Origin of the sequence: Nocardioides sp. Root190, from assembly GCF_001428565.1 — a bacterium.
Taxonomy (GTDB): domain Bacteria; phylum Actinomycetota; class Actinomycetes; order Propionibacteriales; family Nocardioidaceae; genus Nocardioides.
This window is the reverse complement of sequence record NZ_LMIA01000010.1, coordinates 399,808-513,553: the sequence shown is the minus strand read 5'-3', so window position 1 is coordinate 513,553 and position 113,746 is coordinate 399,808. Positions and strand designations below refer to the sequence as shown.

Below are 113,746 nucleotides of genomic sequence, written 5' to 3'. Positions count from 1 at the left end.
CGGCGGGATGAGCATCTTCTCCGCGATCGCGCTGGTCGTCTCCGACGCCGGCACCGTCCCGGTCGACGACGACTCCACGATCAGCTGGCTCAACCTGTACGTCGCCACCCACATCCCGATGTCGGTGGCCGTCGCGGTCCTCGTGGTCGCGGTGCTCGGGCTGATCGTCCGGTTCACCCCGATCGGCAGCTGGATCACGGCGACCGGCTACTCCGAGTCCGCCGCCCGCCTCGCCGGCGCGCCCGTCGACCTGGTCAAGATCGGTGCGTTCTGCATCTCCGGTGCCTGCGCCGGCCTGGCCGCGGTGATGCTGGTGTCGCGCAACTTCAGCGGCAACCCGACCATGGCCGACAACCTGCTCCTGCCCGCCGTCGCCGCGATCGTCGTCGGTGGCACCGCGATCACCGGTGGCCACGGCAGCCTGTGGCGCAGCGTCGCCGGTGCCCTGGTCGTCACCCTGCTCCGGGTCGGACTGCCCATCGTGGGCGTCCCGTCGGCGTACGAGCAGATCCTGTACGGCGCGATCATCGTCGCCGCCGTCGCCCTCACCCTCGACCGCTCGAAGGTGCTGATCATCAAGTAGCCCATCCTCGTTCCCCCGTACGACGCACGATCTCCGCCGCTCGCCAAGGAAAGGCATCATGACCATCACCAGCTCCTCCCTCCTGCCCGCCGTCCGTTCGTTCATCTCCTCCCCCCGGCAGCTGCTGATCGACGGGGAATGGGTCGACGCCAAGGACGGTCGGACCTTCGACACCGTGAACCCCGCCACCGAAGAGGTGATCACGCAGGTCGCGCAGGCCTCGGCCATCGACGCCGACCGTGCGGTCGTCGCGGCCCGCAACGCCTTCGAGGCCGGCTCGCCGTGGTCGAAGATGACCCCGCGCGACCGCTCGCACCTCCTGTGGCGCATCGGCGACCTGATCGACGAGCACGTCGAGGAGTTCGCCCAGCTCGAGTCCCTCGACAACGGCAAGAGCCTGGCCTCCGCGCGCGGCGACGCCGGGGTCGCGGCCGAGCTGTTCCGCTACTTCGCCGGCTGGGCCACCAAGATGGAGGGCACCACCATCCCGATGTCGGTGCCCGGGCGCGAGTTCCACGCCTACACCCGTCGTGAGGCGATCGGCGTCGTGGCCGGCATCGTTCCGTGGAACTTCCCGCTGACGATGGCCGCCTTCAAGATCGTCCCGTCGATCACGGCCGGCAACACCGTCGTGCTCAAGCCTGCCGAGCAGACCCCGCTGACCGCGCTCCGTCTCGGCCAGCTGCTGCTCGACGCCGGCGTCCCCGCCGGCGTCGTCAACATCCTGCCCGGCTTCGGCGACGCGGGTGCGGCCCTCGTCGACCACGCCGACGTGGACAAGGTCGCCTTCACCGGCAGCACCGAGGTCGGCAAGAAGATCGCCGCGGGCGCCTCGAGGAACCTCAAGAAGGTCTCGCTGGAGCTGGGTGGCAAGGCCCCCAACATCATCTTCAACGACGCCGACCTCGAGGCCGCGATCGCCGGTGCCGCGCTGGCCGGCTACTTCAACGAGGGCCAGTGCTGCGTCAACGGCTCGCGCCTCTACGTCCAGCGCGAGGTCTTCGACGAGGTCATCGCCGGAGTGGCAGCAGCCGCGAAGGCGATCAAGGTCGGTGACGCCTTCGACCCCGCCACGACGATGGGTCCGCTGGTCTCCCAGGAGCAGCACGAGAAGGTCATGGGCTACGTCCGTGGCGCGGTCGCCGACGGCGCCACGCTGGCGGCCGGGAGCGCGGACTCCGCCGCCGACCGCGGCTACTTCTTCTCGCCCACCCTGATCACCGACGTCACCGAGCAGATGGCCGTCCAGACCGACGAGATCTTCGGCCCGGTCATCACCGCCATCCCGTTCGACACCGAGGACGAGGTCGTCGCGGCCGCCAACAACACCGTCTACGGCCTCGCCGCCGGTGTGTGGTCCAAGGACCTCGGCACCGCGCACCGGGTCGGCAGCAAGCTGCGCGCCGGAACGGTCTGGCTCAACACCTGGCACGCCGACGACGTCACCCTGCCGCGCGGTGGCTTCAAGCAGTCCGGGTGGGGTCGCGAGCTCGGCTCCTTCGGCCTCGACGACTACACCGAGCTCAAGACGGTCATCGCCGAGCTGCGATGAACGAGATCACCGTCCTGGGGTCGCACCGGGTGGTGCCTGTCGTCGTCCTCGATGACGTACGACAGGCGGACCCTCTCGGTGCGGCCCTGGTCGCGGGCGGACTCCCGGTGGCCGAGGTGACCTTCCGGTCGCCCGACGCTGCGGCCGTCCTGCGCCGGCTCGCCGATCGCGGTGACCTCGTGGTCGGTGCCGGCACGGTGCTCACCACGGAGCAGGTCGACCTGGCCCACAGGTCCGGCGCCGGCTTCGTGGTGAGTCCCGGCCTGAGCGTCGCGGTGGTCGAGCGCTGTCGTGAGCTCGACCTCCCGGTGCTTCCCGGGGTCAGCACCGCCAGCGAGATCATGCAGGCGCTCGACCTGGGCCTCGACCTGGTGAAGTTCTTCCCGGCCGAGCCCAGCGGGGGACTGCCGGCCATCAAGGCGCTGGCCGCCGCCTTCCGGCAGGTCCGGTTCCTGCCCACCGGTGGGATCACCGCCGACAGCGCGGTCGACTACCTCGCCCATCCCGCCGTCGCCGCGGTCGGCGGGAGCTGGATGGTCCCGCCCGACCTGCTCGCTGCGGGTCGCTGGGACGAGGTCTCCGCGCTGTGCGCTGCGACTGTCGGCGTACCGGCCGGGTGAGCTGGTGACCCACGTCGGTGACCCCGTGATCGCGACCCGGCCCGTCGCGGACTGCGCGTTCGACGTGGTCTCCCTGGGCGAGGTGATGCTCCGCCTCGACCCGGGGGAGACCCGGATCCGGGCTGCGCGCCGCTTCGACGTCTGGGAGGGCGGGGGCGAGTACAATCTCGCCCGCGCCCTCAGCAGTGTCTTCGAGCTGAGGGCGGGCGTGGTCACGGCGCTCGTCGACAACGAGGTGGGCCGGCTCGTGGAGAGCCTGGTGCGCGCCGGTGGCGTGGACACCTCGTTGATCCGGTGGGAGGACTTCGACGGTCTGGGCCGTCGGTCCCGCAACGGACTGAACTTCACCGAGCGCGGCTTCGGCGTGCGCTCGGCCCTGGGCGTCTCCGACCGCGCGGGTACGGCGGTGAGCCAGCTCGCGCCCGGCACGATCGACTGGGACGACCTGTTCGGCCGGCGCGGCGTGCGCTGGCTGCACACCGGCGGTGTCTTCGCCGGTCTCTCTGCGACGACCTCCGAAGTGGCGCACGAGGCCATGGCCTCGGCCCGCGCCCACGGCACGGTCGTCTCCTACGACACGAACTACCGGCCCAGCCTCTGGGCCGATCGCGGCGGCCATGGCGCTGCGCGCGCCCTCAACAACCGCCTGGTCCAGCACGTCGACGTCCTCATCGGCACTCGCTCCGACTTCTCGGGCGCCCTGGGACAGGACGGTCGGGGTGATCCCGACGCACCCTGGACCCCGCCCGACCCCGCCGCGGATCCGTACGACGCACTGTCGGCCGACGCGCAGGCGCTGGCCGACCAGCTGCCCGGCCTGCAGGTCGTCGCGAGCACGCGGCGCACCGTGCACTCGGCCAACGACAACGACTGGCAGGGCGCGGCGTGGTCCCGGACTGCCGGACTGGCGGTCTCGGTGTCCCGCCCGCACCTGAGCGTGCTGGACCGGGTCGGGGGCGGCGACGGCTTCGCCGCCGGACTCGCCTACGGCCTGCTCGGCGGCGAGGACCTCGCTGCGTGCGTGGAGCTGGGAGCAGCCCACGGGGCGCTTGCGATGAGCACACCGGGGGACACCTCGATGGCCTCGCTGGCCGAGGTCCGTGCGCTCGCCCTCGGCGGCGACGCCAGCACGCGTCGCTGAATCAGCGGTTTTCAGGCCCGTTTTGTTCATGCTCGTGAACAACCTGTCTCATTTGTTCACGTTTATGGACTTAGTTCTTGTATTTGTGTGACGGCCGTCATACGGTCCCGGCAGGGGCCCCCCACCCTCGGGGACCTCTGTGAACACGAACCCGAGACAGGGGATCCCTGATGACACTGCATCGCAGGTCACTCCGCTCCCGGCTCCGTCACCGCTCCCGGCGCCTGGTCGCCCACTCCTTCGCGGCCTTCGTCGCGACGGCAGTGGCGCTTCCGCTCGCCGGAGCGCTGGCGCAGCCCGCTGCGGCAGCCGAGGACGACGCCACGCTGCGCGTCCTTCTCTTCTACAAGGACAACTTCCACGCCTCGCACGTCCAGGCCCGGATCGCTGTGAAGGAGCTCGCGGCCAACGTCGCGACCGAGTACGACCAGACCCTCGAGGTCCAGGAGACCCAGGACCCGGCAGCCTTCACGGCCGCCAACCTGGCGACCACGGACGCCGTGGTGTTCGCCCAGACCGGCGGCGTGCTGTTCAACACCGCACAGCGCCAGGCGCTCGAGGACTACATCCGCGGTGGCGGTGGCTACATGGGCCTCCACTACGCCGGTTGGTCCGTGGGCCAGAGCGAGCACGACGTGAACCCGTTCTACGCCCGCCTCGTCGGCGCCATGTCGGAGGGCCACCCGGAGAACCCGGCCGTGCGCCCCGGCAAGGTCGTCGTCAACGACGCCACGCACCCGCTCGCCGCGGGTCTGCCGGCCGAGTTCACCCGCAGCGACGAGTGGTACGACTGGACCGTCAACCCCGCGCCCAATGTGCGCACGATCCTGTCGGCCGACGAGTCGTCGTACGGCGGCGGACGCCAGGGCACCAACCACCCGATCACCTGGTGCCAGACGATCGACGCCGGTCGCTCCTGGTACACCGGCATGGGTCACGAGGGCACGGCGTACTCCGAGGCCCCGATCCGCACGCAGCTGCGCAACGGCCTGGCCTACGCCTCCGGCCTGCTCCCGGCCGACTGCTCGCCGCCGCCGAAGGACGAGAACGGTGCGTGGAGCGGCGTGACGCCGTGGCCGCTGATGCCGATCAACATGTCCCTCACCGCCGACGGCAAGGTGCAGTCCTTCGGCAGCGTCTCGAGCGGGTGCACCGACACCACCCCGTTCGACTGGACCGGCAACAGCTGCATCACGCAGGGCGGCCAGACCGAGTTCGACGTGTGGGACCCCTCCGTGGAGCGGACCCTGCAGAACTACCGCGACGGCCTCTCCCCGAACTCGACCTACACCGACCTCTTCTGCTCGATGCAGGTGCAGAACCCGCACCGCAAGTCGGTCATGACGGTCGGCGGTGACGACTCGCTCGGTGGCAACGCCCCGAACGACGCCGCCATCGGTGTCACCAACTACAGCACCGGCACGGGCCTCACCGACGAGGCGCCGATGAACATCCCGCGCTGGTACCCCACCGGAACGACGATGCCCAACGGCGAGATCGTCGTCCAGGGCGGCAGCCTGCGCGGCGGCCCCGGCGGTCCCGGTGTGCTGACCCCCGAGGTCTACCGGCCCGACGAGGGCTCCGGCTGGAAGCTGCTCACCGGCGCGACCAGCGGCGCGGCGTACGGCGACGGCGGCGCGGACCACGCAGGTGCCGACGAGAACCGCTGGTGGTACCCGCGGGCCTTCGTCGCCCCCGGCAGCGGCAACCTGTTCAACATCAGCGGCACGCAGATGTTCGAGCTGGACCCGAGCGGTGACGGCGAGCTGACCCTGCGGGGCACCCTGCCCGGCGGCGTCGCCAACCAGGGTGGCCTCGGCAACCCGGTCGGCGCGACCTCGACGGCCGCGATGTACCGGCCCGGCAAGATCCTGCAGGTCGGTGGCGGCTGGTGGTCCAACGGTGGCGGACCTGCCGGCGCGCGCGCCGGCTTCACGGTCGACATCACCGGTGGCACGGCCAACCCGGTCGTCCAGGCGACCTCGCCGATGAAGTACCAGCGGCACTGGCCGACGGCCACGATCCTGCCCGACGGCGACGTCCTCGTCACCGGCGGCAGCCGCGAGAACAACGGCGACGGTGGCTACGTCACCACCGCCGAGGTCTGGGACCCCGACACCGACACCTGGACCGCCGTGGAGGCGCCTTACGAGCACGCACGGCTCTACCACTCTTCCGCGCTGCTCCTGCCGGACGGCCGGATCATGATCGGTGGCGGCGGCGCCCCCGGTCCGCGCAACTACACCGACGTCGAGTACTACTCCCCGTCGTACCTGTACGACGGCGCGCAGCTCGCCGAGCGGCCGGTGCTCACCAACGCCCCGAAGAAGCTCGGCTACGACGGCACCTTCGGCGCCAACGTGTCCGGCGCGGTCTCCCGGGTCACGCTGGTCCGCAACGGCTCGGTGACGCACGGGTTCAACAACGACCAGAACTTCCAGGACCTGGAGTTCACCCAGTCCGGTGGTGCGCTGTCGATCACGGCGCCCGAGGACGGCACGTATGCACCTCCGGGGTCGTACATGCTCTTCGTCTTCGACGCCGACGGCACCCCGTCGGTCGCGAAGATCGTGGACATCGACCCCTCGGTCAAGATGGACCAGCGCACGCCCAAGGTGGTCGACCAGTTCGAGTACCCGAAGCTGCCGACGGAGTGGCGCTCGGCCAACCCGCCGACCGTCATCGACGTGACCACCGGCAACGGCCGGATGGCTCCGTGGGCCATCGAGAACCCGGTCCAGCTGATCCGGGGCACGGCTCCCAGCCAGGGTGGCCTCGGCCTGACCGGCTACCAGCTCGCCCTCGGCAACGCCGGCAGCCTCGAGCGCAAGCTCACCGGGCTCGATCCGGGGCGCGAGTACCGCGTCTCCCTGCGCTACGCACGGGACAGTCGATCGGCGGCCGGTGACGGACCCGCGAACGCCTCGCTCCGGGTCGGTGACCTCGACGCGACGATCACGGCGGGGACCGACACGCCCTCGCAGGGCAACCGGGTCACCTACAAGACCTGGGTCGAGACCTTCACCGCGTCCGCGCGGACCGAGACCCTCACCCTCGCCGGTTCCGGCAGTGGTGGCGGCCTCATGGTCGACGACCTGGTCCTGATCGGCACCGACCCCGGTGTCGACGAGGCCCCGGTCCACTACGAGTTCTCCGAGGGAACGGGGACCTCGGCGGCCAACACCGGCTCGGACGCGACGATCGGCGCAGCGACGCTGACGGGCGATGCGGGCTGGACCGAGGACGGCGTCTTCGGCAAGGGGGTGGACCTGCCCGGCGGCACCAACGCCAACGCGGTGGACCTGCCCGACAACCTGCTCCAGGGCGAGGACGCCTTCACGACGTCCTTCTGGGTCCGTCCGGACGCCAAGGCCAACTGGATCGGCATGTTCCACATCGGTGACGGTCTCGAGGGGGCAGGCAGCTTCTTCCAGATCCAGATGCAGACGCAGGCCTCCGGTGGCACCGGCCTCGCGGCGACGTTCAAGGCCAAGGGAAGCCCGACGCAGGAGCGCGTCTACGCCAACCCGGTCAAGGACGTGGCGGCAGGCAAGTGGAACCACGTCGTGTTCACCCGCGACGGCGGCACCGGAACGCTCTACCTCGACGGCCAGCAGATCGCACAGCGCGCCGACCTGACGATCGACATGACCGATGTCGGTCCGACGTCCAACAACTGGCTGGGCCGCAACGGGTTCCCGGACCCCGCGCTCGACGCCCGGATGGACGACGTACGCCTCTACACCGCGGCGCTCTCGGGCGACGACGTGTCGGCGTTGTACGACGAGGGGGCGGCCCTGCGCACGACCACCACGGTCACCGTGGAGCCCGAGTCCCCGTCGCCGTTCGCGGCGCCGGTCACGGTCTCCGCATCGGTCCAGGACGAGGCCGCCGCCGACGCCGAGGGCTCTGCCGAGCTCTGGGTCGACGGCAAGCGGGTCGGCGACCAGGTGGCGCTCGCTGCCGGCGACGCGTCCTTCCCCGAGCTCACGCTCAGCCCCGGCGAGCACGAGATCGAGGTGCGCTTCGTCGCAGCCGACGGGTGGCGGGACTCCCGCGCGACGGTGAGCCACACCGTCGAGCGTCCGCCGCCGGGCGAGGGAACGCCGATCCACTACACGCTCGACGAGGGCACGGGGACGACGGCCGCCAACAGCGGTCTCGACTCCTCGGTCGGCGCTGCGCAGCTGCAGGGCCAGACCGGATGGACGGCGAACGGCAAGTACGGCGCCGGCGTCAACCTCCCGGGCGGTGGCTCCGGAACGGGCAGCCACGTCAAGCTGCCCGACAACATCCAGGCCGGCATGGAGGAGGAGTTCTCCGTCTCGGTGTGGGCACGGCCCGACGCCCTGCCCAACTGGGTGCCGCTCCTCCAGATCGGCAGCAGCACGGACACGTTCTTCCTGCTGCAGTCCTCCACGCAGGCCAACGGCCCCACCGGGTTCGCGGCCACGTTCAAGGCCCCGGGCGTCGCTGCCCAGGAACGTCTCACCCTCGGTGGTGGCAACGACCTGCCTCTGAACGAGTGGACGCACGTGGTGTTCACGATGAGCGGCTCCACCGGGAAGCTCTACTTCGACGGCCAGCTGGTCGGGACCCGCAACGACTTCACCCTCGGTATCGGTGACGTCGGGGTCAACGGCCAGACGACCGCGAACTTCCTCGGCGGCACCAGCTGGCCCGACCCGAGGTTCGACGGACTGGTCGACGACTTCCGGATGTTCGGCTACGAGCTCACGGCCGAGCAGGTCACCGACCTCAACGAGAACCCGTTCCCCAATGCCGCTCCGGTGGGCAACGCGGACGAGTACTCGGTCGGCGAGGGCGAGGAGCTCACGGTGGCAGCACCGGGAGTCCTTGCCAACGACACCGACGCGGACGGCGACGACCTGACGACCACGGGGGTGACCCAGCCGGAGCACGGTGAGGTCGACCTCGCGGCGAACGGCTCGTTCACCTACGCACCCGACGCCGGCTTCTCCGGCACCGACACCTTCACCTACCGGGCGACCGACGGCTCGTCGGAGTCGGCGCCGGTGACGGTGAGCATCACGGTGGAGGAGGATCCGGACCCGACGGCCACCACGGTCAAGGGATCGGCTCCGGCGTTCGTCTACGGCAAGCGCGGCACCATCACTGCCACGCTCACCCCGTCGACGGCGACCGGCAAGGTCGAGGCGAGGTACGGCTCCAAGCTGCTGACCACGGGAACGATCGCGAACGGCAGGGCGACGTTGTCGCTGCCGCTCCGCTCGCTGCTCCCCGGCACGCGCACGGTCACCCTCCGCTACCTCGGCGACGGCACCCATGCGGCGTCGACGTCGACGCTCAAGGTGTCGGTCCGCAAGGCAGTGCCCGTCGTACGCCTCGCGGTGCCGACGACGATCAAGCGCGGAACCGTGCGCAGCATCGTCGTGGCCGTCGTACCCCCGTCCGGGGTCGCGGTCAGCGGGATCGTCCGGGTGGCCTTCAACGGCAAGGTCGTGAGCGGGCGCGTCAACAGCGCCGGCAAGGTCACGATCCGCCTGCCGAAGGCGACGCGGGTCGGCAAGCAGAAGGTGCGCGTCGTCTACGCCGGCAGCACCCTCCTGGCCGGCGCCGTCAAGGAGGCGTGGGCCCGCAGGCTTGTCCTGCGGGCCCACGCCGTCGTCTCGCTCGAGGTGGCCCCGTCCGTGCGGCGGAAGTCATGCGAAGTGGTCGTCCGGGCAGCCAGTTCGTATGACGTTCCGCGGGTGGGCGATCCGCTTCCCGGGGAAGTCATGCGAAGTGGTCGTCCGGGTAGCCAGTTCGCATGACATCCCCCGCGGGGGCATCCCTCCCGGCCCCGCCGGACGAACGACAACCACGAACGCCCCGGTCCGTGAGGACCGGGGCGTTCGACGTGGGGGAGCGGGTCGGTCAGGAGCCGTCCGCCAGGGCGGCGACGACGCCCGCGCGGCTGTCGTCCTCGCTGGCCAGCACGCCGCCGTTGGCGACGATGTCCGGGGTGATCTCGCTGAAGACCATCCGGACGTCCTGGCGACGGGCGCCGAGGATGTCGACGGCCTGGTCGGCCACGGCGGCCGCGAACGCGCGGCGCTGCTCGATGGTGCGGCCGGCCAGGAGCTCGACGGTGATGTTGGGCATGACGGTCCTCTCGGTGGGCCGTCCACGGTGACGACCTTGGTTCGATATGTTGAACCAGTCTAGGGCGCTTGCGGGGCGAAGGCCAGCGATTGTTCATGTCCTTGACACTGGTTCAGCCTGCTGATTCAGTGAGCGGGTGAAACGACGGCTGCTGGCGCTTCTCCTGGCCGCCATCGCTCTCCTGCTGGCCGTGCCCTCCCCGGCACAGGCGCACGCCACCCTGGTCAGCTCCGACCCCGCCCAGGGTGCCGTCCTCACCGAGGCCCCGGACTCGCTCCGGTTCACCTTCAGCGAGCACGTCTCGCTGGTCCCCGACGGCGTCCGGATCTTCGACGCGGAGGGCGAGGAGCTCGACGCCGATCCGACCGCCCGCGGATCCGAGCTCGAGGTGGACCTGGGCGACGACCTCGGCACCGGCACCCTCGTCGTGGTGTGGCGCGTCGTGTCCGAGGACGGCCACCCGATCAGCGGATCTCTCGCGTTCAGCATCGGTGCGCCGAGTGCGCAGGTCGTGGCGCCACCGGTCACCGGGGACGAGTCCACCGGACCGCCCTGGTTGCTCAGCGTCGCCGCATGGGCCGGCTACGTCGCGCTGCTGCTCAGCACCGGCCTGGTCGCCTTCGTGGTGCTCTTCCTGCCCGGCCACCACCTCGCGGACCGGGCCCGCGCCCGCCTCGTGCGGGCCGCGCGCGTCGGCGCCGTCACTGCCGCGATCGCCTGGCTGCTCGGGATCCCGCTCACCGCCGTCTACCAGATCGGCTCCGGCGTCGGCGCGCTCGCCAAGGGCTCGACCTGGGCGGCACTCGACCCGCTGGAGTACGTCGTCACGGCCACCGTCGTCCTCGGTGTCAGCCTGGCAGTCGTGCTGCTCGGGAGAGGACTGATCGACCGCCCACGCCGGGTCGTCGCCCTCGTGGCCTGCGGGGTCGCTGCCTGCGCGCCCGCCCTCACCGGCCACACCCGGGCCGCGACACCGGAGGTGCTCGCGGTCGGCGCCGACATGCTCCACCTGGTGGCGGGCAGCGTGTGGCTGGGCGGTCTGGTGGCACTGGTGCTCGTGCTGCCGGACCTCGGCGGTCGCCGTACCCTCGCGGCGGAGGTGCTGGCCCGCTTCTCCGTCGTGGCCGCCGGCGTCCTGGTCGCGCTGGTGATCACCGGTGCCTTCCTCGCCTGGCGGGTCGCGGGCTCGTGGAGCGTGCTCTTCGAGACCGGCTACGGCCGTCTGCTGCTCGTGAAGATCCTCGCCGCACTGATCGCGGTCCTGATCGCCGCGTGGAACCGTTTCGCCCTGGTGCCCCGGCTGCAGGACGCCTCTCGCCGTCGCGAGCGCCGCGACAGCGCCCACCTCCTCGTCCGCACCACCGCGGCCGAGGCGGGCGTCCTGGTCGCGGTCCTGCTGGTCACCGGCTTCCTCGTCGACCGCAGTCCCGAGCCGGCCCCCGCGTCCGCCGTCAGCTCCGTGCCCGCGGAGCCGGAGGTCCGTACGGCGCTGCTCGGCGGACTCACGGTCCGCGGCACCATCGCCCCGCCCCGCACGGGACCGAGCACCGTCACCGTGGAGATCGTCGACGCCACCGGCGCCCCCACCGAGGGCTTCGAGGCCCCGCGCCTACGTCTGTCCAGCGGCGAGGTCGACCTCGGCGCCCTGCCCGCGACCTCCGCCGGCCCCGGCATCTACTCCGCCTCCGTGGTCCTGCCCGCCGCGGGTACGTGGCAGCTGCAGGTGTCGCTGAAGATCAGTGAGTTCGAGAACCCCGTCGCCGTCATCGAGTTCGACGTCTCGTCGTAGGTCGATCGAGTGGCCCGAGCCCCGTCGTTGATCGAGTAGCCCGAGCCCCTGGGCGAGGGCGTATCGAGATCCGGGGCCACGGTGCAACGAGTCGCACGTACCGACGACCCGCCGGGTCTCGCTACGCGCGTCGCGACCTCGTTCCTCGCTCGCGGCGCTACTTGACCTCCCGGGCTGATCTGTGCCCGTCTCGTTCCTCGACGCCCACAGGCCGGGTCTCGCTACGCGCGTCGCGACCTCGTTCCTCGCTCGCGGCGCTACTCGACCTCCCGGGCTGATCTGTGCCCGTCTCGTTCCTCGACGCGCACAGGCCCGTGACATGCAGGTGGCACCCGAGTCAACGTATGTCTCGGGTGCCACCGCTGACACGTGAACCTCGGCTACCAGGCGTGCAAGGTCAACAACTGCCCCGGAAGTGTTCCGAGTGCAAGCGCCCAATTAGGAAGGGTAGATCGCCGCGTGGGTACTGGGGATCACGTGTTGTCTGTGGAGTTCTTGAGGTCCTTTGTACGCCTCTCGCGGGCCACCTTCAAGGGTTGTCTTTTCGGCGGATGCGGGGAACGCTGGGTGGTTGTGGCCGACCGCTCGGCCCGGCTCGAACCGGTGAAGTCGGGCAGTGAGGATCAGGCGGTGAGGGAGCGTTTCTTCGCGCCGATCCACACGGCGGCTCCGACCGCCACCGCACCACCCACGGCGAGCGCCGCGAGCGTCGGCTTCGGCGGCGGCAGGTGCAGGCGCGACTGCAGCTCGACGGGACGGTTGAACACCAGTACCGGCCAGCCGCGGGAGGCGGCGACCTTGCGCAGCTCCTTGTCGGGGTTGACCGCGTGCGGGAACCCGACGGCCTCGAGCATCGGTACGTCGGTCACCGAGTCGGAGTAGCCGTAGCAGTGCTCGAGGTCGTAGCCCTCGACCTCCGCGAGCTCGCGGATCGCGGTGGCCTTCTCCTCGGCGTAGGCGTAGTAGTCGATCTCGCCGGTGTAGCGGCCGTCCTCGACCTTGAGCCGCGTCGCGACGACCTTGTCGGCGCCGAGGAGTGCGCCGATGGGCTCGACCACCTCGCTGCCTGAGGTGGACACGATGACGACGTCGCGGCCGGCGGCGTGGTGTGCGGCGATCAGGCGCACGGCCTCGTCGTACACGAGCGGGTCGACGACGTTGTGCAGGGTCTCGGCGACGATCTCGCGGACGGTGGCGACGTCCCAGCCCGCGCAGAGCTGCGACATGAACTGACGCATCTTCTCGACCTGGTCGTGGTCGGCGCCGCCGACCATGAACACGAACTGGGCGTACGCCGAGCGCAGGACCGCCCGGCGCGAGATGAGCCCGCCGGCCTGGAAGGGCTTGCTGAACGCGAGCACGCTCGACTTGGCGATGATCGTCTTGTCGAGATCGAAGAACGCCGCGGTGGGCGCTGTGCGTGGTCGGGCCAGCTGGGCCATGGGGTCATCGTAGGTCTCACCTGTCTCCACGGAGGCCACCCGGTCTCCACAACCCGGCGTGGCGTCGCGGTTGTCCACCGGCGGGAACCGGCCGGGCATGGTGGTGCCCGAACGCGGCGACATCTTCTCCATGACCCCCACCACACCCCTGAGGTCCGCCGGGTCCCGGCCGACCGATGCTCCCGCCGTCCCCGTCCTGGTGGTGAGCGACGACGAGATGTTGCTCGCCGCCCTCCTGCGTCTGGCTGCCGCCGCCGACGTGACGCCCGTCGTCGCGCGCGACCCGATCACCGCGCTGCGCACGTGGTCCCGCGCCCCGGTCGTCCTCGTCGGTGCGGATCTCGCGCCGGCACTGGCCGACGTCGCTCCCGGCTCCCGGCCGCGCACCTTCGTCGTCGCCCACGGCCGTGCGCCGGACGAGCTGTTCCGCACCACCCTGCGGCTCGGGGCCGAGCAGGTCGTCGAGCTGCCCGGCTCCGACGGTTGGCTGGTCGAGCAACTGGCGGACCTGACCGAGCGGCTCCCCGGCCGGGCGCGGGTGATCGGCGTGATCGGCGGCACCGGTGGCGCCGGCGCCACCACGCTCGCCTGCGCGCTGGGCCAGTGGGCGGCGCGTGGTGCTCCTGCCGCGGTGATCGACTGCGATCCGCAGGGCCCGGGCCTGGACCGGATCCTCGGCGTCGAGCGCAACGAGGGCTTCCGCTGGGACGCCCTCTGTCAGACGTCCGGCCGGCTCTCGGCGCGAGCGCTGCGCGAGGCGCTGCCCCGGCAGGGAGAGCTCGGCGTCCTGTCCTGGTACGTCGACGGGCGGGTCCAGACCCTGCAGGCGTTCGCCGCCCGCGAGGCGCTGTCCGCCGCCCGCCGCGGACACGGGGTGGTCGTGGTCGACCTGCCGCGTTCGCCCGACCCGCTGGTCGACGAGATCGCGGCCCGCTGCGACGACCTGCTCGTCGTCACCCTCGCGAGCGTCGTGGGGGTGGCGGGGGCGGCGCGGATGCGCGCCCGGTTCGCGGACCATGCGGGCGCGGCGGTCGTGCTGCGCGGGGAGGCCTTCGGTGCCGAGGAGGTCCAGCGGGCCGTGCGCCTCCCGGTGCGGGTCCAGATGCGCGACCAGCGCGGACTGGACGAGGCGATCGACCTGGGCCTGGGTCCGCTGCGCTCCTCGCGCGGGCCGCTCGCCCGGGCGGTGGCCCGGATCCTGGGCGACGACGCCCCGGACGGCGCTCCCGGTGGTGACCTCGCCGCGACCGACGCCCGCGGGCTCGCCGCATGAGCGCGCCGGTCCGGGACGGCGACGAGGTCGCCGGACTGGTCGAGGAGGTCCGGCAGCGACTGGCGGCCTCGCCGGGTGCCCTCACGCCCCACCGCGTCGCCGAGGCGCTGCGCTCCGCCGGCCGCCCGGTCGGCGATGCGACCGTGCTCGACGTCCACGAGGCGTTGCGTCGGGAGGTGGTCGGCGCGGGGCCGCTCGAGCCGCTGGTCCGGATGGCCGGCGTGACCGACGTACTCGTCAACGGACCGGGGCCGGTGCGGATCGATCGCGGCCGTGGCCTGGAGGAGAGCGGGGTGGTGATGGCCTCGGAGGAGGCCTGTCGACGGCTCGCGCAACGTCTGGTGGCCAGCGGCGGTCGCCGCATCGACGAGGCCGCGCCCTTTGCGGACGTCCGGCTTCCCGACGGCACCCGCTGCCATGCAGTCCTCGCCCCGCTCGCCCGCCCCGGCACGGCGATCTCGCTGCGGGTTCCCCGTGCGGGCGGCTTCACGCTCGACGACCTCCGGGCCGCCGGAGCCGTGACCAGTGAGGGGTGCGAGGTCCTGCGGAGGATCCTCGCGGTCCGCCTGGCGTTCCTGGTGAGCGGCGGCACTGGCACCGGCAAGACGACCCTGCTGGCGGCCCTGCTGGCCGAGGTCGACCCGCGTGAACGGATCGTGGTCGTCGAGGACGCCGCCGAGCTCCGCCCCGAGCACCCGCAGGTCGTCGGGCTGGAAGCGCGCCCGGCCAACCTGGAGGGGGTGGGCGCCGTCGTGCTCCGCGACCTGGTGCGCCAGGCCCTGCGGATGCGGCCGGACCGGCTCGTGGTCGGTGAGGTCCGCGACGGGGCGGTCGTCGACCTGATGGCCGCCATGAACACCGGCCACGAGGGCGGTGCGGGCACGCTGCACGCCAACTCGGCGCTCGACGTGCCCGCCCGGGTCGAGGCCCTGGCCCTCAGCGCCGGACTGGGCCGGGCGGCGGCGCACAGCCAGCTCGCCTCGGCCCTCGACGTCGTCCTCCACCTGACCCGCGACCGCGGGACCGGACGACGCCGGCTCGCCGAGCTCGCCGTCCTGGAGCGGGATCGGGACGGTTGGGTGCACACCGTTCCCGCCGCCACCTTCTCTGCCGACGGGACGTTCGCGACCGGTCCGGGGGCCGAACGGCTGCGCGAGCTCCTCGACCCGCGCCCGTCGCGATGAGCGCGCTCCTGCTCGCCGTGGGGTGCGCGGCGACGGTGGCTGCGCTGGCGACGCCGGCCGGGGCCGGGATCCGGACCGTCCCCGGGATCCCGTGGCGCACTGCGGGCGTGGTGGGGACGGCAACCGTCCTCGGCACGCTCGTCCTGGCCTCGCGCTCGACCGCGGTCCTGGCGGTGGTGAGCGCACTGCTCGTGCTCGGTGGCGGCCGACTCGTCCGACGGGCCCGGGCGACCCGACGTGCCGACGTGACCCGGGCCCGCGTGATCGAGCTGTGCGACGTGCTCTGCGCGGAGCTCGCGGCGGGCCAGAGCGCGAGCGGGGCGCTGGAACGCGCCGCCGCCGACTGGGAGGTCGTGGCTCCGGTGGCGCGCGCCGCGTCGTCGGGCGGCGACGTCATCGGCGGGCTGAGGGCGCTCGCCGGGGAGCCGGGTGCGGCCGCGTTGAGGCTCGTCGCCGCGGCCTGGCAGGTGTCGCAGCGCACCGGTCACGGCCTGGCCACGACGCTGGCTCGGGTCGCCGAGGACCTCCGGGCCGCCGAGCAGACCCGCCGCGTGGTCGCCGGCGAGCTCGCCTCGGCCCGGGCCACCGCCCGGCTGCTCGCCGCGCTGCCCCTCGTCGCGTTGGCGATGGCGTCGGGATCCGGCGCCTCTCCCTGGCCCTTCCTGCTCGGGCATCCGGTCGGACTCGCCTGCCTCGGTGGGGGTCTCGGGCTGGGCTACGCCGGCCTGAGTTGGGTCGAGGCGCTGGCCCGCGACGTCGACCGGCTGACCTGATGGGCACTCTCGCTGTCCTCCTCCTGGCCGCCGGGGTCGCGCTGATGGCCCGGCCGGTGCTCACTGCGGGGCCGGGCCCCTCGCCCGGATCGGAGGCCGACGGGTTGCGTGAGCCGGCCGACGGATGGCTCCGACGCGGACGGTGGTGGTGGTCCCTGCTCGCTGGCGCCGGGGCGGGCGCTCTGGTCGGCGGTCCGCTCGCCCTCCCCGCAGGCCTGGCGTCCGCCATCGGGATCGCCGTCCTGGCCGGGCGTCTGGAACCGGGCGCGGTGCGTCAGCGACGCGAGGAGGTCCGACGCGACCTCCCGCACGTGGTGACCCTCCTCGCGGCGGCGCTCCAGTCCGGCGCCGGCACCCCGGACGCCGTCGACCTCGTCTGCCGCGCCCTGCCCGGAGCGGCGGCGGACCGGTTGGTGCCGGTCTCCGCACGGTTGCGGCTGGGCGGCGACCCGGCCCAGATATGGGGCGCGCTCGGTGCCGATCCGGGGCTCGCGCCCCTCGGTCGTACCCTCGCCCGCTCGCACCGGACGGGTTCACCCGTCGTGGCGGCCGTCGAGGGGCTCGCCGACGAGCTCGCGCGTCGGGGTCGGGCCGAGGTCGAGGACCGTGCCCGCGCGGTCGGTGTCCGCGCCGCCGTACCCCTCGGACTGTGCCTGCTGCCGTCGTTCCTGCTGCTGGGCATCGTCCCGCTGGCCGTCTCCCTGGCCTCGCAGGTCACCTCGTCGGCAGGTTGAGGGGCCCGGACCTGTGGATCGTTCGCGGGTCCACAGGGGCCTTCGGTGACCGTGGCCCGGGACCTGTCGTGGAACGCAGGCTGCTCCTGTCGGCCGCATCGGGTGGCCGCGACGAGGAGGAGTTCCCATGGACCGATCAGCACAGGGTGAGCGGGGCGTCACGACGGCGGAGTACGCCGTGGCGACGGCCGCCGGCGCAGGCTTCGCCGGCCTGCTCTACAAGCTGCTCAGCGGTGGCTTCGGCGACCACCTGATCAAGACGTTCTTCAACCACGTGCTCGACCTGCTGGGTCTGCGGTGAGCAGGGCCCGGCGCTCCGGCGGGCTCTGCCAGCGGGGCGCGGTGACGGCCGAGCTCGCCCTGGCGTTGCCGACCCTGCTCGCCGTGACCGCCGGGCTCACCTGGTTCCTCGCCGTCGCCGTGGGTCAGGTCCGCACCGTCGACGCGGCACGCGAGACCGCCCGGGCGCTGGCCCGGGGTGACGACGAGGCGGCCGCCGTGGCCCTCGGGCAACGGGTCGCTCCCGAGGGCGTGCGGCTCTCGGTCGTCCGCGCGGACGGTCGGGTCGTGGTGACGGCCCGGGGACGGATGGCGGGTCCGGGCGGTCTCCTCGATGCCCTGCCCGGTGCCGAGCTCGAGGCCGAGGCTGTCGCGATCGCGGAGGAGGGGAGCAGTCCGTGAGCGCCCGCGGGGCGCGGGAGGATCGAGGAGCAGCCACCGTCCTGGCCGTCGCGATGGCCGGCGTCCTGCTGCTGGTCGGCGCCGCCGCGTCCGTGGTGGGTGCGATCGTCGTCGCCCACCGGTCCGCCCAGGCCGCGGCCGACCTCGCCGCCCTGGCGGGCGCATCGGTCGCGGCGGACGCGACCGGCGATCCGTGTGCCGCGGCGGCCACGATCGCCGGACGCAATGGCGCCGAGGTGAGGTCCTGCGCGATCACCCACGGAACGGTCGAGGTGGAGGTGGTGGTGCCCGGGCCGAGGTGGCTCGGTCAGGACCAGGACCTCAGCGCCCGGGCACGGGCCGGGCCGGGTGGTTGAGCGAGCTCAGGAGTCCTCGCGCCCCGACAGGTCCTCGCGCCGGCGCTCGAGCTCGACCTCGTCGAGCTTGTCGGACAGCTCGCCGAGCCGCTTCTGCTCCTTGCGGCGCTTCCAGCCCTGCTTCGCGCCGGCCTTCATGAACCACAGGCCGGCGATGGTGAGCAGCGTGGACGCGACACCCAGGAGGAAGATGACCTCGGGTCCGCAGTTGATGCCGAGGAACTCCGTCGTCAGCTGGTTCTTGCCCTCGACCGTGTCGTAGTCGGTCCCGAAGATGCCGGAGAGGATCCCGAGCGCGCCGAGGATGAGGAGCAACAGCCCGAAGATCACCATGAGCGGCAGGCTACCCCGCGTCGGGGCCCTCGGGTGCGGCGGCGAGGAGCGCGTCGAGCAACGCGACCGCGCCGCGCTTGTCGAGCGGGTCGTTGCCGTTGCCGCACTTGGGTGACTGGATGCAGGACGGGCAGCCCGAGGCGCACTCACAGGACGCGATGGTGGCGCGGGTGGCCCGCAGCCAGCGCTCGGCCGTGCGGAAGCCCCGCTCGGCGAACCCCGCACCGCCGGGATGACCGTCGTGGACGAAGACGGTCAGCACGCCGGTGTCGGGGTGGCGTGCGGTCGAGACGCCGCCGATGTCCCAGCGGTCGCAGGTCGCGAACAGCGGCAGCAGGCCGATCGAGCAGTGCTCGGCGGCGTGCGCGGCCCCCGGCAGGTCAGACACCTCGAGCCCGGCGTCGGCCAGCATCGTGGCGAGCACCTCGTCGGGCACCGTCCACCAGACCGCGGTGGTGGCGAGCGTGCGGGGTGGCAGGTCCAGCGGGGTCTCGTCGATGACCTCGCCGGTGCGGGCCCGGCGGCGGAGGTACGACGTCACCTGGCTGGTCACCTCGACGTGGCCGAAGGACACCCGGCACGGTCCCCAGTCGACGGACTCCGCCTCGGCGGCGATGGTGATCTCGGTGACCTCCCGGGCGGACGTGGAGTGGTCCACCTCGGTCCGGCACATGGTGGCGACGTGCTCCTCGAGGTCCAGTGACTCCACCAGCCAGGTCTCGCCGCGGTGCAGGTAGATCGCGCCGGTGTGGGCCGTCCCGTGGGCACGCCCCCCGTCGACGGTGCCGACGACCCGGCCGGTCCCGGCCTCGACGAGCGAGACCTGTTGGCCCCCCGCGGAGCGGATGTCGGCGAGGTCGGCCGCTCGCGATCGGTTGGTCCAGAACCAGCCGGTCGTGCGCCGACGCAGCAGGCCGCTCTCCACCAGCGAGGCGAGCACCTCCCGGGTGCGCGGCCCGAACAGCTCCATGTCGGCCGTCGTCACCGGCAGCTCCTGCGCCGCTGCGCACAGGTGGGGGCCGAGGACGTAGGGGTTGTCGGTGTCGAACACCGTGCCCTCGACGGGGCGACCGAGCAGCGCGTCGGGGTGGTGGACGAGGTAGGTGTCGAGTGGGTCGTCGCGGGCGATGAACATCCCGAGCGAACCGCCGCCGTCGCGACCGGCCCGGCCCACCTGCTGCCAGAACGCGGCGCGGGTGCCGGGGTAGCCGGTCACGAGCACGGCGTCGAGCCCGCTGACGTCGATGCCGAGCTCGAGCGCGTTGGTCGCGGCCATGCCGAGCAACCGGCCGCTGCGCAACGCCTCCTCGAGGGAGCGTCGCTCCTCGGGCAGGTAGCCGCCGCGGTAGGAGTCGATGCGTCCTGCCAGCGAGGGGTCCACCTCGGCGACGAGCTCGCCGGCTCGCCGGGCAACGGTCTCCACCCCGCGGCGGGACCGGACGAATGCGAGGGTCCGCACCTCCTCGACGACCAGGTCGGCGAGCAGGTCGGCGGTCTCGGCGCTCGCGGGCCGTCGTACGGGCGCTCCGTGCTCGCCGGTGTAGGGCGTCAGCGGCGGCTCCCACATGGCGACGGCGAGCTCGCCGCGGGGCGAGCCGTCCTCGGTCACCGTGACGACGTCGAGCCCGGTCATCCGCCGGGCCGTGACGTCGGGGTCGGCGACCGTCGCCGAGGCGAGGATGAAGGTCGGGCTGGCGCCGTAGGACGCGCAGATCCGCCGCAGCCGCCGCATCACCTGCGCGACGTGCGCGCCGAACACCCCGCGGTAGTGGTGGCACTCGTCGATGACGACGAACTGCAGAGACCGGAAGAACTGGGTCCACCGCTCGTGTCCCGGCAGCAGGGAGCGGTGCAGCATGTCCGGGTTGGTGAGGACGTACTCCGCGTGGTCGCGGGTCCACTCCCGCTCCTCGGTCGTGCTGTCGCCGTCGTGGGTGGACACCCGCACGTCGAGGTCCAGGGCGCGGATCGCGGCCCACTGGTCGTGCGCGAGCGCCTTGGTCGGCGCGAGGTAGAGCACGGCCGCGCCGCGCTGGCCGCGCGCGCCCCGGGCGGCGCGGATCGTGGAGAGCGTGGGCAGGAGGTAGGCCAGGGACTTGCCGGAGGCAGTGCCCGTCGAGACCACGACGTGCTCGCCGCGGTGTGCGGCCTCGGCGACCGCCACCTGGTGTGCCCAGGGCTGCTCCACCCCACGCGCGGAGTACGCCGCCAGCAGGGTCGGGTCCGACCACGCCGGCCACGCCGCGGTGACGGCCTCGCGGGCCGGGACCCGCCGGAGATGGGTCAGCCGGTCGGCTCGTCCGGGCAGCGCCGTGAGCCTCTCGAGGACCGCCACGGGGTCCCGTCGGCCGGGCGTCGGAGGCGCCGTCGTACGGGGCTGAACGGTCATGCTCCGATTGTCTCAACAGGGCCCGACCCGGGTGACGGCGAGATCCCCGTGGTGAACCTTTGGCAGCAGTCTCCGTGCGGGCTGGGGGCGGGCATGGTTTGATTGAGTCCAATCGCCAAACTGTAGGTAAGAGCTCCCGGGGTGAGGGTCGTGAATCTGACACTGTCGACGCGCGAGGTCGGTGGACGCACCGTCGTTGCCGTGGGTGGCGAGATCGACGTCTACACCGCGCCCAAATTGCGTGACACGATCACCGAGCTGGTCGCCGCTGGCACCTACCAGCTGGTCATCGACATGCAGGCTGTGGAGTTCCTCGACTCGACCGGTCTCGGCGTCCTCGTCGGCGGCCTGAAGAAGGTCCGTGCGCACGACGGCTCGCTCGAGCTCGTCTGCAATGCCGACCGGCTGCTGAAGATCTTCAAGATCACCGGCCTGGCGAAGGTATTCGTCATCCACGCCTCGGCCGAGGCCGCGCTCGCCTGATCGGTGACCGGGTCGGCGGCTGCCGACCTCTCAGCTCGACCGGTGCCCGGCCGAATCTGCTCGGTAGTTCTTCACAGGGGAAGGGGACGTCGATGGGGGTCGATGTCACAGAGTCAGCAGCATCCGGGCTGGGACAGCGTCACGCCCTCACGCGGACCGAGGTCCCCGGGAGCGTGCCGGCACTGTTCGTGCACGGCTTCGCCACCAGCCAGGAGATGTGGCGACGCCTTCTCCCGGAGCTCGCGAGCGATCGCTCCACACTCCTGATGGACCACGTCGGAGCGGGCAGCTCGGACCTCTCGGCCTACGATCCCCGGCGCTACCAGTCGCTGACCGGGTACGCCGACGACGTGGTCGCGCTGCTCGACGAGCTGGACCTCGGCCCGGTGGACGTGATCGGCCACTCCGCGGGGAGCATGATCGGCGCCCTGGTCGCCGTGCAGCGCCCCGACCTCGTCGCATCGCTCTCGATGATCGGCGGCTCGCCCCGCTACCTCGACGACGACGGCTACGTCGGCGGCTTCACCCAGGAGGCGATCGAGGACCTGATCGGTGCGATGCAGGCGAACTTCGTCGGCTGGTCACGCTCCCTGGCCCCGGTCGTGATGGCCAACCCCGATCGCCCGGAGCTCGCGGAGGAGCTGGCCGACACGTTCGCGCACACGTCGGCGTCGATCGCCATCGACTTCGCCCGCGCCATCTTCTTCTCCGACTTCCGAGAGGTCCTGCCCGCGATCGCGGTGCCGACCCTGGTGGTCCAGGCCGCCGACGACCCGATGGTGCCCGAGGCCGTGGGGCACTACCTCCACGAGTCGATCGCCGACAGCCGGCTCGAGCTGCTGCGCGCCACCGGGCACTTCCCGCACGTGAGCGGCCCCGAGGAGACGGCCTCGATCCTCTCCGACTTCCTGGCGCAGCGACCTCGACCGTGATCGGGTACGGCGGGCAGCCGGAGCCGCCTGACGAGTGGACCGTCGCGGCCGCCGCAGAGCACGCCCCGTTCGGCTACCTGTCGACGACGGCGGACGGTGTCGTGCTGGCCGTGAACCCGGCCCTGTTGGCCTGGCTCGGGCACGCTGACGGTGTCGAGATCGTCGGGCGCCCCTTCGCGACCCTGCTCAAGCCAGGTGCCCGTGTCGTCTGGCTGACCCACCACGTGCCCCGGTTGGAGCAGGGCCACGGGCTCAATGCCGTGGCCGCCGACCTGGTGCGCCGCGACGGCTCCGTCCTCCCGGTCCTGCTGACGGCGACGCTCGTGCCCTCCGAGGGCCGCCCGGGCGTGCGGATCACCGTCGTCGACGCCGCCGAGCGTCGCGCCTACGAGCAGGACCTGCTGCTGGCCCGGCTCGCAGCCGAACGCGCGGAGTGGCGGATGCGCGCCCTCCAGCAGGTCACCGAGGTCTGCGCGGGCGCCGTCGAGGAGGTCGACCTGCTCGCGGGCGTCGCGGCCGCCGTGACGGCGTGCCTGGAGGTCGGAGCGACCCGCGTGTGGCTCTCGCCCGGTGACGGCGCGCAGCTGGTGCCGGTGGACGGCCCCGACGAGGAGCGGCTCGCCGGACGCGCCGTCGCGCCGCCCGAGCGGGTGCGCGCCTCGTGGTCCCGCGGCGAGCTGGTCGTCCCCGAGTCGGTCGGGTCCGGCTCGAGCGGGTCGGCCGCGGTGCCCTTCGGCCACGGAGGGACGTTGCTCGGTGTGCTGGAGGTCGACCTGCCCGGCACCTGGCGCGGCACCCCGGTCGACCTCGAGGTCCTGGGCGTGATGTCCACCGTGCTGGGCGAGGCGCTGGTGCGGGTCCGGATGCACGCGCGGCTCGAGCGGCTGGCCCTCTTCGACGCCCTCACCGGGCTGCCCAACCGCACCCTCGTCCTGGACCGCCTGCAGCGCGCGGTGCTGCACGCCGAGCGCACCGGCCGTCCCCTCGCCCTGCTCTTCGCCGACCTCGACGGCTTCAAGGCGATCAACGACCAGCACGGCCACGGCATCGGTGATCGCGTGCTGAAGGCCGCGGCCGGGAGGCTGGAGGCCGCCGTACGAGCCGGGGACACCGTCGGCCGGCTCGGCGGTGACGAGTTCGTCGTGGTCTGCGAGGACGCCGACGAGGCGACCGCCACCGACATCGTCGCGCGCCTGCACGCCGCCCTCGCCCGCGACCTGCACTGGGACGTGCCCGGCCTGCCGGAAGGACTGCGCGTCGGCACGAGCGTGGGCGTGGCGATCGGTCGACCGCCCTTCGAGGACGATGCCGCGACCACCTTGCTGGAGGCCGGTGACGCCGCGATGTACGACGCCAAGAGGTCGCGCCGCGCAAGGGCGGGCGGCCACCCGGACAGGCCGACCGCGTTGTGACTCGCGTCACAACCTCCATGTGTTTCGCATCACACCCTGCGTAGACTCCGGGCACGAATCAGTCATGGGCCGTCTGGCCCGCACCTGAACTCTCCCAGGAGGCACCTCGCATGCCCCATCCGTTCGTTGTTGCCGACATCGAGGTGACCGGGGGCGACCTTGCCCTCGTCATCGGCGTCGCTGCCATCGCCCTCGTCTCGCTCGCCATGGGCACGGTCTTCCGATCGGAGGTTCTGCGCGCCGGCGAGGGCACCCCCGGCATGCAACGCATCGCCCAGGCCGTGCAGGAGGGAGCCAATGCCTACCTCACGCGCCAGTTCCGGACCCTCGCGGTCTTCGCAGCGATCGCGTTCTTCGTGCTGCTGGCGCTCCCCGCGCACACCGCCGCCGGCGCTGACGGACTGCAGTCGGAGTGGGCGGTACGGATCTCCCGGTCGATCTTCTTCCTCGTGGGAGCAGGGTTCTCCGGAGCGGTGGGCTACCTCGGCATGTCGCTCGCGGTGCGCGCCAACCTGCGCGTCGCCGCCGCGGCCAACGAGCAGGGTCGCGACCCCGCCATGAACATCGGCTTCCGCACGGGAGCCTTCGTCGGCATGTTCACCGTCGGCCTGGGCCTGCTCGGCGCCAGTGTCGTGGTCATCCTGTTCCAGTCCTCGGCCCCCAACGTCCTCGAGGGCTTCGGCTTCGGGGCTGCGCTCCTCGCGATGTTCATGCGGGTCGGCGGCGGCATCTTCACCAAGGCCGCGGACGTCGGTGCCGACCTGGTCGGCAAGGTCGAGCAGAACATCCCCGAGGACGACCCGCGCAACGCGGCGACGATCGCCGACAACGTGGGCGACAACGTCGGTGACTGCGCCGGCATGGCAGCCGACCTCTTCGAGTCGTACGCCGTCACGCTGGTCGCGGCGCTGATCCTGGGTTCCCAGGCCTTCGGTGACAAGGGTCTCGTGTTCCCGCTGATCGTGCCCGCCATCGGTGCGCTGTCGGCGATCGCCGGTGTCTACCTCACCAAGCCGCGGGCCGGTGAGAGCGGCCTGACGACGATCAACCGGGCCTTCTACATCTCCGCAGCGGTCGGTGCGGTGGCCAGTGCCGTGGCCGCCTTCGTCTACCTGCCCAGCGACTGGAGCGACCTCAACGGTGCGGGTGTCGGTCTCGGCGCCCTCGGTGGCGGCGAGCTCCCGGACGTCGGCCCCGCAGTCTTCGCTGCCGGTGCGGTCATCATCGGTGTGGTCCTCGCGGCCGCGATCCTCGCCCTGACGGGCTACTTCACCGGCACCGAGCACCGCCCGGTCCGCGACGTCGGCAAGACCTCGCTGACCGGTGCTGCCACGGTGATCCTGTCCGGTCTCTCCGTCGGCTTCGAGTCGGCCGTCTACACCGCCATCGTGATCGGCGCGGCCGTCTACGGTGCCGCGCTCCTCGCCGGCGGCTCGACCGCCCTCGCCCTGTTCGCGGTGGCCCTGGCCGGTTGTGGCCTGCTGACCACCGTCGGCGTGATCGTCGCGATGGACACCTTCGGTCCGGTCTCCGACAACGCCCAGGGCATCGCAGAGATGTCGGGCGACGTCAGCGAGGAGGGCGCCAAGATCCTCACCGAGCTCGACGCCGTCGGGAACACGACCAAGGCGATCACCAAGGGCATCGCGATCGCGACGGCCGTGCTGGCGGCGAGCGCGCTGTTCGCCTCCTACGTCCAGTCGGCCGTCGACTCGCTCGCCGAGATCGAGGGGCTCGGCGCAGCCGATGCCGAGACCTTCGGCCTGGCGTTCCTCGTCTTCGACGCCAAGCTGATCGTGGGCGCGCTGCTCGGCGCCGGCGTGGTGTTCCTGTTCTCCGGCCTGGCCATCAACGCGGTCGGCCGCGCGGCCGGTGCCGTGGTGATGGAGGTACGCCGCCAGTTCCGCGACATCCCCGGGATCATGGAGGGAACCGCCCGTCCGGAGTACGGCCGCGTGGTCGACATCGTCACCCGCGACTCGCTGCGTGAGCTGGCCACCCCCGGCATCCTGGCGATCCTCGCTCCGGTGGCGGTGGGCTTCGGTCTCGGTGTCGGTCCGTTGGCCGGCTTCCTGGTCGGTGCCATCGCGACGGGCACGTTGATGGCCGTCTTCCTCGCGAATGCCGGTGGTGCCTGGGACAACGCCAAGAAGCTGGTCGAGGACGGACACCACGGTGGCAAGGGATCGCCGGCCCACGAGGCGACGATCATCGGCGACACCGTGGGTGACCCGTTCAAGGACACCGCCGGACCCGCGATCAACCCGTTGCTCAAGGTGATGAACCTGGTCTCGCTGCTCATCGTCGGCGCGATCATCAGCCTCTCCTACGGCAACAGCGAGAACGACCTCGTCCGGATCCTCATCGCACTGGCAGCCGCGACGGGCATCTTCGCCGCGGTCTACATCTCCAAGCAGCGCACGTCGAGCATCGGCGACGATGCGCCCGAGCCCGTCTCGATCGACAAGGCGTAGGCAGTGCCGGGCAGGCTCGGGCTGGCCCTCACCACGCTGGCGGCGACCCTCGCGGTCGCCGCCGGCGCGACGGTGCCCGTCCCCGCCACGGCGGTGCCGGTCGCCCGGACCGCGTCGGTCGAGCGGGCCGTTGCGGCGCAGGCCGCGGCGCCGTACCTCGAACGGATCGTCTCGATCGGCAAGTCGGTGCGCGGTCGCCCGATCCACGCGCACTACCGCGGTGCGAAGGACCCGGAGCACGTCCTGGTCGTCATCGGCCAGATGCACGGCGAGGAGGACGCCGGTCGTTCGACGGCCGGCTGGATCCGGCGCAACGCCAGGCCGCTGCCGGGAACGGGCGTCTGGACGATCCTGACCATGAACCCCGACGGCGACGCCCGCAACCGCCGGGTCAACGCCCACGGCGTCGACCTCAACCGCAACTGGCCCACGAGCGGCTGGACCCGCGCCGGCCGCGGCACCCGCTACTGGGGCGGTCCGCGTCGGGCGAGCGAGCCGGAGACCCGCGCGATGATGGACTTCCTGACCACCGTGCGGCCCGACTACATCGTCTCGATCCACCAGCCCCTGAACGGGATCGGCCGCAACAACATCGACGTGGCCTGGGAGAAGCGGTTGTCGGCCAACCTGCGGCTCCCGCGCCGCTACTTCGGTGTCGGCAACCCCTCCGGCACCGTCTCGCCGACGATGACGGGTTGGTACAACGACCGGCGCGGCCACTTCGGGGTGGCCACGACCGTGGAGTACGCCGCCCGCACGAGCTCGACGTACCGCAACTCCTTCGCGGGTCGCGGGATCCTCCGGGCGGCCCGCATCTCCTGAGGCCTACCGTTGCCCTGTGCTGCCCATCGCCCTCGCCGCCCCGCTCCGCGACGCCCTCCTCGCCGCCGACTTCACCTATGACGCCGTCAGCGACCTCCTCGGGCCGGAGGCGCACCAGGCGTTGTCGCGCAACGAGACCACTCCCGGCGTACGGCGGGCGACCGATGGCGGGCCCCTCGCCACGCTGGCGCGACTCTTCCTGCTGCAGACGGCCGTTCCGGTGGCCGCGGCCGAGCAGGCCCTCCCGGGTCTGGTCGATCGGCTGGTCAACGCGGGCGTGCTGGTGCAGAGCATCGGCGAGGTGGCGGCCCGGCTGGACGTGCGGCCCTACGCCACCGAGGACGGCGACCTGTGGGTGGTCAGCGACCTCACCCCCGGCCTCAACGGCACGCCCACCGCGGTCACCGGCGACTACGTCCTCGGCATCAGCCCGGCCTCCTCGAGCCTGGCCCAACTGACCCTGCGCCACGACGTCGGGACGGCGCTCGACCTCGGCACGGGCTGCGGCGTCCAGGCACTGCACCTGGCGACCCACGCCGACCGGGTGGTCGCCACCGACGTCAACCAGCGGGCGCTCGCCCTCGCCCGGTTCAACGCCGCCCTCAACGACGTCGACGACAAGATCGAGGTCCGGGACGGCTCCTTCTTCGCACCCGTCGCGGGGGAGCGCTTCGACCTGATCGCGACGAACCCGCCGTTCGTCATCTCCCCGGCCACCGGTGAACGGCTCGTCTACCGTGACTCCGGCCTGCCCGGCGACCAGGTCGTCGAGCACATCGTCCGCACGGCTCCCGACCACCTCACCGAGGGCGGCTGGTGCCAGGTCCTGGCCAACTGGGTGATCGAGCGCGACCGCCCGTGGGACGAGCGGCTCGCCACCTGGCTCCCCGACGAGTGCGATGCACTGGTCGTGCAGCGCGAGGTGCTCGACCCGGCGTCGTACGTCGAGCTCTGGCTCAAGGACGCCGGCCACCACCCCTCCACGGGTGGCGACCCTGCGGCCTACGTCCAGCGCTACGACACCTGGCTGTCGTGGCTGGAGGAGCAGGGTGTCGGCGGGATCGGCTTCGGCTGGATCAACCTGCAGCGCACCGGCGGCAGCACCCGGGACCTGCTCGAGTGGCCCTACGACGTCGAGCAGCCCATCGGGCCCGCGATCGCCGGCTGGGCCGAGGCCGCCTCGGCGGCCCGGTCGGTCGGCCCCGGCAGCCACCTCGTGCTCCGCGAGGACGTCCTGCAGGAGACGACCGGTCCGGTCGGCGCCGAGGACCCCTCGACCATCGTGCTGCGCCAGCAGCGCGGGTTCCGCCGCGCCCGCCAGGTCGACACCGTGGCCGCTGCCGTCGTGGGTGCCTGCGACGGCGACCTGCCGCTCGGTCCGCTGGTCGACGCCGTGGGCCAGCTGCTCGAGCGCGACCCCGCCAGCCTGCGCGAGGTCTACCTCCCCGAGCTCGCCGAGCTGGTCGCGGAGGGCTTCCTGACGCTCGGTTGACGCCCCTCGTCGGTCGAGGAGGTCGTCCAGCGACCGTCTCGAGACCCCCGGCCACGGTGCCGGAACCCCACCGGCACAGGTCCGTGAGGCAGACTGGCGCCCGTGACGAACGCAGGCTGGTACCCCGACCCCGCTGGCGCTCCCGACACCTACCGGTACTGGGACGGCCAGTCGTGGAGCCAGATGACCACCACGCAGCCGCCCTCCGGCGCTGCTCCCGAGCAGGCGCGACCGGTGGACCCGGGCCCCGCCCCGAGCGCGCCCACGCAGGTGCCGCCGGGTGCCTACGGCGCCGTACCACCCACCCCCCAGCAGCCGCAGCAGCCCTATGGTCAGCAGCCGGGCCAGCCGGGCCAGCAGTACGGCCAGTACGGCCAGCAGCCGGGTCAGCAGTACGGCCAGCCGCAGCCGTGGAGCCCGACCCCTCAGCAGGGCGGCAACGGCGGTGGCAACGGCAAGACGATCGGGATCGTGATCGCCGGTGTCCTGGTGCTCGTCCTGATCGGCATCGGCGGCTTCTTCGGAGTCCGCGCGCTGACCGGTGACGACGACGGGGACAAGAAGGCGGACGATCCCACCTCGGAGCCGACCGACGGCAGCGACCCGACCGACGGCACCGACGGCACCGACGACCCGACCGACGTCCCCACCAACCCGGTCGAGCCCACCGGGATCCAGTGCACCGGCGGTTCCCCGGAGGCGAAGGACCCGGGCGCGTCCCCCACGACCATCGCCGGCGGCGGGCTCACCATCCCGGTGCCCACGGGCTACACGGTCGACGTCCGGTTCTCGGCGCCGCACAGCTTCGCTGACGCCATCCTGGTGGCCTACAAGCCGGTGGACGACAGCTGGATCACGGAGTTCGCCGTCGGTGGCCTGCCGCAGAGCAACGGCTTCGACGACCTCGCCGACGCGGCCGAGGTCATCATGAAGTGCCTGACCGCGAACGACCAGATCTATGAGGGCTTCTCGGAGCGCAAGGACCTGGCCAGCGAGGAGATCACGGTCGACGGCAAGCCCGCCTACCGGATCACCTCCGAGATCAGGGTGGACAACCCCGAGGTCACCGCCGAGGGTGACGTCACCTCCGTGGTCGTCGTCGACACCGGCGACCCGGCGTCGTACGGCCTGTTCCTGGGTGTGGCAACGATCGGTGACCCGGCCAGCATCGCGCTCGTCGACAGCCAGATCGACGCCATCAAGGTCGGCTGACGATTCGCGGTAGTCCCGGGTCAAAAGCACCGCTCGTCGGCGTGTCGCGGTGCTTTTGACCCGGGACTACCGCAGCCCGGTCTGGACGCCGGGGACAACGGGACTGGACAGCACGCGCTACCGTGATCGGCCGTAAGACCGGTTCGTCCCCGAGGACGTCCCGTAGAGCGTTGAGTGGAGAAGGTCCCTGTGGCACACAAGTTGGTGATCGTCGAGTCGCCGGCCAAGGCCCGCACCATCGGCGGGTACCTCGGCGACGGCTTCGTCGTCGAGTCCTCCATCGGCCACATCCGTGACCTCCCGAACAACGCGGCCGACACCCCGGCGAAGATCAAGGACAAGCCGTGGGGTCGCCTGGCGATCGACGTCGAGAACGGCTTCGAGCCCTACTACGTCGTTCCACGGGACAAGAAGTCCCACATCTCCAAGCTCAAGAGCCTGCTCAAGGACGCCGACGAGCTCTTCCTCGCCACCGATGAGGACCGTGAGGGAGAGGCCATCGCCTGGCACCTCCTCGACGAGCTGAAGCCGAAGAACATCCCGGTCAAGCGGATGGTGTTCCACGAGATCACCAAGGCCGCCATCCAGGAGGCCGCCGCCAACCCGCGCGAGCTCGACATGGACCTCGTCGAGGCCCAGGAGACGCGACGCATCCTGGACCGCCTCTACGGCTACGAGGTCTCGCCGGTCCTGTGGCGCAAGGTCATGTCCGGGCTGTCCGCGGGCCGCGTGCAGTCCGTGGCGACCCGCCTCGTGGTCGACAAGGAAAAGGAGCGGATGGCCTTCAAGGTCGCCTCCTACTGGGACCTCGAGGGCACCTTCGACGCCGGCTCGAAGCACGACCAGCGGATCTTCCCCGCCAAGGTCCACTCGATCGACGGCACCCGCGTCGCCAGCGGGTCAAACTTCGGCCAGGACGGCCAGCTCAAGGGCAAGGCGGAGGTCGTCCACCTGGACCGCCAGCGGGCCGAGGCACTCGTGTCCGCCCTCTCCGACAGCACGTACGACGTCCGGTCGGTCGAGTCGAAGCCGTACCGCCGCTCGCCGTACGCCCCCTTCCGCACCACCACCCTCCAGCAGGAGGCGAGCCGCAAGCTCGGCATGAGCGCGTCGGTGACGATGAGCGTCGCCCAGCGGCTCTACGAGAACGGGTTCATCACCTACATGCGAACCGACAGCACCACGCTGTCGGGCAGCGCCGTGGGCGCGGCGCGCACGCAGGTCGCCGAGCTCTACGGCAGCGAGTACCTCCCCGACGAGCCGCGCACCTACGCCAGCAAGGTCAAGAACGCGCAGGAGGCCCACGAGGCGATCCGTCCGGCCGGTGAGTCGTTCCGGACCCCCGCGCAGACCGGCCTGACCGGCGAGCAGTTCCGCCTCTACGAGCTGATCTGGATGCGCACGGTCGCCTCCCAGATGAAGGACGCCGTCGGGCAGTCCGTCTCGATCCGCATCGGTGGGCGCGCGTCCTCCGGTGAGGACGTCGTGTTCTCCGCCTCGGGTCGCGTGATCACCTTCCACGGGTTCCTCAAGGCCTACGTCGAGGGCACCGACGACTCGGCGTCGACCAAGGACGACCAGGAGACCCGGCTCCCGAACCTGCAGGAGGGCGACGCGGTCTCCGCGGCCTCGCTGTCCGCGAACGGTCACGAGACCAAGCCGCCGGCCCGCTACACCGAGGCCACCCTGATCAAGGAGCTCGAGGAGCGCGAGATCGGCCGCCCGTCGACGTACGCGTCGATCATCGGGACGATCCTCAACCGCGGCTACGTCTACAAGAAGGGCACCGCCCTGGTGCCGGCGTGGATCGCGTTCTCGGTCGTCCGCCTGCTGACCGAGCACTTCACGCGGCTCATCGACTACGACTTCACCGCCAGCATGGAGACCGTCCTCGACGACATCGCCCGCGGCGAGAAGAGTCGGGTCAACGAGCTGACCGAGTTCTACTACGGCTCCGAGCGGCTGGCCGGTCTGCAGCGCCTGGTCACCGAGCTCGGCGACATCGACGCCAAGGAGCTGGCGACCTTCCCGGTCGGCACGGCCGAGGACGGCATCGACCTGCGCGTCGGCAAGTACGGCCCCTACCTCGAGGGCCCCGACGACGGCGCCGGGACGCGCGTGCGCGCCAACGTGCCCGACGACCTGCCGCCCGACGAGCTCACCGTCGAGAAGGCCCTCGAGCTGCTGGCCAACCCGGCCGGTGAGGAGATCGACCTCGGCGTGCACCCGGAGACCGGACTGCAGGTCGTGGCGAAGAACGGCCGGTTCGGCCCCTACGTCACCGAGGTCCTGCCCGAGGACGCACCGAAGAACGCCAAGGCCCGCACCGGCTCGCTGTTCAAGTCGATGTCCCTCGACACGGTCACCCTGGACGACGCGATGAAGCTGATCTCGCTGCCCCGCGTGGTCGGTGCCGGCGAGGACGGCGAGGAGATCACCGCCCAGAACGGCCGCTACGGTCCGTACCTCAAGAAGGGCACCGACTCCCGCTCGCTCGTCAGCGAGGACCAGATCTTCGGGATCTCGCTCGACGAGGCGCTGAAGATCTACGCCCAGCCCAAGCAGCGCGGTCGCGCCGCTGCGGCCCCGCCGCTCAAGGAGCTCGGCAACGACCCGGTCTCCGGCCAGCCGATCGTGGTGAAGGCCGGCCGGTTCGGCGAGTACGTCACCGACGGCGAGTACAACGCCACCCTCCGCAAGGACGACTCGGTCGAGGCGGTCACCCTCGAGCGGGCCGCCGAGCTGCTCGCCGAGCGCCGCGCCAAGGGTCCGGCGAAGAAGGCAGCCAAGAAGGGCGCGAAGAAGGCCCCCGCGAAGAAGGCCGCCGCCAAGAAGACCGCCGCGAAGAAGACGGCTGCCAAGAAGGCTCCGGCCAAGAAGGCCGCCAAGAAGTCCTGATCGCTCCGACGCGGGTGCTCCCAAGGAAACCTTGTGAGCACCCAGTCGGGACCTCGTTCCGCCAGTGCCGCAGGCACGGCACGGTGGGAACGTGAACAGCTACGGGCCCCACTGGTACGCCGCCGTCATGGGCACCGGCATCGTCGCGATCGCGCTGTCGGCGCCGCCGGTGACGCTGCCCGGTGCGGCTTCCGCGGCGACGGTGTTCTGGCTGCTCGACCTCGCGCTCCTCGCCGTCGTTGCGCTTGTGGGGTGGCGTGCCTGGCGGGCGGCCCGTCGTACGGGCGGACCGCTGCTCGGCCATCTGCACGATCCCGTCCTCGCACACTCGTACGGCGCCGTGGCGATGGGCCTGATGACGGCCGGCGCAGCGACGGGCGCGGTCGGTGGCCGCTGGCTCGGTGGGGGAGCACTGGCGATCGAGGTCGTGCTGTGGGTCGCGGGGACCGTGATCGGACTGGTGACCGCGCTCGTGGTGCCGTACTGCGCCATCACGCTCCACGACGTCCGCGCCGACAGCGCCTTCGGCGGCTGGCTGATGCCCGTCGTACCCCCGATGGTGAGCGCCGCCACGGGCACCGTCCTGCTCGGCCACCTGCCCGCCGGTGAGGCGCGGGCGACGGTCTTCGTGCTGCTCTGCGCGGGCTTCGGGATCGCGCTGGTCGCGACCTTCCTGATCCTGCCGGCGGTGTGGCAGCGGGTCCTCCGGCACGGCGCCGGCGAGGCCCGCACAGTGCCGACGCTGTGGATCGTGCTCGGTCCGCTCGGCCAGTCGATCACCGCCGCCCACCACCTGACTGTGGCGGCGCCGGTGGCGCTGCCCGGACAGGACCCCGACCTGCTGCGGGCGGTCTTCCTCGTCTTCGCGTTGCCGGTCTGCGGCTTCGCGCTCCTGTGGCTCGCGCTGGCGGCTGCCCTGACCGTCCGCCAGCTGCGTGCCGGTCTGCCCTTCGCGCCGACCTGGTGGTCCTTCACGTTCCCGATCGGGACCATGGTGACGGGGACGACGGCCCTGGCCACCGCGACCGACCTGCGACTGTTCGCGGGACTCGCCACGGTGCTGCTGGTCGGGCTGCTCGCGGCATGGACCGTGGTCGCCGCAGCCACCCTCCGGGCGGTCCGTGCCGCCCGCCGAACCCGACCCGCGCGCGACAACCCTCGGGCCCGTCTCGTAGGTTCACTTCCGTGACCTCCGCCCCGATCGAGCGCTGGCCCGGCCAGTACGCCCCCGCCGGTGCCTTCATCTGCTTCGAGGGCGGCGAGGGCGGTGGCAAGTCGACCCAGTCCCGGCTCCTGCGCGATCGGCTCGAGGCCGACGGCTACCGCGCGCTGCTGACCTTCGAGCCCGGCGACACCCCGGTCGGCAAGGAGATGCGGCGGATCGTGCTCAGCCCGGAGACCGGCGAGCTGGCCCACAAGACGGAGTTCCTGCTCTACCTCGCCGACAAGTCCGAGCACATCGAGACGCTCGTCCAGCCAGCGCTGGCCCGGGGCGAGGTCGTGATCACCGACCGGTACGTCGACTCGACCCTCGCCTACCAGGGTGCCGGGCGCGCGCTCGACGCCGGTGAGCTGGAGGAGGTGGCCCGGTGGGCGACCGGCGACCTCCGCCCGCACCTCACCGTGGTGCTCGACCTGGAGCCGTCGGCGGGGCTGGCCCGGTTCGAGGGACGCGACCGGATCGAGGGCGAGTCCCTGGACTTCCACCAGCGCGTGCGTGCCTCGTTCCTCGAGCTCGCCGCCCGCGACCCCGAGCACTACCTCGTCCTCGACGCCCGTGCCCCGATCGAGGAGATCGCCGCCGCGATCGCGGAGCGGGTGGCGCCCCTGCTCGGGCAGGCGACGCGCGGATGACGGTCTGGGACACCCTCGTCGGGCAGCGCCCCACGGTGGAGGCGCTGCAGAGGGCGGCCGCGGGCCAGGGAATGACCCACGCCTGGCTGTTCACCGGTCCGCCGGGGTCCGGCCGGTCCAACGCGGCGATCGCGTTCTCCGCGGCGCTGCAGTGCCCCGACCGCGGTTCCGGGCCGGAGTGCCCCTCGGGTTGCCATGCCTGTCACACGGTCCTGGCGGGGAGCCACGCCGACGTGTCGGTGATCCGCACCCAGAAGCTCTCCATCGGTGTCGACGAGGTCCGCAGCCTGGTGCGCAGCGCCTCGCTGAGCCCGATGGGCGACCGGTGGCAGATCCTGGTGGTCGAGGACGCCGACCGGCTGACCGACCAGGCCTGCAACGCGCTGCTGAAGGCGATCGAGGAGCCCAACGGCCGCACCGTGTGGATGCTCTGCGCGCCGACCGTGGAGGACGTCCTGCCGACGATCCGCTCCCGCTGCCGGCTGGTCACCCTGGCCACCCCGACCACCGTCGAGGTCGCCGGATTCCTGGCCGCCCGCGGTGTCGAGGAGCCGCTGGCGACGTACGCCGCGCGCGCGAGCCAGGGCCACATCGGCCGGGCTCGCGCCCTGGCGTTCGACGAGGCAGTGCGCACGCGTCGTCAGGAGGTCGTCTCGATGCCGGCCCGGATGACCAGCCTGGGCCGCTGCATGGACGCCGCCAGCCGCCTGGCGAGCACCGCCAAGGACGAGGCCGATGCGATCACCGCCGAGCTCGACTCCCAGGAGAAGGCGGACCTCGACACGGCGTACGGCGTGGTGGAGCGGGGCCGCCGTCCGCGGGAGTACGGACCCGCGCTCGCTGCCCTGGAGAAGGCGCAGCGCACACGAGCCAAGAGGCGCCACCTCGACGTGGTCGACCGCGGACTGACCGACATGGTGTCGGTCTACCGCGACGCCATCGCCGTGGCCAGCGGAGCGCCCGGCGCCCTGGTCAACGAGGACATCCGGGACCAGGTGGAGTCGATCGTCGAGACCTCCACGCCGGAGCTCAACCTGCGTCGGATTGGTTGGATCTTCGCCGCGCGGGAACAGATGCTGGAGTTCAACGTGCCGGTGGCCTTGGCCCTGGAGTCGATGATGGTGGCACTGAAGGCACCACAGCGTTGAGGATCACCGTCACCACCGTGGAGAGGACGACCCCGTGAAGAAGAAGCTGATCATCGCCGTGAGCGTGATCTGGGCCCTGGTGCTCGTTGGCGCGATCGGCATCGGGGTGGTCGTGCTCACCGGTGGCGACGACGACGAGCCGAAGAAGGCCGACAACACCGACGCTCCGAGCCAGGGCGTCGAGCCCGGTGCCGAGGACCTCGACAGCTTCTACGAGCAGGAGCTCAGCTGGTCCGAGTGCGGCGCCAACGAGTGCTCGACCCTCGAGGTGCCGGTCAGCTATGAGGACTTGTCCATCGGCACGATCGAGCTCGCGCTCGAGCGGGCGAAGGCCACCGGTGACCGGATCGGCTCGCTCGTGGTCAACCCCGGCGGCCCCGGCGCCGGCGGCACCTACCTCGCCGAGCAGGCCGAGGGCTACTTCGCGGAGCCGCTGCGCGCTGCCTACGACATCGTCGGCTTCGATCCTCGCGGCACCGGTGACTCCTCCCCGGTCGACTGCCTGACCGACGACGAGCTCGACGCCTACATCGCGGCCGACCCCGACCCGGACACCCCGGAGGAGGTCCAGACGGGCGAGGAGAACTCAACGGAGTTCTGGGCCGGTTGCAAGGCCAAGTCCGGCGACGTCGGCGCCCACGTCAGCACCGTCGAGGCGGCGCGCGACATGGACGTGCTGCGGGCCGCCCTGGGTGAGGACGAGCTGGACTACCTCGGCTTCTCCTACGGCACCCGCCTCGGCGCGACGTACGCCGAGCTCTACCCCGACAAGACCGGTCGCCTGGTCCTCGACGGCGCGATCGACCCGTCCCTGGACACCCGCAACGGCTCGCTCAGCCAGGCCAAGGGCTTCGAGACCGCCCTGCGCTCCTACATCCAGGACTGCGTGGACGGCGGCAACTGCTTCCTCGGCGGCACGGTCGACGCCGGGCTGACGACGATCAAGGACCTGCTGGGTGAGATCGAGAAGGCGCCGCTGAAGACCAGCGACGGCGAGGGTCGCGAGCTCACGGTCGGACTGGCCTTCTACGGCCTGATCACGCCGCTCTACAGCGAGGACAACTGGACCTACCTCGACTCCGGTCTCAAGGAGGCGCTCGACGGCAACGGCGACACCCTGCTGCTGCTCTCGGACTTCTACGGCTCGCGTGAGGGCGGCAAGTACACCGACAACAGCCTCGAGGCGATCTCGGTCATCAACTGCCTGGACGACCCGACCTCGATCAGCGCCGACGAGGTGCCCGCCCAGTTCGCCGACTTCGAGAAGGCCTCCCCGACGTTCGGCAGGGTCTTCGCGTGGGGACTGACGGCGTGCCACGGCATCCCGTTCACCTCGACCGACGAGCCCGACCTCGAGATCGACGGCTCGGGCGCCGCCCCGATCGTGGTGCTCGGTACGACCCGCGACCCCGCGACGCCGTACGAAGAGGCCGTGGCGATGGCCGAGCAGCTCGAGTCCGGCGTCCTGGTCAGCCGCGACGGCGACGGTCACACCGCCTACAACAAGGGCAACAGCTGCGTCGACGACGCGGTCCACGGCTACCTGATCGACGGCACGGTGCCGAAGGACGGGCTCGACTGCTGAGTCGGTCCCCTCAGACGGGTTCGAGGATCGCCTGGATCCGCTGCGTGGCGAGCTCGATCATCAGCTGCGCGGCGGGCGACAGGGTGGCGCCCGTGCGGTGCACGATCGCCATCGTGTCGTAGAGCCGCGGGCGCAGGGACACCCAGCCGGCATTCGGCGCGAGCCGGGGGAGCAGCTGCAGGGCGGCGCCCTTGTTGGTCACCGTGTCGGCCAGGCCGCGCCCGACCAGCTCGACTGCGGTCTCGATGTCCTCGACCTCGATCCGGGTGGTGGGGTTGTAGCCGGCTTCGTGGAGCATGCGGCGCAGCACGATCCGGGCGGAGTCCGAGTCGCGCCAGGTGGTCTCGGGCATCACCAGCCTGGCTTCGGAGAGCTGCTTCGCGGTGACGGGCGAGGTCAGTCGGGAGGGATCGGCCGAGATGTAGACGAGCTCGTCGCGCGCTATCGGCGTGATCGACATGCCTTCGCTCTCGATGCCGGCGACGGCGATCATCGCGACCTCGAGCCGGCCACGGCGCAGGTTCTCCTGCACCTCGCGTGAGTGCTGCCCGACCAGCTCGACGCGGACCCCGGGGTGGCGCTCGAGCACGTCGGCGACGAGCCCGGCGCCGCCGTACAGGCGTGCGACGCCGAACATCCCGAACCTGATCGTGCCGGTCTCCAGCGACTTGATGCTCGCGACCGCTCGCTGTGCCTCGTCGGAGGCGGCCAGAACCTTCTCGGCGTGCGGACGGAAGGTGTCGGCGGCCGTGGTGGGGATGACGCCGCGACCGACGCGGCGGAAGAGCGGGACGCCGAGCGACTTCTCCAGGTTGCGGATCTGCTCGGAGACCGAGGGCTGCGCGTAGCCGAGCTCCTCGGCTGCCCGGGTGAGCGAGCGGTGCTCGTAGGTCGCGAGGAAGCAGGTGAGCTGGTGCAGTGACAACATCGGGAGACCCCGCTCACATTCATAGGTATTGCCTAGGGATTGAACTGGAAAGAGAGGCTACCCCTTGAGATCGGTTCGACGGAGGATGGAGGCAGTAGAAGTCCCGATCCCTCGAAGGAGGCTCCGCCGTGTTCACCCACACCTGCTCCGCCTGTCACAGGCGCGAGCTCATCTTCCCCAGCCAGATCACCGCCCTGGACACCACCGAACGCGGCATCGTGGTCCGCTTCACCTGCTGGTGTGACGCCGAGCAGACGATGGTGAGCGGGATCGACGCCGCCGCGCCAACCGAGGCTCCTGTCGTCACGCCGGCTGTCGCCGCCTGACCCACCCCGGATTGGCACCGTGGCGCCGACGCTCGGTATGCTTCCGCGGTCGCCGACGCCATGGCGTCGACGTACGCCGCCTTAGCTCAGTCGGTAGAGCGAGTCACTCGTAATGACTAGGTCGTCAGTTCGATTCTGACAGGCGGCTCTGACGATGAAGCCCTGATCTGCGGGAACGCAGATCAGGGCTTCCGACATTTTCGCATGGACTCCGGCGTCAGAGCGTGAACCACGTGACCAGGAGGCCACCGGTGCAGTGCTGGCAGCTGGCGATCGTGCCGCCCCGATGCTTGATGTGGGCGAGCAGACCGTCGAGCTCTGCCTTGGTCGTGGTCGAGGTGTGCCAGGTCATGACCGGCCTCCCTTCTGGTGGGGTGCTCGGTGGTGAGCACCCTTCGAGGGTGCGCCTGGAGAGGGCCGAATGCGCCCTCCCCAGGGAGGAATGTCGTACGCCCTTCGGAGCAGGGTGAGGCGCACTGTCGGAGTCCACAGTCGCTTCGAGCGACGTCGTGGCATCGACCGCGGGTGCACGTCAGATTGGAGTGGTGACCTCAGGACTCTTCCCCATCGATCCCCGGATCCGCCCGCTTGCCGGTGCGCACAACCTGCGTGACCTCGGGGGCCTGCGAACCGACTCGGGCGACATCGTTCGCACGGGCCGGATCTTCCGCAGCGACTACCCACTCTTCGTGGACGCGGATGTCGAAGGCACCCGGGAGCTGGGCCTCCGGACTGTGGTCGATCTCCGGCGTGCCAACGAGGTGTCGGTCGAGTGCGTGGATTGGCCCGCTCTCGGCGTCGCCTGCGAGCGCTGGCCGCTGTCGGCCGGGAGGGAGAGCTCGTGGCGAGCCCGGTACCCGGCCTATCTCGAGCACCGTCCCGAGACCGTGGTGGGGGCGGTCCGGGCCGTGATGCGTCCTGAGGCCCACGCCGTGCTCTTCCACTGTGCGGCGGGCAAGGACCGGACGGGGGTGGTGGCGGCGCTCCTCCTGTCGTTGCTCGGCGTCGCGGACGACGACATCGTCGACGACTATGTGCTCTCGGCGGCCAGTGTCGAGCCGGTGATCACGCGTCTGAACGGCATCGATCTCTACGCCACGATGCTGGCGGACAGCTCGGTCCGGGACCAGGAGCCGAAGGCTGAGTACCTGCACGGACTGCTCGAGTGGCTCGGCGGGCACGGTGGCGCCGAAGCCTGGTTGGTGGAGCGAGGGACGCCGGCGGTTGAGGTCGATGGCTTCCGCGCGGCAATGCTGATGACCGGCGGAGGAGGCGAGTCCCTTGATTAAACGGTCAGACCATTCTAATCTCAGAGCATTGTTGTACGTCGTGCCGCGTGCCGAGAGGGAGACGATGATGGTTGCTCCGGTCCGATCCGAGAGGGATCGTGCGCGGCCGCGCCGTGGTCCGGGCGCCGCTGCACTCGTCGGTACCGATGCCGTCCCCTACTCCGACGCCGAGATCCGCCAGCGTCATGACGACCTCTCCCGTCGCTACGCCACCGAGATGAGGCTCTCCGCTGTCGTCGCCTCCGGCGGCGGGATCGCCGGGCTCGTGCAGGCGACGGCCGAGATGACTGCCAACCCGGTCTGGTTGATCGACCCGCAACACCGGGTCGTGTCCCGGTCGGGCAGTGCCCGCGGTTCCGACTTCCGGGCTCCGGACGTCGATCACCTGGTGGCGCAGCACGGCCCCGCCGACCTGGAGTGCGGCCGCCCGCTGATCGTGAGTGCGCAGCCGGTCCTGGGCATCGAGCGCCGCCATCTCCTCATGCCTGTCCGTCGTGACGACTGCCTGTTCGCCTGGCTGGTGATCGCCGAGGTGTCGGTCCGACTCGGATCTGAGGACGCCGCACTCCTGTGCCGGGCCGCCTTCCACCTCGCCAGTGAGTACGCCGTCCAACGCCGCGTCGCGAGGGCCTCGTGGAACGCCCGGGCAACCCTGGCCCGACAGTTGGTCCGCGGGCACACGCGCGACGACGACATCGCCGACGCCGCCGAATACCTCGGTGTCCAGGCCTCCGCCGATCGGGTCCTCGTCTACATCGCTGACGCTCCCGGAGCGGAGCCCCGTGACGAGGAGGAGCTGTCGGCCAGGGTGGCCGCCGACCTCGGTGTCGAGGTGCTCGCCACCCGTGGCCGCGAAGGCATGATCCTGCTGGTCGAGGCGCCGGACCTGCAGGGGAACGTGTCCTTCGTCCACGAGGTCAAGGGTGCGATGCGGCGCCTGTTGGCCGCGATCGGTGACCCCGACGCCATCGTGGGAGTCTCTGGAGTCACCCGACCCGCGGCTCTGCAGCGGGCGTACCGCGAGACCCGCGAGGTGGTGCTCTGCGTCGATCGTTTCGCGCGCACCAGTGAGCGGGTCATCGCTGTCGACGACCTGGGGCCTGCCCGCCTCTTCGTCGCCAACGGCGATCTGGGCGCCGTCCGCCGCTACGTCCAGGACGTCGTCGGCCCCCTGCTCGACGGCGGCCCCGGCAAGGCCGATCTCCTGCGCACCCTTCAGTGCTTCTTCGACACCGGGCGGAGCGTCCGGGAGTCCGCTGCCCGGCTGGGCATCCACGAGAACACCGTGCGGTTGCGGCTGGCCAAGGTGCACGACCTCACGGGCCTCGACGTCGCTTCCGACGCGAACGACCAGCTCTCGGCGCAGACAGCACTTCTGGTCCTGCGACTCGACGGACATCCGGTGATTCCCTCCTTCGGCGAGAGCCACGTGGCCGATCACAAGACCGACCGGGGAAGGGATTCGGCATGAAGCGGCGTCGTGCCCTGGTGACCGGGGCCGGTCGGGAGGGCGGCATCGGGCAGGCGATCGTCCGGCGGCTGACCGCCGACGGCTTCGAGGTCGTCACCCTGGACAAGGAGCCGGGCTGCACCTGGCAGGTCGACATCGCCCGGGATGAACTGCCGGACTTCGGCGAGATCGACGTCTACGTCGCCAACGCCGCGATCACCACGCTGATCGGCTCGGCCCACAACTTCTCCATGGACAAGTGGCAGCTCGACCTCGACGTCAACCTCACCGGCACGTTCCGCGTGCTCCAGCACTGCCTGCGCGGAATGCGGGAGCGCGGCTACGGCCGGATCGTCGTCATCTCCAGCACCGCCGGGACGCAGGGCATGCCGGCCCAGGTGTCGTACGCCACCACCAAGGCCGGGCTGATCGGGATGGTCAAGACCGTCGCCGCGGAGAACGTCCGCACCGGAGTCACCGCCAACTGCGTGCTCCCCGGCATGACGGCATCCTCGGGCATCCTGGGCATGCCCGACGACGTCAAGGAAGCCTGGCTCGAGAGCCTGCCCAACGGCTTCGTCGCGCCGGACGACATCGCCAACGGCGTTGCCTTCTTCGCCAGCGAGACGTCCGGAATGGTCACGGGCCAGCTGATGACGGTCGACGGCGGCGACGAGCTCAACACCCGCTCGGTCACGTCCTCGGCCGCACGCCGCTGATGCGCGGGCTGGTCGTCCGCGAGACCACCGGCCCGGCGGCCGTCGCCCTGGCCGACGACCTGCCCGAGCCCGAGGGTGCGCATCCCTGGGCCGAGGGTGAACGTCTACTCGTTGAGGTGCGCGCCGCCGCCGTGTCCTTCCCGGACCTGCTCCAGAGCCGGGGTGCCTATCAGCACGGGGTTCCGGCGCCGTACGTCACCGGCGGCGAGTACGCCGGCGTGGTGCTCGAGGCGCCGCCGGGCTCCCGGTTCCTTCCCGGCGACCGGGTGGCCGGGTTCTGCGTCTGGGGCGCTGCCGCCGAGCGCGTGCTCGCAATCCCGCGCTACACGGTACGGATCCCCGATGCACTGTCCTGGATCGAGGGCGCGGCCTTCTTCCTCAACTACGCGACGGCCTGGTTCACCCTGGAACGAGCGGGCTTCCGCGACACGGAGTCCGTCCTGGTTCATGGAGCTGCCGGCGGGGTCGGCACCGCGACCCTCGACCTCCTCCGGGGACGTGCGAAGCCAGCCATCGCCGTCGTCTCCTCGGAGGCGAAGGCCGACGTCGCCGTCAGGTGCGGCGCAGACGTCGTGCTGCGCACCGATGAGCCGTGGTCGGAGCAGGCGCGGGAGCGGACCGGTGGCGTCGATGTCGTCGTCGACACTGTCGGCGGCGACCGCTTCACCGACTCGCTCCGCGCTCTCGACGTGGGAGGGCGCCTGATGGTCGTCGGCTTCGCCGAGGGATCGATCCCGGAGGTCAAGGTGAACCGTCTCCTGTTGCGCAACCTCAGCGTCATGGGCGTCGCCCTGGATCCGTGGCAGCAGCGCTTTCCGGACCATGGCTCCCGGTTGGTCGATGCCCTCGAGAGCGCGGCACAGGACGGTCGCGTCCGGCCGTACGTCGGCCACCGACTGTCGCTGGCGGACGGAGCCGATGCTCTCGGGATCCTCGACCGCCGGGAGGCCCACGGCAAGGTCGTCATCGAGATCTCGGCCTGAGCTGGCTCACAGCAACAGGACACCGCCGTCGACCGGAATGCTCGCGCCGGTGATGTAGGCCGAGGCGTCACTGGCCAGGAAGACCGCGGTGCTGGCGATCTCGACAGGATCCCCTAGGCGTCCGGCGGGGACCCGGGCGTCGATGATCGCCTGCTGGTAGCGCGGGCTGTAGTGAGCGGTCGCCTCGGTGAGGAACACGCCGGGCAGGATGGCGTTGACCCGGATGCCACGTTCGCCCCACTGGGCAGCGAGGTCGCGCGTCATCCCGAGCACGCCTGCCTTGGCGGCGCTGTAGCCGGCTGCGGGCATCTTCGCGGTGGTCAGAGCCATGACGCTCGAGAGGTTCACGACGGAGCTGCCCGGCGGCATCACGCGTCCGGCGGCCTGAGCCATCCAGTAGGAGCCGAACAGGTTCACGTCCACGACCTTGCGGAAGTGTTCCGGCGGATCGTCGGTTGCGGCGTGGTAGTCGCCGCCGATGCCGGCGTTGTTGACCAGGACGTCGCACCCACCGAGGTCCTCCACCGCAGCAGCGACCAGCCGATCGCAGTCGCCGACGTCGGTCACGTCGGTCTCGACGGCGACGCACCGCCGCCCCATCGCCTCGATGCGCGCCTTCGTCTCGCCGAGCATCTCGAGGCGGCGGGCGCCGATGGCAACGTCTGCACCGGCCGCGGCGAGGCCCTGGGCGATCGCGACACCGAGACCGCTCGAGGCACCTGTCACGACGGCGACCTTGCCGTCGAGCCGGAACCGTCGCTGCCACGCGGATGAGGTGTAGGCGTTCGGTCCCAGGTCCGTGTCCATGGTCCGGTTCTACCCGGGTCGGACCATGGACGCGGACCCGCGCCGCGCCCTCATGGTGTGGGCCTCTCCACCGTCGCGGCGCGGAGGCGTTGTCGACTCCGTCGGGTGACAGCAGGGTGGACGAATGCAGGAGAACAGCGTGGAGGACCTGATCCAGCGCGTCGCCACCGTCGCCCGGCGGACGTGGCCCGACGCTCGATTGGGCGAGGTCCACCGCCTCGAGGGGGGCGTCTCGAGCCTCACCTTCGCATCCACCCTCCTGCGGGAGGACGGAGAACTCCCGATCGTTCTCAAGGTCGCGCCGGCCGGGCTCGCTCCGGTGCGCAACCGTGACGTGCTCCGGCAGGCAAGGCTGCTCGATCGGCTGGACGGCCTGATCGGCTTCCCTGTCCCAGCGGTGGTCTTCGACGACGGTGGCGACCCACCCGCTGTGCCTCCACTGTTCGCGATGACGAAGTGTCCGGGCGAGGCCTACGAGCCGTTGCTCGACCTCTCCGAGGCGCCCCCCGGCCCGGACGTCGTACGACGCAGGATGCTGGCGGCGGCCGAGGCGCTCGGCAGGCTCCAGGCCGAGACGCCCCACTCGCTCGGGCTCGACGACGAGCCGGTCGTCGGCGTCGAGGAGGAGCTGGCGCGCTGGCACCGACTGTTCGCCACCGTTGATGCCGACATCGCGCCGGGCCACCAGGAGCTGCACGCCCGGCTGGCGGAGCATCCCCCCGTCGGCATCGCGCCGCGCCTGCTGCACGGGGACTACCGACTGGCCAACATGCTGTTCAGCGGTCCCGATCTCTCGGCGGTCATCGACTGGGAGATCTGGTCGGTCGGCGACCCGCGCACCGATCTCGCGTGGCTCCTGATGCACCTGGCACCCGCGCACGTCTTCCACGCGGAGCGGTCGGCCGCCGACCTCGCTGCCGGCGACCGGATGCCCTCGCGCGAGGAGATGGTGGAGGCATACGCCGACAGCCGCATCGCCCAGGGCGCGACCGACGAGGAGGTCGAGTCGGCACAGCAGGAGCTCGCCTGGTTCGAGGCAGTGTGCCACTACAAGGTCGCCGCCACGGTCGCCGTGATCCACAAGCGCGAGCGCAAGCGCGACCTGCCGGACCCCAAGATCACCGTCGCGGCCCGCCACCTCGAGGCCGTCCTGGCGGCTGGGCACGAAGCGCTGGACGACTGACGGGCAGGGGGCGGCGGATCAGCGCACCGTCACGACGACCTTGCCCACGGATCCTCGCTCGTCGAGACTCGCGAGTGCGTCGGCGGCCTGCTCCATCGGGAAGAGTCCGCCGATCGCGGGTGTGAGTCGACCCGCGTCGAGCAGTGACTGCACGCCGCGACGCACCCGCTCCAGCGTCCCGGGGTGCTCGGTCTCCATCACATCCATCGTGATGCCGGTCAGGGTGAGGTTGCGCAGCAGCAGCCGGTTCATCTTCAGCTCCGGGATGCTGCCGCCCGCGAAGCCCACGATGACGCCGCGCCCGCCGATCCGCAGCGAGCGAACCGTGTCGAGGAAGCCGTCGCCGCCCACCATGTCGACGAACACCTCCACCCCACGTCCGCCCGTCAGTGCACGGACTTCGGCCAGCCAGTCCCCGTCAGAGCGGACGACGTGCGTGGCGCCAGCCTCGCGGGCCACCTTCTCCTTCGCGTCGCTGGAGACCAGTGCGATCGTGGAGACACCGAACGCCTCGCCGAGGTCGAGCACGCAGGTGCCGACGCCACCGGCGGCGCCGGTGACCAGGACGGTCTCGCCCGCCTTCGCCCCGGCCCGATCGAGGGCGTACCAGGCGGTCGAGTAGTTCATGTAGATGGCGGCGCCCTCGGCGTACGACATCGAGTCAGGCAGCCTGACCAGGTAGTCGTCGATGGCCAGTGCCTGCTCGGCCATCGCGCCCTGCCAGACGATGCCGGCGACCCGGTCGCCCGCCGTGAGCCAGGAGTCCTCCGGCGCCTCGACGACCTCACCGGAGAGCTCCGAGCCACAGACGTACGGCGCGTCGACGCCGGCCTGGTAGCGACCCCACGTCTGGAGCGGATCGATGAAGGACAGCCCGACGGCGTGCACGTCGACGAGCACCCGCCTCCCATCGGCCCGCCGGTGGGCACCGGCCGGGGCGGGGATGTCATGGACGGCCGCTGAACGGGGTCCGTCGAGGGTCTCGATGACTACTGCGCGCATGGGGTTTCTCCTGGGAGGTCAGTCGAAGTAGGCGAAGAGGGACTCGGCCACGCAGGCCGGCTTGTCCTGTCCCTCGATCTCGAAGTGCTGTCGGGTCCGGAAGATCGAGCCACCCTCGAGGGGTTCGTGCGCGAGCAGGTCCAGGGACATCCGGAGCCGGGAGCCGACCTTGACGGGCGAGATCCAGCGCACCTTGTCGTAGCCGTAGTTGAGCGCCAGCGAATGGCCGTTCATCTCGAGGACCTCGTACTGGAACTTCGGTCCGAGGGAGAGCGTGAACAGGCCGTGCGCGATGGTGACACCGAAGGGGGTCGCTGCCGCGCGATCGGGGTCGACATGGATCCGTTCCCAGTCCTCGGTGGCGTCGGCAAAGGCCTGGATCCGCTCCTGCGTGATCTCGTGCCACGAGCTCGTGCCGAGCCTCTCGCCCACCAGTGCGCGCAGTTCGTCCACGGCGTTGAGGGTTCTCATGTCCGCATCGTCGCCCGCCGAGCCGCGGTGCGCGACGGTCCGTGGGAACGGAGGTGGAGATCCCCACAGCGGGGTGCCGTGCGATCGGCGCGGGTCGGGAGCATCCGGCCTAGCGTCGGCGATCCGCGAACCACAGCTAGGGAGCATCCCCATGGACTGGTCGATCCCCGAGGACATCACCTCGTTCATCGCCGACCTCGACACCTTCATCGACACCTCGATCAAGCCGATCGAGGAAGCCAACCCGGAGTACTTCGACCACCGGCGCGAGTTCTCCCGCACTGATGTCGAGCGCGGTGGCATCCCGACGCGACGGTGGCGCGAGATCATGCACGAGGCACGAGTGCTGGCCGACAAGGCCGGGTTCTACCGTTACCCGTTGCCCCAGGCGCTGGGTGGGCAGGACGGCTCGAACGTCGCGATGGCCGTCATCCGCGAGCACCTGGCCCGCCGTGGTCCGGGTCTGCACGCGGAACTCAGCCACGAGGCGTCGATGGTCGCCAACGTCCCGCTGGCTCTGGTGCTCCACGAGTACGGCACCCCTGAGCAGAAGGCGCTCTACCTCGAGCGACTGGTCTCCGGAGACATGGAGATGGCGTTCGGCCTGACCGAGCCGAATCACGGCAGCGACGCGACCTGGCTGGAGACCCGCGCAGTCCGCGACGGCGATGACTGGATCATCACGGGTGCCAAGCGCTGGAACAGCGTGGTCGACGTGGCCGAGATCGACCTCGTCTTCGCCCGCACCAGCGGTGAGGACGGCAAGGCCGAGGGGATCTCCGCCTTCTTGGTCCCGACCAACGCCGAGGGCTTCGAGGTTCCGTTCTACTGGTGGACCTTCAACATGCCGACGGACCACGCCGAGGTGAACCTCAACGGGGTCCGGGTCCCGAATGCGGCGATGATCGGCGAGGAGGGCCGCGGCCTGGACTGCGCCCAGCTCTTCGTGCACGAGAACCGCATCCGGCAGGCCGCCAGCTCCCTCGGCGCTGCGCAGTTCTGCATCGACCGGGCGGTCGAGTACACCGAGGAGCGGCGGCTCTTCGGCCAGCAGATGCGCGACTACCAGGGCATCCAGTGGCAGCTGGTCGAGCTGCAGACCGAGGCCGAGCTGGTCCGCAACACCATCGCCAAGGTCGCCTGGGAGATGGACGTGCACGGCAAGACCGCAGTGAGCGACAAGGTCTCGATGGTCAACGTCCGGGGCAACAGACTGGCCTGCGATGCGGCGGACCGGGCGATGCAGATCCACGGAGGCGTCGGCTACAGCAGGCACCAGCCGTTCGAGCACATCTACCGCCACCACCGGCGCTACCGCATCACTGAAGGCTCCGATGAGCTGCAGTACCGACGGATCGCAGCCGGCATGTGGGACTTCCGCTCAGGCCGCTGAGCCGGCGCCGTCCACCCCGCGGGTGACCAGGTCGAGGATCAGGTCGGCGACCTGCGGGGTGGACAGCACCCGATCCGGCCAGCCGGCGACCGAGAACACCAGGCCGAGACAGCCCTGGGTCGTGGCCGCCACCGTGGTGTCGTCCAGGTGCGGATGGGCGCGGGCGACCAGTGCCTCCCACTGGCGGGTGTACTGCGCGCGGCGGCGGGTGAAGGACTTCGCCCACGGCTCGACCAAGGACCGGACCTCGCGCTGGTACAGCGTGATCAGGGGTCGGTTCGCGAGGGCGAACTCGACGTGGTGGCGCAGGGCCCGGTGGAGGTCGCGCACCGGGTCGTCCTCGACGGGCGCGGTCGCGCCGAGCAGCTCGTCCATCGCTTGATCCAGCAGGGTCGCGAGGATCTCGTCCTTGCCGGAGAAGTAGCGGTACAACGACGGTCCGCTCAGGCCGGAGCGGGTGCCGAGCTCGTCCATCCCGACCCCGTGGAAGCCCTTCTCGTGGAACGCGAGGGCAGCGGCGTCAAGAATCCGTCGGTCCCGCGGCACGAAGGGAGACTACCATGGTGCGGAACGATCGTTCACGAATGTCAGTCGACGCGGCGGGACAGGCCGCGTCGGGCAAGGTGGGACCCATGGACACCGACAGGTCCGCAGCGTCGCGGCGTCGCGGTGCGCTCGCTGAGCGCGGTCGGGCAGCGCACGCCGCTGCCGTCGACCTGCTCTGGGAGCTCGCCGTCCTCGAGCGGCTCGAGTACGCCGACGAGGTGGCGCAGGTCGCGTCCGCAGACCTGCGCACGCTGGACGGACAGCTCGCGATCCTGGGAGGAATCCTCCGTGAGTGCCTCATCGACCCGGAGCGACCTCCGGCGCCGCCAGAGGTGGCGTTGGTGAGTCAGGTCCTGCACGAGGTCCACGCCGTGCGGTTTGCCGTCCATGACCACCTGGGGCACGAGCGGCTGCGCCGGCTCGACCAGCTCGACCGTGGCCTGGCGCGACTGCGACCGGTCACCGACCAGGACGAGCTGCTGGAGATGGTCTGTGCTGCGGCGGCCGAGGCGGGTGGCTTCGAGAGGGTGATGCTGTCCCGGGTCGAGGACGACACGTGGCGTCCGTGGCGCAGCCATGCGACGAGCATCGGCGACACCGAGCTCACGTTCCGTGACTGGATCCGCGAAGTGCCCAGGATCGAGCTGTCACACATGTTGCTGGAGAGCGAGCTCGTTCGGCGCCGCGAGCCGGCGATCGTGGCTCGCGCTGCGGAGGACCCTCGGGTGTACGGACCGATGGCGCGCGCGTCCGACCTCACGTCGTACGTCGCGGCGCCGATCCTCTCGGGTGAGCGAGTCATCGGGCTCCTGCACGCTGACCACCGTGGTGTGGAGATGACCGAGCTCGACCGCGACATGCTGTGGTTCTTCGCCATCGGCTTCGCGCAGGTCTTCGAGCGGGCTGTGCTGCTCGAGCGCCTCCGTGAGCAGCGGGAGCAGGTGCGAGCGGCCATGCGCGGCGTCGAGTCGGTGCTCGAGGAACTGGCCTCGCACACGATCGACCTGGTGACGAGGGACGAGGCGACGTCGATCGGCATCACCCGCCCGGCACGACCCGTCGAGCTCGAGCGCCCGCGAGTGCTCGAGACACTGCTGACCGTGCGAGAGCTCGAGGTGCTCGGGCTGATGGCGACGGGTGCGACCAATGACCGCATCGCCCAGCGTCTGGTGATCGCCACCGGGACGGTGAAGTCCCACGTCAAGCAGATCCTGCGCAAGCTGCGCGTCGAGAACCGGGCCGAGGCGATCTCCCAGTACCTCCGGCTGACGATCGGTGCACGGGAGGACTGACCCACAGTGGCCGTTGCCTATTCGGTCTGACCATTGTAATGTCGGGACCAGTTATCGGTCGCCGAATCTTCCTGCGACGGCCGACCCATCGGCCGACCACAGGAGAAGGCATGGATCTCGCTGACGCCCCCGACGAGGCAGCCTTCCGCACCCGTGTGCGCGCGTGGCTCGCCGATGCCCTGCCCCAGCTGTCGTGGCCCGAGCCGCCCGGCCTGGAGGAGAAGGTGCCGTTCTGGCGGCAGTGGCAGCAGATGCTCTGTGACGCTGACCTGGCAGGCCTCACCTGGCCGAAGGAGTACGGCGGCCAGGGCCTGGATGAGCGGATGCGCGCGATCTTCGGTGAGGAGTGCGATCTCGCCGGTGCTCCCGAACGACTGAACATCATCGGCGAGGACTTCTGCGGACCGACCATCGCGCACTTCGGCACCGACGAGCAGAAGGCACGTCTGCTGAAGCCGATCCTCGCGGGCGAGGAGATCTGGTGCCAGCTCTTCTCCGAGCCCGGCGCCGGCTCCGACCTGGCCAGTCTGCGGACCAAGGCGGTCAAGGTCGACGGCGGGTGGCGGATCACCGGCCAGAAGATCTGGACCAGCCGAGCCCAGATCGCCGCTCACGCGATCCTCCTGGCGAGGACGGGCGGCAACGACCCGGACAAGGCCCGACACAAGGGCATCACGTTTTTCCTGCTGCCGATGGACAGCGACGGTGTCACGGTGCGTCCGCTCCAGCACATGCTGGGTGAGGCGGAGTTCAACGAGGTCTTTCTTGACGACGTCTTCGTGCCGGACGAGTACGTCGTCGGCGAGGTCGACGGTGGCTGGAAGATCACCATGGGCACGCTGGCCTTCGAGCGGGTGGCGATCGCCACCGGTCGGGTCAACACGACGAAGGCCGTGACCGAGGTCGTGGCGGACATCCGGGGCATGCAGGACGACTCCGGCCGTCCCCTCGGCGCTGACCCGAGGGTGCGCCAAAAGGTTGCCGACCTGTGGTCGCGCGCGCTGATCCACAAGACGATCGGCCAGCGCGTCGTCAGCGGCGCCGCTGCCGGTGCGCCCCCGGGGCCGGTCACCTCGATCGGGAAGCTCTACTTCTGCCCGCTCGTGGAGGACCTCGCGGACTTCCGGCTGTCCCTCGCTCCTCTCGGTGGTCAGTTCGACCTCTCCGAGGCAGACGACGAGCTCGGTGCGACCAAGGCCTGGCTCCGACTGGCCAACCAGAGCCGTGGGACCGCCATCGCCGGCGGCTCGACCTACATCCAGCGCAACATCGCCGCCGAGCGCATCCTCGGCATGCCCCGTTCCAAGTGAGAGGTGACGTCGTGAGTTCGAAGATCTTCAACAGTGCGGCTGAGGCACTGGCCGGTCAGCTGAGTGACGGCATGGTCGTCGCTGCCGGCGGCTTCGGTCTGTGCGGTGTGCCGGTCGACCTGATCATGGCCCTGCGCGACTCGAACGCGAAGGACCTCACGGTCATCGGCAACAACGTCGGTTGCGACGACCACGGCATGTGGCACGTGCTCGCCAACGGCCAGATCAAGAAGGTCATCCTGTCCTTCGCCGGCGACAACAAGATTCTCGCCCAGGCCTTCATGAGCAACGAGATCGACATCGAGTTCAACCCGCAGGGCACGCTGGCCGAGCGCCTCCGCGCCGGCGGCGCGGGCATTCCGGCCTTCTTCACCCGCACGGGCTACGGCACGATCATCGCGGAGGGCAAGGAGACGCGGCAGTTCCCGAACCCGGACGGCACGCTCGACTGGTTCGTCATGGAGAGCGGGCTCACTGCTGACATCTCCCTGGTGAAGGCCTGGAAGGCCGACACCGAGGGCAACCTCGTCTATCGCAAGACGGCGCGCAACTTCAATCCGATGATCGCCAGCGCCGGTCGCCTCACCATCGCTGAGGTCGAGGAGATCGTTCCCGTCGGCTCCCTCGACCCGGATTCGGTCCACACCCCCGGCATCTTCGTCGACCGCATCGTCGCCTCGACCATGCGGGAGAAGCACATCGAGCGCCCGACCACGCGTCCGCGTGCCACGAAGGAGACCGTGTAATGCCCTGGAACCGTGACGAGATGGCCGCGCGCGCCGCAGGGGAACTGCGCGACGGCTACTACGTGAACCTGGGGATCGGCATCCCCACCCTGGTGGCGAACATGGTGCCCGAGGGGATGACGGTGACGCTGCAGTCCGAGAACGGACTCCTGGGCATCGGGCCGTTCCCGTACGAGGGTGAGCTGGACCCGGATCTCATCAACGCCGGCAAGCAGACCATCACCGATCTGCCGGGATCCAGCTACTTCTCCAGCGCCGACTCCTTCGGAATGATCCGCGGTGGCCACGTCCACCTGTCCATCCTCGGTGGCATGGAGGTCTCGCAGAACGGCGACCTCGCGAACTGGATGGTGCCCGGCAAGATGATCAAGGGCATGGGCGGTGCGATGGACCTGGTGGCCGGTGTCCGCCGCATCGTCGTGGTGATGGATCACTGCGACAAGACGGGCGACTCGAAGTTCAAGTCCGAGTGCACGCTGCCGCTGACCGGCAAGGGCGTGGTCGACATGCTGATCACCGATCTCGGCGTGTTCGAGATCGACCGTCGTGGCGACAGCGGCGCGACGCTGCTGGAGATCGCGCCGGGAGTGTCGCTCGACGAGATCCGGGCCAAGACCCAGGCCGAGTTCGCGCTCGGCCCGGGCGTGCGGTGAGCGTTCAGTCCCCGGGGACGTCGATCGCGGTGCGGTCCTCGACCTCGAGCACCGCGGAGGCGTACTCGTGGACGTGTTTGGTCATCCGTCGGCCGGCTGCCGCCACGTCTCGCTTGCGGATCGCCTCGGTGATGTTGCGGTGGGCCTGCAGGGTCGTCTTTCGGACCTCGGCGTTGATGAAGCCCTGGTTGTCGGTGGCGGCGTAGATGGCACGCGACAGGGCGCCCATGAAGCCCGTCAGCAGCTCGTTGTGGGATGCGACGGCAACGGCGACGTGCCAGTCGACGTTGGCCTGGAGGAAGTCGGCGAGTGGACCTTCGAGCGCGATGGCGTCGTTGGCGCGGTCGAGTGCGACCAGGTCCGCGTCGGTGCGGTACTTCGCGGCGAGCTGCGCGCACGCCGGCTCCACGGCCTCGCGGGTCTCGAGCAGCGCGGCGAGGCGGACCTGTCGGCCGCGGATCAGCAGGCTGACCGTGCTGGCGATCGATTCCTCGCCCGGTCGCTTCACGAAGGCGCCGCCGGAACGGCCGGTGCGGATCTGCACCAGGCCCTGGACCTCGAGGATGCGCAGCGCCTCACGGACAGTCGTCCGGCTCATCCGGGTCTGCGCGACGAGCTCGCGCTCGGGCGGCAGAGCGGTGCCCTCGGGGAAGTCGCCACGCAGGATCCGCTCGCGCAGGTCGTCGGCGAGGACGTCGGAGGCCTTCGGGACCTGCATGGGCGAGAGCTGTACGTCCGCCCTGATGCTGCCGGAGGCCGGCGCCGCGTTCGTGGAGTCAGTCATTTCCCACCGTTTCTCTGCGGACCTGTCCGCTCATTTGGTCGTACCCAAACTAACAGTCGCCACGTTCGAACGGTCGAAGGCCCAGCGCGCCCGACTGGACCAACGCACAGTGGAAAGGCAGCGTCATGCAGTGGAAGTTCTCTGAAGAGCAGGAGGCCTACCGGGAGGCCCTCCGGGGTTGGCTCACCGACGTCGCCGGCTCCGACAAGGTGCGAGCCTGGCTGGGGGTCGAGGGCGGAGACGCTGACTCGGCCGGATTCGAACAGCGCTTCGTCGGTGACGGGATGGCCGGCGTCGGCGTTGCCGAGGAACTCGGCGGCCAGGGTGGAGGTGTGGTCGAGCTGGCCATCACGGCCGAGGAACTGGCCCGGGTCGCTGCCCCGAGCGCGGCCTGGCTGGCCACCGCACTCGCGGTGCCCGCACTGGAGGCACGGCCCGATCTGCTGAAGGCCGCACTCGACGGAGGCAATGCCGCGGTCGTGGTCCCGGCGGAGGTCCTGCCGGACCGGGCGCCCGCGTTCTCGGTCGACGCGGACGGTCGACTGACGGGTGTGGTGCGCCGCGTTCTCGGTGCGGAGCGGGCGGGAGTCCTCGTGGTGCTGGCCGGCACGGGGCCGTCTGCGCAGCTCCATGTCGTGGATCCGAGCGACCCTGCAGTCTCGGTGACACCGCGCGTGTTGCTCGATCGATCGCGCTCGGTTGCTGACGTACGTCTGTCGGGGGCCAGGGCCGAGGTGCTGGACGTCGACGCCGGTGCGGCGCTGTCGAGGGTCACCGAGCTCGCGGGAGTGCTGGTGGCAGCAGACGCGCTGGGTGCGATGCAGCGAATGCTGGACCTCGCGGTGGAGTACAGCGGACAGCGCCATCAGTTCGGTGTCCCGATCGGCTCCTTCCAGGCCGTCAAGCACGCAGCCGCGACCATTCTGGTCGACCTCGAAGCCGGACGCTCCGGTGTCTACTACGCGGCGGCCTCGGTCGAGGGTCGTGGTCCCGACAGCCTTCTGCATGCCGCCGCGGTCAAGGCCCAGGTCACGGCTGCCGCTGGTCGCGCGGCTGACTCGTCCCTGACGATGCACGGCGCGATCGGCTACACGTGGGAGCACGACCTCCACCTGTTCTTCAAGCGGGCGCGTCTGGACGAGCACCTCTTCGGCTCCGCGGCGGCGTGGAACGACCGCATCGCCGACGGCCTGGAACTGCTTCCGGCGACAGTGAACTCACAGTAGTTATTGGTCTAACCATTTGTTATAGTCGTGCCATAAAGTCGGGACTGCGCAGGCAGATCCCTTTCTCCGATCAGGACGGGACCCACCGTGGATTTCGATCTCAACGACGACCAGCAGACCATCCGCAAGGCGGTCGCTGACCTCGCTGGCAAGTTCGACGACCAGTACTGGTTCGAGAAGGACTCGAAGCACGAGTTCCCGACCGAGTTCTACAACGCCTTCGCTGAAGGCGGCTGGCTCGGCATCACCACGCCGGAGGAGTACGGCGGCCACGGGTTCGGCATCACCGAGGCCTCGCTGCTCCTCGAGGAGGTCGCCGCGTCCGGTGCCGGCATGAACGGCGCGAGCTCCATGCACCTGTCGATCTTCGGGATGCATCCGGTGATCGTTCACGGCTCGGAGGAGATGAAGCAGGAGAACCTGCCGCGCATCGTCAACGGCGACCTGCACGTCTGCTTCGGTGTGACCGAGCCTGGTGCCGGCCTGGACACCACCCGGATCACGACCTTCGCGAAGCGTGACGGGTCCGACTACGTCGTCAACGGCCGCAAGGTGTGGATCTCCAAGGCCATGGAGTCGGAGAAGATCCTGCTCCTGACCCGGACCGCGAAGTTCGAGGACTCCCCGAAGAAGACCGACGGCCTGACCCTCTTCTTCACCGACCTGGACCGCGCCCACGTGGACATCCGTCCGATCCAGAAGATGGGTCGCAACGCTGTCACGTCCAACGAGCTCTTCATCGACGACCTCCGGATCCCCGAGGAGCACCGCATCGGCGAGGAGGGCAAGGGTTTCAAGTACATCCTCGACGGCCTCAACCCCGAGCGCATGCTGGTCGCTGCCGAGGCTCTCGGCATCGGTCGTGCCGCCCTGCGGCGCGGTGTCCGCTACGCCAACGAGCGCGAGGTGTTCGGACGTCCGATCGGCATGAACCAGGGCCTGCAGTTCCCGCTGGCCGACTCGCTGGCCCGTCTGGACGCGGCGGAGCTCGTCCTGCGCAAGGCCACCTGGCTCTACGACAACGGCCTGCCCTGCGCACGGGAGGCCAACATGGCCAAGTACCTCTGCGCCGACGCCGGCTTCGACGCCGCGGACCGGGCACTGCAGACCCACGGTGGAATGGGGTACTCCGAGGAGTACCACGTTGCCCGCTACTTCCGGGAGGCGCGACTGACCCGGATCGCCCCCATCTCCCAGGAGATGGTCCTGAACTATCTCGGTGAGCACGTCCTCGGCCTTCCCAGGAGCTACTGATGACCTCCCCCTTCGACCTGACCGGCCGGTCGGCACTCCTCACGGGTGCCGGGAATGGCATCGGTGCGGCTGTCGCGAAGGCCTATGCGCTCGCCGGTGCTGCCGTGATGGTGACCGACCTCGACAAGGACTCGGCCGCCGCGGTCGCCGCGGAAATCGTCGCCGCCGGTGGACGCGCCGAGTCGGCCGCGCTCGACGTCCGTGACGCCGAGGGCGCCGCTGCCGCTGCGCAGCAGGCTGCCGACCTGACGGGTGGGACGCTGCACATCGTCGTCAACAACGCAGGTGCCATCGCGCCTGCGATGTTCTCGAAGATGGACAAGGATGCCTTCGACTTCGTCGTCGGCGTCCATCTCGGTGGCACCTTCACCGTCAGCCAGGCGGCGCTGCCCTTCCTGGCCACCGACGGCACCGGCCGGATCCTCAACGTCACCTCTGCGGCAGGCCTCGTCGGCACCATCGGCCAGGTCAACTACAGCGCAGCGAAGTCCGGGATCCTCGGCGTCACCAAGTCCCTGGCCAAGGAGCTCGCGCGCAAGCAGATCACGGTGAACGCCATCGCGCCTCTGGCGGCGACGAACATGACCGAGAACATCCGCAGCAACGAGAAGCTCGCGGAGCTGACTCTTGCCCGGATCCCGCTCGGCCGCTGGGCGGACCCGGAGGAGATCGCGTCGACCTTCGTCTTCTTCGCCTCGGATGCGGCGTCGTACATCACCGGCCAGGTCCTGGCCGTCGACGGCGGAACGGTGATCTGACATGCCGCTCACCGGACGCGACGCCTGGATCGTCGAAGCACTGCGCACCCCGATGGGGAAGGCACACCCCGACCGCGGCTGGTTCCGTGACGTGCACCCGAACCAGATGCTCGGGGCCGTCTACACGGCGATCCTGGACAGCACCGGCATCGCACCCGGGGACGTCGAGGACCTGCTGATCGGTTGCACGGCGCCGTTCGGTGAGCAGTCCCGCAACGTGGCCCGCAATGCCTGGCTGCAGGCGGGCTATCCCCCCGAAGTCCCGGCGACCGTGATCGACCGCCGCTGCGGTTCAGCGCAGACCGCTGTCGAGATGGCAGCCGCGCTGATCGCCTCCGGGACCCATGACGTCGTCCTCGCGGGTGGTGTCGAGAACATGGGCCACATTCCGATGGACGCCGTCGTGAAGATCGAGGAGATGTACGGCGCCGCCTGGCCCGCCGAGCTCAAGGAGCTCTACGACTTCCCCACCATGGGGGAGAGCGCCGAGCGCATCGCCGAGCAGTGGGGCATCTCCCGGGAGGAGATGGACGAGTTCGCCGTCCGCTCCCACCGGCTCGCAGCCGAGGCCATCGAGGCCGGACGGTTCGAGCGCGAGATCATCCCCATGGAGCTCGACGGCGAGGTGCGCCTGAGCGACCAGAGCGTTCGGCCGGGCACCAGCCTGGAGAGCCTGGCCGGTCTGAAGACGATCTTCCGGCCCGAGACCGGCGCGGTGACGGCGGGTTCGTCCTCACCGTTGACCGATGGCGCGGCCGGGGTGCTGCTCGCCTCCGACGACGCGGTGCAACGGCACGGGTTCGCCAAGCGGGCCAGGGTGCTGGACCAGACCACGGTCGGTGTCGACCCGCTGATCATGCTGACCGGCCCGATCCCCGCGACGCGCAAGCTGCTCGAGCGCAACAACATGACGATCGACGACATCGACCTGTTCGAGGTCAACGAGGCGTTCAGCTCCGTCGCGCTCGCCTGGGAGCGAGAGCTCAAGCCCGACATGGACCGCGTCAACGTCAATGGCGGCGCGATCGCCCTGGGCCACCCCGTGGGTGCGTCCGGCTCCCGGCTCTTCGCGACCCTCCTGGCGGAGATGGAGCGTCGCGACGTGGAGATCGGTCTCGTGACGATGTGCTGCGGCGGCGGCCTCGGCACTGCGACGCTGATCCAGCGGGTCTGAGGCCGCGATGTTCGACGTCGCGGACTTCCTGAACCCGGGTGACGGAGTGTGGTGGGGCCAGGGCAGCGCTGAGCCCGAGCCCCTCGTCAACCAGGTGCTCGATGCAGTGGACCGGGTCGGCCCGGTGCGGGCCTTCTCGGGCCTGACCTGGAACGAGCGCCTTTCCGGCGACCTGCCCGAGAAGCTCACCGTGCTGTCCTACGGCGGACTCGGGCAGCTGCGGTCGCTGAGCCGGCAGGGCCAGCTCCAGGTCGTGCCGTGCCACTACTCCGCGCTCCCGCGGATGTTCGCGACCGGCCAGCTGCCCAACGACCTCGGACTCGTCCAGGTCTCGCCGCCTGATCGCGACGGCCTGGTCACCCTCGGCACCGGGGTCGAGTACGTCGCCGACGCGCTCCTCCACACGCGCACCGTGATCGCCGAGATCAACCAGCAGATGCCGCGCACCTCCGGGGGACCACGCCTGCCCCTGTCCGCCTTCGCCGCGGTCATCGAGACCGACCGTTCGCTGAGGGACGCGCCGTCGAAGCCGGCGGACGACGTGGACCGGTCGATCGCCCGCCACGTCGCGGGCATCGTGGACGACGGCGCCACCATCCAGATCGGCGTCGGGTCCTTGCCGTCGGCCGTCCTGGAGGCCCTCGCGGGCCACCGGGACCTCGGCTTCCACAGCGGGATGATCACTGACGGCGTGCTGACGCTCGTCGACAAGGGCGTCATCACGGGTGCGTGCAAGGAGATCGACCGCGGCCTCGTCGTCACGGGTGCCGCCCTGTGCAGCACCGCGGGCTACGCGCGTATGGGTGACGAGCCGATCCAGTTCCGCGCCGCCAGCTACACCCACTCGCCAGCCGTCCTGTCCCAGCTGCAGTCCCTGGTGTCGATCAACTCTGCGATCGAGGTCGACCTGCTCGGCCAGGTGGGCGCCGAGCTCGCCCGCGGCGTGCACATCGGCGCCGTCGGCGGACAGGTCGATTTCAGCCGTGCCGCCTCGCTGACAGGATCGCGCTCCATCATCGCGCTTCGAGCGACGGTCGGATCGGGCGAACGTGCGCAGTCCACGATCGTCCCGGCACTGGCGAGCGGCGTGGTCACCACCGCTCGCGTCGACGTCGACGCCGTCGTGACCGAGCACGGCGTCGCGATGCTGACCGGCTGCACCGTCGCCGAACGCGCCCTGCGCCTCATCGAGGTCGCGGCGCCCGAACATCGTGAGGGCCTCGAGCGAGGCCTCGCAGAGCAGGAGAACCGATGAGCAGCACCACGACCTTCCCCAACAGCGCCCGGGACGAGAACCGCACGGTCCACGTCCGCGAGGTCGGTCCGCGCGACGGCTTCCAGAACGAGCCGGAGACGATCGCCACCGACGACAAGATCCGGCTGATCAACGCCCTCGGCCGGTCCGGGGTCAAGCGCATCGAGGTCGCCAGCTTCGTGCGACCCGACGTCATCCCGCAGCTCTCCGACGGCGTCGCCGTGCTCCAGGGCATCGACGTCCCCGCCGACGTGCAGCGGATGGTGCTGGTGCCCAACAGCAAGGGCCTCGACAACGCCTTGGGACACCGTGACCTCTTCGAGGAGATCGCCCTCTTCGTCAGCGCGAGCGAGACCCACAACAAGCGCAACATCAACCGGAGTGTCCAGGAGACGATGGACGACGTCATGCAGATGGGGAAGCGAATCCTCGCCGAGGACCTCACCTACTGCGCGGTGATCGCGACCTCGTTCGGGTGCCCCTTCGAGGGTGCGGTGCCGATGGACCGGGTGCTGGGCCTCGCCGAGCAGTTCGCCGAGTCCGGCGCCACCGAGATCGGCTTCGGAGACACGACCGGCATGTGCAACCCGGCGTACGCCCACCGGTTCTTCGCGGCTGCGATCGAGCGCCTCCCCGGCGTCGAGATCACCGCCCACTTCCACAACACGCGCGGCCAGGGCCTCGCCAACGCGTACGCCGCCCTGGAGGCCGGGTGCCGCAGCTTCGAGTCGAGCTTCGGCGAGCTCGGCGGATGCCCCGTGCCGGCCGGCTCGACCGGCAACATCGCGACTGAGGACCTCGTCTCGATGTTCCATGAGATGGGTGTCGACACCGGTCTCGACCTCGAGCGCGTCATCGACGCCGCCCGGGACGCCCAGAGCACCCTGGGCCGCAAGCTCACCAGCCACTCGATCATCGCCGGGCCGGTCATCTGGTCCCCGGCCAGCTGAACCCACCACTCGAAGGAGAACACCAATGAGCAACCGCGTCGCACTGGTCACCGGTGGTGCCCAGGGCATCGGCAAGGGCATTGCCACCACTCTCGGGCGGGACGGCTTCCGCGTCGTCGTGGCCGACCTGAACCTCGCCGTCGCCGAGGAGACCGCCAAGGAAATCAGCGCGACGGGCGGTGAGGCGATCGCCGTTCAGATCGACGTGACGTCGACCGAGTCGGTCAAGGCCGCGGTCGCGACCGTCGAGCAGGAGCTCGGTCCGATCGAGGTCGTCGTGAACAATGCCGGCTGGGACGACTTCATGAAGTTCGTCCAGACCGACGAAGCCTTCTGGGACAAGATCCTCGACATCAACTTCAAGGGCGCCCTTCGAGTCATCCACGAGGTCGTGCCGGGCATGCAGGAGCGCGGCTTCGGGCGGGTCATCAACATCGGCTCCGACGCCGGCCGCGTGGGCTCCTCCATGGAGGCCGTCTACTCCGGCGCCAAGGGCGGCATCATCGCCTTCACCAAGACCCTGGCCCGCGAGGTCGCCCGCAAGGGCGTCACCGCCAACACCGTGTGCCCCGGCCCGACCGACACCCCGGCGCTGCGCAAGTTCGCCGATGGTGCGGGCGGCGGCGACGCCGAGAAGGTCATCTCCGGCATGACGAGCGCCGTCCCGATGAAGCGCCTCGGCACGCCCGAGGACATCGGCCCGGCCGTCTCCTTCTTCGCCTCGGACGGCGCCGGCTTCGTGACCGGCCAGACGCTGTCCGTCAGCGGCGGCCTCACGATGGCCTGAGCAGAGGGATGAATCACCCCGCCGACGACGTCGACTGGACCGCGAGCGGCCGGTACGACGACATCGTCTACGAGACCACCGTGGACGGGATCGCCAAGATCACGATCAACCGCCCCGAGGTCCACAACGCCTTCCGGCCGCAGACCCTCGTGGAGGTCGATCGTGCGCTGATGGCGGCTCGGGAGGACGAGTCGGTCGGGGCGATCATCCTGACGGGCGCCGGGGACAGGGCATTCTGCTCCGGGGGCGACCAGCGGGTACGCGGCGACAGCGGCTACAAGCTCGACGACAATGCCACCGGCCGCTTCCACGTCACGGATCTCCATGTCGCGATGCGACGCTGTCCCAAACCGATCGTCGCGATGGTCGCGGGCTGGGCGATCGGCGGCGGTCACGTGCTCCACCTGGTCTGCGACCTCACGATCGCTGCCGACAATGCCGTGTTCGGCCAGGTCGGCCCCAAGGTCGGCTCCTTCGACGGCGGTTACGGATCGAGCATCCTCTCCGACCTGGTCGGTCCCAAGAAGGCCAAGGAGATCTGGTTCCTCTGCCGGCAGTACGACGCGCGTGAGGCGCTCGAGATGGGGCTGGTCAACACCGTGGTCCCCCTGGCCGAGCTGGAGGCCGAAACGGTGCGCTGGTGCCGGGAGATGCTCGCCCTCTCGCCTCGCGCGTTGCGGATGTCCAAGCTCAGCTTCCACGCGCACGAGGACGGCTACGCCGGCATCCAGCAGCTGGCGCACGACGCCAATCTCCTCTTCTACGGCTCCGAGGAGGCGCAGGAGGGACGCGAGGCCTTCAAGGCTCGTCGTGCCCCCGAGTTCAGTCGCTTCCCCCGCCGGCCCTGACCGCCGTCGCCCACCACCATCGAACCGAGAGCAGGAACCATGTCCGAGAACCCCGTCGTCACCTGGACCACCGAAGCGCCCGGCGTCACGGTCGTGACCATGGATCGCCCGCCCGCCAACGCGCTGGGCATCCCGATCCTCGACGGTCTGCACGAGGCGATCGACGCGGCCGAGAAGGCCGGCGACGTCAAGGTCATGGTGATCACCTCGGCGCGGGACGGGTTCTTCGCTGCAGGCGCTGACATCAAGCACATGTCGACGATCGACGCCGATTCATTCCTGGCGTACGGCGACAAGATGCGCGAGGTCAACGACCGACTGGCCGCCTCGCCGTGGCTGTCGATCGCCGCGGTCGACGGCCTTGCCCTCGGGGGCGGGCTGGAGCTCGCCATGGCCTGCACGCTGCGGGTGGCCGGCCCGCGCGCCAAGCTCGGTCTCCCCGAGGTGAAGCTGGGGCTGATCCCCGGTGCCGGTGGCACGCAGCGCCTGACCCAGCTCGTCGGACGTGGTCGCTCGCTCGACATCATGCTGACGGCGCGCCAGGTCGGGGCTGCCGAGGCGCTGGCCATCGGGTTGGTGGACCGGGTGACCGAGGACGACGTGGTGGGCACGGCACTCCAGCTCGCCGGTGAGCTGGCCTCCTCCTCGCTCCCGGCCCAACTGGCCGTGGTGCGGACCGTCGACGCGGCCTTCGCGATGCCGTTGGCCGAGGGCATCGCCTTCGAGCGCGCCCAGGAACAGGGCCTCTTCGAGGACGGCGAGGCCGCGGAGGGCATCGCCGCCTTCGTCGCGAAGCGGCGCCCCGACTTCGCGTGACCCGGCACCGTGCCTGACGGCCCGGCCGGGCCTCGGCCGCCGGTCGACAGGACCACCCTGGTCGTGTGCATGGCGGCGGTCTGGATCCTGTGGGGGTCGGTCTACCTCGCCATCCGGCTGGTCGTCGACGAGGTCGACCCGTTCCAGGCCATGGCTCAGCGCTATGTCGTCGCTGGGGCGCTCCTCGCCGCGATCGCCGTGGTGCGCCGCGGCCGTTCGGCGCTGCGGGTCACACGCGCAGAGCTCGGCGGTCTGCTCGTCACCGGCATCCTCCTGCTCGGCTTCGGCAACGGCTTCCAGGCGCTCGCCCAGGTGCAGGGCCTCCCCTCCGGGGTCGCGGCGCTGATCGTGGCGACGGTGCCCGCCTGGGCGGTGGTGATTCGACTCGTCGTCGGAGACCGCCCCCCGAAGGCCACCCTGATCGGCGTCGCGATCGGATTCCTCGGGCTGGCCGCCCTGGTGGGTCTGGGGCAACGCACGGGGGAGGCGCTCCCGCTCCTGGGTGCGGCCTTCTGCCTGGCTGCCAGCATCAGCTGGACCGTCGGATCCTTCCTCCAAGGCCGACTCCGGGTCCCGGAGGACATCGTTGCGGTGGCGGCCTACCAACAACTGGTCGCCGCTGGTACGTCGACGACGCTGGCGATCGCCACCCGCGAGCAGTTCGGCACGGACTTCTCGCCACGAGGCTGGATGGCCATGGCCTGGCTGGTCCTTGCCTGCTCGGTCGCGGCCTACCTCGCGTTCGCCTGGCTGCTCTCGAACGTCTCGCTCTCGCTCACGGCCACCCACGCCTACGTGAATCCCGTCGTCGCCGTACTCCTGGGGGCGGTGGTGCTCTCGGAGCAGGTCGGTGTGGGGGTGCTGGTCGGCGGGGGCGCCGTGGTGGGCGCGGTGGTGCTGATCATCGGGTCCGAGCGCCGTACGGCGGCGACCCGGCAGATCCCTGAGAACGTCGCGCCGGGGTGATCGGGCGGCCGCTGTGCCCCCATGGGGGGACCCGCGGAGCTGTCACTGCCTCTTAGGAGGTAGAAGAACCCCTCCTTGTAGGGTCGAATAGATCAAACTGTCGGACCATACTTTGGTGACGTGAGACACACCGAGCACCGGTGGTCCATGACCCGAGGAGATCTCCGGATGAAGCGACGACTGCTGGCAGCGGCAAGTGCTGTCACCCTGGCAACGACCATGGCCGCCTGTGGTGCGGCCAGCGACAGCTCGGGTGGCGACAGTGAGGACGGACCGATCAAGATCGCGCTGATCCCGCCGACCAGTGGTGCGCTTGCGCAGTTCGGCACCGACGCCGTCAAGGGCTGGGAGACCGCGGTGCGCCTGATCAACGCGGAGGGTGGGATCGACGGCCGCAAGATCGAGCTGATCAAGAAGTCCAGCGACGCCGACCCGGCGACCACTCTTCGGGTCGCCAAGGAGGCGGTCACCCAGGACGGCGCACAGTTCATCGGCGCCGTCATGACCTCTCCCGAGCACGGTGCCCTGAACGCACAGCTCGAGGGCCTGGGGGCGATGTCGTTCAACGCCATGGGCAAGGACGACGCCCTCGTGGGTGAGCAGTGCTCGCCGTACGCCGTGCATGTCGTCCAGACGACGAGCATGGACGTGAACGCGCTCGCCGCCTCGCTGACCGAGCTGCCGGGCGAGAAGTGGGCCATCCAGGCCGTCGACTACGCCACCGGGCACAGTGCTGCCGAGACCTTCAAGGCGGCCGCCGAGAAGGCCGGCAAGCAGGTCGTGCTCGAGCAGTTCGCGCCGCTCAACACCACCGACTTCGGTTCCTACATCACCAAGCTCAAGGGCAGTGGCGCGGACGCGGTGTTCGCCGTGGAGTTCGGCGCGGACGGCGTCGCCTTCGTCCAGCAGGCGGAGCAGTTCAATCTCGATGCCCAGCTCAAGACGGTTCTGGGCCTGAACATGGTCTCCGAGCCGCTCTTCGAGACCCTGGGCGACTCGATCGAGGGTTACTACAACAACGTCGGCTACGACGCCGCGGGCGACAACGAGCTCAACAAGGAGTTCGTCGAGGCCTACACCGAGGACCACGGCTCCGCGCCCTACTACGTGCCGGCCGACAACTACACCGCTGCGCAGATCCTCTTCGCGGCGATCGAGAAGGCGGGCAGCTCCGACCCCGCCGAGGTGTCCGAGGCGATCAAGGACCTGACGGTGGACACGGTCGTGGGTGAGGTCACCGTGCGCGGCGCCGACGGCCAGGTCCTGCGCGACTCCTACCTCGGTGAGGTCGTGAAGGGCGAGGACGGACTCGCCTTCGACATCCTCACCAACACCGATGCCGGTGTGACCACGCCCGAGCCCGACTCCGCCTGCAAGTTCTGAGTTGCCCGGATGCCGGGGTGCGCTGAGCGCGCATCCCGGCATCCAGCACCTGCGAAGGGACGAACGTGAACGCAGCACAACTGCTCAATGGCGTGGCCCTCGGGTCCCTGCTGATGGTGCTGAGCTCGGGGCTCGCCATGATCTACGGGCTTCGCGGCGTGGCGAACTTCGCCCACGGCGCGCTCTACATGGCCGGGGCCTACATCGCCTACTCCGTCTCGGACCGGGCCGGGTTCTGGCTGGCGCTCCTCGTCGTCCCGCTGGCGCTCGCCGTCCTGGGTGTCGTGCTGGAGTTGGCCTTCTTCCGACCCCTGCAGCACCGTTCCCACATCGAGCTGGGACTCATCACCTTCGGGCTCGCCCTGATGGCGGAGCGACTCGTCGTCCTGATCTGGGGCGAGAGCACGCTTCGCGTCAACCCGCCGGAATTCCTGCAGGGCACGACGAGCTTCGTCGGCATCGAGTACCCCAGCTACCGCTTGGCGATCATCGTGATCGCCGTCCTGCTGGCCGCTGCGCTCATCGTGTGGCTTCGGAGCACCTCCATCGGTCTGCACATCCGGGCCGCCAGCCAGGACATCGAGACAGCGGCGATCATGGGCATCAACGTCGACCGCGTCAGCCTGGTCGTCGTGGCTGTCGGAGCCGCGCTCGCCGGGCTGGCGGGTGCGCTCGCTGCGCCCTACATCGCCCTCGATCCCGGCATGGGCAACGCCTTCCTCATCACGGTCCTGATCGTGGTCGTGGTCGGAGGCATCGGGAGCATCGCCGGCGCCATGATCGCGGGGATGGGCCTCGGCATCATCCAGACCGTCACCACGGTCTGGTCGCCCAGCCTGGCCGTCGTCGTTCCCTATGCCGCACTGACGATCGTCCTGCTGTGGCGGCCCACCGGGCTCGCCGGAAAGAGGGTGTCATGACCACGACCGCCCCCACCGACGACGTCACCGAGACCATGGTGGCCGTTCCGCCCGCCGGTCCGGGGCGTTGGAAGGGAACTCTGGTCGGACTCGGCATCGCACTCGCCGTGCTCCTCGCGGGCCTCGCCGTGCCGTACGTCGTCACGGACACGTACCGCATGAGCCTCGTGGTCGACGCGACGATCCTGAGCCTTCTCGCCATCGGCATCGGCTTCCTGGCCCGGCACCTTGGCATCATCAGTCTGGGGCACGGTGCGTTCTTCGGCGCCGCGGCTTACGGCGTCGGCATCGCCACCACCAACTGGGGCTGGTCGCCGACGACCGCGGTCGGCTTCGGCATCCTCGTCGGCACCGGGATCGCCCTGGTGATGGGCCTCCTGGTCGTTCGCGCGTCCGGCTTCGGGTTCTTGATGCTGACCCTGGCCCTGTCCCAGGCGCTCTACGCACTCAGTGTGCAGACCTCGGCGCGACCGCTGACCGGAGCGCACGACGGCAAGCTGCTCAGCTACGACCGCGACCAGACCTTCCTGGGTCTGGGGCAGGCCGACGTCATGAACCCCGGCCTGTTCTGGCCGATGGCGTGGGTTGCGCTCACTGTTTGTGCCACGCTGCTCTGGGTCGTGGGCCGCTCCCGGTTCGGCACCACCCTCGAGGGGATCCGTGAGAACGAGGAGCGGATGCGCTTCTCCGGCTACGGCACCTTCGGGCCGCGACTGGTCGCCTTCGTCCTGTCGGGCGCGGTCGCCTCCGTGGGCGGTGCGCTCTTCGCCATCAACGCCGGGTACGTCTCACCGGACATCCTGGGCTTCAGCAAGGCCGGCGACTCGCTGATCGCCGCGCTCATCGGTGGCTTCGGCCTCTTGGTCGGGCCGATCGTGGGCACCTTCCTCTTCGTCTACGCGCAGGCCAACTTCAACTTCGGCGGCAACCTGCACCTCTTCACCGGCATGACACTGATCCTGGTGCTGGTCTTCATGCCCGGTGGCATCACCGGAACGTTCCAGAAGCTGTACCACCGCATGAGGAAGGGACGTCGATGACGATCTTCGAAGGCCGCGGACTGACCGTGAGGTACGGCGCGCATGTCGCACTGGAAGGTGTGGACATCGCGCTCGAGCCGGGTGTCGTGCACGGGGTGATCGGACCGAACGGGGCCGGCAAGTCGACCTTCATCGACGCGCTCTCCGGCCGCAAGCGCCCGTCGGCGGGCACGGTCACCTTCGAGGGTGCCGACATCACGCGCCGCTCGGTCCGGTGGCGTCGCGGGAAGGGCCTCTCGCGGTCCTTCCAGCGCACCAGCGTCTTCGGATCGATGACCGTCGGCGACCAGCTCGAGATGGTCGCCCGCCGCAACGACGAGCAGGACCTGGACGAGATCGTCTCGACCCTGGGTCTCGACGCGATCAGGCACCAGGTGTGCTCCGAGATCGCCTACGGCACCCAGCGCTCGGTCGACCTGGCCATCGCCCTGATCGGACGACCCAAGGTGGTGCTCCTCGACGAGCCGTGTGCCGGTCTCGTCCACGACGAGTCCGTGCGCATGCTCCAGCACGTGCGTGACGTCTGCAAGGACCGGGATGTCGCTGCACTGCTGGTCGAGCACGACGTCGAAGGGGTGTTCCGTACCTGCGACGTGATCACCGTGCTGGACCTGGGCAAGGTGCTCGCGAGCGGAGCTCCCGATGAGGTCCGTGCTGACGAGAACGTGATCCGTGCCTACCTGGGGAGTGCCGCATGACCGCCACGCCTGTCCTCGAGTTCCGTGGTGTGAACGCCGGCTATGCGGGATCGGTGATCCTGCAGGACCTGTCGTTTGCGATCCTTCCCGGGGAGACCGTCGGTCTCGTCGGCCGCAACGGCGCCGGGAAGTCCACGACCCTGATGTCGGTGTACGGCGTCCCCACCGTGACGGGGGAGATCCTCGTGGACGGGGAGCCGGTCGGACGTCGGGCCCATGTGCCCACTGCGCGCGGGGTGTCGCTGGTGCCCCAGGGCAAGCGAATCTTCGGCAACCTCACCGTCGAGGAGAACATCCTGCTCGGTCGCGCGTCGGGCCGGCCCACGACCTGGTCCACCGATGACCTGTACCAGCTCTTCCCGAATCTCGCTCGTGGCCGCAAGCGGCCCGGCACCTCACTGTCCGGGGGTGAGCAGCAGATGCTCGCGATCGCCCGCGCACTGATGGCGGGGCCGTCCCTGCTCATGCTGGACGAGCCGACCGAGGGCCTCGCCCCGGTGATCATCGATGCCATCGTCGAGGCGCTGAAGGAGATCCGGTCCCGTGGGACCGCGCTGCTGTTGGTGGAGCAGCACATCGGGATGATCCAGAAGGTCGCCGACCGCTATCTCGCCCTCCGCAAGGGGAGGCTCGCCGGCGAAGGGCCGGTGTCGCAGCTCGGCGACCGGGCGGTCCAGGAGCTGATCGCGCTCTGAACGGTGGAAATGTCTCCACCTCCAGGGCCTCCAAGTATGGCCTGACCATTAATCCATGACCTACGCTCGCCCTGGAGGTGATGGGATGTCTGCGACCGTCGCGGAACGATCGTTCACCGGTCCCCTGCGCGGACTCAAGGTGGTCGAGATCGGAAGCATCGGGCCCGGCCCGTACTGCGCGATGCTGCTCGCCGACCTGGGTGCCGACGTGCTCCGGGTCGACCGGACCAGCGGCGCCGCGCTGGTCGGTCCCAACGCCGACTTCCGCACCGAGGTCATGCACCGTGGGCGTCGCTCGGTGGCCGTCGACCTCAAGAACCCCCGTGGCCGCGAGGTGGTCCTGGACCTCGTCGCCGGTGCCGACGCCCTCATCGAGGGCTTCCGGCCCGGCGTGACCGAGCGGCTGGGCATCGGCCCCGACGCGTGTGCCGCCGTCAACCCGCGACTGGTGTACGGCCGGATGACGGGCTACGGCCAGGACGGCCCGATGGCGCAGGCCGTGGGCCACGACATCAACTACATCGCCCAGAGCGGGGTGCTCTCCCTGCTGGGGCGCAACGGAGCGCCACCGACGCCGCCGCTGAGCCTCGCCGGCGACTTCGGCGGGGGCGGCGCGGTCCTCGCGCTGGGCATCGTGTCGGCGGTGTGGGAGGCCCAGCGCTCCGGTCGGGGACAGGTCATCGACGCTGCCATGGTCGATGGCTCGGCCCTGCTCGCCGCGGCCTTCCACGGATTCGTCAGCGCCGGGACCTGGGACACCGAGCGCGGCACCAACGTCGTCGACTCCGGTGCTCCTTTCTACGACGTCTACGAGACGGCGGACGGCCGATGGCTGGCCGTCGGGGCACTCGAGGCGCACTTCTACGCCGACCTGCTCGAGATCCTGGAGATCGACCCGGGCGGGTTGCCGCACCAGGACGACCGATCGCGGTGGCCGGAGATGAAGAAGGTCTTCGCCGACGCCGTCATCGCCCGCACCTGCGAGGAGTGGGTCGAGCGCGCCGCCGGCCGCGGTTGCATCTCGCCGGTGCTCGAGGTCGAGGAGTCCTGGAGCGATCCCCACAACGTCGCTCGCGGAACGTTCGTCGACATCGCCGGAGTCACCCAGCCGGTGCCCCAACCCCGGTTCAGTCGCACGCCGGCGTACGTCGACAGTGCGCCACCGGCACCCGGGGAGAACACCCGGGAGGCCCTGGCTGGATGGGGCATCCCGGCCCACACGATCAACGAGTGGGAGGCAGTCGGCGCGGTCGCGCAGACGGATCCGCCTCCGCCGGAACCCACCCAGGAAGGCAGTGCAGTCCGATGAAGAGCCTTGACCGGACCTACGACACGATCACTCTCGAGGAGGCGACGCCGGGCGTCGTCGTCCTGACGTTGAACCGTCCCGAGCGCTACAACGCAATGACCAACCAGATGTTCGTCGAGCTCGAGCGGGCCATGCTCGACCTGAACGAGGAGGACTCCCTCCGCGTCCTGGTCCTGACGGGTGCCGGCTCCGCCTTCTGTGCGGGCTACGACCTCGCCGACGCCGACGGTCTCGCCGACCTGGGCGCGATCGGGATGCTCAACCAGCAGGAGCGGGCGGCACGTTCGCTGCTCTCGGTGCGCACGATCCGGGTCCCGGTCATCGCTGCGGTGGACGGCCCGGCTGCCGGGGGAGGTCTGGCCCTCGCCCTGCAGGCCGACATCCGGATCGCGTCGCCCGAGGCCAGGTTCAACGCGGCCTTCGTCAAGATCGGGCTGACTGCTGGCGACCTCGGCACCTCCTGGCTGCTGACCCGCCTCGTCGGCCCGGCGGTCACCAGCGAGATCTGCTTCACCGGCCGGATGGTCTTCGCCGCGGAAGCCGCCCGGATCGGTCTGGTGAACACCGTCAGCGAGCCCGGCAAGCTGATGGAGGACGCGCTCGAACTGGCCGGCCAGATGGTCGCCAACAGCCCGGGCGGCGTCCAGCTCTCGAAGCGGGCCCTCCACGCCAACATGGAGATCGGCTCCTATGCCGCCGCTCTGGAGCTGGAGAACCGAGGGCAGGCGCTGCTGACCCGCAGCACCGACATGCCCGAGGCCCTCGCGGCCTTCAAGGAGAAGCGCAAGCCCGTCTTCAAGGGGGAGTGAACAGCCATGACCGTGACTGACGAGAGGCCTGTCGTGAACATCGACTTCCCTGACCTGCAGGAGCTCACCTTCGAGGTGCTCCCCGGCGACATCGGCGTGCTGCGCATCAACCGGCCCGACCGCATGAACAGCCAGACCATCCGGATGTTCAGCGAGTACGGCGAGGCGGCGTTCGCGCTTCGGGACGCACCCCTCCGGGCACTGATCGTGACCGGCACCGGAACCCGCGCGTTCTGTGCCGGCTTCGACATCGACGAGGTCCACGAGATCACGGAGATGGGGGTCCGGGAGTTCCTGAAGTTCCAGGAGACGGCCACCGGCGGGATCCAGGGCATCCACTTCCTGCCCTTCCCGGTCATCGCCGCTGTCCACGGACCGGCGACGGGCGGCGGGCTGGCCCTGGCCCTGGCCGCCGACATCCGTCTCTGTGACCCCGCGGCCAAGTTCAGCGCGGCCTTCGTGAAGGTCGGTCTGTCGGTCGGAGAGCTCGGCACGTCGTACCACCTGACCCGACTGGTCGGGCCAGCCCGAGCGGCCGACATCGGCTACACCGCCAGGATCGTCAAGGCGGACGAGGCCGAGCGGATCGGCCTGGTCAACCGGGTCGTGCCCACCGACGAGCTCTTCGACGCTGCCCTCGAGCTGGCGCGACAGATCTCGCAGAACTCCCCGGCCGGCGTGCGCATGTCGAAGCGAGCCATCCAGCGCAACATGGAGGTCGGCTCCTATGCGGCAGCGCTCGAGCTGGAGAACCGCGGGCAGGCGCTGATGACGCGCACCGAGGACATGCCCGAGGCACTGGCTGCGTTCAAGGAGAAGCGTGCCCCTCGCTTCACCGGTGCCTGAGCGATGAGCAATTGGGACTGGAGCGACGCGGAGCGTGGTCGTCTCGGGGACTTCCTCGAGGGCCACGGCCTCACGGCCGGTGAGGTCACGACCCGGCCGATTGGCGACGGCCACTCGAACCTCACCTACCTGGTGTCCGACCGTGAGGGGCGTCAGGTCGTCGTACGACGGCCCCCGCCTCCGCCGACGCCGCCGGGAGCACACGACATGCTGCGCGAGGCGCGGCTGGTCGGCGCCCTGGGAGGCACTGTCGTTCCGGTCGCACAGTTGCTCGCGACGGCCGACGCCGATGAGGTCATCGACGTCCCCTTCTACGTCATGGGCTTCGCGGCTGGGCCCGTCGTGACCGTCGAGACGCCCGCAGCGCTGGCCACGCCCTCGATCCGGCGCAGCATCGGCGAGGCCCTCATCGACACGCTCGCGGACCTGCACGCGGTGGACTGGCGTGCGGCTGGGCTCTCGGACCTCGGTCGGCCCGAGGGGTTCAACGCCCGACACCGCTCGCGGATGGCCGCGCTGGTGGCTGATGCCGACGGCAACCCGCCGCCTGCCTTCGCGGAGGTGGACGCCTGGTTGCAGGCGAACGTTCCTGTCGAGTCCGGTGCGGCGATCGTGCACAACGACTTCCGGATCGGCAATGTGGTCCTCTCCTCCGACAACCCGGGCGAGGTGGAGGCAGTCCTCGACTGGGAGCTGGCGACCATTGGGGACCCGCTGTTCGATCTCGGCTACTTCCTCGCCTCGGTCCCGGTGGCGGCGCCGTACAACCCCACGGAGCTCTTCGGCCTCGCGATGCTCGAGGACGGCTACCCGTCGAGGGAGGAGCTCGCGGCACGGTACGCCGGACGCACGGGGGCAGATCTCGGCGCGCTCGACTGGTACACGACGCTGGCGCTCTGGAAGCTCGCCGTGCTCTACGAGTACGGAAACCGTCGAGCCGTCAGAGGCGTCGGCGACCCCTATTACGCAGACCCGAGCCTGGTGACGGCCTTCCTGGCTGACGCTCGCCGCTCCGCGGGTCTGGCCCCACCCGTCCTGCAGGAGAGTCACCCATGAGCCACCGGTCCTTCGAGAACTTCCACGACGAGGTCATCCGTCCCGGCGAGGCCGAGGGCCTCCCGGAGCGCTTCTTCGACCGGTTCGTCTTCAACCTCCATCCCACCGATGTCACCTCGCCGTCGGTGCTCTTCGGTCTCGGGCTCCACCCGGTGCGGGACACCGTGGATGGCTTCGCGATCATCTCTACCGCCACCGAGCAGCGCAACGTCCGCTACTCGACGGAGCTCTCGGCGACGGAGCCCGGCACCTGCGGACCCTTCAGTTTCGAGGTGGTCGAGCCCAACCGGATCTGGCGAGCTGCCCTGTCCGAGAACCCGACCGGGATGACCTTCGACCTCACCTGGGAAGCGCGTGCCCCTGCTTGGTGGGGCGACATCGACGTCACCAACGACTCGGGTGAGACCACGTCGTTCTCCCATCTCTTCCAGTCCGGGTGGGCCTCCGGCGTGCTGTCCGTCGACGGAGAGGAGCAGCAGGTCGAGCGCTGGTACAGCCAGCGCGACCGCTCCCGCGGCGTGCGCACGATGGCCGGCGGCCAGGGCCTGCACATCTGGTACCAGGCTCAGTTCGAGGACCGCTCGGTCGGGTTCCTCCTCGTCGAGTCGCGAACCGGAGAACGGATCCTCCTGGAAGGCGCCGTCATGCACACGGACGGCGGTCTCGACGAGATCGTCGACGTCCGTCACGACCTGGTGTTCGACGACCAGCTCGACCTGCGCAGCGGGCGCGTCCAGGTGACGACGGAGTCGGGTGTCGTCTACCCGATCGACACCGATGCGACGGCCGGAGGCGGCCTGATGGCCGGCGGCGGATACGGCGGTCACCACGGCAAGGCGCTCGGGCGCGACCACGTCGAGGGCGAGGTCTACCCGCTCGATGGGTCGGTCACCCAGCGCACCCTGGACTCCTCGCTCACCGACAGGCTGTGCTCGTTCGACTGGGACGGCCAGCCCGGCTCGGGGATCTTCGAGTTCGCGCTGACCCGTTCGTCGTCGTACACGTACACCCCGACGCTGGTCTGAGGCGGCTGGGCGCACTGGTTCACTGGGGCGATGGACCTCGGACTCACGGGCCTGGGCGCCCTCGTCACTGGCGGCAACCGCGGGATCGGCAAGGCGGTCGCGGCCGCGCTGGTCGGTGAGGGTGCCCGGGTCGTCCTGCTCGGGCGGGATCCCGGCACGCTCGCCGCGGCGGTGGGGGAGGTCGGCGCAACGGGTCATGTCGTGGCCGACACCACCGATGACGCGTCGGTTCGCGCAGCCGTCGACGAGGCTGCCGGGCTGCTGGGACGACTCGATGCCGTCGTCAACTGCGCCGCCCCTCGCGCGCTTCCCGGGCAGGTCGCCGGACTCGACGGCCTGGACGACGAGGACCTCCTGCGCAACGTCGACACCAAGGTCCTCGGCTACCTCAGGGTGGCCCGTGCGGCGGCGCCGTACCTGCGTCGCCGGGGTGGCTCGATCGTCAACATCAGCGGGATGAACGCCCGGGCCACCGGCTCGATCGCGGGTTCGGTCCGCAACATCAGCGTGGTCGCGCTGACCAAGAACCTCGCCGACGACCTCGGACCCGACGGGATCGCTGTGACCTGCGTGCACCCGGGGTTGACGCTCACCGAGCGCAACGAGGGTGATCTGGACTACGCAGAGCTCGCGTCGTCCAACGCACTCCGGGTGCCGGTCGGAGCGGCTGAGGTGGCCGACCTGGTGACCTTCCTGTCATCTCCGCGGGGGCGGCTCGCGAACGGTGCCGTCATCACCGCGGACGGCGGCAGGCCGGGCGGCATCTGGGCCTGAGGACACATAGTTGTACAATTTTGGGCAGTAGGGGTTGATCTTTGTCAAACTTCGGTTTAGGTTTCAGTCCCCGGGGTCGTGGCGCACGTCACACGCGTCTTCGGAAAAGGTCTGAGAATTAGCGCTTGTCGAGATTTTCAAAGAGCGCTCGCCGAAACGGAGGACAGCGATGAGTTCAATGCAGTCGGAGTTCGCTCACCAGGGCGTCGTCATCGCTGGCGGCACCTCGGGTGTCGGTCTGGCAACGGCCATCGAGTTCGTCCGGGCGGGCTGCACCGAACTGGTCCTGATCGGACGCAACGAGGAGCGCGGCAAGCAGGCCGTCGAGACTGTTCTCGAGAATGCCCCGCGCGCCCACGTCGAGTTCGTGTCAGCCGACCTCAACGTCCCCGAGTCGGCGCTCGAGGCGGCCGCAGCTGCTCACCGGATCCTCGGGTCCCTCGATGTGCTGGTCTGCTCGACGGTGGCGCCGTACCAGCCGACGCTGCTCCATGACATCGACATCGAGCAGTTGCGCGACATCCTCACCGCCCAGGCTCTCGGTCCCCTTCTGATGAACCGGGCCGTGCTTCCGTACATGCGATCGCAGGGATCCGGCGCCATCGTCAACATCGCCAGCGACGCGGCGAAGGTGCCGACCCCCGGGGAGACCGGGATCGGAGCGGCGATGGCCGCGATCGTGACCTTCTCCCAGACCTTGGCGGTCGAGGCCAAGCGTGACGGCATCCGCGTCAACGTTCTCACTCCCTCACTGATCGTCGACACCGCGTCCTACGACCGCGCGATGTCCCAGGAGTTCAGCAAGAAGATCTTCGACAAGATCACCCGCCAGGCGGCACTCGGCCTGACCGAGCCGAGTGACCTCGCCCATGCTGTCCTGTTCCTCACCTCTCCGCGCGCGCGGCGCGTCACCGGCCAGGTGCTCAGCGTCAACGGAGGGATCTCCGTTGCGTGAGCCGACCCTGGTCCGCCAGCGAATCCGGAGCGCTGAGGACGTCGCTGAGATCGAGACGTCGTACGACGTCGACGAACTGCTGCCTGCCGAGACGATCCTCGGTTGCCTGCGCCACGTCGCGGCCCAGCATCCGGAAAAGCCGGCGATCTTCCAGGTCGAGGAGCCCGACTTCCTGGTTCCGAAGCGGACGGTGACCTACGCCGACCTCGTCGCCGATGTCCAGGCAACCGCCAATCTCTTCCGCTCCATCGCCGGTGGCGCCGATTCCGTTGTCGGCCTGATGCTGCCGATGGTGCCCGAGGGCCTGAGCGCCCTCTGGGGTGCGCAGACGGCAGGTGTCGGGATCCCGCTGAACCCGTTCCTGGACCTCGCGCCCGTTGCTGCGATCCTCGTGCGGACGCGAGCCACGATCCTGCTGACGACCCGCGAGGTGCTCGAGGCCAAGGGCGGTGTCGCCGCGCTGCGGGCTGCCGCGCCCGGGGTGACAGAGGTCCTCTACGTCGATGACCTGGACCCTCGTGTCGACCTCGCTTCCCGTGCTGCCGCGCACTCCGGACCGCTGGCCTTCGTCGCCGACGAGGACCCGCAGCGCGACGCGTTGCTGATGCCCACCGGAGGAACGACCGGGGCGCCGAAGCTGGTGCGGATGTCACAGGCCGGGCAGTTGAGGGTGAGCTGGAACGTCGCCGCTCTGATGGGCAACGAGCCTGATGGGGTGACGGCGCACGGGATGCCGAACTTCCACTGCGGTGGGACGATCTCGCTCGGTCTGCGCACCCTGGTGTTCGGTGGCACCCTCCTCACCCTCACGGAAGTGGGCTTCAGGTCCCGCGCGGCAGTGGGCTCATTCTGGGACATCGCACGGCACTACCGGGTCACGTCGTTGCTCGCGACGCCCACCACCGCGTTGGCGCTGCTGCACGGTGACGGCAACTCCCACGGCTGCGTGCTCCGGGACTTCCACGTCGGCGGGAGCGCGGTCCCGATGGAGATGGTTCGCGCCTTCCACGACCGGTTCGGAATCTGGCTCCGCGAGAACTGGGGGATGACGGAGTTGCACGGGACCACCACGGGACACTTCAACAACGACACCCAGCCCAGGGTCGGTTCGGTCGGCCGCCCGCTTCCCTTCGTCCGGGTCAAGGCGGTCGAGCTCGACGAGACCGGCCGTTGGGTCCGCGACTGCGAGGTCGGTGAGCGTGGACTCCTGCTGACCGCGACACCGACGGCGATGGCGGGCTACGCCGACAGTGAGCTGGACCGCGACTTCTTTCCTTCCGGGATCCCGGGAGACCTCCCGGCCGAGTGGCGCTGGGGAAACACCGGCGACCTCGGCAGCGTCGACCGCGACGGCTACGTATGGGTGTTCGGGAGAGCCAAGGACCTGATCATTCGGGGCGGGCACAACATCGACCCTCGCGAGATCGAGGACGCCCTCGCATCGCACCCGGATGTGCACCTCGCTGCGGCGATCGGTCGCCCCGACCCCGCCAAGGGGGAGCTCCCGGTTGCCTACGTCGAGGCCCGCGTCGGAGCAACCCTGGACGCCGCGGAGCTGCTCGAACACTGCCGAACTCACGTGCACGAGCGTGCTGCAGTCCCGGTCGAGGTCATCGTCCTCGACCAGATCCCGTTGACGCCTGTCGGCAAGGTCTCCAAGCCGGCACTGCGGGCAGACGCGGTGACCCGCGTCGTCGCTGGCCTGGCTCATGCGATCGATCCCGCAGCGGAGATCGTGATCGATCAGTCAGGTGCTCGCTTGGGCGTCGTCGTGGTCGTCCACGATCCGGCCTCCGAGGAGCCCGTACGCCGTGCGGTCGCGGGGTTCGAGTTCGCCACCCGCGTCCATGTCTCGGAGACACCCCGATGACGTCGGAGCGGTAGCCAGCCGCCGCCCTCGTCGTCCACCCACCGCCGCGAACCGCCCGTGTCCGCGGCCGGTCGGTCCTGCCTGTCCACTCATCCCGTACTTCCACTGGAGGCCCCATGTTCGTCCAGGTGCTGAACGGCCTCGCCTTCGGCGTCCTCCTTCTCGTCCTGTCCTCTGGACTGGCGTTGATCTTCGGGCTCCGCGGCGTCGTCAACTTCGCGCACGGCGCCATCTACATGCTGGCGGCGTACGTCGCCCTCTCGATCTCGGACCGGACATCGTTCTGGATCGCCCTGCTCACCGTGCCGATCCTGCTGGCCCTCGCCGGGCTGCTGATCGACCGCTACGGCCTGCGCTTCCTGGTGGGCCGCACGCCGCTGGACATGGTCCTGCTGACGTTCGGCATCACCTTCGTGGTGGCCGACGTCGTGCAGACGGTGTGGGGCACCGAGGCCCGCACGATCGATCCGCCGGCGGTGCTGGCCGGAACGACCGATCTCGGGTTTGCGACCTACCCGACCTATCGACTGTTCGTGATCGCCATCGGGCTGCTCGTCTGTGCCGGCCTCATGGCCTGGCTCAAGCTCTCACGCACAGGGTTGTTCGTCCGGGCCTCAGGCGACGACCGCGTGACGGCTGGGGCCATGGGGGTCAACGTGGACCGGGTCAGTGCCACCGTCGTGGCGCTGGGCTTCGGCTTGGCCGGCCTCGCCGGGGTGCTCGCCGGTCCCTACCTCACGCTGTCGCCCGCCATGGGTACGGAAATCCTGATCACCACCTTCATCGTCGTGGTGGTCGGCGGGCTCGGGAGCATCGGTGGTCCGATGATCGCCGCGCTCCTCATCGGACTCGTCAACGCGCTGGCGACGGTGCAGGCACCCACGCTCGCCGCGTACGTGCCCTACCTGCTCATGCTCGTGGTGCTGCTCCTGCGACCGCAGGGCATCGCCGGAAGGAGGACGGCGCTGTGACCAGTTCCACGACCGAAATGACGGCGGGCGACCTGGCAGGAGCCCAGCCCGCCGATGATCTGCCCACGCCTGGCCCCACTGTCGCCGGCACGCTGCGGCACGCCCGCCGATCGGCTCGGTGGCAGGCCGTGGGTTGGCTCGTCCTGGCCATCGCGGGACTTGGCGCCCCGTGGGTGATCAGCCTCTACCAACTCCAGCTGGCCCAACAGGCGATCGTCATGGGCGTGCTCGCCCTGAGCATTGGGTGGCTGCTGCGTCAGACGGGCCAGCTCAGCTTCGGGCACGCTGCCTTCTACGGCATTGCCGGCTACGGAACGGCGTACGTCGCCGAGCACGCCGACCTCCCCATCGGACTGACCCTGCTGACCGGCATCGCCTGCGGAACTCTGGCCGCACTGGTGGTGGGTCTGATCACCATCCGGGTTCCGGGCATCGCCTTCGCGATGCTCACGCTCGCCATCGGCATGCTGGTCTGGGTCGCAGGGGGACAACTCCACTCCATCACCCGCGGGGCCGACGGCCTGAACGTTCAGCTCGAGGGATCGCTCCTCGGCAAGGACGTGGTGATGTACGGCAACCCCGTCGAGGCGTGGCCAGTGGTCTGGGGCGTGCTGATGATCTCGATGGCGGTGCTGTGGATCCTCAGTCGCAGCACCTGGGGCCGACGACTGGCATCGATCCGCGACAACGAGGAGCGAATGCGTTTCTCCGGCTATGCCACCTACTGGCCCCGGGTCCTCGCCTTCACCGTCTCCGGGGTGCTCGCCAGCGTCGCCGGATCACTGAATCTCGTCACGACCAGCTTCATCTCGCTCAACGCCCTGTTCTGGTCGACGTCCGGGCTCGCCCTCATCGTGGCGGTCATCGGTGGGGTGCGCAGCGTGCTCGGCCCGCCGCTGGGCGCTGTGCTCTTCATCCTGCTCCAGAACTACCTCGCAGGAAGCGGCAACCACTACCAAGCGGTGCTGGGCGTCGTCCTCATCGTGATGGTCCTGGTGGCACCCGGCGGCTTCGTCGAGATCCTCGAGCGAGGTTTCGCGGCGCTCACCTCCCGGATCCGCATCCGCCGGGGTGTTCCCGGCTCGTCCACCCCCACCCACCAGACCCGAGGAGCACGTCGTGCTGAAGCTCGATGACCTGACCTTCGCCTACGGCAGTGTGAAGGCCGTCAACCAGGTCTCCCTGGAGGTGGAGAAGGGTTCGATCCATGGCCTGATCGGCCCCAACGGCGCCGGCAAGAGCACCTGCATCGACCTGATCTCCGGTCGGCTGCGCCCCACCGCCGGCACAGTCCACTTCGGGGGGCTCGACATCACCCGGATGGCCGGACCGCGCCGCCGCCACATCGGCATCGCCCGGTCCTTCCAGAGAATCAGTGTCTACCCGGAGCTGACCGTCGCCGATCAGCTCGACGTCGCGGCACACCTCGTGGGCGAGAAGGACGTCGATGCCGTCGTCGCCGCGCTCTCCCTGGAGCAATGTCTGCCGCACACGCCCGCCGAGATCGGGTACGGCGAGCAGCGACGGGTCGACATCGCACTCGCCCTGCTCGGAGCGCCCGCTCTTGTCCTCCTCGACGAACCGGCGGCCGGTCTCTCCCGCGAGGAGAGCATCGCGCTCGCTGATCACTTGGCCGCGCTGGTGCGGGAGCGGGGCATGACCGTCGTACTGGTCGAGCACCACCTGGAGGTCGTCTACCGGGTGTGTGACCGGCTCACAGTGCTCGCCCAGGGCGCGGTGATCGCGGACGGGGAGCCCCAGCAGGTCCGTCGTGACCCGCAGGTCATGGAGGCCTATCTCGGCAGGAGTGCGGCATGAGCCCGGTGCTGAGCTTCGACGGGGTGCGCGCCTACTACGACGACGCGCTCATCCTCGACGGGTTGTCCTTCGAGGTCGCCGAAGGTGAGTCGTTCGCGCTGTTGGGGCCCAACGGGGTCGGCAAGACCACGAGTCTCAACACGATGTTCGGCATCGCGCACCTCCGTGGCGGCACCATCGCGGTCGGCGGGAAGCCGCTGCGGGGGAAGTCGCCTCACGAGGCAGCCTGTCTGGGAGCCGCGCTGGTGCCCCAGGGCCGCTGGATCCTGTCCTCGCTCACGGTCGAGGAGAACCTGATGATCGGGACGGCGCCGAACCGCAAGGGGCCTTGGGATCTCGCCTCGGTCTACCGGATCTTTCCTGACCTGAAGGAGCGCCGCCGCTCGCTAGGAACGCACCTGAGTGGTGGCCAGCAGCAAATGCTGGCCATCGGCCGCGCCCTGATGTCCAACCCGCGTGTGCTGCTCCTCGACGAGCCCTCCGAAGGACTCGCACCCGTGGTCATCGACCTTCTCGGGGACTGCCTCGCCGATCTCAAGTCGGCGGGAACGTCGATGTTGCTCATCGAGCAGCGCCTGGACCTCGTCACCCGTCTCGCCGATCGGTACGCAGTACTGCTCAAGGGCGAGACGGTCGCTGAGGGCCGCATCGAAGACACCTCGAGCGAGACGCTCCGCGATCTCGTCGGGGTCTGACCCACTGCTGGCCCGGCCAACTGGCCAATCTGATTGGAGAACCACATGAAGAACACACGAGTCTGCCTCGGTGCGGCACTGACCGGGCTGATGCTCAGCACTGCGGCCTGTTCGGGGGGAGCGGCGAGCACCAGCGAGCAGGACGCCGATGGCCCGATCCGGATCGCCGTCGTCACGCCCCAGTCCGGCCCCTACGCGGAATATGGCGCCGAGCAGCGGGAGGGGATCCAGTTCGCAGCCGACGAGGCCAACGCGAACGGCGGCATCGACGGTCACAAGATCGAGCTGGAGTTCGCCGACGACCTCGGGACCGCCGAGGGTGCGCTCGCTGCGACCCAGCGACTGGTCCAGGAGAAGAACGCACGCTTCGTGATCGGGCTGGTCTCCTCGCCGGAGATGGCTGCGGTCACGCCCAAGCTGGAAGCCTGGGACGCCCTGATGATCGGCACCCAGGGCCAGAGCGACGACCTCACCGGCAAGTCGTGCACGTCGCGCTACTTCCGGGTGACCGCCAACGACACGGCGGGAGTGAACACGCTCGCCTACTGGCTCACCGAGGAGGACGAGTCGCAGTGGGACAGCATCGCTGCTGACTACTCCTTCGGGCAGGCCAGCACGACCGGGGTCGAGGACACGATCAAGGAGGAGGGCAGCGAGCTGAAGGTCAAGCTCTTCTCCCCGCTGGGCACGGCGGACTTCGGCAGCTACCTCAGCCAGCTGAGCGGCAAGGGCGGCCTGGTCGTGTCGCTCGCCGGCGGCGATGCCGTCAACTTCCTCAAGCAGGGACTGCAGTTCGGTGTCCTGCAGAAGTACGACACCGTGCTCGTCAACACCGGTCTGTCGGCGGCCACGCTCAAGGCCTTGAACGACGACCGCCTGGTGGGTGCGCTGGGCACCAACTCCTGGATGCCCACTGCCGACAATGCGGAGACGAAGGCGTTCGTCGAGGCCTACACCGAGAAGAACGGCCACGGCCCCGCCGAGAACGTCGGCAACGGCTACCTCGGCATGCAGACGATCTTCGCCGGTATCGAGGAGGCCGGCAGCATCTCGCCCGGCGACGTCGCCAAGGCGCTCGAGGGCCTGACCTACGACTCGATCCAGGGTGAGGTCACGATGCGGGCCGAGGACCACCAGATCGAAGCACCGACGTACGTCGGCACCGTCAAGAAGGGTGAGGACGGCAAGCTGGCGCTGGTCGCGACGGCGACCATCCCTGCTTCGGAGAACAACCCGGAGCCGAATCCCGCCTGCAGGTTGGACTGATCGGAAGTCGCGGGAAGGGCGGGGGTGGACCGGATGAGCATCGAAGCTGGTGCGGCGCCACCTCCGCCCGACCGTCTCGGCGGAATCCCGCAGCCGGGGCCCTTGGGGCCCCTGCTCGTCCCCAAGGCGAGTGATGTGCTTGCCGAGGAACTGGCAGAGCGGATCAGTCGGGGCGACATCAGGGTGGGGGCCACGCTCCCCCCGGAGCGGTCGCTGGTCCTGCAGACCGGTCTCAGCCGGACCTCGGTCCGCGAGGCACTGCGCATCCTGGAGATCCGAGGCTTCGTGGAGATCCGGGCCGGACGGGGTGGCGGCGCCTTCGTCAGGGTCCCCGACGGTCACCACCTCGCCGCGTCGGTGCGTCTGGTGGTGCGGCAGGAGAACGTGTCGTTGGCGGCACTCCTGCAGACGCGCGCGACCGTCGAGCCGCCTTGTGCGGGCCTGGCTGCTGTCCGGCGAACCGATACGGGGCTGCGTGAGATGGACACCAGCAATCATCTCCTTGCGCAGGCGCGCGATGTCAGTGAGTTCCTGCGTGCCAATGTCCGATGGCACATGGCCGTGGCCCGGGCGTCCGGCAATGAACTCTTGTCGGGGCTGATGGAGGCACTGGCAGGACTGATCTACGACTCCACGGGTCTCGTCGGCACGGTCGACGGTCAGGTGCGGCTCGACACCTGCCGAGCCCACGAGGCGATCACGGCGGCTGTCCGGGCGGGCGATCGAGAACTTGCCCGTCGACGGATGGCTCGCCATGTCCAGGCCTACGTCGACGGCTTCAGCGAGGACGTCCTCGGTGGGCTGGATTGGACGGGCGTTGAGCGACGTCCCGTCGCGCCGTGATCCGGACCGTCTGATTGCATGTCTCCATGGCCGATGGACTGGTACTGCCGAGCCAGCGAGGTGCGGAACCTCTGCTGCCCCCGCCGAGTGCGCGTTCGCTGCTGCTGACGATGGCGGGGGAGATGCTGCCTGATCGCCCCGAGGGAGCCTGGACGACGGCGCTGCTGCGGGTCCTCGGTGGTCTCGGTGTCGAGGACCACGCGGGGCGGCAGGTCCTCGCACGTTCGGCCGCGTCCGGTTGGCTGGACCGTGAACGCGTCGGCCGTGCGGTGCGCTGGCGCCTGGCCGGGCACGGTCGCGAGCTGGTCGAGGAAGGCGTTCGTCGCTCCGCCACCTACCTCGCGGCCGATGACGAGTGGGACGGCAACTGGCTGATGCTCTACGTCAGCGTTCCTCAACAGCAGCGAACCACGCGCAAACGTTTGTACGGCGGACTGGACTGGCTCGGAATGGGCAATCCGACCCCCGGGCTGTGGGTCAGTCCCCACAACGAACGGGCACCCGAGTTGGGTCGCCTCGTGACCGACCTGGGGCTGGAGGACACCGCGGTGGCGGTGACCGGACCGACCGCTGGCGTCGGAATGACGGATGCGCAGCTGGTCGAACGTTCCTGGGACCTCACTGCGCTCGCGCACCAGTACCGTCGCCTGCTCGACCAGGAGTCCGAAGCGCCGGAGCCTCGGGATGCCGACGAGGTCATGCTGACCTACCTCGACCTGCTCAACCTCCAGCAGCGGTTCATGCGCAGGGATCCGCAACTGCCGACAGCGCTGCTGCCGGAGTGGGTGGGCCGCGAAGGAGCGGCACTGCTGCGTGAGCGCAGGAACGCCTGGGCCAAGCGGGCGCACGCGCGCTTCTGGCAGATCGTCGACGCCTCGGCCTGAGCGAGGTGGGGTCAGAGGGCTTGGGCGGACACCGTGGTCACCGAACAGACCCTGTCTGCGACGCGACCGGTGACCTCGCTGATCCAGAACGATCGGCCCGAATGCCGGGTCTCAGCGCGGAACACGACCTCCGAACCAGCGGGGATGCCGCGCGTGTAGGCGGTGTGGATGGAACTGGTCGGGAGGTCGACGCCCGCTGCCATGCGGCTGCGGACCGCAGTCATCTCGGCTCCACACATCGTCACCCCCCCGTGGAGCATCCCTCGCGGATTCTCCAAGTGAGGGAGGACGACGAGACTGGTCGAGTCGTCGCCGAGACCCTTCAGCCCGATCAGGTCGAGGGCGTTGCTCGGGCGCATCGGGACCTGGAACGCAGCGGGCCGCAACTCCGTGGGGTCATCCGGCATCGCGCGTCCGCGTTGACGGCACACGGCAACACAGGCGCCCGAGTCGTCGTACACCCAGCCCTCGGTGAACGCAGTGGTCGCGGAGGCGTGCCGGACTCGTGCCTGTGCCGACAGCCTGCCGCTGGCCGGGACGGGACCCAGCAGGTCCAGCCACACCTCGGTGCTCACCGACCAGCGTGCTCCCAGCAAACCCTCGATGACGGCGTACCCGGTGACGTCGTCGACGAGAACACCGAGCGCACCCGCTGAGGGTCGGCGGTCGGGGCCCGTGAACGGTGGACCCATCGTCATGGTGCCGCTGACGCCATCGGGTCCGAGAGTGACTGCGCCGACGCCGAACGCCTCCTCCGGTCCGACCGCGACGACGGTCGTCGTCCCTTGCGGCGAGTCGCTCATGCGATCGAGATCCCGCCGTTGACGCTGATGGTCTGACCGGTGACCCTGGCAGCAGCGGGGCCGCCGAGGAAGACGGCCATCGCGGCCAGATCGTGCGGCTCGGCCACGCCCAGGTGAGCCTGGCTGGCGGCCTTCTCGAACAACTTCTTGCTGAAGCCGTCACTGAGGACGTTCGCCGCGGTCGTGGTTCCGGAGATGAGGGACGGGGTCAGCACGTTGACGCGGACTCCGTTGCGCTTCGCCTCGAGGGCCGCGACGCGGCTGAACACGACGATCGCGGCCATCGCGCCGCCGAGTGCGGCCTCGCCGGGGGTGGGCACCTTGGCGGCGTCCGAGGCGATGTTGATGATGCTCCCGCCTCCCTGCTCCTGGAGGTAGGGCAGGACGATCCGGGTGAGCAGCATGGGCGGAACCGCCTGGGCGACGAGGATGGCCGCGAGGTCCTCCGGCGGGGTGCGGTGCAACAACTCGGGACGATACGCAGCGGTCACCGAGCTGACCATCACGTCGAGACCGCCGAGGAGGTCGTGGACGCGGCCGACGGTGTCGACCACCTGGGTCAGCTCGCCGGCATCGCAGGCGAAGAACTCCACCTGCGCCTCGGTGCAGTGGGCGAGGACCTGCTCTCGCGCGGCGGCGCCGCGTTCCGCATTGCGTCCCAAGAGGCCGATGCGGCGGACGCCGGCGTCGGCAAAGGCGAGCGCCGTCGCGAGCCCGACGCCCGAGGTGCCACCGGCCACGAGGACCGCTGAATCGGAGTAGTTTCGAACGAGAGGCTGGGACATTCGGTCCTCCTGTGTATTTCTACAGATATGGTCACTGAGTTCCCTTGATTGTAGAGAGTCGCACCTTTACGGTGTCGTGACACAGGTCACTCGTTCCGACGGTGACGAAGCAGCCCCAGTCAACAGGAGCAACAATGTTGGAGACCTCCCACTGGCCGGCAGAGCCGGGCGACGTACGCGCCGTGACGGTGTGTGAACTCCTCCGGCACGCGGCTCGTACGGTGCCGGACCGTCCTGCCCTCGTTGACTGCGACCCGGATCCGTCCCGGCGACGCACGTGGACGTACGCAGAGTTCGTCGCGGATGCCGAGCGGGTCGCTCGCGGGCTCCTGCTGCGCTACGAGCCGGGATCGCGGGTCGCGGTGTGGGCGCCCAACAGTGCGGAATGGGTCGTGCTCCAGCAGGGGGTCGCGATGGCGGGCATGGTCCTGGTGGCGCTGAACCCGGCGTACCGCACCCGGGAGATGGCCTTCGTCCTGCGTCAGTCAGGCGCGGCCGCCGTCTTCTGCGTGGACGACTACCGAGGCTTCGACATGCGCTCGATGGCAGAGAGCATCCGCGACGACCTGCCCGAGCTGCAGGACATCCATTCCTTCTCCGACTGGGACGCATTCCTCGGCAGCGGGGACGCCTCGGCGGACCTGCCCGGGACTGAGCCGGAGGACATCATCCAGATCCAGTACACGTCGGGCACGACGGGCTTTCCCAAGGGCGCACTGCTCCATCACATGGGACTGGTGAACGAGGCGACCTTCGTCGCCGAGCGTGCGGCCTTCGAGGACGGCGACGTCTACGTCAACGCCATGCCGATGTATCACATCGGAGGCGGAGCGGTGACGTCCTTCGGTGCCTGGGCCAGGCGCGGAACGTTCGTGCTCCTGCCTGCCTTCGAGCCGGCACACCTGCTCGAAGCGATCGAGACGTATCGCGGCACCCACACGCTGGTCGTTCCCACCATGCTGATCGCACTGCTGGACCATCCGGATGCGGAGACGCGCGATCTCTCGTCGGTCAAGACCATCCTCAGCGGTGCCGCAGCCGTACCGGCCGCCCTTGTCCGGCGCACCACCCGTGCGCTCGATTGCGGCTTCACCATCCTGTTCGGCCAGACCGAGACACACGGTGTGATCAGCCAGACCCGGGTCACGGACTCGCCGGAGGACCAGGCCGACACGGTCGGGCAACCCCTGCCGCAACTGGAGGTGAAGATCGCGGACGCTGTCACGGGCGCTGCCGTGCCGATCGGCGTCCAGGGCGAGATCTGCGTTCGCGGCTACCAGAACATGCGCGGCTACTACGAGATGCCGGAGGAGTCCGCCGAGACCATCGACATCGATGGATGGCTGCACATGGGCGACATCGGAGCGATGGATCCACGCGGCTTCCTGCGGGTCACTGGTCGGGTGAAGGACATGATCCTGCGCGGTGGCATGAACCTCTACCCGGCCGAGATCGAGGCTGTGCTGCTCGACCACCCCGCGATTGAGACTGCCGCGGTGATCGGAGTGCCCGACGAGCGGTGGGGCGAGCAGGTCGGTGCAGTGCTTCGTCTTCGCGTCGGCCACGAGCGTCCGAGCGTCGCCGAGCTCACGGCCTTCGTGCGCGATCAGATCGCCCCGCACAAGACACCGACGCACTGGTCCTTCGTCGATGACCTGCCGATGACCCCGACCGGCAAGATCCAGAAGTTCCTCTTGCGGGACCGCGCAGTTGCCGGGGACCTGGTGTTCGACGAGGTGCGGCAGGCGACTGGACATCAACGGAGGGGATCGGATCAACCAGCTGGTTGATCCGATCCCCTCCGTTGTCTGTGGAGAGCCCGGAGAGCCCGGAGAGCTCAGCCGCCGAGGCGGATCGGTAGACCGAGGTCCACCGTGCTGGAGGTTCCGCTTCCGGTCAGGGTGCCGTCGCAGGAGCCGCACGAGTGCGGCTCGCTCGGTCGCGGGCGAGGGAAGAGCTGGTCGGCACCTGCGACGTCGTCCACGACAGGGCGCCCGCGGTGATCGGCGTCGCGGGCCAGGAGAGCGGCTCCGTAGGCGCCGCTGATCTGCGGGTGCTCGGGCACGAGGATCTCGGTCCGCAGCGCTCGGGCGAGGAACTCCACCGCGGCGGGGTTCTGGGCCACGCCCCCGGTCAGCACCACCGGCGTGTGCCGACCCACCTGTGCCACCAGCGCCAGCGTGCGCGAGGCGATGGCACGATGCACCGAGGAGGCAATGTCGGCGATCGGTGCGTCCTGGGCCAGCAGGGAGACGATCTCGGTCTCGGCGAAGGTCGCACACATTGTCGAGACCTCGAGGTCGTTGCTGCCCTGCAGGGCAAGGGCGCCGAGCTCCTCGAGGGGTACGTCGATCGACTGGGAGAGCACCTCGTAGAACCGACCCGTGCCGCTCGCGCACCGGTCGTTCATGGCGAACTCCTGGACCAGGCCCTCATCGTCCACGGTGATCGCCTTAGAGTCCTGCCCGCCGATGTCGATCACCAGTCGGGCGCCCGGCACCATCGCCACCGTGCCTCGGGCGTGACAGGTGATCTCGGTGAAGGTCCGCTGCGCGCCCGGCACCAGCCGGCGGCCGTAGCCCGTCGACACGGTGCCGGACAGGTCCGCGTTGGTGATGCCGGCGCCGTCCAGTGCTGCGTCGACGGCCTTGTGCATGCCGGCCCGCGACACGGCGCCCATCGCGATCGTGCTCGACGAGACGATCGCGCCCTCGCCGTCGATCACGACTGCCTTCGCCGTGGTCGAACCGAGGTCCACGCCCAGGTAGAACGGGCCGGGCGTGTTCATGACGCCTGGGTTCGCTTGACGTCGATCCCCTCGAGCATCGCAGCCAGTCGGCTCTCGAGGATCTCCTCCTTGTAGAAGGAAGCATCCGCGACGTCCCCCTCGAAGAAGATCGACGGGATGCCGAGATTGTTCTGCGCCGAGCGGGCAAGCAGCCGCTGCGGCCCGGTGAAGGCGCGGCAGGTCCGGGTGGAGTGGAAGACGATGCCGTCGACGTCGTACTCCTCGCAGTCGCGGAGGGTGAGGTAGTCGAGCGTCTTCGTGCCGTGGTTGGTCGGGCACAGGAGGTAGTGCTGTGCCATTCCGAGGAGCGGGTCGTCGGTGTCGATCAGCTGCGGCTCCTGCCAGAACGCGTTCGTGATGTAGCGGCCGGCGAGCACTGCCACGCCGTGCTCGGCGAACTTCCGGGACAGGAAGCCGAGCTTGTTCCAGTTCATGATGCCGTCGAAGTAGACGCGGTACTTCTCGTTCTCGACCCCGGAGATGCCCTTGTCGACGCGGTCCTGGATCTCGTCACGGACCGACTCGAAGTAGTCGACGAGTTCCTGGTTGCCCGGCAGGAAGTTGATCGGAGCGATCGCGGAGATCCAGTCCCAGAAGGTCGCGGGCGCCGGCTTGGCCTTGCACAGCTCGAGGCCCTCGCGACGCAGCTCGGCCGCGCGCTTGATGTAGGTCATCGACTCCCTCAGCATGTCCCAGTCGAAGGGATTGCCGGTCCGCTCCTCGAGCCAGGTGATCAGTGCGAGCAGCTGGTCGCGGACGTAGTAGGACGCCGATTCCCACTCCTCGCCCGTCAGGTAGCCTGCGTCGGGCTTGTTGCCCCAGAGGAACGGGTGGGAGATGTTGAAGATCGGCACCTCCTTGTCGAAGACCCGGTAGGAGATCTCGTCCCACTGCTGGCCGGTGCTGCAGCCTGCGTAGTTGTTGACGAAGAAGTCGGGAGCGGGCAGTCGGGCAGCGAGCTCGGCCTGGTCGTGCGCACCCACGACACCGGTGTTGATGCCCTCATCGCCCTGCACGGTCAGGACCGCGCACCCCAGGTGGGTCCGGGAGTACGAGCAGAGCTCGGCGTTGTAGCCGTGTTCCGCGCCGGCGAGCTGGGCTGGACCCTCGAGACCCTGGGCGGCGAGCCGGGCGGCAAAGGCCTCTCCGTGGCACCAGGCCAGGCCGGCGGCCTGGAAGATCGGGTTCAGGGCGCCGCCGTTGTACCAGACGATCTGCTTGCCGCGCTCGCGCGCGGTGAACAGGTCTTCCCAGTAGTCCGCGACCATCCGTCCACCCTGCCGGGTGGACTTCAGGCGGTTCGTGCGGTCGGTCGTGGTGGTGGGCGTGTTCAAGGTGGCGGTCATCGGTGGGACTCCTCGATGGTCAGGCGTAGGCGGGACGGTTGCGGTGGGTGCGTTCGATGAGCGCCTCGAGCCGGGTGCGGAAGGACTCGAGGGGGATGCCCTCGTGTTCGGTCTCGATGAGCAGCTGGGGGACACCGGCCTCATCGAGGGCCCGGCGGAGCTCGGGGTAGAAGAGCATGTGCGGCTCGCAGAACTTCGGCATGAGGTGCACGACCGCCTCGGCGTCGCTCCGCTTCACGGCGTCGAGGAGCCAGGCGTCCCAGTCGACGTCGTGCTGGACACGGGTCGGGCAGGGAAGAGCAGTGTTGCGGCCGGCGTACCACTTCGCCAGCGCGTCCATCGGGGCGAGCGACTCGTCCATGCCCGCCTGGAGGTAGCGTCGTCCGGTCCACAGGTCGTCGTCAACGATCACGGCTCCCACCTCCTCGATCACTTCGAGGAGCTCGCGGCGGGGCGCGTGGCACAGGTGCCCGGAGAGGTGGACCCGGATCCGCTCGTCACGCGGAAGGAACTGCCGCTCGGCGACGACGTCGCTCAGCAAGGCGTGGTGCTCGTCGGGGTCCATGATCTGCGCCGAGGCGACGATGTCCTGGAGATCGACCGGGCTGTACGAGACGTCTCCGCCCGCGCGGGCGTCGAAGATCTGACGCATCAGGTCACGGTCACGGTTGAAGGACGCGATGCTGGCGCGGAGCGCGTCGTCGTCGATCGTGGTTCCGGCGAAGGACTCCACCTCGGTGCGCAACAGGCTCATCATCTGGGCAGTCTTCTGTCCGGCCCACGAGTCGCTGAGGGAACTGATCAGCTGGCCGAGGAAGACCCGACGGTCCGGCTCCAGCGCACGAACCACGTCGGCGGAGCCGAGGAGCTGGATGCAGTGGTCGGCCACGAACAGCCCGTCGTACTGGTCGAAACGACCCGTCGCGGCTTGGTCGGCGAGGTTGCGGGTGTAGCCGCAGTAGAACTCCGGCAGGAAGGCGCGGCCCTCGGTCACAGGCTGCTGGTCGTCGGGCACGATCACGGCCATCACACCCGCGGCATGGGCGAGCTCGCGCGGGAAGTTCATCGGCAGGACCCCGAGCACCTTGCCCTCCGGGTGGGCCGACCGCCAGGCCTCGATGTGGCTGCGTGGATCGCGGGCCACCGCCCGCAGTGCCTCAAGCGCTGCTGCTCCCCTGCTCATCTGTCCTCGTTCCCCATTGGTCTTATGTGACGGATCTGGATATTCAGTCACCAGAAGTGTATAACATTAATCCAGAGCCCGTGAACCCCCGAGGAGCAACTCGATGAGCAACACCGCAGCGCCGATCAGCAACCGTTGGACCCGTCTGGTGGGCGTCCAGCACCCGATCGTTCAGGAAGGACTGGGGCCGTTCCGCACCCCGCGGCTCGCCGCTGCGGTGTCGAATGCGGGTGGTCTCGGCACCGTGTCGATGCCCGGAATGCCCGAGGACATCGAGAGTGGTGCGCGGACCTTCCGCGAGCACATCGAGGAGTGCGCCTCCCTCACCGAACGCCCCTTCGCCGTCAACATCCCGGTCGGCGTCGACGCGGCGGGCAAGGTCCTGCCCTTCACCGACAGCTACATCCGAATGGTGCTCGAGGCCCGTCGCAGCGACAGTGAGATCGCTCGTCGCCTCACCGTGATCACAACCTCCGCAGGCTTTCCTGGCGAGTACGTCGCGATGATCAAGGACGCCGGGATGATTCACCAGCACAAGGTCGGTACCACCCGCCAGGCGATCAAGGCGGCCGAAGCCGGCGTCGATGTCGTCCTCGCCGCTGGCTTCGAGATGGGCGGCCATGCCCCAGCAGCCAAGGTGCACACCTATGTCCTCGTGCCGAGCGTGACCGAGGCGGTCGACGTACCGGTCCTGCTGACCGGTGGCGCGCGAGACGGGCGCGGTCTCGCGGCTGCGCTCGCGATGGGTGCCGACGGAGTCGCGATGGGAACACGGTTCATCACCAGCACCGCCAATTCCGACTGGCACCCGGCCTACATCCAGGCCCTGCTGGATGCGAAGGAAGGCGACGACGTCGCGTTCGACGGGGTCTACGGGCCGTGCCGCGGACTGCGCAACGCCGCGTCCGAGGCGCTGCTGGACCACACCTCGGGCGACGCGCCCATGGATCCGGTCGCTCTGGTGCGTTGGAAGATCGAGTCGATGCAGCGGGCCCAGACGACCGGTGACACGGCCAACAGCATCGTCATGACCGGGCAGGTTGCCTCGGCCATCAACGATCTGGTCGACGTTGCGGAGTTCGTGCCGCGGATGGCTCACGAGGCCGCCGACGTGCTCCGGAACCTCGTCTCGTCGATCACCGTGGCCGAGCCGGCGCTGGCCAGAGCCTGAGCGCGGCCGCCGCTCCGGGCGGCATCACCTGGCGTCAGCTGCGCTGCTGCAACCACCCGATGACATCTGCTGTGATGTCGTCGCGGTTCGTCTCGTTGAAGATCTCGTGCCGGGCCTCGGGGTACACCGTGACCGTCACGTCGGCGGCGCCCGCATCGCGGTAGCGCTGACCCAGCAGTTCCACCAACTGGCCGCCGCCAGACAGCGGGTCGGCATCGCCCGAGGTGACCAGGATCGGGAGGTTGCTCGGCACCCCGGACAGGGCTTCGGGGTCGCTCAGGCGCGCTGCTCCTGCGAAGAGCTGGGGAACGACGTCGTCAGGAAGGTCGAAGCCGCAGAGCGGGTCGGCGACGTACTCGTCGACCTCGGTCTCGTCGCGCGACAGCCATTCGTAACCGGTCCGGTGCTCGAAGCCCGCGTTGAAGGCCTCCAGGCCGACCGGTCCCTCGGACTTCGCGAGCTCGGCCCCGAGGACGTCGAGTGCCGTCGAACCCGACAGCACGACGCCGGCGTACTGCTCGGAGTGGTCGAGGATCACGGTCTGCGCGGCGAAGGAACCCATCGAGTGGGAGAGCAGGAACACCGGCAGGCCGGAGCTCTCCTTCAGCGAGGCGCCGAAGGCTGCGACGTCAGCGACGAGGGCCGTGAAGTCGAAGTGCCCGAGGTCGTCGGTGGAGGCGGCCGACTGGCCGTGGCCGCGGTGGTCGACTGCGTCCACCCGGTATCCAGCGGCGACGAGCGCCTGGGCCAGACGGTCGTAGCGCTGGCCGTGTTCGGCGAGACCGTGCGCAATCTGGACGATGGCCCGCGGGTTCTCGAGGTCGGTTCCCCAGGCGTACGTCGCGATGGCGGTGCCGTCGGACGGTGAGGTGAAGGTGGCGTGCTCGGGCATGGTTCCTCCTGGGTCGGTGCCGCCATGCTGCCGTTCCCGTCCCCACTCCCGCCAGCCCGCCGGGCGCGGTTCGGCTGGAGAAACCACCAGCGCCCCGGGAGAGGTCGTCTCCCGGGGCGCTGGACGGTTCGGCCTGTCGGCCTAGAAGAGGCCCTTGGCGATGATCTCTCGCTGGATCTCGTTGGTGCCGCCGAAGATCGGCGGGGCGAGTGCCCGGCGGACCTGGAACTCCATGCCGTACTCGCGCGTGTAGCCGGCGCCGCCCATCAGCTGCATGCCCTCGAGGGCTGCGGCCTTGGCGACGTCGGTGGCGCGCATCTTGGCCATGGCGGAGGCCGAGGCGAGCTCGTCCTCCTCGCCGTCGTCGATCGCCTGCGCGATGTCGTAGATGAACGCACGTGTGGTGGCGATGTCCGTGGCCAGATCGGCCACCCGGTGCCTGAGCGCCTGGAAGTTGGCGATCGAGGTCCCGAAGGCCTCGCGCTCGCGCATGTAGGCGATCGCGTCCTCCAGGGAGCGGCGAGCGGCGCCGATGCTGAAGGCGGCGATGATCATTCGCTCGACGCTCAGTCCGCGCATCAGCTGGGCCCAGCCCTGGCCAGCGGTACCGACCACGGCAGAGGCCGGCACCCGCGCGTCAGTGAAGAAGACGTCATTGCAGGTGCGGGCCTCCATCGTGACGACCTCGCGCATCTCGATGCCCGGGGTGTTGCACGGGACCATCAGCAGCGTCAATCCGGTGTGCTTGGGACCCGAGGAGTCCTCGCGCACCAGCACCAGCATGTGCTCGGCCACGTGAGCAACCGAGATCCACGTCTTCTGGCCGTTGATGACGTACTGGTCGCCGTCGCGGACTCCCTTGCAGGCGACGGCGCCGAGGTCCGAGCCCGTGCCCGGCTCGGACAGCGCGATGGCCTCGATCCGGCCGGCCGCGAGGTTGGAGACGATGGTCTTCTTCTGCTCGTCGTTGCCCCACTTGAGGTAGGTCTGAGCAGCGGTCAGGCCGGTGGTGTAGGCCAGCAACCCGGGCGCCAGGCCACGATGGGCCTCCTCGATGAAGACACATTCGTCGACGAAGCCGGCCCCCCCGCCGCCGTACTCCTCAGGCAGCGAGACCCCGAGCCATCCGAGCTTCGCCATCTTGGCGAGCAGCTCGAAGCTGGTCGCGTTCGTCTCGTTGTCGGTGAGCGCATCGCGCTGGGCGAGGGTGCCGCACTCGCGTTCGCAGAAGTTGTGGACGTGGTCCGCGAACTCGAGCCGGTCGCTGTCCAACCTCATCGAGTGCGCTCAGTTCCCGCGGTACTGCGAGAAGTCGGGCTTGCGCTTCTCGTTGAACGCGGTGATGCCCTCCTTGGCCTCCGGTGTCTCGCCGAAGAGCTTCAGGGTGGTGACCGCCGACTGGCCCAGTGCGACGAAGTGCTCGGTGTCCTGGTTGAAGGACTGCTTGAGCACCTTGAGTGCGGTGGGCGAGAAGGAGTTCATGTTGTCGGCCCAGGCGCGGACCTCGTTCTTGAGGTCGGCGGCCGGGACGACCTTGTTGACCAGGCCCCAGTCCAGTGCCTCCTCGGCGCTGAGGCGACGGAGCATGAACCAGATCTCTCGGGCCCGCTTCTCACCGACGACGCGGGCGAGATAGCCCGAACCGAGGCCGGCGTCGAAACTGCCCACGCGAGGCCCGTTCTGGCCGAAGCTGGCGGTGTCGGCGGCGATCGTGAGGTCGGCGAGGACGTGGAGGACGTGGCCGCCGCCGATCGCCATGCCGTTGACGGCTGCGATCACTGGCTTGGGGACGTCGCGCATCACGCGGTGAAGCGCCTCGACCTCGAACAGACCACTGACCGACGGGCCGTAGTCGCCGGTCTCCATGCGCTGCTTCTGGTCGCCGCCGGCGCAGAACGCCTTCTCGCCGGCTCCGGTCAGGCAGATCGTGCCGACCTCGTTGCTCGCCCAGGCGCGCTTGAAGGCGAGCACGAGCTCGTCGACGGTCTGGGCACGGAACGCGTTGAACCGCTCCGGACGGTTGATGGTGATCCAGGCGAGGCCGTTCTCGACCTCGTAGGTGATGTCAGTGAAGTTGTCCATGGAGGCGGTCCTTCTCGTCGAATGCCGTCATCGGCGGGTCCAGGTCAGCTTTGGCCTGACCATTTGTAACAATAGGCGTGTAAACGATCGTTCACAACCCCTCGGCAGGACGGATTTCTCTCGTGAACCAGCTGCGCTTCGTCGGTAGTGGTCCAGCCTCGTTGCTCGGAGTCGGGGGGATGCGACAGGAGCAGGACGGCATCGTCGGCTCGATGACACTCGGCGCTGGATCGCTCGGCCGCGACGGCCGGACCGCCGTGGGATCGCTCGGCGTCCTGGTGGACGAATCCCTGGGGTACGCGATCATGGGCTCCCTGCCGCAGGGGACGTGGTCGATCAGCACCGAGATCTGGATCGACGTGATCGCACCGCTGCCGAGCCGGGGAGCGGAACTGATCGCCCGGGCCGCGGCACTCGTTTCCGGGTCGTTCTCCCGCGGCCAGGTGCACGACTCGTCGGGTCGCCTTCTCGTCGAGTGCCGCCAGCGGGGTCGTCTCGCCCCGACGCCTCCGGAGCTGTTGGAGAGCACCCCGGCCGACCGCCACGATCGGGCACCGGGCGCTGATCGACTCGATGCGGCACTCGGTCTGCGCACGGAGGGCGACGTCCACGTGCTGGAGACACGACGGGATCTCGCGAACCCGCGGTGGATGCTCCATGGGGGGATCTCGCTGGCCGCCTCCGAAGTGGTGGCCGTGCAGTCGCGCGAGGAGAGGGGCTGCTCGTTGCCCACGTCCTCGGTGCACATCGTCCACACACGCGGTGTTCCGCTGGCGGCTCAGGTGGAGTTCCGCAGCCAGACTCGCCATGCGGGTCGGACCTTGTGGGTGACCGACGTGATCGGCACGGTCGACGGCAAGGTGTGCACCGTCGCGACGGTGACCGCCCAGGAGTGACGGGGCCGATCAGGATCGATCGGAGCGGATTCGGATGCCCATGGCGCCCGACAGTGGCAGGGGCCAGGAGAGACCGTCCGACTGGTTCACCAGCTCATCCATGTGCCGGGCGATGTCGTCGGGGAAGTCGGCCGGACGACGGGTGTCCATGCCGACGCCGACCACCAGGATCTCGACCGTGCAGGACAGCACCTCGGCATCGCGGTCGATGATGAGGGACAGCAGGTGTGCGGCCCGGTTGGAGCGTGCGACGAGTGCGGTGTGGACGGAGAACTTCCTGCCCTCGTGCATCTCGGCGAGGTAGCGGATGTGGTGCTCAGCAGTGAAAATTCCCAGCCGCCGTTGACCGCGGTAGGTGTCGTCGATCCCCATCCCGCGGCACAGGTGGTCGGCGCCCGACGCTCCGGCATCGAGGTAGTGACGGATGTTCATGTGCCCGTTCCCGTCGATGAAATCAGGAGTGACCTCACCTTCGAGGAGCGCGGGCAGCTCGAGGACCTGGTCGTGCGACGGCAGCGTGAAGGGCCTCATGCCTGCAATCTAGGACGTCCGACAGACGGCTCGCTCCTGACGCGGCCGCCGCGACTGTGGACTGCGACATCGGGCCGCTGGCGGCGACTTTGTCCTGGATGGCGACTGGGCCCACCGTGGAGGCATGACGCTGGAGATCACTGTTGCCGAGCTCGCCGAGACCAAGGACCTGGACCTGGGGGCCTCCCCCTGGCAGCGGCTGGAGCAGGAGCGCATCGACACCTTCGCGACGGCGACGGACGACCACCAGTGGATCCACGTCGATCCCGAGCGCGCAGCAGACGGCCCGTTCGGCCGGACGATCGCGCACGGCTACCTGACGCTCTCGCTGGTTCCGTCCCTGCTGAAGAAGCTGATGGTCATCACCGACCACGGTCGGGGGACCAATTACGGCCTGGACAAGGTGCGTTTCACCGCGCCTGTTCCCGTCGACGCAGAGATCCGGCTCAGCGCGTCGATCCCCGAAGGCGTCCGCCGTGAGGACGGGGGCGTCCAGTACCGCGTGGCACTCAGGATCGAGGTCAAGGGCCAGGAACGCCCGGCGATGGTCGGCGAGTCGATCTACCTCACCTACGCCCGGGCCTGACGTCATCCTGGAGCGCGGCGGGCCTCAATGGGCGTTGGCCGCCTCGCCGACCGGCGAGGCGTGCTCGCCGGCCAACGCCTTCTGCCGGTCCAGGAAGCGCTCGCGCGTCACGAGGTAGACCGGGAATGCCATCGAGACGCCGATGTAGGACAGCACGACGAAGAACCAGCCCCACTTCTGACCCAGGCCGATGCGGACGGCGTCCGTCACCACCCAGACCATGAAGACCGCCCAGGCGATCAGCATGTCGATCGAGAGGAACGCTGCGGTCCCGCCGGCATCGATCGCGTCGCCGAAGAAGTCCACGGGATTGAGGATGTTGCCGCCGTCGTCCATCCAGTCGAAGGCGTGCGGCCACGTCAGGACCAGGGCGACGATTCCGGCGATGATGTACGCCGCGTGGCGGAGGTTGGTGGTCATGCCCGGCACGCTACGGAGTGCGCCCGCGCGCTGTATCCGCCCGTGGGGGTGGAACGCTCCACCCTTCGGTCCACCGTCAGCGGCGGAAGGCTTCGATGATGGCGAAGGTGTTCTCCCGGACGCGCTCCGCCGCCATGGTGAAGCTGGGGGAGTAGAGCGCGGCGTGGTCGTAGCGCTTCTCCAGCAGGGCGACTCGCTCGCGCACCTCGTCGATGGTTCCGGCCGCAGCCATCTCGTCGAGCATCCGGTCGGACACGGCAGCCACCATGGCGTCGTGATCCTTGGCGCGGAAGGCCGTCTGGATCGCCGCTGCCTCGGATCCGAAGCCTGACGCCTCCATCACCGGGCCGTAGGCCTTGGGGGCGATGTAGAAGGCGAGCTGGGCGGCAGCCTCACGCCGCGCCACCGCAGGGTCGTCGTGGATCGAGGTGATGATCACGCCCTTGAGGTGGACGTCACTCACCTGACGCCCGGTCTTCGCCGCACCCTGCGCGATGGCCGGACGAGCGACCTCGTCGAGGTACCTGTCGGTGAGGGTCGGGTGGCAGATGAGCCCGTCGGAGACCCGGCCGGCAACCTCGATCATCCGGGCGTTGACGCCCGCGGTGTAGATCGGGATCGAGGCGCGCAGGGGCGCCTCGATGTCCGCGGTCGGGGTGATGTCACAGGTGTAGAAGCGCCCTTCGTGCTTGACCGGACCCTCGTTGAGGCGCCACAGCCGACGCAGCAGCGGGATGAGTTCCTCCATCCGGCTGGCGGGGCCGTCGGGATCGGTCACGCCGTGCCAGCCGACCATCATCCCGCGGGTCCCGGTGCCGAGGCCGAGGGTGAGCCGACCTCCGCTCATCTCGTCGAGGAACCGCGCGTCGTTGGCGAGCACCAGGGGCGAGCGGCCCACGGCGTACGCGATCGCCGTACCGACGCCGATCTTCTCCGTTGCCGCAGCCATCGCTGCGACCGACACCACCGCCGATCGGTTCAGGAACTCGCCCGACCATGCGCCGTCGAATCCGGCTCTGTCGGCCGCCTTGGTGATCTCAACCGTCTCAGCCAGCCCTCCGGCCAGCACGGTGATGCCTCGTGTCGTCACCCCGTCACTGTCGCCCCCGGGCCGGGGCGATGGCAACGAGCGCTGGCTCCGGTCGGTGGAGTTCTCACCATTCGCAGGCTTTCCGGCTGTGTCGCGGGCCTCTGCCGTGGGCCCAACGGCACATGGCGATCTGCCTGAAGGGGGATGCCCGGGGAATGTGACGGAGGGAACACTCGAAGTCGTTCCTGGTGCGGCGGTGGCCGCCCGGAGCCACTCCCCGAGTTCTCTCTGAAAGGTATTCGCCATGCAGATCAAGGCAGCCGTCGTCAACGAGGTCGGTGGCGACTTCACGATCGAGGACATCGAGATCGGTGACCCGCAGTCCGGTGAAGTGCTCGTCGACATCGCCGCTGTGGGCCTGTGCCACACCGACCTGGCTGCGCAACACGGTCACCTGCCGTTCCCGATGCCCGGTGTGGTCGGTCACGAAGGCGCCGGCACCGTCCGGGCGATCGGCGAGGGCGTCACCAAGGTCGCCGTGGGCGACAAGGTCGCGCTGACCTTCAACTCCTGCGGTGAGTGCGCCTCGTGCAAGAAGGCCGAGCCCGGCTACTGCGTGAGCTTCATGGCGCTCAACTTCGGTGGCGTCCGCCCTGACGGCACCTCGGGTCTGTCGAAGGACGGCGTTCAGCTGGGTGCGAACTTCTTCGGCCAGTCCTCCTTCGCGACCGCCGCGATCGCCAACCAGCGCAACGTCGTGAAGCTGGCCGACGACGCGGACCTGGTCCTGGCCGGTCCACTCGGCTGCGGCATCCAGACCGGTGCCGGTGCCGTGATGAACACGTTCGACGCCCAGGCGGGCGAAGCCCTCCTCGTGATGGGCGGCGGTTCAGTCGGTCTCTCCGGGGCGCTCGCCGCCGTGGCCCGCAACGTCGGCACCATCATCGTCGTCGAGCCCGTCGCTGCGCGGCGCGAGCTCGCACTTGAGCTCGGTGCCACCCACGCCATCGATCCGGCCGCCGGCCCCGTCTCCGAGCAGGTCCGCGCGATCATTCCTGCCGGTGTCGACTACGTCCTGGACACCACCGCGAACGCCGCTGTCCTCGGCGAGGCCTTCGCCTCGCTCGGTTACCGCGGCACCGTCGGTCTGATCGGTGTGCCTGCCGACCCCGAGGCCGTCATGGCCGTTCCCATGATTCCGGCGCAGGTCCTGGGCGCGAAGGTCATCGGGATCGTCGAGGGCGACTCCAACCCGGATGAGTTCATCCCCGAGCTCGTCGCGCTGCACGCCGCTGGCAAGTTCCCGTATGACCGCCTGATCAGCACGCGACCGTTCAGCGAACTCAACGAGGCCATCGCGGCCCAGGCCCGGGGTGAGGCGATCAAGATCGTCCTCACCCACGGCTGAAACCCCGACCCCACGACTTCACGAGGTGAACAGATGAGCACGATGGAATACGACAAGCTCTACGTGGCCGGAGACTGGCGCACGCCCGCCGGTTCGGCACGGATCGACGTCCGCTCGGCAACGACGGAAGAGAAGATCGGCTCGGTGCCCGAGGGTGTCGAGGCCGACATCGACGCGGCCGTCGACGCCGCCCGTCGGGCCTCCGACGGACCCGACTCGTGGGGCAACTGGGAGCCGGCTCGGCGCCAGGAGGTGCTGCTCCGATTCGCTGACGAGCTCGAGAAGCGCGGCCCCGAGACCGCGTCGCGGGTCAGCCAGCAGAACGGCATGCCGATCGTGGTCGCCGAGGCCTTCGAGATCCCGTTCCCGCCGCTCTTGCTCCGTTACTACAGCCAGCTGGTCGTCGACCAGGCCGACGAGCGCCGTCCCGGCATGCTCGGTGGCACGGCGGTCATTCGCCGCCAGCCGATCGGCGTGGTCGCTGCGATCGTCCCGTGGAACGTGCCGCAGGGGATCACCTTCCTCAAGATCGCGCCCGCACTGGCTGCCGGCTGCACCGTCGTCCTCAAGCCCGCCCCCGAGACCGTCCTCGACGCGTTCCTGATGGCGGAGGCTGCTGCTGCTGCTGGCCTGCCGGAGGGTGTGCTGAACATCGTCCCCGGTGGCCGCGAGCTCGGTGCCTACCTGGTTGAGCACCGCGGCGTCGACAAGGTCAGCTTCACCGGTTCCACGGCCGCTGGTCGCGCGATCGCCGAGACCTGTGGACGTTTGCTCCGGCCGGTGACCCTGGAGCTCGGCGGCAAGTCCGCGGCGATCGTCCTCGACGACGCCGACCTGCTCGGCAACATCGAGAGCTTCTTCGCCTCCACCCTGCTCAACAACGGTCAGATCTGCTGGCTGGGCACCCGGATCCTGGCGCCGCAGAGTCGCTACTCCGAGGTCGTCGACACCATCGCGGGCCTCGCGTCCAACCTGGTGATCGGGGACCCGCTCGAGCGGACCACGCAGATCGGCCCCCTCGTCTCCGCACGCCAGCGGGAGCGGGTCGAGTCCTACATCGCCAAGGGTTCCGCCGACGGTGGACGTCTCGCAGCGGGTGGTGGCCGTCCGGCTGACCGTGACAAGGGCTGGTTCGTGCAGCCGACCGTCTTCGCCGACGTCGACCCGAACCACACCATCGCCCAGGAGGAGATCTTCGGGCCCGTGCTCGCAGTGATCCCCTACAGCGACGAGGTGCAGGCCGTGCAGATCGCCAACGACACCGATTACGGCCTCGGTGGGTCCGTCTGGACCGCCGACATGGAACGTGGCGAGGCATTCGCCCGCAAGGTGCGGACCGGAACGATCGGCGTGAACCACTACGTCAACGACCCGACCGCGCCGTTCGGCGGCATCAAGTCCAGCGGGATGGGTCGTGAGCTGGGTCCCGAGGGCCTCGTCGCGTTCCAGACCCTCCAGACCATCTACCTCCCGCCCGCAGCGGCGAACTGAAGTCCGAGGAGCATCACGATGACTGTCACCGACGAGACCAAGACCTACGTCGTACCGGCCGAGATCGCGGAGCAGATCGTCCTCCCCGAGGGCCACTCCGATCACGACAAGCTGTTCGCGGCCTATGACTGGCTGCGCGAGAACATGCCGGTCGGCAAGGCCCTCGTCGAGGGCTACGACGACCTGTGGCTGGTGAGCACCCACGCCGACATCATGGAGGTGGAGCGCAACACCGAGCTCTTCACCGCCGGCGGGCACGAGGAGCCGGGCAGCCACAACCCGATCCTGACCAATCAGGCAGGTGACGCCTTCACCAAGAGCCTGACCGGAGGCAGCCTGAGGATCATGGACGCACTGCCCTACCTCGATCCGCCCGAGCACACTGCCGTCAAGGACATCGCCGGTGCGTGGTTCCGTCCTGCAAACCTCAAGCAGTGGGAGGACCAGATCCGCGGACTCGCGAAGGACGCGATCGAGCAGTACCTCAAGCCCGGGACGAGCGAGATCGACTTCATCGAGGACTTCGCGCTCTACTACCCGCTGCGGGTCATCATGACGCTCTTCGGCGTGCCGCCGGAGGACGAGCCGCGCATGATGAAGCTCACCCAGGAGTTCTTCGGCGTTGCCGACCCGGACCTCCAGCGCGACGACGTCGAGGTCAGCCCGGAGGCGATGGCTCAGCAGTTTGCGGCGTCCTTCCAGGACTTCTGCGGCTACTTCGCGGGCCTGATCGCGGATCGTCGCGCCACGCCGCGTGACGACCTGTCCTCGCTGATCGCCAATGCCCGCAAGGAGGACGGTGAGTTCTACCCTGACTCCTACGCCTACGGCTGGTTCATGGCGATCGCGACGGCCGGGCACGACACCACCTCGGCCACCATCACCGGTTGTATCGAGGCGCTGGCGCAGAACCCCGAGCAGCTCGCCAAGGTCAAGGCCAACCCCGAGCTGATCCCCGACCTGGTCAACGAGGCCCTTCGGTGGGCCTCGCCGGTCAAGCACTTCATGCGTCGTGCCCGTGTCGACACCGTGCTCGGTGGTGTCGAGATCAAGGCCGGCGACCGGATCATGCCGCTCTACCAGTCGGCCAACCGCGACACGGTCGTCTTCGAGGAGCCGTACACATTCGACCTGGAGCGCAAGCCCAACAAGCACATCGCCTTCGGCTACGGCCCGCACATGTGCATCGGCCAGCACCTGGCCAAGCAGGAGCTCCGGATCATGTTCGAGGAACTGCTGCCCCGCATCGATTCGGTGGAGCTGCTCGAGGGTCGCAAGCTGACGCAGACCAACTTCGTCGGCGGTATCAAGCGACTTCCCGTCCGCATCGAGATCAACTGACCACCTGCACAACTGGAGGAGGAACGACGATGAAGGTTGTCCACACCCAAGGCACCTGTGGCGGTGTGGAGTCGTGCGTCGAGATCGCGCCCGACTACTTCACCGTCGATGACGCCGGGCTGATCAGTCTGAGGCGCAGCAACATCAGCGACGAGGACCTCGAGCGGGTGACGAACGCGGTCAACGAGTGCCCGACAGGGGCGCTCCGGCTGGCGAAGGACACGGAGGCCACTCATGCCTGACGTGACCTACGTGCTCGCCGACGGACGTGAGCTGACCATCGACGTCCCGTGTGGTCAGAGCATCATGGACGGCTCGGTGCGCAACAACCTGCCGGGCATCGTCGCCGAGTGCGGTGGGAGTTGCTCCTGCGCGACCTGCCACGTCTACCTGGAGGAGTCCTTCCGTGACCGCTTCGACGAGATCACCGACGAGGAGCGCGATCTCCTGGAGTTCGCCGACGGGGCCCAGCCGAACTCACGGCTGTCCTGTCAGCTCATCGTCAGCCAGGAGACCGACGGCGCTCGCGTCGTCGTGCCCATGAGTTGACACCGCACTGCCCCCGACGCTTCGCCGGCCCGGGGGACCGCCGGCCCCACCGCTACGGAGGCTGGCAGATCGGCCCCGGGAACCGCCTGCCTGGCTCCCGGGGCCGTGTCTGTTTTCCTCGGCGCACGCCACTGTCGCCCAGCCGGGATCGGCTGGGCGACAGTGACGTTCGGGGCGAGGCGGGTCGCTCAGACGGAGGCGCCGGGCCGCTGGAGCCACCGGCACACGGCCTCGGCGCGGTTGGCGGCGTTGAGCTTGCGCAGGATGTGGCGGACGTGCGACTTGACCGTGCCCTCGGTGATCACGAGACGGCTCGCGATACGCCCGTTGGTCTCCCCGAGTGCCATCAGGCGGAGCACCTCACGCTCGCGCTCGGAGAGGAGCCGGTCGATCTCGGGGGCGCCGATGAGCAGTTGACCGGACATGGGTGCAAGGCCGGGCATCGCGTCGGTCCGTGCCAACGGCTTTTCCGACACCAGCCCGATCGGCCCGTCGAGGCAGCCGGTGATCATCCCGCCCAGCGACGAGCGCAGGTTGTCGACGGTGGTTCGCAACTGCTCGAACCGCTCACGCAAGCTCGCGGCCGCGACCAGCGTGCCGAACTCCTGGGCGAAGAGCGCGACGATCTCGCGGTCGAAGGCGGTGACCGGAATGGAACTGATCCGATCGGCATGGAAGAAGCCGACGACATCGCCCTCCGGTGCGATCGGGGCAGCGACGTACGAGCGGGAACCGGTGGCCGCCGCCAGTCGGGGATCGACGCGGGGTTCCCGGCTGACGTCGGTGACGAGCAGTGGGACGCGCCGGCGGACCATCTCGAGCTCGATCACGTTGGGGCCGAGTCGCTGGTTCTCGCTGCGGGCGATGGCGGTGATCTCGGCGGCACCGACGGGGTCGACCGCGCTGTGGAAGCGCTCGACCATCCAGTCGGACTCGACGACTCTTGAGATCATCGTCCGGTCGAAGCCGACCTGGCACAGGGCGGCGGGGGCGCGATCCACCAGGAGCTCGACGGTGGGCAGGGCGCGGAGGTCCTCGAGGGCACGTCCCACCCGCCGCAGCATCGTTGCCTGGGCCAGGTCGAGCCGGTCGGCGTCGCTGAACAGGATCGGGGCGGTGTCGGGGAGCGCAGTCACGGTTCCTCCTGGGAGCTAATGATTGGACCAAACATCTGTGACGCCCGTCACGATGCTCCCTTACAAGCCCGAAAGTCACGTGGAGTCACCCCGATCGGGTACCCGAGTACGATTTCCGGGTAGTGGAACGGCGGGCGTTCTTGGTCCAACCATTTGCGGCACAATAGTGGGGACGTAGTACGGGAGGCTGAGCGAGGTGGACATGCCGGAGCTTGATCCGGAGCAGGTGACCACCTCTGGCACGCCCGCGGGCCACGGACCGGGAGCACGCATGCCGGCGGACCTGACGAGCTTCGAGGGGCGCCGGTCCGACCTCAACCACGTCAAGCAGCTCGTAGGCGACACACGGTTGCTGACGCTCACCGGATTCGGGGGAGTCGGCAAGACCAGGCTCGCGCTGCGTGCCGCCCGTGAGCTCGTACGCAGCCACCCGGACGGCGTGGCCTGGGTCGAGCTCGCCGACGTGCGTGACCCGTGTCTGCTGAGGCAGACCGTCGTGGAGGCCCTGGACCTGCCGGACCTGCCCGGCCGCGATGCCTGGGCCGCCGCGCTCCAGCACATCTCACGGCGTCGGATGCTGCTGGTGCTGGACAACTGCGAGCACGTCCTGGCCGATGTTGCCGAGCTGGTCGACGAGATGCTGAGGCACTGCTCCGGACTGCGAGTGCTGGCGACGAGTCGGCAGGTGCTCGGCGTGCCGGGCGAGACCGTGTTGTGCGTCGCGCCGCTGCCGGTTCCCCCGGCCGACCGAGCTGGCGAGTTGGGCGTCGCCTCGCTGTTCCCGTCGCTGGCGTTGTTCAGGGAGCGGGCCGCTGCTGTCGTCCCGGGCTTCGAGCTGACTCCGGCCAACCAGCAGGCAGCGGTGGAGCTGTGCCGCAAGCTGGAAGGGATCCCCCTCGCGATCGAGCTCGCGGCCGTGAAGTTGCGCGTGCTGGGACTCGACGACCTGGTGGCCCGGCTCGATGCGCGCCTGGATGTCCTGCGTCACTCCGCCCGCACCGGTCCGTCGCGGCATCGGACCATCGAGGCGACCATCGACTGGTCCTACGACCTGTGCACCGAGGACGAACGAACCCTGTGGGCGCGCGCGTCGATCTTCACGGGGGGTTTCGGGGTCGAGGCCGCCGAGATCGTGTGCTCGGGTGGCTCACTCCCGCGCGAGCGGGTGCTGGACGTCATCGAGGGACTGTTGGAGAAGTCCATCCTCGCCCGGACCGAGAGCCAGGGGCAGGTGCGCTTCCGCATGCTCGAGCCGTTGCGTGAGCACGGTCACCAACGTCTGCGCGGGGGCGATGAGTTCGACGTCCTGGTCCACCGCCACCTGGCCTGGGTGGAGGAACTGCTGGGTGAGGCCTGTCTGCAGTGGTTCGGTCCGCTGCAGGAGATGTGGTGCGTCGCCCTCCGCTCCGAGCAGGCCAACATTCGCGCGGCCGCCGAGCACTGCCTCGCCCACGACGACTGCCGCCAGCGCTCGCTGAAGTTGGTTGGGGCACCGTGGTTCCTCTGGATCGCCCTCTACCTTGATGAGGGCAGGCAGTGGCTTGAGCGTGCCGTGGCGTCCTGCCCTGAACCGTCCCTGGACCGGGCCGTTGCGCTGGGCACGCTGAGCTACGTGGCGAGCTTGCAAGGCGACCAGGAGCGGGCCGACGACGCAGCCGGCCGGGCGCGCGAGATCGCGATGACAGCGGGAGACGTCCGGGTGGAGGCCTACGCCACCCACATGGCCGGTCTCACGGCCCTCTTCCGGGATTCGCAGCGCTCGAAGAACCTGCTCAAGCAGGCGCTGGCCTTGTACGAAGGCCATGACGTCCTCGATGACCACGTCGTCGCGCTCCGCGTCCAGTTGGGCCTGGCTCACCTCTACTGTGGAGAACTGCCCGAAGCCCGGGCGCACTTCGACTGGTGTCGGGACCTGTGCGCTCTCACCGGAGAGCGATGGCTGCTCTCCTACGCGCTCTACGGCCTGGGGTTCGTGGAGAAGCTGGAGGGAAGCGCCGAGGCCGCGATTGTCCTGGCCCGGGAGGCGCTCGACATCAAGTGGTTCTTCCGTGATCTCTGCGGGCTCTCGACCACCATGGACCTGCTCGCCTGGGCACAGGCCGACGCCGCGCGCTACCAGGAGGCTGCCTGCCTGCTCGGTGCCGCTGACAGCCTTTGGACCAGCTTCGGCGTGCGGCTCTTCGGCTCGGAGGACTGGCTGGAGAACATGCACCACGCCGAGCGGGTGAGCCGCCGCCACCTGGGGGAGCGGGTCTTCGAGTCCGCCTTCCGAACGGGAGCACGAATGGATCGCCCGGAGGCCATCGCGCTGGCCCTGGGGCGCAAGCAGACGCCGACGCCCACGGCGATCGCCGCAGGCAGTGCCGTGAAGCTGACCCGGCGTGAGCAGCAGATCGCCGATCTCGTCGCTGACGGCTTGTCCAACAGGGACATCTCCGAGCGGTTGGTGATCTCCCCGCGTACGGCCGAGGGTCACGTGGAGAACATCCTGTCCAAGCTCGGCTTCCACTCCCGTTCCCAGGTCGCTGCCTGGGTGGGAGAGCGGCGGACGCCCAGCTCGGTCTGATCACCGATCGACGTACGAGTTTCCGCCCCACGGTCGATTCGGGGCGACCCCTCTCGCGCCTAGCGTGCGAGGGGTGCTCGTCGATGACGACGGCACTCCCGGCGGGGATCCCGTTCGGGTGACGCCGACGAGACCGGAACGACGCCATGTCCTTCTTCGCCAATGCTGCCGAGGTCGACTGCTATGTGGGTGGCGTGCTTCGCCTGGCCGCCATCGACCCCTGTCTCGGGCCGCAACTGGCGGAAGCATCGCTGAACCTTCGCCTCGTCTGCTCGGATCCGCCTGCCTGCCTGACCGTCGGTCTCTTCGACCCCGTGGCCGTCGGGCTCAGTGACGATCCCATGACGGTCGATGTCGAACTGGCTTGCGAGGCGGACTTCCTCGACGGCTACTTCCGCGGCCGCCACAACCTCGTCGAGGCCCTGGCGCGCGGCGAGGTCGTCGCCCGCGGTCGCGTCAGCAAGGTGCTCAAGCTCATCCCGGTGATCGAGCAGACCTTCCCCTACTACCGCCGGATCATCGCAGTGAAGGACCGCGCTGCGTTCACGGCACCAGGAGCCCCCTCATGACCAACTCAGATGCGGCCCGCGTGGTCATCGTCGGCGCCGGACACGGTGGGGCGAATGTCGCCGCCCTCCTGCGTCAGCACGGGCACGATGGCGCCATCACGCTCGTCGGTGACGAGAGCGTGTGGCCCTATCAGCGCCCGCCCCTGTCGAAGGACTACCTCAAGGGAGCGATGAGCGACGACGACCTGCTCATCAAGCCCAAGGACTTCTACGCCGAGCAGCGGATCGATGTGCGCTTCGGCAGTGCCGTCGAGGCGCTCGACACCACGGCCCGCACGGTGACCCTCGAGGGCGGCGAGAGCATCGCGTACGACGCCCTCGTGCTCGCCACGGGTGCGGCGCCGCGGCGCCTTCCGATCGACGGTGCGGACCTCGAAGGTGTCCACTATCTCCGGAACCACGATGATGCGCTGAGGGTCGGAGCAGCGGTGGTGCCGGGCTCCCGGATCGCCATCGTGGGCGGCGGGTATGTCGGCCTGGAGGTCGCGGCCTCGGCGCGCCACCTGGGAGCCGCGGCCGTGGTGCTGGAGCGAGAGGACCGGGCTCTCGCCCGCGTGGCCAGCCCGGACCTTGCCGCCTTCCTCGCGGCCCACCACGCCGAGCGTGGGGTCGAGATCTGCACCGACGCCGACGTCGTCCGCCTCGAGGGAGACGACACGAACAACGTGACGGCAGTTGTCCTCGCTGACGGCACGCGCCACGAGTGCGACGCGGTCCTGGTCGGTATCGGCGCCATCCCCCGCACCGACATCGCCGAGGCGGCGGGCGTCGCCTGTGATGGCGGCGTGCTGGTCGACGAGCAGGGCCGGACCTCCGTCGACGGCGTGTACGCCGTCGGCGACGTGACCAGGCGTCCGCTGGACCACTTCCCGGGCCGGCACCGACTGGAGAGCATCCCCAGCGCCGTCGAGCAGGCCAAGCAGGTCGTGGGCCACCTTCTCGGCGAACCCGCCCGCGCCCACGAGGTTCCCTGGTTCTGGTCGGACCAGTACGACCTGAAGATCAAGATCGCGGGGCTCGTGAGCTTCGCCGACCGTTCGGTCCTGCGCGGCGACCCTGCCTCCGGCAAGTTCGCGGTCTTCCACCTGTCCGGTGACGCTCTGGTCGCCGTGGAGACCGTCAACACTGCACCCGACTTCATGGTCGCGAAGAAGCTCATCGCCTCCTCGGGACATGTCGACGCCGTGCGTCTCGCCGACCCGTCCGTCGCCCTGCGCGACCTCGTCGGCTGACGACGTCCCCAGGTCCCGGAGGACCGCACGGGGGAGCCACCTCTGCCCGAGGGGGGATGCCCCGACACCCCCCCAGAAACGAGATTAGTGATGGCGGACACATCCGCCTGATCCGCTCTAAGGAGAACCATGACCGCGACGATGCCGCCCCCGGCGCCCCCCGGCGCCAAGAGGGCCGCCGCCCCCGCGAAGCGCGGCGGCGGATCCAGGATGATGGACACCGTCCTGGTTCCGGCCGGTGAGATGGGCGTCCTGCTGGGCACCGTCGTGTGGAGCGCGGTCCGGCACCCGGTCGGATACTGGGGTGAGGTCCGCGACCTGATGTTCAGCATGCTCAAGCTGTGCTGGATCCCGATGGCGATCTCGACGGTCACCTTCGGCTTCGGTGCACCCGGCCTCCAGGGCGGGAACATCTACAACCTCTTCGGCATCCCTGAGCGCCTCGGCTCCTTCTTCATCATGGCCAGCGTTCGTGAGTTCGCCCCGTGGATCAACGCGATGATCGTCGCCGGTGTCGTCGGAGCCGCGATGACCGCGGACCTCGGCGCTCGCAAGATCCGCGAGGAAATCGACGCGATGGAGGTCCTCGGGGTCGACCCGATCCGCGACCTCATCGTTCCCCGGGTGATCGCCGTGACGATCATGACCGGACTGCTCGACCTCGTCGCCCTGATCTTCGGCTGCATCGGTGGCTACATCGCCGCGGTGCCGATCCTGGGTGCATCCTCCGGCGCATTCCTCTCCAGCTTCTTCGCCAACGCCACGGTCACCGACCTGTGGGGAAGCGTGCTCAAGACGACCATCTTCGGTCTCGTCATCGCGATCGTCTGCTGTTACAAGGGCCTCACCGTCAAGGGTGGCCCGATCGGTGTGGGTCGGGCTGTCAACCAGGCCGTGGTGATCTCCTTCGCCGCGATCTTCATCATCAACACTCTGTTCACGTCGATCCTGCTCGGGATGAACCCCGACATGCAGGTCTACAAGTGAGGCCGCGACCGTGACCATCGAACTCAACAAGGCGCCCGCTCCCGACGCGCCCCCGCCGCCTCCGAAGAAGGAGGACGTCGAGATCAGCGCCGCATCGATGATGGCCAGTACCAAGGCCGCCTTCGGTACGGCCGGAGAGATCGCCCAGTTCGCCGCCCAGACCTTCCGGGAGCTGCCCCGGGTCCGGCTGTACACCGCCGAGGTGTTCCGTCAGTGCGGCATCCTCATCCTCGCCAGTGGACTGATCATCTGGATGATGGAGTTCGTCATCGGCACGGTCTGCGGGACTGAGGCGAACTACACCCTGCGCGCGATCGGTGCGCCGCTGTACTCCGGCGTCTTCACCGCGTACTGCAGCCTGCGCGAGATGGCCCCGTACATGTGGGGTTACATCCTCGCGGCCAAGGTCGGGTGCGGTCTGGTCGCCGAGATCGGCTCCATGCGCATCGCCGAGGAGATCGACGCGATGGAGGTCATGGGCATCAAGTCCCGCAGCTACCTGATCGGTACTCGCCTGGTCGCGGCCTGGATCGCCATGCCGTTCCTGTACTTCGTCGGCCTGGGCTTCATGTATCTCTCCCAGTGGCTCGTCGTGGTCTTCCAGTACGGCAGCGTCTCGCCGGGTGGGTACTCGCTGATCTTCTGGCTGTTCCAGAATCCGGCCGACTTCGCCTTCTCGCTCATCAAGGTGATGTTGATGGGCACCACGATCGTGATCGTCGGCTGCTACTACGGCTACACGGCGAAGGGCGGACCAGTCGGCGTCGGTGTGAACACCGCCAAATCGATGATGGTCAACATGGTCCTGATCCACGTGATCGGACTCCTGACCACCCAACTCTTCTGGGGCCTCTCGCCCAACGCACCGATTGCGAATTAGTGGCCGGGTTGCCCGGCCGCCCCGCTTTCGATCAGCTCCCTCCGACATCCGACCCATGGAGTCACCATGAACACCACGCTTCTCGAGACCACTGCAACGGCGACCGCTGGTCTCCATGCTGCGATGGCTGGGCGAACCGCGACCATGCAGGTCCACGACCTCCACAAGACGTTCGGCGACTTCAAGGTCCTCCAGGGCCTTGACATCGCGTTCGTCGACGGCGCCATCACGACGGTGATGGGTCCGTCCGGCACGGGAAAAAGCGTCCTGCTCAAGCACCTCGTCGGGTTGCTCGAGCCCGACCAGGGCGAGGTGGTGGTCTTCGGTCAGGACATCTGGAAGGCCAGTGAGGACGAGCGCTACGAGCTGCGCAAGCGTTTCGGGGTTCTCTTCCAGGACGGTGCCCTCTTCGGGTCGATGAACATCTTCGACAACGTCGCCTTCCCGCTGCGCAAGCACACCGACATGTCGGAGACCGAGATCGGTGACCTGGTGATGAGCCGCCTGCAGGAGGTCGGTCTCGAGCGTTCGGCGCACAAGCTGCCGACCGAGGTCTCCGGCGGCATGCGCAAGCGCGCCGGCTTCGCCCGCGGACTCATCATGAACCCCGACATCGTCCTGTTCGACGAGCCCGACTCCGGTCTGGACCCGGTGCGCACCAGCCTGCTCTGTGACCTGATCCAGCAGATGCACGAGGAGCACGGCGGCACCTACCTGCTGGTCACCCACAACATCTCGGCTGCGCGCGCGGTCAGCGATTACGTGGGCATGATCTGGCAGGGCAAGTTGATCCACTACGGCGACTGCGACGAGGCGTTCAACAGCGACGACCCGTTCGTGCGGCAGTTCCTGGCTGGCAAGTCCGCCGGTCCGCTCGGGATGGACTGACATGCCACGGACACTCTTCGCAGCGCTCGGCGTGGGGGCCATTCTGGTCGCGACCGTCGCAGTCGCGACGGGCGACGGAGACGGCTACACCGTCGACGTCGTCCTTCCTGCGGCCACGAACCTGGTCAAGGGATCCGAGGTCGAGATCGACGGCGCCACCGCGGGTCGCGTCAAGGAGCTCGACACCCGTGACGGCAAGGCCGTCGTGACGGTGGCGCTCGAGGAGGACTACGCACCGCTGCATGACGGCACCACTGCGCGCGTCTCCTACAAGGCGCTGCTCGGTGAACGCATCCTCGAGCTCTTCCCGGGCGAGGACGCCGCTCCCAGCCTGGCCGACGGCGCGCTGGTCGAGGGCTCCGTCGACCGGGTCGAGCTGGACCAGGTGCTCGCGGCGCTCGACGCGCCCACGCGGACCAGGCTCCAGAGCCTGCTCGACCGACTCTCCACCACGCTCGACGGCAAGGAGGGCGAGGTCCAGTCGACCGTCCAGTCGCTCGGGCCTGCGGTCGAGGCACTCGGGCAGGTGCTCGAAGCCGTCGGCAACGACGGACCGACGATCCGCAAGCTCGTCACCCGGCTCTCCACCTTGATGACGACGCTGGACGAGCACGACAGCGAGGTCGAGTCGACGATCACCGACCTGACCACGGCCACCGGCACCATTGCCGCCAACCGGAGCCAGCTCTCCAAGGCCCTGGCGGACCTGCCGGACACGCTGGAGACCGCGGAGGCCACGCTGCGGGACGTCCCGGGCACCGTCGACGCCGCGACCCCCCTGCTCAAGGCCCTGGCGCCGGGCATGAAGCAGCTGCCCGGTGTCGCCGAGCAGCTGGAGCCGGTGCTGAAGGACCTGCGCCCCACCATCGCCCAGCTCCGGCCGACCCTGGCGTCGGTCCAATCCCTGCTCGACCACACCCCAGCGCTGCTCGACGGAGCGGACAGCGTCCTCCCACAGGCCAACCAGGTGCTCGCAGACCTCGGGCCGGCGCTGACCTACCTGCGGCCCTACACGCCGGAGCTGGTCGGTTGGCTCTCCAACTGGGGTTCCGCCGCTGCCAACTACGACGCGAACGGTCACTACCTGCGCGCGTTCATCACGGAAGGTGCCACCAGCCTCGTGCACATGCCGAACATCGTGCCGCCCGGGATCACCCGGAAGCTGAACCGGCAGCCGGGTGAGTCCGAGGGTCAGCCCTGGACCGACGCCCATGGAAGCGAGATGCAGTGATGGCCAGCCCCACCCAGATCAGGTTCGCCGCGGTCGCCATCGCGGCTGTCCTGGGCCTGTCCATCACCGGCCGGACCACGATCGACATGATGTCCGAGGAAGACCCGGACGTGTACGTCTACTTCACCGACGCCAGCCCGCTGATCAAGGGCAACGACGTCAAGGCCTCGGGCGTCAAGGTCGGCACCATCGGCTCGATCAAGGTCGAGAAGGGCATCGCCAAGGTCGGACTCGTCCTCGATGACGAGGTGCTCCCGATCCATGTGGATGCCAGCGCCCGGGTGCGGCCCGTCGGTCTGCTGGGCGAGCGCTTCGTCGAGCTGGACCGGGGTACGCCGAAGGCCGAGGTCCTTGCGGACGGCGGCTCGCTGCCGCTCGAGCAGACCAGCCGGGCCACCGACCTGGACGAGGTCCTGAACATGGTCGACGCACCGACCGGCACGGCACTGTCCATGCTCGTCACCACCCTCGGCCAGGGGATGCTCGGCAAGGGCGAGAAGGCGGACGAGGCCATCAAGGCGCTCGCCCCGGCGCTGAAGGACACCGACCGTCTCGGCCGGATCCTGAACGACCAGAACGCCGTCATCCAGCAGCTGATCGACTCGGTCACCCCGGTTGCCGAGCAGATCGCGATCGACGACGGCAAGCAGCTGGACCAGCTGATCGACGCGACCGACCGCACCCTGGGTGCGACGGCCCGCAGCGACTCCGAGCTCGGCCAGACCCTCGAGCGTCTCCCCGCCGCACTGCGGGAGGCGCAGACGACACTGTCCGCACTGTCGGGGGCAGCGGGGTCGACGGCGCCGGTTCTCGCCGCGCTGCGTCCGGCCACCCAGAACCTGGTCAAGATCAGCAAGGAGCTGAAGGGGTTCTCCAAGAGCGCCGAGCCGGCGCTCAACGGGCTCGACCCGGTGCTGGACAAGGCGGAGGTCCTGCTCGACCGGGCCCGTCCGGTCGCCGAGTCCCTCGCCGGCCTGTCGCCCGAGATGGAGTCGACCGCCGACAATGGCCGCCGGATCGCGACCAAGGCGCTCGACAACCTCACGACCATCCTTGACTTCGTCAAGTTCTGGGCGCTGACCACCAACGGTCAGGACGGGCTGTCCCACTACTTCCGTGCCCATGTGGTCGTCACGACCGAGATCCTCACCGGTCTCCTCCCGAACAGCCCGGACGCGGCGCCGGTGAAGCCATCGACCGGCACCAAGGACACCGGGAAGAAGCCCAACGTCATCGCGCCGCTCCAGGGTCTCCTGAGCGGGCTCGGCGGACTCTCCGCACCGCTCGAGGGACTCCTCGGGGGTCTCGGCGGCAAGAAGTCCAGCCGGGCCGCGACCGGTGGCAGCGCGACCGGTCTCACCTCGTCCCAGGAGGAGAACCTCCTGTCCTACCTGATCGGAGGGCGCTGAGCCATGCGCCTGGCATCCACCAACGTGATCCGCCTCGTCGGGATCGGCGTCATCGCCGGCCTCGTCCTGGCGCTCTACCTCTCGCTCACCGCGAGCACCGGTCTTCCCGGCCAGTCCTTCCGCACAGCAAGCGCCTCCTTCGACGACGTGGGTGGTCTCCGTGAGGGTGACGATGTCCGCACCGCGAGTGTCCGGATCGGTCAGGTCCGATCGATCAGGTTCGAGGACGGCCGCGCGAAGGTCGTCGTGCAGCTGGACACCGACCAGGACGTCTACCGGGATGCCACCGCGTCGGTCGTCGCCCGCTCCGCCCTGGGACAGAACTTCGTGATGCTCAACCCCGGCAAGTCCGCTGCCGGCCAGCTGCCCGAGGGCGGCAAGCTGGACGATGCCGGAGTCACCTCCCCGGTCAACCTCGACCAGGTCCTCTCGGTCCTGGACGACCCGACCCGCAAGGCGACCGCCTCGCTGCTCTTCGAGACCGG

107 protein-coding genes and 1 tRNA gene (2 of these 108 running past the window's edge) are annotated in these 113,746 nt (G+C 69.6%); 85 read left to right on the top strand and 23 right to left on the bottom strand.

The genetic code is table 11. The annotated features are described in order from the left end of the window. The 5 genes from ASE01_RS15300 to ASE01_RS15280 form a co-directional block, all read left to right on the top strand. Window positions 1–583: the 3' portion of an ABC transporter permease gene (locus tag ASE01_RS15300; RefSeq protein WP_056753743.1), read on the top strand. Its footprint begins 413 nt before the window's first position; only the last 583 of its 996 coding nucleotides appear in the window; its start codon lies off the left edge, out of view; the stop codon is at window positions 581–583. A 58-nt stretch (window positions 584–641) separates the two neighbouring features. Next, complete coding sequence (locus tag ASE01_RS15295) at window positions 642–2,135, top strand: aldehyde dehydrogenase family protein (RefSeq protein ID WP_056753741.1); 1,494 nt, start codon at window positions 642–644, stop codon at window positions 2,133–2,135. After that, window positions 2,132–2,755 carry a bifunctional 4-hydroxy-2-oxoglutarate aldolase/2-dehydro-3-deoxy-phosphogluconate aldolase gene (eda, locus tag ASE01_RS15290; RefSeq protein ID WP_056753738.1) on the top strand — a complete coding sequence of 208 codons (624 nt, stop codon included), beginning with the start codon at window positions 2,132–2,134 and terminating at the stop codon, window positions 2,753–2,755. The genes ASE01_RS15295 and eda overlap by 4 nt, the downstream gene beginning before the upstream one ends. 4 nt (window positions 2,756–2,759) lie before the next feature. Continuing rightward, entirely contained in the window at window positions 2,760–3,896 is a 1,137-nt protein-coding gene (locus ASE01_RS15285; RefSeq protein ID WP_056753737.1) for a sugar kinase, read from the top strand. Window positions 3,897–4,066: 170 nt separating this feature from the next. Beyond that, a complete protein-coding gene (locus ASE01_RS15280) occupies window positions 4,067–9,691 on the top strand; it encodes a LamG-like jellyroll fold domain-containing protein (RefSeq protein ID WP_056753733.1) in 5,625 nt (1,874 codons plus the stop codon). Window positions 9,692–9,794: 103 nt separating this feature from the next. Here ASE01_RS15280 and ASE01_RS15275 read toward each other — a convergent pair whose 3' ends face one another. After that, window positions 9,795–10,022 carry a tautomerase family protein gene (locus ASE01_RS15275; protein ID WP_056753731.1) on the bottom strand — a complete coding sequence of 76 codons (228 nt, stop codon included), beginning with the start codon at window positions 10,020–10,022 and terminating at the stop codon, window positions 9,795–9,797. Window positions 10,023–10,158: 136 nt separating this feature from the next. Here ASE01_RS15275 and ASE01_RS15270 point away from each other — a divergent pair, with 136 nt between their 5' ends. Then, window positions 10,159–11,811, top strand: a complete 1,653-nt coding sequence (locus ASE01_RS15270) for a copper resistance protein CopC (protein WP_056753728.1) — start codon at window positions 10,159–10,161, stop codon at window positions 11,809–11,811. A 623-nt stretch (window positions 11,812–12,434) separates the two neighbouring features. On the opposite strand, the gene ASE01_RS15265 is transcribed toward ASE01_RS15270, so the two are convergent. Next, on the bottom strand, window positions 12,435–13,253 hold the full coding sequence (locus tag ASE01_RS15265) for an HAD family hydrolase (RefSeq protein WP_056754805.1): 819 nt from the start codon (window positions 13,251–13,253) through the stop codon (window positions 12,435–12,437). Window positions 13,254–13,323: 70 nt separating this feature from the next. On the opposite strand from ASE01_RS15265, the gene ssd reads away from it, so the two are divergent. From ssd to ASE01_RS15235, 7 genes are all read left to right on the top strand, one after another. Then, window positions 13,324–14,526: a septum site-determining protein Ssd gene (gene ssd, locus ASE01_RS15260; RefSeq protein ID WP_235536037.1), complete on the top strand. Its 1,203-nt coding sequence runs from the start codon at window positions 13,324–13,326 to the stop codon at window positions 14,524–14,526. After that, a complete protein-coding gene (locus tag ASE01_RS15255; RefSeq protein WP_056753725.1) occupies window positions 14,523–15,710 on the top strand; it encodes a TadA family conjugal transfer-associated ATPase in 1,188 nt (395 codons plus the stop codon). Before ssd ends, ASE01_RS15255 begins: the two co-directional genes overlap by 4 nt. Continuing rightward, the gene (locus ASE01_RS15250) at window positions 15,707–16,483 is read left to right on the top strand and encodes a hypothetical protein (RefSeq protein ID WP_056753722.1); all 777 of its coding nucleotides are present in this window, start codon (window positions 15,707–15,709) and stop codon (window positions 16,481–16,483) included. The genes ASE01_RS15255 and ASE01_RS15250 overlap by 4 nt, the downstream gene beginning before the upstream one ends. After that, window positions 16,483–17,217, top strand: coding sequence for a type II secretion system F family protein (locus ASE01_RS15245; protein WP_056753720.1), 735 nt, complete (start codon window positions 16,483–16,485; stop codon window positions 17,215–17,217). The genes ASE01_RS15250 and ASE01_RS15245 overlap by 1 nt, the downstream gene beginning before the upstream one ends. A gap of 127 nt (window positions 17,218–17,344) precedes the next feature. Next, complete coding sequence (locus ASE01_RS24040; protein ID WP_082606082.1) at window positions 17,345–17,518, top strand: DUF4244 domain-containing protein; 174 nt, start codon at window positions 17,345–17,347, stop codon at window positions 17,516–17,518. Then, window positions 17,515–17,898: a TadE family type IV pilus minor pilin gene (locus ASE01_RS15240; protein WP_082606081.1), complete on the top strand. Its 384-nt coding sequence runs from the start codon at window positions 17,515–17,517 to the stop codon at window positions 17,896–17,898. Before ASE01_RS24040 ends, ASE01_RS15240 begins: the two co-directional genes overlap by 4 nt. Then, window positions 17,895–18,254 carry an Rv3654c family TadE-like protein gene (locus ASE01_RS15235; RefSeq protein ID WP_235536035.1) on the top strand — a complete coding sequence of 120 codons (360 nt, stop codon included), beginning with the start codon at window positions 17,895–17,897 and terminating at the stop codon, window positions 18,252–18,254. The genes ASE01_RS15240 and ASE01_RS15235 overlap by 4 nt, the downstream gene beginning before the upstream one ends. Before the next feature lie 6 nt (window positions 18,255–18,260). Here ASE01_RS15235 and ASE01_RS15230 read toward each other — a convergent pair whose 3' ends face one another. Then, complete coding sequence (locus ASE01_RS15230) at window positions 18,261–18,587, bottom strand: hypothetical protein (protein WP_056753717.1); 327 nt, start codon at window positions 18,585–18,587, stop codon at window positions 18,261–18,263. Window positions 18,588–18,597: 10 nt separating this feature from the next. Further along, on the bottom strand, window positions 18,598–20,976 hold the full coding sequence (locus tag ASE01_RS15225; protein ID WP_056753712.1) for a DEAD/DEAH box helicase: 2,379 nt from the start codon (window positions 20,974–20,976) through the stop codon (window positions 18,598–18,600). Window positions 20,977–21,126: 150 nt separating this feature from the next. Between ASE01_RS15225 and ASE01_RS15220 the strand changes: the two genes are divergently transcribed. The 12 genes from ASE01_RS15220 (at window position 21,127) to ASE01_RS15165 (ending at window position 37,288) form a co-directional block, all read left to right on the top strand. After that, window positions 21,127–21,459, top strand: a complete 333-nt coding sequence (locus ASE01_RS15220; protein ID WP_056754794.1) for an STAS domain-containing protein — start codon at window positions 21,127–21,129, stop codon at window positions 21,457–21,459. A 173-nt stretch (window positions 21,460–21,632) separates the two neighbouring features. Further along, a complete protein-coding gene (locus ASE01_RS15215; protein ID WP_200958861.1) occupies window positions 21,633–22,391 on the top strand; it encodes an alpha/beta fold hydrolase in 759 nt (252 codons plus the stop codon). Then, window positions 22,388–23,803, top strand: coding sequence for a sensor domain-containing diguanylate cyclase (locus tag ASE01_RS15210; RefSeq protein WP_056753708.1), 1,416 nt, complete (start codon window positions 22,388–22,390; stop codon window positions 23,801–23,803). Before ASE01_RS15215 ends, ASE01_RS15210 begins: the two co-directional genes overlap by 4 nt. 110 nt (window positions 23,804–23,913) lie before the next feature. Beyond that, a complete protein-coding gene (locus ASE01_RS15205; protein ID WP_056753707.1) occupies window positions 23,914–26,277 on the top strand; it encodes a sodium-translocating pyrophosphatase in 2,364 nt (787 codons plus the stop codon). A 3-nt stretch (window positions 26,278–26,280) separates the two neighbouring features. After that, window positions 26,281–27,099, top strand: coding sequence for a DUF2817 domain-containing protein (locus tag ASE01_RS15200; RefSeq protein WP_056753704.1), 819 nt, complete (start codon window positions 26,281–26,283; stop codon window positions 27,097–27,099). A 16-nt stretch (window positions 27,100–27,115) separates the two neighbouring features. Continuing rightward, a complete protein-coding gene (locus tag ASE01_RS15195; RefSeq protein WP_157537373.1) occupies window positions 27,116–28,591 on the top strand; it encodes a N5-glutamine methyltransferase family protein in 1,476 nt (491 codons plus the stop codon). A 102-nt stretch (window positions 28,592–28,693) separates the two neighbouring features. Further along, window positions 28,694–29,803: a DUF2510 domain-containing protein gene (locus tag ASE01_RS25010; RefSeq protein WP_056753701.1), complete on the top strand. Its 1,110-nt coding sequence runs from the start codon at window positions 28,694–28,696 to the stop codon at window positions 29,801–29,803. A gap of 189 nt (window positions 29,804–29,992) precedes the next feature. Next, the gene (gene topA, locus ASE01_RS15185) at window positions 29,993–32,701 is read left to right on the top strand and encodes a type I DNA topoisomerase (protein WP_056754785.1); all 2,709 of its coding nucleotides are present in this window, start codon (window positions 29,993–29,995) and stop codon (window positions 32,699–32,701) included. A 91-nt stretch (window positions 32,702–32,792) separates the two neighbouring features. Beyond that, window positions 32,793–33,890 carry a C4-dicarboxylate ABC transporter gene (locus tag ASE01_RS15180; RefSeq protein ID WP_157537372.1) on the top strand — a complete coding sequence of 366 codons (1,098 nt, stop codon included), beginning with the start codon at window positions 32,793–32,795 and terminating at the stop codon, window positions 33,888–33,890. Next, a complete protein-coding gene (tmk, locus tag ASE01_RS15175) occupies window positions 33,887–34,555 on the top strand; it encodes a dTMP kinase (protein ID WP_056753699.1) in 669 nt (222 codons plus the stop codon). Before ASE01_RS15180 ends, tmk begins: the two co-directional genes overlap by 4 nt. Further along, entirely contained in the window at window positions 34,552–35,703 is a 1,152-nt protein-coding gene (locus tag ASE01_RS15170) for a DNA polymerase III subunit delta' (RefSeq protein ID WP_056753696.1), read from the top strand. Before tmk ends, ASE01_RS15170 begins: the two co-directional genes overlap by 4 nt. A gap of 34 nt (window positions 35,704–35,737) precedes the next feature. Further along, a complete protein-coding gene (locus ASE01_RS15165) occupies window positions 35,738–37,288 on the top strand; it encodes an alpha/beta fold hydrolase (RefSeq protein ID WP_056753694.1) in 1,551 nt (516 codons plus the stop codon). Window positions 37,289–37,298: 10 nt separating this feature from the next. Here ASE01_RS15165 and ASE01_RS15160 read toward each other — a convergent pair whose 3' ends face one another. Continuing rightward, a complete protein-coding gene (locus tag ASE01_RS15160; protein WP_056753691.1) occupies window positions 37,299–38,216 on the bottom strand; it encodes a LysR family transcriptional regulator in 918 nt (305 codons plus the stop codon). Between the two features lie 128 nt (window positions 38,217–38,344). Here ASE01_RS15160 and ASE01_RS15155 point away from each other — a divergent pair, with 128 nt between their 5' ends. Together ASE01_RS15155 and ASE01_RS15150 are read left to right on the top strand one after the other, a co-directional pair. Continuing rightward, window positions 38,345–38,542, top strand: coding sequence for a hypothetical protein (locus ASE01_RS15155; protein WP_056753688.1), 198 nt, complete (start codon window positions 38,345–38,347; stop codon window positions 38,540–38,542). Between the two features lie 75 nt (window positions 38,543–38,617). After that, window positions 38,618–38,690: transfer RNA gene (locus ASE01_RS15150), tRNA-Thr, on the top strand. A 69-nt stretch (window positions 38,691–38,759) separates the two neighbouring features. On the opposite strand, the gene ASE01_RS25430 is transcribed toward ASE01_RS15150, so the two are convergent. Further along, on the bottom strand, window positions 38,760–38,894 hold the full coding sequence (locus tag ASE01_RS25430; RefSeq protein WP_268788963.1) for a hypothetical protein: 135 nt from the start codon (window positions 38,892–38,894) through the stop codon (window positions 38,760–38,762). A gap of 193 nt (window positions 38,895–39,087) precedes the next feature. Between ASE01_RS25430 and ASE01_RS15145 the strand changes: the two genes are divergently transcribed. Genes ASE01_RS15145 through ASE01_RS15130 form a run of 4 tightly spaced genes read left to right on the top strand, consistent with a single transcriptional unit; the run spans window position 39,088 to window position 42,983 of the window. After that, window positions 39,088–39,831 carry a tyrosine-protein phosphatase gene (locus ASE01_RS15145; protein ID WP_162260300.1) on the top strand — a complete coding sequence of 248 codons (744 nt, stop codon included), beginning with the start codon at window positions 39,088–39,090 and terminating at the stop codon, window positions 39,829–39,831. Window positions 39,832–39,859: 28 nt separating this feature from the next. Further along, the gene (locus ASE01_RS15140; protein WP_157537371.1) at window positions 39,860–41,302 is read left to right on the top strand and encodes a PucR family transcriptional regulator; all 1,443 of its coding nucleotides are present in this window, start codon (window positions 39,860–39,862) and stop codon (window positions 41,300–41,302) included. Further along, window positions 41,299–42,000, top strand: a complete 702-nt coding sequence (locus tag ASE01_RS15135) for an SDR family oxidoreductase (protein WP_056753678.1) — start codon at window positions 41,299–41,301, stop codon at window positions 41,998–42,000. The genes ASE01_RS15140 and ASE01_RS15135 overlap by 4 nt, the downstream gene beginning before the upstream one ends. Then, complete coding sequence (locus tag ASE01_RS15130) at window positions 42,000–42,983, top strand: NADPH:quinone oxidoreductase family protein (protein ID WP_056753675.1); 984 nt, start codon at window positions 42,000–42,002, stop codon at window positions 42,981–42,983. The genes ASE01_RS15135 and ASE01_RS15130 overlap by 1 nt, the downstream gene beginning before the upstream one ends. 6 nt (window positions 42,984–42,989) lie before the next feature. Here ASE01_RS15130 and ASE01_RS15125 read toward each other — a convergent pair whose 3' ends face one another. Further along, the gene (locus ASE01_RS15125) at window positions 42,990–43,790 is read right to left on the bottom strand and encodes an SDR family NAD(P)-dependent oxidoreductase (protein WP_056753671.1); all 801 of its coding nucleotides are present in this window, start codon (window positions 43,788–43,790) and stop codon (window positions 42,990–42,992) included. 124 nt (window positions 43,791–43,914) lie between these two features. Here ASE01_RS15125 and ASE01_RS15120 point away from each other — a divergent pair, with 124 nt between their 5' ends. Continuing rightward, on the top strand, window positions 43,915–44,973 hold the full coding sequence (locus ASE01_RS15120) for a phosphotransferase family protein (RefSeq protein WP_056753668.1): 1,059 nt from the start codon (window positions 43,915–43,917) through the stop codon (window positions 44,971–44,973). Window positions 44,974–44,991: 18 nt separating this feature from the next. On the opposite strand, the gene ASE01_RS15115 is transcribed toward ASE01_RS15120, so the two are convergent. Further along, window positions 44,992–45,975 carry an NADPH:quinone oxidoreductase family protein gene (locus ASE01_RS15115; RefSeq protein ID WP_056753664.1) on the bottom strand — a complete coding sequence of 328 codons (984 nt, stop codon included), beginning with the start codon at window positions 45,973–45,975 and terminating at the stop codon, window positions 44,992–44,994. A gap of 18 nt (window positions 45,976–45,993) precedes the next feature. Beyond that, window positions 45,994–46,446 (bottom strand): MaoC family dehydratase, encoded by a 453-nt coding sequence (locus ASE01_RS15110; protein ID WP_056753660.1) that lies wholly within the window; start codon window positions 46,444–46,446, stop codon window positions 45,994–45,996. Between the two features lie 151 nt (window positions 46,447–46,597). Here ASE01_RS15110 and ASE01_RS15105 point away from each other — a divergent pair, with 151 nt between their 5' ends. Next, window positions 46,598–47,839, top strand: coding sequence for an acyl-CoA dehydrogenase family protein (locus tag ASE01_RS15105; RefSeq protein WP_056753657.1), 1,242 nt, complete (start codon window positions 46,598–46,600; stop codon window positions 47,837–47,839). On the opposite strand, the gene ASE01_RS15100 is transcribed toward ASE01_RS15105, so the two are convergent. Further along, the gene (locus ASE01_RS15100) at window positions 47,828–48,385 is read right to left on the bottom strand and encodes a TetR/AcrR family transcriptional regulator (protein WP_056753654.1); all 558 of its coding nucleotides are present in this window, start codon (window positions 48,383–48,385) and stop codon (window positions 47,828–47,830) included. The two genes, ASE01_RS15105 and ASE01_RS15100, sit on opposite strands and share 12 nt — an antisense overlap. 86 nt (window positions 48,386–48,471) lie before the next feature. On the opposite strand from ASE01_RS15100, the gene ASE01_RS15095 reads away from it, so the two are divergent. The 4 genes from ASE01_RS15095 (at window position 48,472) to ASE01_RS15080 (ending at window position 52,386) form a co-directional block, all read left to right on the top strand. Next, window positions 48,472–49,677: a LuxR C-terminal-related transcriptional regulator gene (locus tag ASE01_RS15095; RefSeq protein WP_162260299.1), complete on the top strand. Its 1,206-nt coding sequence runs from the start codon at window positions 48,472–48,474 to the stop codon at window positions 49,675–49,677. 110 nt (window positions 49,678–49,787) lie between these two features. Then, on the top strand, window positions 49,788–50,987 hold the full coding sequence (locus ASE01_RS15090; protein ID WP_056753645.1) for an acyl-CoA dehydrogenase family protein: 1,200 nt from the start codon (window positions 49,788–49,790) through the stop codon (window positions 50,985–50,987). An 11-nt stretch (window positions 50,988–50,998) separates the two neighbouring features. Further along, window positions 50,999–51,733 carry a CoA transferase subunit A gene (locus ASE01_RS15085; RefSeq protein ID WP_082606076.1) on the top strand — a complete coding sequence of 245 codons (735 nt, stop codon included), beginning with the start codon at window positions 50,999–51,001 and terminating at the stop codon, window positions 51,731–51,733. Beyond that, window positions 51,733–52,386, top strand: coding sequence for a CoA transferase subunit B (locus ASE01_RS15080; protein ID WP_056753641.1), 654 nt, complete (start codon window positions 51,733–51,735; stop codon window positions 52,384–52,386). Before ASE01_RS15085 ends, ASE01_RS15080 begins: the two co-directional genes overlap by 1 nt. A gap of 4 nt (window positions 52,387–52,390) precedes the next feature. Here the strand turns inward: ASE01_RS15080 and ASE01_RS15075 are convergent, their stop codons facing one another. Next, window positions 52,391–53,170 carry a FadR/GntR family transcriptional regulator gene (locus ASE01_RS15075; RefSeq protein WP_056753638.1) on the bottom strand — a complete coding sequence of 260 codons (780 nt, stop codon included), beginning with the start codon at window positions 53,168–53,170 and terminating at the stop codon, window positions 52,391–52,393. A 125-nt stretch (window positions 53,171–53,295) separates the two neighbouring features. Here ASE01_RS15075 and ASE01_RS15070 point away from each other — a divergent pair, with 125 nt between their 5' ends. The 30 genes from ASE01_RS15070 to ASE01_RS14925 all read left to right on the top strand — a co-directional run bounded on the left by ASE01_RS15070 (window position 53,296) and on the right by ASE01_RS14925 (window position 83,061). Further along, window positions 53,296–54,396, top strand: a complete 1,101-nt coding sequence (locus ASE01_RS15070) for an acyl-CoA dehydrogenase family protein (protein WP_056753636.1) — start codon at window positions 53,296–53,298, stop codon at window positions 54,394–54,396. 87 nt (window positions 54,397–54,483) lie between these two features. Beyond that, a complete protein-coding gene (locus ASE01_RS15065) occupies window positions 54,484–55,650 on the top strand; it encodes an acyl-CoA dehydrogenase family protein (RefSeq protein WP_056753632.1) in 1,167 nt (388 codons plus the stop codon). Next, window positions 55,650–56,408, top strand: coding sequence for an SDR family NAD(P)-dependent oxidoreductase (locus tag ASE01_RS15060; RefSeq protein ID WP_056753629.1), 759 nt, complete (start codon window positions 55,650–55,652; stop codon window positions 56,406–56,408). Before ASE01_RS15065 ends, ASE01_RS15060 begins: the two co-directional genes overlap by 1 nt. 1 nt (window position 56,409) lies before the next feature. Then, window positions 56,410–57,582 carry a thiolase family protein gene (locus ASE01_RS15055; protein ID WP_056753626.1) on the top strand — a complete coding sequence of 391 codons (1,173 nt, stop codon included), beginning with the start codon at window positions 56,410–56,412 and terminating at the stop codon, window positions 57,580–57,582. 7 nt (window positions 57,583–57,589) lie between these two features. Continuing rightward, window positions 57,590–58,837: an acetyl-CoA hydrolase/transferase family protein gene (locus ASE01_RS15050; protein ID WP_056753622.1), complete on the top strand. Its 1,248-nt coding sequence runs from the start codon at window positions 57,590–57,592 to the stop codon at window positions 58,835–58,837. Continuing rightward, the gene (locus tag ASE01_RS15045; RefSeq protein ID WP_056753617.1) at window positions 58,834–59,787 is read left to right on the top strand and encodes a hydroxymethylglutaryl-CoA lyase; all 954 of its coding nucleotides are present in this window, start codon (window positions 58,834–58,836) and stop codon (window positions 59,785–59,787) included. Before ASE01_RS15050 ends, ASE01_RS15045 begins: the two co-directional genes overlap by 4 nt. A gap of 25 nt (window positions 59,788–59,812) precedes the next feature. Further along, entirely contained in the window at window positions 59,813–60,574 is a 762-nt protein-coding gene (locus ASE01_RS15040) for an SDR family NAD(P)-dependent oxidoreductase (protein WP_056753614.1), read from the top strand. A gap of 8 nt (window positions 60,575–60,582) precedes the next feature. Then, window positions 60,583–61,422 carry a 1,4-dihydroxy-2-naphthoyl-CoA synthase gene (menB, locus tag ASE01_RS15035; protein WP_056753611.1) on the top strand — a complete coding sequence of 280 codons (840 nt, stop codon included), beginning with the start codon at window positions 60,583–60,585 and terminating at the stop codon, window positions 61,420–61,422. A gap of 39 nt (window positions 61,423–61,461) precedes the next feature. Then, on the top strand, window positions 61,462–62,238 hold the full coding sequence (locus ASE01_RS15030; protein WP_056753608.1) for an enoyl-CoA hydratase/isomerase family protein: 777 nt from the start codon (window positions 61,462–61,464) through the stop codon (window positions 62,236–62,238). A 69-nt stretch (window positions 62,239–62,307) separates the two neighbouring features. Further along, complete coding sequence (locus tag ASE01_RS15025; RefSeq protein WP_056753602.1) at window positions 62,308–63,204, top strand: EamA family transporter; 897 nt, start codon at window positions 62,308–62,310, stop codon at window positions 63,202–63,204. A 168-nt stretch (window positions 63,205–63,372) separates the two neighbouring features. Then, on the top strand, window positions 63,373–64,587 hold the full coding sequence (locus tag ASE01_RS15020; protein WP_162260298.1) for an ABC transporter substrate-binding protein: 1,215 nt from the start codon (window positions 63,373–63,375) through the stop codon (window positions 64,585–64,587). A 65-nt stretch (window positions 64,588–64,652) separates the two neighbouring features. After that, complete coding sequence (locus ASE01_RS15015) at window positions 64,653–65,507, top strand: branched-chain amino acid ABC transporter permease (RefSeq protein ID WP_056753597.1); 855 nt, start codon at window positions 64,653–64,655, stop codon at window positions 65,505–65,507. Then, on the top strand, window positions 65,504–66,547 hold the full coding sequence (locus ASE01_RS15010) for a branched-chain amino acid ABC transporter permease (RefSeq protein ID WP_056753594.1): 1,044 nt from the start codon (window positions 65,504–65,506) through the stop codon (window positions 66,545–66,547). Before ASE01_RS15015 ends, ASE01_RS15010 begins: the two co-directional genes overlap by 4 nt. Next, window positions 66,544–67,245 carry an ABC transporter ATP-binding protein gene (locus tag ASE01_RS15005; RefSeq protein WP_056753591.1) on the top strand — a complete coding sequence of 234 codons (702 nt, stop codon included), beginning with the start codon at window positions 66,544–66,546 and terminating at the stop codon, window positions 67,243–67,245. Before ASE01_RS15010 ends, ASE01_RS15005 begins: the two co-directional genes overlap by 4 nt. After that, a complete protein-coding gene (locus ASE01_RS15000; RefSeq protein ID WP_056753588.1) occupies window positions 67,242–67,940 on the top strand; it encodes an ABC transporter ATP-binding protein in 699 nt (232 codons plus the stop codon). Before ASE01_RS15005 ends, ASE01_RS15000 begins: the two co-directional genes overlap by 4 nt. Window positions 67,941–68,025: 85 nt before the next feature. Then, window positions 68,026–69,249 carry a CaiB/BaiF CoA transferase family protein gene (locus ASE01_RS14995; RefSeq protein WP_056753586.1) on the top strand — a complete coding sequence of 408 codons (1,224 nt, stop codon included), beginning with the start codon at window positions 68,026–68,028 and terminating at the stop codon, window positions 69,247–69,249. Next, the gene (locus ASE01_RS14990; RefSeq protein WP_056753584.1) at window positions 69,246–70,058 is read left to right on the top strand and encodes an enoyl-CoA hydratase/isomerase family protein; all 813 of its coding nucleotides are present in this window, start codon (window positions 69,246–69,248) and stop codon (window positions 70,056–70,058) included. The genes ASE01_RS14995 and ASE01_RS14990 overlap by 4 nt, the downstream gene beginning before the upstream one ends. Window positions 70,059–70,064: 6 nt before the next feature. Beyond that, on the top strand, window positions 70,065–70,904 hold the full coding sequence (locus ASE01_RS14985) for an enoyl-CoA hydratase/isomerase family protein (RefSeq protein ID WP_235536034.1): 840 nt from the start codon (window positions 70,065–70,067) through the stop codon (window positions 70,902–70,904). A gap of 3 nt (window positions 70,905–70,907) precedes the next feature. Beyond that, complete coding sequence (locus ASE01_RS14980) at window positions 70,908–71,960, top strand: phosphotransferase family protein (RefSeq protein ID WP_056753581.1); 1,053 nt, start codon at window positions 70,908–70,910, stop codon at window positions 71,958–71,960. Continuing rightward, window positions 71,957–72,985 carry a hypothetical protein gene (locus ASE01_RS14975; protein WP_056753579.1) on the top strand — a complete coding sequence of 343 codons (1,029 nt, stop codon included), beginning with the start codon at window positions 71,957–71,959 and terminating at the stop codon, window positions 72,983–72,985. The genes ASE01_RS14980 and ASE01_RS14975 overlap by 4 nt, the downstream gene beginning before the upstream one ends. 30 nt (window positions 72,986–73,015) lie before the next feature. Continuing rightward, on the top strand, window positions 73,016–73,759 hold the full coding sequence (locus ASE01_RS14970) for an SDR family NAD(P)-dependent oxidoreductase (RefSeq protein WP_056753576.1): 744 nt from the start codon (window positions 73,016–73,018) through the stop codon (window positions 73,757–73,759). Between the two features lie 169 nt (window positions 73,760–73,928). After that, the gene (locus ASE01_RS14965; RefSeq protein ID WP_056753574.1) at window positions 73,929–74,714 is read left to right on the top strand and encodes an SDR family NAD(P)-dependent oxidoreductase; all 786 of its coding nucleotides are present in this window, start codon (window positions 73,929–73,931) and stop codon (window positions 74,712–74,714) included. Continuing rightward, a complete protein-coding gene (locus tag ASE01_RS14960; RefSeq protein ID WP_056753572.1) occupies window positions 74,707–76,584 on the top strand; it encodes an AMP-binding protein in 1,878 nt (625 codons plus the stop codon). The genes ASE01_RS14965 and ASE01_RS14960 overlap by 8 nt, the downstream gene beginning before the upstream one ends. A 116-nt stretch (window positions 76,585–76,700) precedes the next feature. Further along, window positions 76,701–77,555 carry a branched-chain amino acid ABC transporter permease gene (locus ASE01_RS14955; RefSeq protein WP_056753569.1) on the top strand — a complete coding sequence of 285 codons (855 nt, stop codon included), beginning with the start codon at window positions 76,701–76,703 and terminating at the stop codon, window positions 77,553–77,555. After that, on the top strand, window positions 77,552–78,691 hold the full coding sequence (locus ASE01_RS14950; protein WP_157537368.1) for a branched-chain amino acid ABC transporter permease: 1,140 nt from the start codon (window positions 77,552–77,554) through the stop codon (window positions 78,689–78,691). Before ASE01_RS14955 ends, ASE01_RS14950 begins: the two co-directional genes overlap by 4 nt. Further along, complete coding sequence (locus ASE01_RS14945) at window positions 78,675–79,373, top strand: ABC transporter ATP-binding protein (RefSeq protein WP_200958860.1); 699 nt, start codon at window positions 78,675–78,677, stop codon at window positions 79,371–79,373. The genes ASE01_RS14950 and ASE01_RS14945 overlap by 17 nt, the downstream gene beginning before the upstream one ends. Next, the gene (locus ASE01_RS14940; RefSeq protein WP_056753564.1) at window positions 79,370–80,068 is read left to right on the top strand and encodes an ABC transporter ATP-binding protein; all 699 of its coding nucleotides are present in this window, start codon (window positions 79,370–79,372) and stop codon (window positions 80,066–80,068) included. The genes ASE01_RS14945 and ASE01_RS14940 overlap by 4 nt, the downstream gene beginning before the upstream one ends. Window positions 80,069–80,113: 45 nt before the next feature. Further along, window positions 80,114–81,334, top strand: coding sequence for an ABC transporter substrate-binding protein (locus ASE01_RS14935; RefSeq protein ID WP_056753558.1), 1,221 nt, complete (start codon window positions 80,114–80,116; stop codon window positions 81,332–81,334). Between the two features lie 33 nt (window positions 81,335–81,367). Then, window positions 81,368–82,177 carry a FadR/GntR family transcriptional regulator gene (locus ASE01_RS14930; RefSeq protein ID WP_082606153.1) on the top strand — a complete coding sequence of 270 codons (810 nt, stop codon included), beginning with the start codon at window positions 81,368–81,370 and terminating at the stop codon, window positions 82,175–82,177. Window positions 82,178–82,203: 26 nt separating this feature from the next. Next, window positions 82,204–83,061 (top strand): PaaX family transcriptional regulator C-terminal domain-containing protein, encoded by an 858-nt coding sequence (locus tag ASE01_RS14925; protein ID WP_056753551.1) that lies wholly within the window; start codon window positions 82,204–82,206, stop codon window positions 83,059–83,061. A gap of 11 nt (window positions 83,062–83,072) precedes the next feature. Here the strand turns inward: ASE01_RS14925 and ASE01_RS14920 are convergent, their stop codons facing one another. Then, entirely contained in the window at window positions 83,073–83,864 is a 792-nt protein-coding gene (locus ASE01_RS14920; protein ID WP_056753550.1) for a PaaI family thioesterase, read from the bottom strand. After that, on the bottom strand, window positions 83,861–84,649 hold the full coding sequence (locus tag ASE01_RS14915) for an SDR family NAD(P)-dependent oxidoreductase (protein ID WP_056753545.1): 789 nt from the start codon (window positions 84,647–84,649) through the stop codon (window positions 83,861–83,863). The genes ASE01_RS14920 and ASE01_RS14915 overlap by 4 nt, the downstream gene beginning before the upstream one ends. A 134-nt stretch (window positions 84,650–84,783) precedes the next feature. Here ASE01_RS14915 and ASE01_RS14910 point away from each other — a divergent pair, with 134 nt between their 5' ends. Further along, window positions 84,784–86,439, top strand: a complete 1,656-nt coding sequence (locus tag ASE01_RS14910) for an AMP-binding protein (RefSeq protein WP_056753543.1) — start codon at window positions 84,784–84,786, stop codon at window positions 86,437–86,439. A gap of 47 nt (window positions 86,440–86,486) precedes the next feature. On the opposite strand, the gene ASE01_RS14905 is transcribed toward ASE01_RS14910, so the two are convergent. The 3 genes from ASE01_RS14905 to ASE01_RS14895 are packed head-to-tail and all read right to left on the bottom strand — an operon-like array spanning window position 86,487 to window position 89,966. Continuing rightward, entirely contained in the window at window positions 86,487–87,437 is a 951-nt protein-coding gene (locus ASE01_RS14905) for an acyl-CoA dehydratase activase (RefSeq protein ID WP_056753541.1), read from the bottom strand. Then, a complete protein-coding gene (locus ASE01_RS14900) occupies window positions 87,434–88,783 on the bottom strand; it encodes a 2-hydroxyacyl-CoA dehydratase subunit D (protein ID WP_200958859.1) in 1,350 nt (449 codons plus the stop codon). The genes ASE01_RS14905 and ASE01_RS14900 overlap by 4 nt, the downstream gene beginning before the upstream one ends. Before the next feature lie 19 nt (window positions 88,784–88,802). Continuing rightward, a complete protein-coding gene (locus ASE01_RS14895; protein ID WP_056753539.1) occupies window positions 88,803–89,966 on the bottom strand; it encodes a 2-hydroxyacyl-CoA dehydratase subunit D in 1,164 nt (387 codons plus the stop codon). Window positions 89,967–90,069: 103 nt separating this feature from the next. On the opposite strand from ASE01_RS14895, the gene ASE01_RS14890 reads away from it, so the two are divergent. Next, window positions 90,070–91,137: an NAD(P)H-dependent flavin oxidoreductase gene (locus ASE01_RS14890; protein WP_056753537.1), complete on the top strand. Its 1,068-nt coding sequence runs from the start codon at window positions 90,070–90,072 to the stop codon at window positions 91,135–91,137. A 34-nt stretch (window positions 91,138–91,171) separates the two neighbouring features. On the opposite strand, the gene ASE01_RS14885 is transcribed toward ASE01_RS14890, so the two are convergent. The 3 genes from ASE01_RS14885 to ASE01_RS14875 form a co-directional block, all read right to left on the bottom strand. Continuing rightward, window positions 91,172–92,029, bottom strand: coding sequence for an alpha/beta fold hydrolase (locus ASE01_RS14885; RefSeq protein WP_056753535.1), 858 nt, complete (start codon window positions 92,027–92,029; stop codon window positions 91,172–91,174). Window positions 92,030–92,170: 141 nt separating this feature from the next. Then, window positions 92,171–93,307: an acyl-CoA dehydrogenase family protein gene (locus ASE01_RS14880; protein ID WP_056753533.1), complete on the bottom strand. Its 1,137-nt coding sequence runs from the start codon at window positions 93,305–93,307 to the stop codon at window positions 92,171–92,173. A gap of 9 nt (window positions 93,308–93,316) precedes the next feature. After that, complete coding sequence (locus ASE01_RS14875; protein WP_056753531.1) at window positions 93,317–94,111, bottom strand: enoyl-CoA hydratase-related protein; 795 nt, start codon at window positions 94,109–94,111, stop codon at window positions 93,317–93,319. Window positions 94,112–94,290: 179 nt separating this feature from the next. Here ASE01_RS14875 and ASE01_RS14870 point away from each other — a divergent pair, with 179 nt between their 5' ends. After that, window positions 94,291–95,007: a PaaI family thioesterase gene (locus ASE01_RS14870; RefSeq protein ID WP_082606074.1), complete on the top strand. Its 717-nt coding sequence runs from the start codon at window positions 94,291–94,293 to the stop codon at window positions 95,005–95,007. Between the two features lie 9 nt (window positions 95,008–95,016). Here the strand turns inward: ASE01_RS14870 and ASE01_RS14865 are convergent, their stop codons facing one another. After that, a complete protein-coding gene (locus tag ASE01_RS14865) occupies window positions 95,017–95,538 on the bottom strand; it encodes a thioesterase family protein (protein WP_056753526.1) in 522 nt (173 codons plus the stop codon). A gap of 124 nt (window positions 95,539–95,662) precedes the next feature. Here ASE01_RS14865 and ASE01_RS14860 point away from each other — a divergent pair, with 124 nt between their 5' ends. Further along, window positions 95,663–96,124, top strand: a complete 462-nt coding sequence (locus ASE01_RS14860) for a MaoC family dehydratase (protein ID WP_056753524.1) — start codon at window positions 95,663–95,665, stop codon at window positions 96,122–96,124. 24 nt (window positions 96,125–96,148) lie between these two features. Here ASE01_RS14860 and ASE01_RS14855 read toward each other — a convergent pair whose 3' ends face one another. Further along, entirely contained in the window at window positions 96,149–96,544 is a 396-nt protein-coding gene (locus ASE01_RS14855; protein WP_056753515.1) for a DUF2834 domain-containing protein, read from the bottom strand. A gap of 76 nt (window positions 96,545–96,620) precedes the next feature. Beyond that, a complete protein-coding gene (locus tag ASE01_RS14850) occupies window positions 96,621–97,634 on the bottom strand; it encodes an LLM class flavin-dependent oxidoreductase (RefSeq protein WP_056753512.1) in 1,014 nt (337 codons plus the stop codon). A 244-nt stretch (window positions 97,635–97,878) separates the two neighbouring features. Between ASE01_RS14850 and ASE01_RS14845 the strand changes: the two genes are divergently transcribed. The 5 genes from ASE01_RS14845 to ASE01_RS14825 are packed head-to-tail and all read left to right on the top strand — an operon-like array spanning window position 97,879 to window position 102,363. Beyond that, window positions 97,879–98,982 (top strand): NAD(P)-dependent alcohol dehydrogenase, encoded by a 1,104-nt coding sequence (locus ASE01_RS14845; RefSeq protein ID WP_056753511.1) that lies wholly within the window; start codon window positions 97,879–97,881, stop codon window positions 98,980–98,982. 33 nt (window positions 98,983–99,015) lie between these two features. Beyond that, the gene (locus ASE01_RS14840; RefSeq protein WP_056753510.1) at window positions 99,016–100,473 is read left to right on the top strand and encodes an aldehyde dehydrogenase; all 1,458 of its coding nucleotides are present in this window, start codon (window positions 99,016–99,018) and stop codon (window positions 100,471–100,473) included. 18 nt (window positions 100,474–100,491) lie between these two features. Then, window positions 100,492–101,814: a cytochrome P450 gene (locus tag ASE01_RS14835; RefSeq protein ID WP_056753509.1), complete on the top strand. Its 1,323-nt coding sequence runs from the start codon at window positions 100,492–100,494 to the stop codon at window positions 101,812–101,814. Between the two features lie 29 nt (window positions 101,815–101,843). Next, the gene (locus tag ASE01_RS14830) at window positions 101,844–102,056 is read left to right on the top strand and encodes a ferredoxin (protein ID WP_056753500.1); all 213 of its coding nucleotides are present in this window, start codon (window positions 101,844–101,846) and stop codon (window positions 102,054–102,056) included. Beyond that, complete coding sequence (locus tag ASE01_RS14825) at window positions 102,049–102,363, top strand: 2Fe-2S iron-sulfur cluster-binding protein (RefSeq protein ID WP_056753496.1); 315 nt, start codon at window positions 102,049–102,051, stop codon at window positions 102,361–102,363. Before ASE01_RS14830 ends, ASE01_RS14825 begins: the two co-directional genes overlap by 8 nt. A gap of 188 nt (window positions 102,364–102,551) precedes the next feature. Here ASE01_RS14825 and ASE01_RS14820 read toward each other — a convergent pair whose 3' ends face one another. Then, window positions 102,552–103,499, bottom strand: a complete 948-nt coding sequence (locus ASE01_RS14820; RefSeq protein ID WP_056753494.1) for a LuxR C-terminal-related transcriptional regulator — start codon at window positions 103,497–103,499, stop codon at window positions 102,552–102,554. A gap of 271 nt (window positions 103,500–103,770) precedes the next feature. Here ASE01_RS14820 and ASE01_RS14815 point away from each other — a divergent pair, with 271 nt between their 5' ends. The 9 genes from ASE01_RS14815 to ASE01_RS14775 all read left to right on the top strand — a co-directional run. Continuing rightward, window positions 103,771–106,065 (top strand): ATP-binding protein, encoded by a 2,295-nt coding sequence (locus tag ASE01_RS14815; RefSeq protein ID WP_056753486.1) that lies wholly within the window; start codon window positions 103,771–103,773, stop codon window positions 106,063–106,065. A 146-nt stretch (window positions 106,066–106,211) separates the two neighbouring features. Continuing rightward, on the top strand, window positions 106,212–106,634 hold the full coding sequence (locus tag ASE01_RS14810; RefSeq protein WP_056753483.1) for a hypothetical protein: 423 nt from the start codon (window positions 106,212–106,214) through the stop codon (window positions 106,632–106,634). Further along, on the top strand, window positions 106,631–107,866 hold the full coding sequence (locus ASE01_RS14805; protein WP_056753481.1) for an NAD(P)/FAD-dependent oxidoreductase: 1,236 nt from the start codon (window positions 106,631–106,633) through the stop codon (window positions 107,864–107,866). Before ASE01_RS14810 ends, ASE01_RS14805 begins: the two co-directional genes overlap by 4 nt. A 129-nt stretch (window positions 107,867–107,995) precedes the next feature. Then, window positions 107,996–108,853, top strand: a complete 858-nt coding sequence (locus ASE01_RS14800; protein WP_200958858.1) for an MlaE family ABC transporter permease — start codon at window positions 107,996–107,998, stop codon at window positions 108,851–108,853. A 10-nt stretch (window positions 108,854–108,863) separates the two neighbouring features. Further along, a complete protein-coding gene (locus tag ASE01_RS14795) occupies window positions 108,864–109,733 on the top strand; it encodes an ABC transporter permease (protein WP_200958857.1) in 870 nt (289 codons plus the stop codon). A 66-nt stretch (window positions 109,734–109,799) separates the two neighbouring features. Continuing rightward, window positions 109,800–110,621: an ABC transporter ATP-binding protein gene (locus tag ASE01_RS14790; protein WP_056753474.1), complete on the top strand. Its 822-nt coding sequence runs from the start codon at window positions 109,800–109,802 to the stop codon at window positions 110,619–110,621. Window position 110,622: 1 nt separating this feature from the next. Next, window positions 110,623–111,852 (top strand): MlaD family protein, encoded by a 1,230-nt coding sequence (locus ASE01_RS14785; RefSeq protein ID WP_056753465.1) that lies wholly within the window; start codon window positions 110,623–110,625, stop codon window positions 111,850–111,852. Further along, a complete protein-coding gene (locus ASE01_RS14780; RefSeq protein WP_056753460.1) occupies window positions 111,852–113,261 on the top strand; it encodes an MlaD family protein in 1,410 nt (469 codons plus the stop codon). The genes ASE01_RS14785 and ASE01_RS14780 overlap by 1 nt, the downstream gene beginning before the upstream one ends. 3 nt (window positions 113,262–113,264) lie before the next feature. Then, on the top strand, window positions 113,265–113,746 hold the 5' portion of the coding sequence (locus tag ASE01_RS14775) for an MlaD family protein (RefSeq protein ID WP_056753456.1). 781 nt of this gene lie beyond the right edge of the window; 482 of the gene's 1,263 nt are visible here — the first part of the coding sequence; it begins with the start codon at window positions 113,265–113,267; its stop codon lies off the right edge, out of view.

Bases quoted from the DNA above. Each gene is read 5' to 3' on its own strand.
- ASE01_RS14785 (WP_056753465.1), top strand. From the start codon at position 110,623: ATGCCACGGACACTCTTCGCAGCGCTCGGCGTGGGGGCCATTCTGGTC.
- ASE01_RS15115 (WP_056753664.1), bottom strand. From the start codon at position 45,975: ATGCGCGCAGTAGTCATCGAGACCCTCGACGGACCCCGTTCAGCGGCC.
- ASE01_RS15230 (WP_056753717.1), bottom strand. From the start codon at position 18,587: ATGGTGATCTTCGGGCTGTTGCTCCTCATCCTCGGCGCGCTCGGGATC.
- ASE01_RS14810 (WP_056753483.1), top strand. From the start codon at position 106,212: ATGTCCTTCTTCGCCAATGCTGCCGAGGTCGACTGCTATGTGGGTGGC.
- ASE01_RS15050 (WP_056753622.1), top strand. From the start codon at position 57,590: ATGTTCGACGTCGCGGACTTCCTGAACCCGGGTGACGGAGTGTGGTGG.
- ASE01_RS15120 (WP_056753668.1), top strand. From the start codon at position 43,915: ATGCAGGAGAACAGCGTGGAGGACCTGATCCAGCGCGTCGCCACCGTC.
- ASE01_RS14830 (WP_056753500.1), top strand. From the start codon at position 101,844: ATGAAGGTTGTCCACACCCAAGGCACCTGTGGCGGTGTGGAGTCGTGC.
- ASE01_RS15255 (WP_056753725.1), top strand. From the start codon at position 14,523: ATGAGCGCGCCGGTCCGGGACGGCGACGAGGTCGCCGGACTGGTCGAG.
- ASE01_RS15020 (WP_162260298.1), top strand. From the start codon at position 63,373: ATGAAGCGACGACTGCTGGCAGCGGCAAGTGCTGTCACCCTGGCAACG.
- ASE01_RS14870 (WP_082606074.1), top strand. From the start codon at position 94,291: ATGCGACAGGAGCAGGACGGCATCGTCGGCTCGATGACACTCGGCGCT.
- ASE01_RS15250 (WP_056753722.1), top strand. From the start codon at position 15,707: ATGAGCGCGCTCCTGCTCGCCGTGGGGTGCGCGGCGACGGTGGCTGCG.
- eda (WP_056753738.1), top strand. From the start codon at position 2,132: ATGAACGAGATCACCGTCCTGGGGTCGCACCGGGTGGTGCCTGTCGTC.
- ASE01_RS14980 (WP_056753581.1), top strand. From the start codon at position 70,908: ATGAGCAATTGGGACTGGAGCGACGCGGAGCGTGGTCGTCTCGGGGAC.
- ASE01_RS14915 (WP_056753545.1), bottom strand. From the start codon at position 84,649: ATGTCCCAGCCTCTCGTTCGAAACTACTCCGATTCAGCGGTCCTCGTG.
- ASE01_RS14780 (WP_056753460.1), top strand. From the start codon at position 111,852: ATGGCCAGCCCCACCCAGATCAGGTTCGCCGCGGTCGCCATCGCGGCT.
- ASE01_RS14955 (WP_056753569.1), top strand. From the start codon at position 76,701: ATGTTCGTCCAGGTGCTGAACGGCCTCGCCTTCGGCGTCCTCCTTCTC.
- ASE01_RS15265 (WP_056754805.1), bottom strand. From the start codon at position 13,253: ATGGCCCAGCTGGCCCGACCACGCACAGCGCCCACCGCGGCGTTCTTC.
- ASE01_RS15110 (WP_056753660.1), bottom strand. From the start codon at position 46,446: ATGAGAACCCTCAACGCCGTGGACGAACTGCGCGCACTGGTGGGCGAG.
- ASE01_RS15055 (WP_056753626.1), top strand. From the start codon at position 56,410: ATGCCGCTCACCGGACGCGACGCCTGGATCGTCGAAGCACTGCGCACC.
- ASE01_RS14805 (WP_056753481.1), top strand. From the start codon at position 106,631: ATGACCAACTCAGATGCGGCCCGCGTGGTCATCGTCGGCGCCGGACAC.
- ASE01_RS15040 (WP_056753614.1), top strand. From the start codon at position 59,813: ATGAGCAACCGCGTCGCACTGGTCACCGGTGGTGCCCAGGGCATCGGC.
- ASE01_RS14860 (WP_056753524.1), top strand. From the start codon at position 95,663: ATGACGCTGGAGATCACTGTTGCCGAGCTCGCCGAGACCAAGGACCTG.
- ASE01_RS15080 (WP_056753641.1), top strand. From the start codon at position 51,733: ATGCCCTGGAACCGTGACGAGATGGCCGCGCGCGCCGCAGGGGAACTG.
- ASE01_RS14845 (WP_056753511.1), top strand. From the start codon at position 97,879: ATGCAGATCAAGGCAGCCGTCGTCAACGAGGTCGGTGGCGACTTCACG.
- ASE01_RS15090 (WP_056753645.1), top strand. From the start codon at position 49,788: ATGGATCTCGCTGACGCCCCCGACGAGGCAGCCTTCCGCACCCGTGTG.
- ASE01_RS15060 (WP_056753629.1), top strand. From the start codon at position 55,650: ATGACCTCCCCCTTCGACCTGACCGGCCGGTCGGCACTCCTCACGGGT.
- ASE01_RS14880 (WP_056753533.1), bottom strand. From the start codon at position 93,307: ATGAGGTTGGACAGCGACCGGCTCGAGTTCGCGGACCACGTCCACAAC.
- ASE01_RS15070 (WP_056753636.1), top strand. From the start codon at position 53,296: ATGCAGTGGAAGTTCTCTGAAGAGCAGGAGGCCTACCGGGAGGCCCTC.
- ASE01_RS25430 (WP_268788963.1), bottom strand. From the start codon at position 38,894: ATGACCTGGCACACCTCGACCACGACCAAGGCAGAGCTCGACGGTCTG.
- ASE01_RS14895 (WP_056753539.1), bottom strand. From the start codon at position 89,966: ATGAGCAGGGGAGCAGCAGCGCTTGAGGCACTGCGGGCGGTGGCCCGC.
- ASE01_RS15170 (WP_056753696.1), top strand. From the start codon at position 34,552: ATGACGGTCTGGGACACCCTCGTCGGGCAGCGCCCCACGGTGGAGGCG.
- ASE01_RS14815 (WP_056753486.1), top strand. From the start codon at position 103,771: ATGCCGGCGGACCTGACGAGCTTCGAGGGGCGCCGGTCCGACCTCAAC.
- ASE01_RS14940 (WP_056753564.1), top strand. From the start codon at position 79,370: ATGAGCCCGGTGCTGAGCTTCGACGGGGTGCGCGCCTACTACGACGAC.
- ASE01_RS24040 (WP_082606082.1), top strand. From the start codon at position 17,345: ATGGACCGATCAGCACAGGGTGAGCGGGGCGTCACGACGGCGGAGTAC.
- ASE01_RS14840 (WP_056753510.1), top strand. From the start codon at position 99,016: ATGAGCACGATGGAATACGACAAGCTCTACGTGGCCGGAGACTGGCGC.
- ASE01_RS15160 (WP_056753691.1), bottom strand. From the start codon at position 38,216: ATGTTGTCACTGCACCAGCTCACCTGCTTCCTCGCGACCTACGAGCAC.
- ASE01_RS14865 (WP_056753526.1), bottom strand. From the start codon at position 95,538: ATGAGGCCCTTCACGCTGCCGTCGCACGACCAGGTCCTCGAGCTGCCC.
- ASE01_RS14910 (WP_056753543.1), top strand. From the start codon at position 84,784: ATGTTGGAGACCTCCCACTGGCCGGCAGAGCCGGGCGACGTACGCGCC.
- ASE01_RS15005 (WP_056753591.1), top strand. From the start codon at position 66,544: ATGACGATCTTCGAAGGCCGCGGACTGACCGTGAGGTACGGCGCGCAT.
- ASE01_RS15135 (WP_056753678.1), top strand. From the start codon at position 41,299: ATGAAGCGGCGTCGTGCCCTGGTGACCGGGGCCGGTCGGGAGGGCGGC.
- ASE01_RS15025 (WP_056753602.1), top strand. From the start codon at position 62,308: ATGGCGGCGGTCTGGATCCTGTGGGGGTCGGTCTACCTCGCCATCCGG.
- menB (WP_056753611.1), top strand. From the start codon at position 60,583: ATGAATCACCCCGCCGACGACGTCGACTGGACCGCGAGCGGCCGGTAC.
- ASE01_RS15275 (WP_056753731.1), bottom strand. From the start codon at position 10,022: ATGCCCAACATCACCGTCGAGCTCCTGGCCGGCCGCACCATCGAGCAG.
- ASE01_RS14935 (WP_056753558.1), top strand. From the start codon at position 80,114: ATGAAGAACACACGAGTCTGCCTCGGTGCGGCACTGACCGGGCTGATG.
- ASE01_RS15010 (WP_056753594.1), top strand. From the start codon at position 65,504: ATGACCACGACCGCCCCCACCGACGACGTCACCGAGACCATGGTGGCC.
- ASE01_RS14970 (WP_056753576.1), top strand. From the start codon at position 73,016: ATGGACCTCGGACTCACGGGCCTGGGCGCCCTCGTCACTGGCGGCAAC.
- ASE01_RS14925 (WP_056753551.1), top strand. From the start codon at position 82,204: ATGGCCGATGGACTGGTACTGCCGAGCCAGCGAGGTGCGGAACCTCTG.
- ASE01_RS14885 (WP_056753535.1), bottom strand. From the start codon at position 92,029: ATGCCCGAGCACGCCACCTTCACCTCACCGTCCGACGGCACCGCCATC.
- ASE01_RS15225 (WP_056753712.1), bottom strand. From the start codon at position 20,976: ATGACCGTTCAGCCCCGTACGACGGCGCCTCCGACGCCCGGCCGACGG.
- ASE01_RS14900 (WP_200958859.1), bottom strand. From the start codon at position 88,783: ATGACCGCCACCTTGAACACGCCCACCACCACGACCGACCGCACGAAC.
- ASE01_RS14825 (WP_056753496.1), top strand. From the start codon at position 102,049: ATGCCTGACGTGACCTACGTGCTCGCCGACGGACGTGAGCTGACCATC.
- ASE01_RS15280 (WP_056753733.1), top strand. From the start codon at position 4,067: ATGACACTGCATCGCAGGTCACTCCGCTCCCGGCTCCGTCACCGCTCC.
- ASE01_RS15245 (WP_056753720.1), top strand. From the start codon at position 16,483: ATGGGCACTCTCGCTGTCCTCCTCCTGGCCGCCGGGGTCGCGCTGATG.
- ASE01_RS15095 (WP_162260299.1), top strand. From the start codon at position 48,472: ATGGACACCGACAGGTCCGCAGCGTCGCGGCGTCGCGGTGCGCTCGCT.
- ASE01_RS14995 (WP_056753586.1), top strand. From the start codon at position 68,026: ATGTCTGCGACCGTCGCGGAACGATCGTTCACCGGTCCCCTGCGCGGA.
- ASE01_RS15295 (WP_056753741.1), top strand. From the start codon at position 642: ATGACCATCACCAGCTCCTCCCTCCTGCCCGCCGTCCGTTCGTTCATC.
- ASE01_RS15130 (WP_056753675.1), top strand. From the start codon at position 42,000: ATGCGCGGGCTGGTCGTCCGCGAGACCACCGGCCCGGCGGCCGTCGCC.
- ASE01_RS14790 (WP_056753474.1), top strand. From the start codon at position 109,800: ATGAACACCACGCTTCTCGAGACCACTGCAACGGCGACCGCTGGTCTC.
- ASE01_RS15125 (WP_056753671.1), bottom strand. From the start codon at position 43,790: ATGGACACGGACCTGGGACCGAACGCCTACACCTCATCCGCGTGGCAG.
- ASE01_RS14930 (WP_082606153.1), top strand. From the start codon at position 81,368: ATGAGCATCGAAGCTGGTGCGGCGCCACCTCCGCCCGACCGTCTCGGC.
- ASE01_RS14965 (WP_056753574.1), top strand. From the start codon at position 73,929: ATGAGTTCAATGCAGTCGGAGTTCGCTCACCAGGGCGTCGTCATCGCT.
- ASE01_RS15030 (WP_056753608.1), top strand. From the start codon at position 61,462: ATGTCCGAGAACCCCGTCGTCACCTGGACCACCGAAGCGCCCGGCGTC.
- ASE01_RS15045 (WP_056753617.1), top strand. From the start codon at position 58,834: ATGAGCAGCACCACGACCTTCCCCAACAGCGCCCGGGACGAGAACCGC.
- ASE01_RS14890 (WP_056753537.1), top strand. From the start codon at position 90,070: ATGAGCAACACCGCAGCGCCGATCAGCAACCGTTGGACCCGTCTGGTG.
- ASE01_RS14975 (WP_056753579.1), top strand. From the start codon at position 71,957: ATGAGCCACCGGTCCTTCGAGAACTTCCACGACGAGGTCATCCGTCCC.
- ASE01_RS14990 (WP_056753584.1), top strand. From the start codon at position 69,246: ATGAAGAGCCTTGACCGGACCTACGACACGATCACTCTCGAGGAGGCG.
- ASE01_RS14920 (WP_056753550.1), bottom strand. From the start codon at position 83,864: ATGAGCGACTCGCCGCAAGGGACGACGACCGTCGTCGCGGTCGGACCG.
- ASE01_RS15000 (WP_056753588.1), top strand. From the start codon at position 67,242: ATGACCGCCACGCCTGTCCTCGAGTTCCGTGGTGTGAACGCCGGCTAT.
- ASE01_RS15105 (WP_056753657.1), top strand. From the start codon at position 46,598: ATGGACTGGTCGATCCCCGAGGACATCACCTCGTTCATCGCCGACCTC.
- ASE01_RS14875 (WP_056753531.1), bottom strand. From the start codon at position 94,111: ATGGACAACTTCACTGACATCACCTACGAGGTCGAGAACGGCCTCGCC.
- ASE01_RS14855 (WP_056753515.1), bottom strand. From the start codon at position 96,544: ATGACCACCAACCTCCGCCACGCGGCGTACATCATCGCCGGAATCGTC.
- ASE01_RS14800 (WP_200958858.1), top strand. From the start codon at position 107,996: ATGACCGCGACGATGCCGCCCCCGGCGCCCCCCGGCGCCAAGAGGGCC.
- ASE01_RS14905 (WP_056753541.1), bottom strand. From the start codon at position 87,437: ATGAACACGCCCGGCCCGTTCTACCTGGGCGTGGACCTCGGTTCGACC.
- ASE01_RS14985 (WP_235536034.1), top strand. From the start codon at position 70,065: ATGACCGTGACTGACGAGAGGCCTGTCGTGAACATCGACTTCCCTGAC.
- ASE01_RS14835 (WP_056753509.1), top strand. From the start codon at position 100,492: ATGACTGTCACCGACGAGACCAAGACCTACGTCGTACCGGCCGAGATC.
- ASE01_RS15205 (WP_056753707.1), top strand. From the start codon at position 23,914: ATGCCCCATCCGTTCGTTGTTGCCGACATCGAGGTGACCGGGGGCGAC.
- ASE01_RS15075 (WP_056753638.1), bottom strand. From the start codon at position 53,170: ATGACTGACTCCACGAACGCGGCGCCGGCCTCCGGCAGCATCAGGGCG.